Genomic DNA, 115,343 nt, shown 5'->3' with positions numbered 1-115,343 from the left:
CGATAAGCTTTTAAAGTGTTTGCCGCGCTTAAAAATTCAGTGGGGGACAATATAATGAATGATGCACCTTCTGAAAATCCTTTAAGATTCTGATTATTCAGTTTAGCAGAAATTGCGCCCGGAGTAAGATAATTATTACCGATTGTATAAAACTCGGAAGGTGTTCCCAGCTGAATATTTTTTTGAAATACTACTGTTCCCTGATTGAAACTCACAGGGTTTATTAAGGCAGTATTATAAGGAACGGTTACATCAAAAACTTTTACCTCGGAACTGTTAAAGCTTGAGACTCTGAACTCCATCATTGCATTGGTGTCGGGAGAGTTAAATCTTAAAAAATTATTATCAGCTGACATCATTCTCGGATAATGAATTTCATAATAGTCGAGATACCCCGCAACAGTATTGGAGTTATGTGACGAGGGGAGTGATAATCTTAACCTTGTGCTTGTGTTTGAGCCAAGATTATAAAAAACATTCAGAGCAGGGTAAATAAAATTTATGTGAGAGAATTCATCCCAAATTCCCGGAATACCGATAAGATTATAATAGCTCGAGTTTTCATCTTTCAATTCAAAGGTTGCCGGTGGTATTGATGCGTTTCCAAACATCATTCTGAGATTTATATCACTATTCTGGACATATCCGCGCAGTTCTTTGTTAAACGACATTCCGTTGCCGTTGTCGATTCTCTGACTTACCCAAACTGTGCCTGTAGCACCAAGATTATTTACATCCGGATTTTCGAAAAATCTGTCCCAGAACTGTGTAAGCTGAGCTGCACCCGGAACATTAGGGGAAGCAACTGTTTCCATTCTTTTTCCGTCAGCACCGCCAAAGGAAATGAAATAATAATTCGAAGCAGAGTAAGGGTTTATATAATGATAATGCTGTTTGTTAACATCATCATAGCTCCAGTCACTCTGACTTTTTCCATAAAATAAAATGTAATCGTCGTCGTTAAATTGTCCGTCATTCTCACCTGCAACAAAAATTGCATTTTCAACAGGGTCAAGCGCAACAGGATCAGAATTATTATAAGGCAATATATGACCGCCGTTGCCGTATATTTTAAATGTCTTTGGGTTTATGTTCGCAACGTTTATTCCCGCATTTTGCAAAAATGCTTTATCGATTTTGTATATGCCCGTTTGTTTTACTTCAATTCTGTAGAAGTCGCCCGACGCAAAAATGCTGTTTTCAATTCCTGCATCTGTTTGCTGAAGTTCTTCTCTTGTTGACCAGTTTTTTGCAACGTCAAAATTTAATGCTGCAAACTGCATCAAGCCGAGTTCTTCAGCATCCTGAATTCTTTTTGTATAAAGAGGGCTTCCAGAAAAGACCACGCGGACTCTTAGATAAGTATATTTTCTTGCTGTCTTTGTAACAGGATTATAAAGTACGGGATTTAAGAAAATACTTCCGACATATTTATTCCGCATTATACCGCCAAATTTGAAATCGGCTGCATTCTTAGGATAAAAAGAATTTTCACCATAAGCTTTCGGGTCCTTTATATAATCAAACTTCCAATCATCTTCCTCTTTTCCTCTTTTAATTGTGGGAACGGGATTAATGTCCACATTCTGAACATCCTCATATTTATAATCAATTATTTCAATCCGGTTGTCTTTGGGAGACGGTAAAAAAACCGGAAGTGTTTTGAATTGAACATCAGGCTTTCCTGTCTGCTCGCCATAATTTCTGGAATACTTGAAATTGAACCGGTCGATGTATTGCGGTGTAAATTCCAACTCAATATAAGAGTTGTTTGAAGATATAACTTTGAAATCAGGAACATAATCGTCAGTTTTTTGGACAGGGGATTCCTGTGTCTTGCTGAGCTGATTTTTATCCTGCGCATTAAGATTTACTACAACAAAAAATGATAAAATTAAAACGATTTTATTGATTTTCATATGTGTAATTTAACCTGTAGTTAGTGTCCTATAAAGATTATCATTATTAAATAAAAAACCATTTATTAAAGTTCAGATTGAACTTCGATAAATGGCTTACTATTATTTTCATTAAAAAGTTTCTTTAATTACAAAAAAGTCGCGTTTTGTGCTATACTTTCCTTTCTTTTAATTTTTGCCTTACAAAGATATTAGTAAGTTTCTAAATAGTCAATACTTAAACAAATTTTATGCCATTCAAAATTGCTTTTTCGAATGTTTTTTCAAGCCCATCTTTTCAATCACGTCGAGGTTCTGTAAAGCGTTTTTTGCCGCTTCCTGTTCAGCTTGTTTCTTTGATTTTCCTTTGCCTATACCCAAACTTCGATTGTTCAGATAAACTTCAACGGTGAATAGTTTATTATGTTCCGGTCCTTCCTGCTTGATCACATTGTATTCGGGAATAAAATCAGTATGCGCCTGCGCATATTCAAGGAATTTGCTTTTATGATTTTCATCAAACTGGTCGAGCCATTTAACGTCAAGTTTGACGAAAATTTCTTCATTAATAAATTCTTTGGCGGCAGTATAACCTGAGTCAAGAAATATTGCGCCGATAACAGCTTCATAAGCATCGGCAAGTATTGCATCATATCCTTCTTCGATTGATTTTAAAGCAGTGTATGATGCGAGAATGAATTCATTAAGCTTCAAAACTTTAGCACGTTCTGCAAGGAATCTTTTGTTAACAAGTATAGAACGGAATTTTGTAAGGTCGCCTTCTTCATTGTGAGGGAAGTTTTTGTATAAATATTCAGCAACTACAAGGTCAAGAACTGCATCGCCTAAAAACTCAAGACGTTCATTAGAAACGAGACCGGGCTTTAAAGTATCTTTACGGACTTTTATAAATGAACGGTGTGTAAGCGCGGTAACAAAAAATTCACGATTCAGAATCTTATAATGAATTGCATTCTGGAATTTTTCGAAATCGATTTTCCTGATAAGGCGTGAAGGGATAATATCAGGTAAATCCTCTTCCTTCTTTCTCCGTTTCAGGAAAGGAATAATGCGGGTAAGATTCTTTAAAGTTTTAAACATTTATTACTGTGGCAGAAAAGGGATGTATTATTCTCCAAATTTTTTAAATACAATTGCCGTGTTATGTCCCCCAAAACCTGAATTGTCAGATAAAACAGTGTTAACTTCTTTTTTCAATGCTACATTAGGTACGTAAAATAAATCACACTCGGGGTCTTTTTCTTCATAATTTATCGTTGGTGGAATTATTCCGTCACGAATAGTCAAAATCGATGCAATTGCTTCAATTGCACCTGCTGCACCGAGCAAATGACCTATCATTGATTTAATAGAGTGAACAGGGATGTCATAAGCTTTTTCACCGAATACAATTTTGATTGCTGCTGTTTCGTTTTTATCATTTGCAGGAGTTGATGTTCCGTGTGCGTTGATTACATCGATGTCGTTTATTGTCATTCCCGAATCTTGTATTGCGTATTTAATTGCTTTTACAACTCCTTCACCGTGTGGTGCAGGTTCGGTTATGTGATGAGCGTCACCGGTCATTCCGATTCCGGTAATTTCAGCATAAATTTTCGCTCCTCTTGCTTTTGCGTGTTCGAGTTCTTCGAGTATTAACGTTGCGCCGCCTTCACCCATAACAAACCCATCACGGTTTTTCTCAAAAGGACGTGATGCTTTTTTAGGGTCATCATTTCTGGTTGAAAGCGCATGCATAGCATTGAATCCGCCGACTCCCATCGGAGTAATGACTGCTTCTGAACCTCCGGTTACCATAATGTCTGCAAGACCCCGCTGAATAATCATAACAGAGTCTATAATAGAGTGCGCTGAAGTTGTGCAGGCGGAAATCGTAGCATAGTTAGGACCTTTGAGCTTATATTGCATAGAGATTCTTCCCGCTGCAATATCCGCAATAAGCATAGGAATAAAAAACGGACTAACTCTATCGGGGTTTTGCGGTGCTTTATCGTCAGGTGTTGGCTGAGGCAGACGGAAAAATAATTTGTTCTGTTCTTTTTCGTATGTTGTCATTCCGCCGATTCCCGAACCGTAAACAACACCCGCACGGTCGCGGTCGATTTTATCAAGATTCAATTCTGAATCTTTAAGCGCCATATCTGTTGCTGCAAGGGCATACTGTGTGAAGGGATCAACTCTCTGTGAGAGTTTCCTGTCCATAAAATTCAACGGGTCAAATCCCTTCAGTTGAGCGGCGAACTTTGTTTTGAAATTCTCAGGATTAAAATAACGCTCATAATCCGTGATGTAATCAACACCGCTCTTTCCTGCGATTAGATTAGTCCAGAATTCCTCAACGGTTAGCCCGATTGGCGTTACCGCACCTATACCTGTTACAACAACTCTTCTGCGCATTTAAAAATTTTACTTATTTTACTTTTTCTTGAATATAACTAATTGCATTACCTACGGTCTGAATTTTTTCAGCATCTTCATCAGGAATTTTAATATCAAATTCTTCTTCGAACTTCATAACTAACTCAACGGTATCAAGTGAATCTGCTCCCAAATCGTTTATAAACGAAGCTTCGGGGGTAATTTTTGATTCTTCTACATTTAATTTATCGACGATTGCTTTTGTGACTTTGTCTTTGATTTCGTCTTGAGTCATTATTTTTCTCCTTATTTAGAAATTAATTTGTGTAAAAATAGTAATAATATTAAACTTTTGAAAGTTATGTATTTGGATGATTTTTTATTTCTTTACAGGCCGTCTGATGATATAATATCCTTCAAGAGGGTACTTCCCATAAATCACGTTGTTCATAATCATTTTTCCGTCGTCATCTTGTGATGTTCCTGCCCAGATTGCCTGAGCAAAATATTTTTCACGGCTTTTAACAAGCTTTTCGAAGATTATCACGTGACCATTCCAGACAAGCAGGTCACCTTTTTTTATCTGGGCAATAGTATCTACTCTTATATATGTGAATATATCGTTAAATCTTGTTGTGTCCATCAAATCACGCGTTAAAGTATTTACATCAGGGCATTTGAAACCTGCTTTGTGTAAAGTATTCAAAGCGAAAATATTACATCGGGATTGATAACCGAGTTCGAGGATTCTATTGTTTAACCAGTAAAGAAAAATCGTGTCGGCATTTTTTGCATACATCGGGTTTTTTTGTTCTTCGAAAGCAGTCGAAAAAATTAACTCTGCCTCCGTAGAGGATACTTCTTCAGGTGTATCAATTTTTTCTTCGGCTTCTTTAGTTGTTTCTTCTGTGTATGTCTCATCAGTTCTCGCACCTGAGCAACCATATAAAAAGATTAATGAAATTATTGGTAATGATAATATTACCGAATATCTTTTCATTTAAATAAAATTATTTCTGCTGACTGTTTTTCTGAATTTCTTCATCTAAACGTTTTTCAAGCTCCTGAAGTTTTTTCTGCAATCCCTCGATTATTGCCTGCTGCTGGTCTAAGTATTGCTGACGCTGGTCAAATTCTTTTTGTTTTTGCTGAACTTGTTTTTCAAATTCTGTTTTATCCCAATATCCCATATCTTCAAAATATCCTTTGAAGAGGAAATTATGTTTCAAAGCTTCCATGTTCTGCTGGAAACTGAATGCGCCGCGCTCAAAGTTTCTTACAGCTTCGTCCGACTGTCTTATAATATCTTTTATATTGTTGGCAAAATTTGTGTCGGTCAATATTGTGCCTATGACGGATTGGTTAGAATTCATTTTTTGTGTAATAGCGGCAATGTCTCTTGTGATTTTATTAACTTCTACAGTAAAATCATTAATCTGGTAAGACACTTTGTCAATCATGCCGGAAAGCTTAAATACAACGGCATTAATTTGATCGGTGTAACTGCTAAAAGTATTGAATGCCGAGTCAACACTATTATATAAGCTCTTATTATTAATTAATTGCCCGAGTGTTCCTTCGCCTGAATTAACCTTTGCCACGATTGTAGTTAACTCCTGCGCTATCGAATCCGCCTGTTTTGTTGAGTTATACAGGTTGTTCATTATCTGTCCGATGTCTATAGGCAAATTTGAAGGGAGATAATCTCCATCTTCAGCAGTTTTAGCTGTGTCTGAACCAGATGAAATAGATACGGCTTTGCTTCCCACAAGACTTGTTGAGTTTATAGTTACCTGCGAATCTTTTTTAATGTATTTAAGAACACTTTTCTGAACGGTCATTATAACTCTTACTTTATTGATACCTTGAATATCTATACTCTGGACAGTTCCTATATTAATACCGGAATATGTTACATTATTTCCTGCGGTCAGTCCGCTTACATCCGTAAAAATGGAGTTAAGCGTTACTGTCGGGGTAAAAATATTTTCCTTATTACCCAGATAAAACATGGTAATAATAAACAGGAGCAAACCTACTCCTAAGAAAAATCCCAGCTTTACTTTTTTTGACTTATCCATAAAAAATATCCTTAATATAAATCTTTAATATGTAAAAAAACTCTTAATAAATTCGTCATCAGATTTTGATAGTTCATCGAAGCTTCCCTGGGCAACGAAACGTCCGTCTTTGAGAACCACAATCCTGTCTGAAATTAATTTAGCACAGTTCATATCATGAGTAACAACTACTGAAGTTACACCAAATTTCTTTTTCATATCCATAATAAGCTCGCTGATTTCTTTTGATGTATAAGTATCAAGTCCCGTTGTCGGCTCGTCATATAAAATAATTTTGGGGTCAAGCATTAATGTTCTTGCAAGACCGATTCTTTTCTGCATACCCCCTGAAAGCTCGGAAGGCATTTTGTCAATTGCCTGTGAAAGCCCGACGTTTTTTAATTCTTCTTCGACCTTAGGCTCAACGTTGCTTCCATCATAATCACTCTGCCTGATAACAGGGAACATAAGATTTTCACGAACAGTCATTGAGTCATACAATGCTCCACTTTGAAATAAAAATCCCACTTCTTTTCTGAACTTTTGTAAATCATCACCGTTTAGATTATCAACATTTTGTCCATCAACTTCAATTGTGCCTTCGTCAGGTTTAATCAAACGGACAATGCATTTTAAGACAACTGATTTTCCCGTTCCTGAACGTCCGAGAATAACAAGTGTCTCACCTTTTTTAACTGTAAGGTTCATATTATCAATAACAACGTTTGAACCAAATGCTTTTTTCAAACCGGTAATCTTAATGACGTCTCCGCCTGATTTTGAAGATGTGTTAGTATTTCCGTTATTTGCGGTATTACCGTTTGTATTTTTATTATTTGTATCTTTTATGTCAGCCATACATTATATACCAAGCAAGCTTGTGATTTGTACTGCAAGCATATCGATAATGATTACACACAAAGAGGAAATGACAACAGCAGTATTAGCTGCAATTCCAACAGACTCGGTGCCTCTGTCTGCATTATATCCCTCAAAACATCCGACTACTCCGATTGAAAACCCAAAGAAAAATGATTTTATAGTTGCAGGCAGAATATCATCAAAGCCGATATTTTGAAACGTTGAAATCAAATACCCGCGTATAGTAACGTCTTCGCTCAAATTAAATGAAAGATAGCCACCGAATAAAGCCAATGCATCAGCATAAAATATAAGGAGTGGAAGCATTAAAGTTGCAGCGGTGACTCGTGTAACAACAAGATATTTGAATGGGTCTGTTCCGGATACTTCCATTGCGTCAATTTGTTCTGTGACCTTCATTGAGCCAAGTTCTGCCCCGATGCCTGATCCGATTTTTCCCGCAAATATAAGAGCTGTAATAACGGGACCAATCTCACGAAATATGGCAACCGCTACCATAGAGGGTACAAGAGACTGAGCTCCAAACATTGTTAAAGTCGGTATGGATTGAAGGGTTAAAGTTAATCCTATAATAAAGCCAGTAATTCCCACTAATCCAAAGGACTTATACCCAATTGCATAAAATTGTATAAAGGTCTCTTTGATTTCATATTTTGGAACAATAACCTGTTTGAAATATGCGGCAGCAAATGAAAAGAGATTGCCTAACTTTCCAAAAAAACCTACGATGGAACCGGGCAGGGCAATCGTAAAATTTCCGAATAACTTAACGTCGTTGCTATTATTATTGTCAGTCATCAGTTAAAGTTAGGGTCGTTTCTTCTTATTTTTAAATCTATGAACGGATTTGCAAAGCCGATAATAATACCTGCGGATAAATCAAAAAAATTAGTTCCGCTGCCATGATTAACAAATGTATAACGCGCTTTTATATGAGGATAAAAAAGAAATTTATCATTGCGTATCGAATAACCGAAAGATGCTTCGGGGAAAATTCCGCTATCAGTAAAATCAGTAAAGTAACCTCCTCCAAGCGAAAGAACAGTTGTTCCTTGAAGCATATTTGACGGCTGAATGCTGTCCTTTAAGAGATAATCATATTTAGCCGAAAGACGAAGCTGGTTTTTTTGGTTTCCTTTGAAGATTAAAGAGTATTCGGCACCGATTCTGTATTCACCAAAATAACCGAATCCGAGAGAAATCTCTTTTGTAAGCCCGACGTTCGCTCCGCCGTTTTGGAAAGTAACAATCGGATTAAAGAAATAAATTGCCGACCACAGCCATATAGCAGCGGGTAGAGCAGGGTTTATTTCAGTATTTCCGGGTTTTAGAAATTTTGAGGATGTAAAATCTTTTAATGAATAAGATGGGACATTATACTCAGATGAATCTAAATATTGAGAGTATGACGTATTGTGAATTAATAAAATAAAAAGTAAAGCAATTAGTATCTTATTGCTCAAGTTGTTTCCAATATTGAATGTAACGAATTATAATAAGCATTATAAATATCATTCAAATTTAATTCAATGTCATTATTGATTTTGAGTTTTTCCCCTCTGACTTTACCGATAACATTGAAATCTATGGAATTAGTTTCACAAATTTGCTTTATTTTTTCCAAATTATTCTCAGAAGCTGAGACAATTATTCTGCTCTGGGTTTCACCGAATAACTCGAAGTCTTTTCTATGTTTATAAGGCAGATTTACTTCGCACCCAAGCATTTTGTCGGTATTCATAACGCAGCATTCTGCAAGAGCGGTAGCAATACCGCCATCAGAAACATCATGAGCGGAATTAATTAATTTATTATCAATTAATTTCAGAACGGTCTGATGCAAGTTATGTTCGTAATTTAAATCAAGGTCAGGTGTATCTCCCTGAACAAGATTATGAATCTGATTTAAATATTCCGAACCGCCGATTTCATTTGAATTTTGTTTGCCGATGAGAATAATAACATCATTTTCATTTTTAAAAAAGCTTGAAGTGGTTTTGGAAACGTCTTCGATTAATCCGATTACTCCGATTGTCGGGGTAGGGAAGACAGCATACTCACGCGACTGATTATAAAAACTAACGTTACCACCTGTAACAGGAGTATCATATTTTTTACAGGCGTCCCCCATACCGCGAAGCGCTTCAGAGAATTGATAATACACTTCAGGATTATATGGATTGCCAAAGTTGAGACAATTCGTTATACCCAGAGGTGTCCCTCCTGTGCAAACAACGTTGCGAACGCATTCGGAAACTGCAATCATTCCGCCTTTGTAAGGATTGAGATAAACATATTTGCTGTTGCAATCTACTTTCATCGCAAGAGCTTTGTTTGTTCCTTTTAAGCGAATGACCGACGCATCACAGCCGGGAAGAATGACTGTATTAGTACGAACCTGAGTATCGTATTGATTATAAATCCATTTTTTATTTGTAATGCTCGGTGAAGAAAGAAGCTTTATTAAAACTTCATTTAAGTTTTTCGGTTCGGATAATTTATTTGCATCTAATGCACGAGTTGTCTTGAAATATTCAGGTTCTTTTTTCTCACGGATATAAACAGGCGCACCGCCGCCAAGAACCAAAGGTTCGGCAGGAACTTCAGCCATAAGCTTATCCTGATAATAGACTTCAACAACGGGTTTTTCGATTATCTCGCCGATTTGAACACAGTTTAAATCCCATTTTGCAAAAATTTCTTTTGCTTTTTCTTCTTTGCCTTTTTGAATTACGACAAGCATCCTTTCCTGAGATTCCGAAAGCATAATTTCATATGCGCTCATGTTTTTGTCGCGCAGTGGAACATAATCCAGATTTATTCTCATTCCGCATTCACCTTTTGCGGACATTTCTGAAGTAGAGCAGGTGATTCCCGCAGCACCCATATCCTGAATGCCGACAACGATACCTTCTTTTATAATTTCAAGAGTTGCTTCGAGCAGAAGTTTTTCAGTAAAAGGGTCACCGACCTGAACGTTCGGGCGTTTTGATTCCGATTCTTCGGAGATTTCTTCAGACGCAAAAGTTGCTCCGTGAATTCCGTCTTTACCTGTCGATGAGCCGACTATGAAAACAGGATTACCGACTCCCGATGCTTTTGCAGTAGCTGTTTCGTTATTCTTAACGATACCGACTGCCATTGCATTGACGAGGGGATTATCCTGATAACAGTCTTCGAAATAAACTTCGCCGCTGACGGTCGGGACACCGAAGCAGTTGCCGTAATGTCCGATGCCTTCGACGACATGTTTCAATAAAAATTTTGAACGCTCAATTTTTTCTTTATCGTTATCGGGTTTTGGAGTGATGTTGCCGAAACGAAGCGAGTTCAAAGCTGCAATTGGTCTTGCGCCCATAGTGAAAATATCGCGGAGAATACCGCCGACGCCTGTTGCAGCGCCCTGAAACGGCTCGACTGCCGAAGGGTGATTGTGAGACTCAATTTTAAATGCAACTGCAAGTCCGTCACCGATGTCGATGAGTCCTGCGTTTTCCTCACCTGCTGAAACAAGCAAACGTCCGCCTGAGCGGGGGAGTTTTTTTAATTCTGCGATTGAGTTTTTATATGAGCAATGTTCGCTCCACATAACCGAGAAAATTCCCAGTTCGGTATATGTCGGAGTTCTTCCGAGTATTTCAAGGATTTTGTTATACTCGGATTCTAAGAGACCTAATTCTTTTGCAACTTCTAAGTTTACTTCCATATTTAATTATTTCCCGTTGGAGTCTCCTTTAGGGACTCCAACGTTTTATTTCGCAGGAGTCCTTTAGCAAGAGACTCCTGCGGTAGAAAGCTTTCGTTTGCGAACCCTGAAGGGTTCGGCTACAAAATTTATTTATAAAATTTTAGATAATCTTTTTCAAAAAAAAGTGACGTGCCTGAAACAACAAGCAAAGGTTTCAATAATACGTTTATCACCGGAACAAACATAATTATAAAAGCAATTGCACCAAAACCATAACTCAACATTCCACCGCTATTTGTAATTTTAATTTTTTGTCTTAATTTTATTTCTCTGCGTGTCATTGGTATATCAAGAAAATCGAGCGCGTTATAAAATGAAGAAAATATAATGTTCAGAATATCAAATATGAAACCGACAATAGGAATAAAATTAAGCAAGAACAACGGAATAGAAATCGACAAATAAAAACCAAGCTTCACGACCTCAGCTTTAATGCTCATCCACGAATCAGCAAAAAAACCGCGGGGATTTACGACTTTAATTTTAGTTAGTTCTTCTTCGACGATTACCGAAAGCAGCTCGTTGAACGGTGCTGAGATAATTCCGCCGATTGTTATAAAGAAAAAATAACAGATTACTAAAAGTAAAATTACCGTTGTAAAAAGAACAAGAATGTGCAGAAGCTCCTGATAAAATAAGGCATCGGGATTATTTGCACCGGTAATGTTAGATGAAGTATTATAAATCCAGCTGAACACAAAATAAAAAATAGTCCCGTAAATTAATAAGTTTATTAAAACCGGGACTATCGAAAACAGTATAAGCTTTGGCTTCCTGAAAAACAGCGGAATGCATCTGAACGGATAAAAGAAACCATAAGCAAAGTCGGACATCAGTATATTTTATTCTCTCCCGCAGGAGTCTCCGCAGGGACTCATGCGAAGTAAAAATTTTCAGGAGTCCTTTCAGAGACTCCTGAAATAGATAAAATTATTTCACAGCTTTTTGGAAAGTGTCTTTTAAATCAAGTGCTTCCCAGGTAAAGTCTTTATCGTTCCTTCCGAAGTGTCCATAAGCAGCGGTTTTTCTGTAAATAGGTCTTCTTAGCTTCAATTTTTTAATAATTCCCTGAGGAGTTAAATCAACGTTATCAGCTACAATTTTTTCAAGTTCTTTATGAGAAATTTTCCCTGTGCCATGTGTGTCAATTAAAATCGAAATTGGTTCAGGAACACCGATTGCATAAGAAAGCTGTATGGTGCACTCATCAGCAAGCTTCGCAGCAACAATGTTTTTTGCAACGTGTCTTGCGGCGTATGCAGCACTTCTGTCAACTTTTGAAGGGTCTTTTCCTGAAAACGCGCCGCCTCCGTGAGGAGCTTTTCCGCCGTATGTATCTACGATAATTTTTCTTCCTGTCAAACCGGTATCACCGTGAGGTCCGCCTATTTCAAAATTACCGGTCGGGTTAATGAAATATTTTGTTTTCTTGTCGATTAATTCGGCAGGAATAACTTTTTTAATTACGTTATTGATTACATCATCTTTAATTCTTTTTTGTGTTACATCAGGATCATGCTGTGTAGAAACAACAACAGCATCAATGCGGATTGGTTTTCCGTTGTCATCATATTCAACTGTTACTTGTGATTTTGCATCAGGTCTCAGATAAGGCATCAGCTTTGGATTCTTTTTTCTGATGTCAGCAAGCTTCTTTACTAAATGATGGGCATACAATAAAGCCATCGGCATGAGCTCTTTTGTTTCGTTGGTTGCATAACCGAACATTATGCCCTGGTCGCCTGCGCCGCCGCGGTCAACACCCATTGCGATGTCAGGGGACTGCTTGTTGATAGCTGACATAACATTGATTGAGTGAGAATCAAAGCGGTAGTCACCTTTGGTATATCCTATGTCATTCACTACTTCTCTAACAAGAGATGGAATATCAACATAATGCGAAGTTGTGATTTCACCGCCGACGAGAACGAGTCCCGTTGCGCAGAAAGTTTCGCAAGCTACACGTGCATGCGGGTCGTGCGCAAGAATATCATCAAGCACTGCATCTGAAATCTGGTCACAAATTTTATCCGGATGTCCCTCACTAACAGACTCCGATGTAAAAAAATAAGACATTAAGTTATTTCTCCTTTTAGTTATTATATAAAAATTTTTGTGTGTTAACTACTTTCCTCACTGGAACTGCTTTGCTTGGATTCCCGCCTTCGCGGGAATGACAGCGAGGTTATAAACTCTCCAGAACTATTTCTGAAATATCTTTTACTTTAACTTCTTCTGCTTTGTCTTTTGCTTTGACGCCGTCGGTTAACATCGTCATGCAGAACGGACAAGCAGTTGCAATTTCTTTTGCACCTGTTGCAAGCGCTTCTTCGGTTCTTTCAATGTTCACGCGTTTGCCTTCATGTTCTTCAAGGAACATTCTTCCGCCGCCTGCACCGCAGCAAAAACCTTTATCGCGATTGCGGTTCATCTCTACTACTTCAAGTCCGGGAACGTTCATTAATGACTTACGCGGTGCTTCATAAACATCGTTATATCTTCCGAGATAACATGAATCGTGATATGTAACTTTTTCTTTTATTTCTTTTTTCGGATTTAATTTCTTCTCTTCGAGAAGCTTGTCAATAAATTCTGTATGGTGAGTTACTTCCAAATCAATTCCGAACGGCTTGTATTCTTTATTCAATGTCTGGAAACAATGCGGACAAGCAGTTACCATTTTCTTCACATTGTATCTTTTTAACGTCTCGACGTTCTGCTGAATAAACTGCTGTGCTAAAAATTCATTTCCTAAACGTCTTGCAGGGTCGCCTGTGCATTTTTCTTCGCTTCCGAGAACTGCGTATTTAACGCCTGCTTCGTTTAATAATTTTGCAAAACTTTTCGTAACGTTTCTATAACGCTTATCGAAAGCACCCGCACAACCTGACCAGAACACAACATCAAGCTCTTCGGCTGTTCCGATGTTGCTGAGTTTTTTAACGGTATTGGTTTTTCCATCTTTCTCGATATCTTCGTTAAGTTCGGTAATCCATTCGTTACGAGCTTCCGCACCGAAAGCCCAAGGTGATTCGTTGTTTTCGAGATTTCTGAAAACGGTATTCATTTCTTCAGGAAAAATAGATTCCATCATCACAAGGTCGCGACGCATATCAACGATTGATGTAACGTGGTCAATCATAACGGGGCATTCTTGAACGCATGCACGGCAGGTAGTGCATGCCCAGAGCTCCTGCGGAGTTATATAATCCGGCACAAGCGCAACATCTAACAGGGGGTCTTGCTCGACTTTCTTTGCAAGCAAAGGTCCTTTGTCCGATGCGCGTCGTCTGATTTCCATCACGATTCGCTTCGGATTAAGCATCTTGCCTGTGAAGTTTGCAGGACAAACTTCCGTGCATCTTCCGCATTCAGTGCAGGTATATCCGTCAAGTGTCTGCTTCCAGGTTAAATCGGTATAGTCTTTTACACCGTATTGAGTGATTGACTCATCCTCAAAATTAATAGGTTTAAGAGCACCTTTAGGTTCAATATCGAGATTAGAAAAATATGTATTAGGTATAGATGATAAAACGTGAAAATGTTTTGAGTAGGGAAGATAATTTAAAAACGAAAGCACGACTACATTGTGCGCCCACCAAAAAAACATATATGCAGTTTGCGAACCGCTGCCTCCGATAATGTTTGCAAGCAATTGCGATACAGGTCTGAGTCCGTGTGAATGTCCGAGCAAAATTCTTTCGATGTTCACTCCGAACATTGTTATCATCACAAGCGCAATCATAATTAAGATAAAAGTAGCATCGAGACGTGAGGATTTTTCAACCTGCAATCTTTTTGGTGTACCGATATATCTTCTGAGTAATGAGAATACAACCGTTACAAAAACAAGAGCTCCGAATAAATCAGCACACAACGTCATGAAGCTATAAACAGGTCCAAGAAATGCAAAAGTGAAATTAGGAAAAAATCCTTCAATGAATCCCTCGACCACCACAAAAGTCAAAACTAAAAATCCCCAATAAATAAAGAGATGAAGGAAACCGGCAAATTTTCGTCTGAAAAGTTTTTTCTGAAGAAGTGCGTAGACGATAGTATTTTTTATACGCTGTGCGACATCTTTAAACCTGTTTTCAGGTTTGGTGAAGCTTAGAATTGTAAAAAATTTCTTTGCCGAATATAAGAAGAATGAAATCATTCCGAAGAAGAAAACGGCAAAGATGATTGTATTCAGCATCTAAAATTATATTAAACAGCAAATTACTGAAATTTATAATGATTTTAAAGATAAAAAGGGATTGAAAAGTGAATAAGGGGGTTTAATCGTTGCGCTCAGAATGACACATTATTTTAATATTTCATCGAATTTATCAATGAGCCAAAAGTTACGAATTGCCGGCTGCATGCTGATTATTTCAGGCATTAATTCATCTTTTATTTTTTCATTGGATATTCTGTATTTACCAAGCAGTCGCATAGCTTTTACAAAGCTGTTTCCAGTTTTGATTGTATGACGGTTTACTTTTTTGCTTGTATCAATGAAATGCTTGAAAGCATCAAGTGTTGCTGTAAATGTATCATAATATTTTTCGGATTCATTTAATAATTCATAATAATTTCTTATCTGCATAAGCTTCATGTCAAAAATAAAGGAATCATTAAAGAATTCAACTTCGGATAAATATTTTAAGGATTCGAGATAATTTTTTTTATAATGGCTTAGAAATGCGAGAGAAAACTTATTCATAATGTCTCTGATTTCTGGAACGGTTTTATCTATGTAGTTATTATAAAATTTCTCACTCCATTTTATGTTGTATGAAAATAATCCAGTTTGAAGAAACATTTTATAATACTGCCAATGAATGTATTTAAATTCTTTTTCAGGAAACAAATTTTCATCAATCACAAATTTTACAAGTTCAAATTTTGATTGAAGGTGTTTTTTTTCACCAACAGCGGTATATAAATTCAAAATTCTCATGAAATACTGGGTTTTTTCAGAATCATTTAAAGTATTATATATTTTCTTGTATGCATTGTTAACATCTTCAAAATACTTATTAAAGTTTTGGAAATCTGTTTGACACATTAAAATATATGTTTCAAGCTTTAGTCTCGCCTCTTTTTCAGCGCTTACATCAAGCTGCAGTAAAAATCTTTCAAAGTTCACATGTTGCAAGAAAATCTTAAAAATATTTTTATACTCCTTGATATTATACATATTATCGTTTGCATTCAGATTGGTCATTAAAGCGCCTGAAGCTCCAAGAAAAAAAGAAATAAGCAAATCGCTTTTTGTTCTGTAAATATCCTTAAACTGATTTTCTTTTCCTGAAAATGCAAGAATGTTAAACATTGGATTAGTTAATGAATATAATTGAGAATATTTATTAAAATCAGACGAAAGATGTTCGGGATTGTTAACAAAATCATTATATTTTTTTTCACCAAAAGAAAATAATTTTCTGTACCAGTAATCTTCAACAAGCATTAAAGTTGAATAATATTTATTTCTTTTCAATACTTTCACAAGCATATAGTTTTCAAGTACTTTTATCATATCGGAGTTTAAAGTCCTCATAATCTTCAGTTGCTTTTTCTCATCTTTCAAAGTTTTAAAATAATCTTTGCGTAGTTTTTCCTTGGTAACATTAAAATCGGGATAATATTTAATGATGACATTATAATATTTAGTAAGGTCGCGCCCTGTGCTGAAGTAAGGTGAAGCAATAAATTTTTTAAAATCTTTTACTTCTTCTTTTGATAAAGATTTTAGAAGTGTGTATAAATTATTCTTCTCTGTTTTGCGGTTCAAATTTATCGTGTCAAATTTTAACGTTGTAAACTACTGAAAAAACTTATTTTAATCAACCCGCATTTCTTCTGAGAATATCTATTTCCGTGACAAAATCAATAATTTCTCTTTGCATATAAAACTTTAATGTTGGATTTTGCATGTGCACATCAGAGTGCACACAAATTAAATTCAGTATGAACAAAAAAATTACAGTGGCAAAAGGATACAGGCTGCATCCTGCGACTCACAATAAAATTTCTAAAATTAAAAAAATGCTTAACTCGAACACAGACAAAGCAATCTCATCTGCTTGCATGTTTTACATAAAACATCTTCAGACAAAAAATTCAATTACTCAAAAAAATTAATCTCAAAGTATACTTATATGAAAACTAAAATATTGCTTATAATTATTTTTATTATTTCGATTGCCATAAAATCTTTTTCTCAAGAAGCATATCAAAAAAATATTTCTGAAGTTCTGGATGCAAAAGGAAAAATTAAAAAAGGAACGCAAGGAAATTTTTCCGTTAACGGTTATAGTATCAGTTCAGATAAAGGTCAGTTAGTTTTTTCTCCAGATGCTATAGAAGGAGTATGGAGTGCGTTCGGAAGCGGTGTAGGAAATCCCGTGGGTGAAATTGTCATATGCGTGGCAATTTCAGGAAATGACATTTATGCAGGAGGATTTTTTGATTCTGCAGGCGGAGTTCCTGCAAACAATATTGCAAAATGGAACGGAACAAGCTGGGAGCCATTAGGAACAGGCACAAACAGTATTGTCAGGGCAATTGCTATATCAGGAAATAATGTATATGCCGGCGGGGAATTTACCATTGCAGGAGGTGTCTCTGCAAACAAAATCGCAAGATGGGACGGAACAAACTGGAATGCACTTGGCAGCGGATTGTTTGAGTCGTTTTCTGCAGCTGCTTATTGCATTACAATATTTGGAAATAATGTTTTTGTAGGTGGGATATTTACTCACGCAGGTGGAAATCTTGTAAATCACATAGCAAGATGGGATGGAGCAAACTGGCATCCGATAGGAAACGGCTTGGGAGCTTTTGTTTATGCTATTGCAGTTGAAAATAATTTCAGCATTTTTGCCGGAGGTGCATTTACAACACCTTATAATTACATAGCAAGATGGGACGGAATAAATTGGAATAACATGAATGGTGGAATGAGCGGGGCTGTAAGTACTTTGATGCTTTCCGGCGGTAATCTTTATGCCGGGGGACAATTTGCAACAGCAGGCGGTGTGCTTGTAAATAATGTTGCGCGATGGAACGGAATAAACTGGAATGCAATCGGTTCAGGTTTGACGTTTCAGTTTTCCCAGGGTAATGTAATTTCTTTAACACAGTGCGGCAGCACGCTTTATGCGGGAGGGAGTTTTGATGTCAGCGGTGGATTTATGGATGACAAAATCGCAAAGTGGGATGGAACAAATTGGACTGAAATTGGAACCGAAATTAATAATGCTCCTGAGTTTACTACAATTTACCAGATAACTGCTGTGGGAAATAATTTAATTGCAAACGGCACATTTAAGTGGGCGGGAGCAACTGTAGTTAATAATATTTGTCAATGGACTGATACCTCTCTGAGCTCTGCGCCTGCTGTCGGAGGAACATTGCCATCAGGTTTTGGCTTTGTAAGTTTTAATAATACAACCGATACTACAGGAACAAGCATAATGATAAGTCCGGGATTTGGTTCTGGGTTTGTGAATGTTGCAAAATATTCCGATTCGCCGATTGACCCTCCGGTTTTTACATCCCGGTCGCTGCACGTGAGTGATTACAGATGGATAATTACGCAGACAGGTCTTGCCGTTCCTTTTACAGGGAAAATAAGATTTAAGATTTCGGAAATTCCTAATAATGGAATTACTCAGCCCGATTCTGTGAAAGTTTATTCAAGACCAACAGTAGGAAGCGGAACATTCACAGAATTGCCGACTGTGTACTGGTCGGGCTCGGGAGAAATAGAGGCGGACATAACAAGCTTCAGCGAATTTATTTTTGTATCTAATGTTGATCCGCTGCCTGTTGAGTTAGCATCTTTCACTTCATTTGTCAATAAAAATAATGTTACGTTGGACTGGTCAACTGTGAGTGAATTAAATAATAGCGGTTTTAATATAGAAAGACGTGAAATATCAATTGCGAATGATGAATGGAAGAACGTTTGTTTTGTTTCAGGCAATGGAACAAGTTCGGAAATTAGAAACTATAACTATACTGATAGGGGATTAAGTTCAGGAAAATATAATTACAGGTTAAAGCAAGTAGATTACAACGGCAACTTTGAGTATTTTGATTTATCTAATGAAGTTATTATAGAGGTGCCTGGAAAGTTTGAGTTGAGCCAGAATTATCCGAATCCTTTTAATCCCGTAACGAAAATAAGTTTTGAAATTCCTGATAATGTGAACGGTCAAATGTCAAATGTGAAGCTGATGATTTATAATGTTACGGGAAAGTTAATTGCTGAATTGGTTAACAAAGAGTTAAGTGCAGGATACCATACAGTTGAGTTCGATGCAAATGCATTGGCAAGCGGTGTTTATTTTTACAGATTAGATGCACAGAACGGAACTCAAAATTTTTCAATGACGAAGAAGATGGTTTTGTTGAAATAAGTTTCCCCCTTAGGAGGGGGATAAAGGGGGAGGATTTAATTTCCAAATGTCCTCCTCCTAAATCCTCCTCCAAAGGAGGACTTTTAAGGATGGTTTGCTGAAATAAAAAATAAATATGAATAAAATTCTTTTACCTGTTTTTGTTTTTATTATTTTTCTTTCCTTTAAATCCCAGGTGTCTGCTCAAGAGGCAAACATTTGGGATTTTTTTCAGGCGTATGAAGATTCTTCAGACAGAAGATTGCAAATTCTCAATGCAACTGATGGCAAGTACTACATGTTATATAATAAGCTTTTTGTGTTCACACGTAAGCATGACCTGAATCGCTTTCTTGATACGACGGGAATAGGCGGTCCTGTTAAATGGGATGGAACGGAAATTGATTTTAATGAAAATACTCTTGTGTTGTTTGCTTATCACGGAGTTGATTGCCACTCAAAGTTCAGATTTGGGTTTGGTGAGAATGATGATTTAAAAACATATTTCATCAGGGTAAAAATTTTCTACGGCGGATGCAGGGCAGGCGGACGTTATTATGAAAAATGGGCGCTCATTCCTAAGCTTCCTGAAGGATACGAAGTTAATATCTCAACAACCGTTATCGATGAGATACATAAAAAATATGAAACTTATATTGAAGATTAATTAATTTTGATGACAGCTCATGCAAGAGAACGATGACTTAAACATAATCACCTTATTATCATCAGTCTGAGTATCATCATTAAAGTATTTTACATTTTCTTTTGCATTTGCAATTCTATTTTCAAGGAACTCACGGTATTTCCACGTGTAATATGTCTTTGAAAGCTTTGCATTATTATAAATTTTTACTGCGGTTTCAACTTTTCCATCTTTCACAAGCGCATCGCCAAACGCCATAAAAAACCCCTCAAAGTTATGAGGCGCAATCCAGCCGTTCCAGCAGACACGCTTCTCACCGTTGGTAGTTTCTAATCGCATATAAGGAGTATAGTCAGGGTTTTGTCTGCTTACAGTTCCATCAACACATACATCAAGATTATCCCAGAACATCTGAATACCTTCAGGAAACCTTTCATTGCTTTTCGGAAGCTGGGTTAGCATATATCCCATCGTGAAATCATTGAACTCAGGCCAATCTCCGACAGCGTGATCAAGCGTGAAATATCCACGGACAGTTTCTTTTTCATCCTCATTTATAGAACCCTCAGTCATTTGCGCAACGCCGAGAAATCCTTCTATTCTCGGGTCAGTGGGATTGAGCATATAAGACTCTGCAAAAAATTTCTTTGCAATAGTTGCATTATAAATTATCGTCGCATTGTTTGTATCTTTTTGTTTTTGTCTTTCTGCAAGCTCCCACATATTCACGAATGCAATATGCGCGGCAATGATTGAGTTGCCGGGATTTTCGAGATATGCTGCTGTAAGTAGATTTTTCATTTTAGGAATGCTGTCATAATTACCTGCGTGAAAATTAAACCAGAAAAAATCTTCAGCCGTTTTCGAAAGGGGAGTTTCTTTATTGTTAAGTTGTTTTTCCGGAGTGGTCATCAAAGCAAAAAACTGACAGCCGACGAAAATTGTTGAAATAAAAAATGCAACAAGTAATGAGAGGATGATTTTTTTATTCATACTGTTTGTAAGAGTTAGAGTTGAATGAAAATACAAGATAATTATCAGAAAGGAACGGCGGAAATTTTAGAGAGGAGAGTGAAAACACTTCTGTCATTCCTGCGAAGGCAGGAATCCATATACGTTTCGTTGACCCTGAAACAAGTTCAGGGTGACATACGCGGATTCCCGCCTGCGTGGGAATGACTTCAACTAAAACACACCCCGTCACTTCGTGCCACCCCTCTCAAGAGGGGAATTATAAAAAGGGATTCTTCTGACGACAAGTCGGCATCAGAATGACACGAAATGGAGCAAAAATTTTACATTATATTAATTTAATTTAGAATTGAATGTTTTTAATTATTCTTTTAATTTTAAGCTGTTAAATCATGATTTAATAATGGATAACATTAAAACAACTTCACACACAATTTTTCCACCGGCAGGAAGCTGGAATAACGAAGTGAATGAAAAATCACATTCAATATTTCCTCCTGCAGGCAGCTGGGATTCAGCGAGCGAGAAATCACATTCAATCTTTCCACCGGCAGGTAGCTGGAATAATGCAAGTGAGAAATCACATTCAATATTCCCTCCGGCAGGCAGCTGGGACTGTGCGAATGAGAAATCACACTCAATTTTTCCGCCGGCTGGTTCGTGGAAGTAATTGTTAAAACATTCTTTTTTAAAAAGCCCCTGGATTAATTTTAATTCAAGGGCTTTTTAGCTTCACTTTGAAAATCAATTTTTATAAAAAAGAGATTCTTCGTCGTTTCACTCCTCAGAATGACACGACGGAATTTAATACATAAGTATGGACAGAAAAGATTTAATTAAGCTTAAATGCGATTTGCTGATTGACGGTCTTAGATTAAAAGACCTTCGCGCTGATTTGGTTAAAGAAAAGGGCTGGGAGCAAGACAGAGCAAACAAGTTTTTGCCTGCCGAGCTTAAGCTTCCGCAGGAAGTTCACGTGCAGATAAGAGAAAACAACGAAGCAAATTTCAGACTTCGCGTTATCAACGATGCGCTTGCAGTTCAGGATAGAGTCGGCAATATAGTTTGCTTTGCAGATTTTATCGGTTTGCCTCCGTTTGCAAGAAAGATTACTAAAGACGGCCGTTTGTTCAGCGACATAGTTGTATATAACGGAACGTGTAATTTGAATTTTACATGGAATTATTTCTGTGATTATTTCAGAACCGACATGGCTTGCCGTTTCTGCAACTTAACTCCGTCACAGGATTTTTATCCCGAAGAAAATATTACTAATGCTTATAAGAACGCAAGACAGATTGTCGATGTAATAGAAGAAGCAAAGAAATATCATCCTGACCCTAAGTCGATTTTAACACGCGGGACTCCTGCAGATAAAAGCGGACTTGGAGGAACGATTCAGATTCTCGAGGAGATTTCAAACAGATTTCCATTCGACGGACATAATAACCGCACAAAGATTTTATTCACGATTTCACCTACAAAAAATATTACTGACGTAAAAGCTTTATATGACCATGGAATGCACTCAGTATCATTTAATTTTGAGGTGTTCGATAAAGGTTACTGGAAGGCAATCGTTCCGGGAAAAGATGCATATATTGGAAGAGAATTATGGGAACAGTCATTAATTGAAGCTGTGAAATATTTCGGCGAAGGCAGAGTCTTTTCTGCAATGATCGCCGGGCTTGAACCGAAAAGAACATTGCTCGAAGGTGTGAACTGGTGTGCTGACAGGGGAATCATCCCGATTGTCGTGCCGTTTTCTCCGGAGACAGGAAGCCAATTCGAAGGTTTCAGACCTCCGACTTATAAATGGATGATGGATACCAAGCTTGAGATTGCTGATGTTATTTTAAAGAAGCTTCCGTTCATGGGAACAGAAGAATATTGGCAGAACGATGCCCCGATTTGCGCAGAGTGTTTCACAGGTGGATTTTTATTTGACATAGTAAAAGAAAACGCAGGACTTACGAATTATCACGCAGGATGCCATTTGTCACAAGTACCAATCGTTAAAGAAGAAAAAGTAACAGCAGAGAATTAGAATGACTTTAGACCAGGCGATAAAATTAAAGACAGAGCTTTTAATAGACGGATTGAAAATCACCGATGAGGCGATGACATCTGTCGGACAGGGCGGACTTGAAAAAGTTTTCTGGGTTTTTGAAATGACACCGGTAACTCACAAAGGTTCAGGTGACGGTTCAAGACCTTTGCCGAACGATATGCTATTGCCTTATGATATTTATGCCGATGTGCGTTATAACCCCGAGTCTAAATATACCGTTCATAAAAGCGGCGATACTTTAATTTTGCTTAACGGCAAAGAAGAGCTTTGTGAAGTTAAATGGCCTGTCCGTCCGCATTTTTATGATATGAATACCAGAAGCGGTGAGTCGATGAAAAAAGTTGCTTCGCTGAGAGGCGACTGCGGCTTGCGTGTGTGTTTTGATAACGCTTGCAACTATTTTGCAAAAGATGAGCAATGCAAGTTCTGCAACATAGTTCCTGCAAGACAAAGAAACAGGCATCATGTCGTTACCCGCAAAGAAGCTGATGATATTTATGATGTTGTCGAGGAAGCAGTAATTAATAATCCTGTTTGCACACATCTTGCCATGACAGCAGGCGCAGCAAAAGATGATGGATTAGGAAATCTGCCGAACATACTTGAAAGAATAAAACCGCTTTTAAAAAATAAGAACTTTCCGATTGTTACTGCAATAACAGCAACACGAAACAAAGAAGAAACCGAATATCTTTGCAGTCTGGGAATAAGCTCGATTGCATTTAATCTTGAAATATGGAATGAGAAATTATTTCAGGAAATTTGTCCCGGAAAAACCCGAAGAGTCGGACGTGAGAGATGGATTCAATCATTATTCGAAGCAAGAGATTTGCTTAAACCTGCACGAGCATTGACTTCTTTCGTAGTCGGGCTTGAACCTGCGGAATCATTTTTAGAAGGAGTCGATTATTTATCCTCAAACGGTGTATTTCCGATAATGAGTCCGTTCATTCCTATGGTCGGAACCGCATACGAAGGAATGACACCACCCGATACCAACTGGATGTGGGACGTTCACGAACGCGCTACCGAAATCATTTACAAAAACCTTCCTGAAGCATTTTGTGATGAAATTTGGGATGGGGATATAGGCATCTGTCCAAGCTGTACTACCACCAAGCTATTCTTTGATTTTATGAGAAGGGTAGTCCCGAGAGATAATCCGAGACGAATTTTGTCTCAGGAAAGCGTTGAATCTTTTATTTAATCTTTGCTTCAATCTTCTTGCTGTAACTTCCTGAAATACATAACTCTTACCTTATCAGGTATTAAGTAAAATGTCTTTTGCCCATCAAGCTCGAAACCCTGCTCATTCATGAAGTTTGTGAAGTCGTCATACCCTGTATCGTCAACCGCGGAGTAATCCAGAATCATCCACAAGTTATTTAAGCTATCGGCATTCTTTGCTATAGAGTCTCTGACCGAATTAAGAGTATACCCCTGAATAGTGGGGACTGGCAGATCTGTATGTCCCTGCTTGTTTGCATATTCAATCATCCAGCCCATGTAATGCGGCTCTACAATAATTTGCTCGCCCGGATTGTATGTTTTTTCAATATAATCTATAATTCTCCGATAGTCATTATTTTTAAAATCGTTATCATAGTTAAGAAAAATTCCGTAAAGACTTGAAACGATTAATATTATTATAATAGTATATGTCAGATATTTCTTTTTCATTTTGAAATACAGACCAACTTTTGCAATGAGAATAAGAGGCACGAGGATGCTCAGGTATCGTGAGAGCAAAATGCTTTGTCTGAACGAAATAATCGTTGCTATGAGCAAAGGAACTAAAAACAGAAGCGAGATATAAAATAAATGTTTATCATTGCGGTCGTCCGATTTATAAAATTTTATCAGACGGTAAATAAAAAATAAAATTATGAAAACAGTCAGAGCAGTTACGGAATATATCACAAGATTGCTTTCATAAGCGGCGTAATAACTGAAAAACATTTCCCTGAAATAATCATAAACTCCGACTGTAACTTTCCAAATACCTTGCTGCGTGCGCCACGACTGACCTTTAGTTGTTTGAGCAATGAATACAGGTATCCACGGGAGAAAAAGCAATACAGCAATCCCGATTTTCCACAGAATTTTTTTGAAAAGTTCTTTTGGAATTACCTTCGAACGGTACTCAAACAATACAATAAGAAATTGCGTAAACACAATAAACGACGCAAAATAATGCGTGTATAAAGCAAGGAAAGTATAGAATACATAAAAGACAGAATACCTGGATTTATAATTATTAATCAAAAGAATGAAATAATAAATCGAGCCGAGACAGAGCAGAAGATTGAGATTCAACATCCGTGCTTCCTGAGAGTAATAAATATTCAGCGGTGAGACAGCATATAAAAATATAACAAGAAAGGTTTGTAATGAATCTTTAAAAATTAAATTGCAGATTTTATAAATGAAAACCAAACTCAGCATGCTGAAAACGACACTTAGAAATCTGATCGAGAAAATTGAATCGCCGAATATCATCATCCAGATTTTGAGAACTATATAATATAACGGAGGATGTATGTCGCCTGATGATAAAGCAATTACCTGAAAAAAACTTTCCTGAGCAATCTTCCACGAATAAACTTCATCAAACCATACATTTTTTTGTTCGATGTTGTATATGCGGATGACAAGAGTAATTAAGATTGAGAGAAGAATCAGTATCTTAAAAAGCTTCTGAGCCTTTTCGTCCGGAATGTTTTGAAGTTTTTGGTCGAGTTTATTTTGGATCTTATTCACCAATGAATTGCGCTATTATTCTTCGGGTTCGGGGTCTGTTATCGAAGTCAATGAAGACAACCTGCTGCCAGGTGCCGAGAAAAAATTCTCCTTTGTCAAAAGGAATTACAAAAGAAGTTTTGAACAATGCCGAGCGAATATGCGAATGCCCGTTGCCATCGCCCCAGGTATCGTTATGAAAATATTTTTCATATTTGGGAGCAATTTTTTCGAGAAAGTCAGGAATGTCTTTCAGCAAACCGGGCTCGTATTCAAGCGTTGTAATTCCGCCGGTCGAACCAATTGAAAACACCGTACAGTTTCCTTTCTGAAGCTTTGATTGGTTTAATAAATCAATGAGGTCATCTGTCAGGTTTATAATATCGTTATCACCCTTAGTTTTCTTAACTATTTCTTTATTAATGATTTTCATGTTAGTTGGGGACAGACAGGAATGTCTGTCCTACCCGTTATTTGCTAAATAATTTAATCCTTTTAAAACTAAGTTTAAATCTATTGCGTTATAAGAATTTTTCTTCAGATATTTTAAAATCGTTTTGCTCATTCCGCCCGTCAAAACAACAAATAAATCTTTATGTTTTTTCTTTAGCTCACTTGTAATATAATAAAACGTAAATATTTGCTGTGCAAAGACACCATTGATTATATTTTTATCAGTTGTGCTGGCAAGAAGTTTTTTATCGTATTTCAAATTTACTTTAGGCAGGCTGGTTTTTGAGAGAAGGGAAGAGAGTGCCGTGTTAAGCCCGGGCATAATCAATCCGCCTGCAAAGTTATTTCCTCTTAACAAGTTATATGTTGTTGCCGTTCCGAAATCGACAATAAGAATATTTTTCCTTTTTGGAAATTCAGCTCTTGTTCCGATTGTTGAACAGATTCTATCAGAGCCGAGATTACCTTTGTAATTAAATTTAATAGGAAGCTTCGAGTTTATGTTAATAAGTTTGGCACCGCTTCGTTTAATTACCTGATTAAATTCCGGCACGACATTTGAAACATAAATTTTTTCAGGGGAAGTCATTCCCGCGAAAGCGGGGGGCACCCTTTGGGTCATCCCATTATTTATTGATAATACCTTTTTGAAGATTGACCTAAATTTTTCTTTTTTATATTCTAAAGAAAATACTTTCCCAAGCTTGCCATTTTTTGACATGCAATATTTAATTCGTGAATTACCTATGTCGATTAAAAGATTCAATTAAAACTGTATTGGGATTCCCGCTTCCGCGGGAATGACTTCAAACAACCCCCTAACCCCCTTTACTAAGGGGGAATTATTTTGTTTCCCTTTACGTCTTTGTGCCTTTGCAGGCAGAACAAGTATAAACAAAAAAAGCGTAAATGATATTCAATCAGATACGCTTTTTTTAAAAAGTTTTATTTTATTTTAAGGATTCATGGGGAATTTAATTCCGCCGGTTACAACAAAACCGTCAATGTTCCCTTCGTCTTTAATGATAATTTTATACTTTGCATCAAAAATCAATGAATAGCTCGGAGAAATTGTGAGCAGCTCTATTCCGCCGCCGACATCTATGCTGAGCTTTGTGATTGATTCAGATCTATTATTCGGAGGAACGTTTAAGGTCAAAAAATTCAAACCTAAACCGCCATCAATATACGGTTCAATCTGAACTGATTTGAATCTCATTCTTGCAATTGCAGCCAACTCAAAATTCGTCATATCATTAACTTTCCAGTAATTCGCCTGCGGAACAAAAGAAAAATCTGTTAATCTAACCTCCGCAAACAATCCAAGTGCTATACCTGTTCCTTTTTCTATATTGGCGAACCCAACATTTACTCCCAAAGATGTTTTTGCAGTTGCGGGATTAACAAGCATAAGCTTTTTGTTGCTGTTTAAATCCAATTTTTTGTTAAGAACAGAATTAAGATAAGAAGTCTGTTCTTGTGAATCGTTTTTAAGGGAATTTAAGTTTTGTGAAAATGCGTTTGAAGTGAATAATAAAGCTAAAACGATGATGAAAGAAATGGTTGTTTTTTTCACTTAGTTATTTTTTAAAGTTAATTAATTTAAGTTTGATAAATCAATTTTTCTTATTTCGTCTCTCAGCGTAGCAGCTTTTTCGTAATCTTCCTTCGCGATAGCTTCGTCAAGTTCGCCTTTGAGCTTTCTTAATTTTCTTTCCTTTGGAGATTCGTTGATTGTTTCCTCTGAACTGCTTTCTGCATACTCAGAAACATTTTCAATTTTTCCAATTTCCTGATTTTCATTTTCCGGCACAAACCCTATTTCGTCCATAATCGATGAAGAAATAAAAATCGGCGCTGAAAATTTTAATGCGAGAGCAATGGCATCGGAAGGACGCGCATCCATTTCATCAAGAGATGAAGCATCGAACTTTATCTTTGCGTAGAATGTCGAATCCTTAAGCTCGTTTATTATGACGCTCGTTACATTGAAGCCGAGAGCTTCAATTATATTTTTTGTAAGGTCGTGTGTAAGCGGTCTTGGGGGTTTAATGCCCTCAAGTTCGAATGCAATTGCCTGAGCTTCGGAATGCCCGATAATAATCGGAATTCTTCTATCGCCGCTAACTTCTTTTAAAATTATAGCATATCCGCCGCCCTGCAATGAAGAGGAAAGTGATAAACCATATATGTCAACTTGTATTATGTCGTTATTATCCATATAAACTTTTACTTCTTAAATATTTTTACACAGTTAAAAATAAATTGTTTCATTAATTAAATCAAATTAGAAACAATTGTTTAAATACTTGTTATATTGTTACCCTGAACTTGTTTCAGGGTCAACGAAACGTTGATGGATTCCTGCCTTCGCAGGAATGACAAGTATATTAACAATGGAATTTTATACTTCGTTTCATAAAAAAATCTTAGTGAGCTAGGACTTTCTTTAATTCTTCATTTAGCGCAGGGAGAATTTCAAAACAATCTCCGACAATACCGTAATCGGCAATCTGAAAAATCGGAGCATCTTTATCTTTGTTTATTGCAACTATGCATTTTGAAGAAGACATTCCTGCAAGATGCTGAATAGCTCCGCTGATACCGCAGGCAATATAAAGAGAAGGGGAGACAGTTTTTCCCGTTTGTCCGACCTGCTCGCCGTGAGGTCTCCATCCTGCATCAACTACTGCACGTGAAGCACCCGTTGCGCCTCCGACTGTTTTTGCAAGCTCTTCGATTAGATGGAAGTTCTCAGGTCCGCGCAATCCGCGTCCGCCTGATACTATAATGTCAGCTTCCGCAACGTCAAGCTTTTCGGAAGAAACTTTAATTTCTTTAACCGTAGTTTTAAAATCTTTATCCGAAATTCCGAGCGAACCAATATCAACTTTTGCAATTTCTGCCTGAGCATCGCTTGCTTTATGGGCTTTGAAAACATTCGGTCTGAGAGTAATCAAAACATTAGGGGAATTGAATTTTAATGTTACATAGGATTTTCCGGCAATAACCGGACGTTTAGCAATAATATTTTCACCATCAACTTTTATGTCAACGCAATCAGGACATACTGCGGATTCAGTTTGCACCGCAATTCTCGGAGCAATGTCCTTGCCAAGTGATGTAGCCGATAAAACGATTATGTTACAGTTATTATTCTTTGCATACGCACTCACTACTTTTCCAAATGCAGTTTGTGAGTATATAAATCCGCCTGCAGGCGCTTTCGAATCAAGCTCATCATTGTTCACAAAATTTACTTTTGTTGCTCCGTAAGTTCCGAGATTCTTTGTATCTTCTTCTGCAGCTGCGTTTCCGATTGCAAGAACTTCAAACTCGCATTTAAGCTCTTCTGAAAGCTTCTTTGCTTCGGTGATTACTTCAAATGCAGAGTTTCTGAATTTATTTTCCTTTGCTTCAACAAAGGCAAGTATTTTATTAGACATTCTTTCTTTATTTTACTATTCTATTTTGAGAATTAATTTTAAAGTATCTATGGTTCTGTCAAAGGTCAAATGTGAAATGTCAAACGTGAGACGTAAAATGTAAAAACCTGACCACATATTAACACAAATTTTCACAAATTAATTTTTTTAGTAATTATTAATTGCACATTACTAATCACTAATTGTTATATTACCTTGGCCTCTTCTCTTAATAATCTTACTAATTCAGGTACCTGGTCAGCGCCGCCTTCGAGAATTTTTCCTTTTCCTTTTGCGGCAGGTAAAGCCATTTCAAGAATTTCAGTTTTGTTGCCGGTATAAGTCGGCTTTGCTTCTTCAATCGGTTTTGATTTTGAAGCCATGATACTTTTCAAGTTCGGGTAACGAGGATTGTTAATTCCCTTTTGTGTTCCGATTATGATTGGCATTGATGACTCAACAATCTCGATACCGCCTTCGATTTCACGCTCGGCAGTAACTTTTGTGCCGCTGATTTCAAGCTTTACTACAACGTTAATGGCAGGCAAATCAAGCATTTCACCAACCATGTTGGGAATAAGCATTCCGTCGAAGTCTATGGATTGCTTTCCGAATAATACAATGTCAGGATTTTTAGACTTAATTACATCGGCAAGGTTTCTTGCAACTGTATAAGAATCGAAATTTTCCGTATCAGACTTAATCAAAATGCCTTTATCTCCGCCCATCTGGAAAGCTTTTTTGATGGCTTCCTTCGATTTATCGGTACCAAAACTTATGACAGTAACTTCTCCTCCGTTTTTCTCTTTTAACTGAACGGCTTCTTCTACTGCAAACTCATCGTATGGATTGATGATGAAACTAACTCCGGTTTGGTCGATTGATTTGTTATCGGGGGCGATTTTGACTTTGGTTGTGCTGTCGGGGACTAAAGAAACACAGACAATTATGTTCATTAATTAGCTTTGAATTATATAATATTCAAAAATACTTTTATCGTGCGGGAAAATCAATTCAATTGCGAGTGAAAAGGCAAAAAGCAAAAGGCAAAAAAATATTATTCATTTCTAAATTTTTGCTTTTTTACTTTTGCCTTTTCATTTAAAACCACCTTTAATCTTTGTAATAAAATGCTTATATTTGTATATAAATCGCGGGGTGGAGCAGTTGGTAGCTCGTCGGGCTCATAACCCGAAGGTCGAAGGTTCGAGTCCTTCTCCCGCTACGAGATGTAATGAAAAAACCCGAAGTTGAATAAGCATCGGGTTTTTGTTTTATATAAATAAAAATATATAATACTTACTAGGATTCCCGCGTGACCCAAAGGGTTCCCCGCGGGAATGACTTCTGAAGCTTAAAAATATTTTCTTATTCCGGCGTAAAACTTAAACGAAGATAATCGTAACGGATATTTGTCATCAACTATTATGGGATTTGAAAGTCCGTTATAGTTATAATCAAGCCCGACGGTTATGCCGATTGTTGGCGCAACGTTCATAGTAGCGTCAACCTTACCATTTATGCCAACGACCACAGATTTATATTGAAATCTCGGACCGTTATCTTTTTTAGATATTAATACCGAACCGCTTAAGCCAAGCTTAAGACTTGCAAAAATCAAATCATTCATGTTTAACTGCAAAAAATCATATAAAGCAACCAATGATAAATAACCGTTGTTGATTTCATAAGTCTGTCCTCTGTCTGTCATAGTAAATTTATTATCATAATAATATAACCCTCCGACAAGATAGGGAATCTTTACAGATACGCCGCCGAATAAAGCGCTTTTGGTTGTGATACCGAAATTGTTAGCAATGCTGTCTCTGTTAGCAATAGAAACTTCAGTATTGCCGGTTCCTATTTCAAATGAAATGTATTGTATTAATTTAAGATTTTGTGAATACGAGGGTAAGTTAAATAATAAAACTAAAAAAACTGCAAGAAAGTAGATTTTTGATTTCATTGGTTTTAGCTTTAATGAAAATGATTAATAAAATGACTTAATATAAACGTAAAATCAATATCAATAAAATTTAGAAATTTTAGAAATTTTAAGTAATGATTAAACCGAATGCTAAATTCATTGTCATATTATAAATTTCTAATAATTAAAGGAAAAATTAATGAAAGTATTAAAATTATTTTTTGTGGCTTTTACTCTACTTTTTGCGTTTACATCAATTTCAATGGCGCAGAATGATGACAGTAATAAACCAATGAAGCTTAAGAAAACCCCGGAACAATATGCCGAAAAAAAGGCATCAAAAATGAAAGACAAATTAGGTCTTTCAGATACGCAGTATAAACAGGTATATGATATTTTTTATCAGGCAGCTTTGGACAGACAGACAAGGATGAATTCAGGTGAAAAACCATCGAAGGAACAAAGACAGCAATATATGAAAGATATTAACTCAAGAATTGAAAGCGTTTTAACTGCCGAACAGCTTGAGCAATGGAATAAACATAAACAGGATCATAAAGGAAAGCATAAAGAAAAAGGCAAGCATAAAGAAAAACGCAAAAACAAGACTCAAGGCGAGATGAAAGAACTCAGAAAAGAGCCGCTGCCTGAAAAATAAATTTAACTCCAATATCTAATATAAATAGACAGTGCAATTATGACTGTTTATTGAAAAAGACCCGGTGCAAGCCGGGTTTTTTATTTTTGGGAAATTCCTTTACAATTTCTTAACAATAACACAAAATCGAATTTCATATTTTTGTATTAAGCACTTAACACAAACTTAATAATAAAATATGAAATTAATTTATGTTGTTTTACTGTCAGCTCTTCTGATGGTTTCTTGCGGGAAAAAAAATCAGGGAACAGATGGAGGAACTACTTTAATTAACGGAGCGGGGGCAACATTTCCTTATCCTTTGTATTCAAAATGGTTTTTTGAATATCATAAGTTAAATCCTAATGCAACCATAAATTACCAGTCAATCGGAAGCGGAGGCGGAGTAAGACAGATTACCGAAGGAACAGTTGACTTTGGTGCTTCAGACAGCCCGATGTCTGATGCTGAAATGAAAAAAGCAAATGATGCAAATGGAAATAACAATATTATGAACATTCCAACCGTAATCGGCTCTGTAGTATTGACATATAATATTCCTGAAGTAAAGCAAAACATTAACCTTACACAAAAAGCAATCGTAGATATATTTTCAGGCAAAATAAAAAAATGGAATGATCCTGAAATTGCAAACGCAAATCCCGGTGTTACTCTTCCCGATAAAGAAATAATAGTGTGTTACAGGACAGACGGAAGCGGAACAACATATGTATTCACCGATTTTCTTTCCAAAGCAAGTGAAGAATGGAAAGCCCAGCATGGAACTGCAAAAGATGTGAGGTTTCCGGTTGGTCAGGGCGGAAAAGGAAATGAAGGCGTAACAGGACTTGTGAAACAGCTTGCATATTCAATCGGATATGTTGAGTATGTTTATGCAATTCAGAATAAACTTAACTATGCAAACGTGCAGAATCCCGGCGGTGAGTTTGTTACTCCTTCTCTCGAAAGCCTGACCAAAGCCGCTGAAGTTTCTGTTGCACAGATGCCTGATGATTTAAGACAGTCGATTACAAATGCAAACGGCGCTGGCGCTTATCCGATTTCAAGTTATACTTATATTTTGATTTTCCAAAATCAAAAAGACCAGATGAAAGGCAAGATTTTAAAAGAATTCCTTAACTGGGCGGTAACTTCGGGACAGCAAATGGCTGTTGATTTAGGTTATGCTCCATTACCATCTTCCGTGGTTGAAAAAACACAGGGGAAGATTAAAACGATTAATTTTAACGGTCAGCCGTTATAAGAATTTATATTTAAAATTCTGAGTAGCCGAAAGCTTTAGCTTTCGTTATTTTTAAACGAACCCTAAAGAGTTCGGCTACTGTTATACAATTATCATTAAATTCTATAAAGCTTCTGGAAACTCCTGAAAAAATAATTAGAAGCAAAAAAAATCTTTCCGATATTATCTTCGAGAATATCACGCTTCTTTTTGCCTGCATCGTAATTTTCTTACTCCTTGACATCATATATGAAATGTTTCTGCATTCTGTCCTCTCGAGAGAAGCGTTCGGATTTGGTTTTATTTTTTCATCCGACTGGGACCCTGTCAAAGACAAGTTTGGCGCGTTAGCTTTTATATATGGAACCGTTGTTTCGTCTCTCATAGCATTGATAATTGCTTTGCCTGTAAGTATCGGTGTTGCAATTTTTTTATCGGAGCTTGCACCAAAATCAATAAGAACAGTATTCAGTTTTTTAATTGAAATTCTTGCCGCAATTCCAAGTATTATTTTTGGGTTCTGGGGATTGTATGTACTTGTTCCATATATGCGGGAATCGGTACAGCCGTTTCTTAATTCTATATTGGGATGGATTCCGCTTTTTACAGGGACAAACATTGGAACGGGAATGTTCACAGCAGGAGTGATTCTTGCAATTATGATTATTCCAATCATCAGCGCAATATCGCGTGATGTTATACGCGCAATTCCGACTGCTCAGCGAGAAGCAGCCTATGCGCTCGGAGCTACAAGGTGGGAAGCAATAAGAATGGCGCTGTTGAATGCAAAGAGCGGAATACTCGGCGCAACAGTTCTCGGCTTCGGAAGAGCGGTCGGTGAGACAATGGCAGTAACAATGGTAATCGGAAACCGGGCTGAAATCAGTCTGGGTTTATTTAACTCTGCGTATTCAATGGCTTCGGTTATTGCAAATGAATTTGCTGAGGCAAGCCAAGCATTGCATATCAGCGCATTGATTGAAGTTGGCTTGATATTGTTTGTCGTTACTTTCATAATAAATTCACTTGCAAGACTTTTAATTTACAGCGTTACAAGAAAATACGAAACAAGATAATGGCTGAAAAAGATTTATTAGAAAAAAATAAATATCTCAGATACAGAAAAACGAAGAGCAATCTTATTTTAATTCTTTGTGTGCTGATGGCTATAATTACGATTGTTCCTTTGCTCTATATTTTCTTTTACACGACTGCATCAGGATTTAAATTTTTATCACTGGACTTCATTACGGAAATGCCAAAGCCGGTCGGTGAAACCGGCGGAGGAATGTATAATGCCATCGTGGGAACGTTAATATTAATCGGAATTTCATCTGTGATTGGAATACCAATCGGGATACTTGCAGGTATCTATGTCGCGGAATATTCCGGCGGACTTTTTTCTAACATAATAAAATTTGTTACAGATGTTCTCAGCGGTATTCCGTCAATTGTCATAGGAATATTTGCATATACGATTGTCGTAATGCCGATGGGAGGATTTTCAGCGCTCTCGGGAGGAATTGCATTAGGAATTATTATGATTCCAACAGTGATACGAATTACGGAAGAAATGCTGAAGCTTGTTCCGCAATCGATAAGAGAAGCATCTCTTGCGCTGGGAATTTCAAGATGGAAAACCACGCTTAACATTGTTCTAAAAACAGCGATGTCGGGAATTATTACAGGCATTCTTCTTGCAATTGCCAGAATAGCGGGGGAGACTGCTCCGCTTTTGTTCACGGCATTCGGTAATCAATTTTTTAGCACATCGCTTGATGAGCCGATTGCATCATTGCCGATACAAATTTATAATTATGCAAAATCACCTTATACGGACTGGCACGAACAGGCATGGGCAGGAGCATTGATTTTGATTTTGCTTGTTTTTGTCATAAATCTAATTGTAAGATTTTTCACAAAAAGTAAGTTTACAAATTCATAAAAAATGTCTGCTGAGATTATAAAAGAAGAAGAAGAAAAGGAAATTATCGAAGAGCCGCAGGTTGAAACCGAGCCGGAAGGAAAACCTGACAGTAAATTTTCTGTTATAACCGAAAATTTATCGGTTTACTTCAATGAAACTCCTGCGATAAAAGATATTAACATCAAGATAAGACAAAAATCGGTTACGGCAATCATTGGTCCTTCCGGATGCGGGAAGTCAACCTTTCTCCGGTCATTAAATATGATGCATGAGCTTAATCCGAAAGCGAGAATGACAGGAACGATAAAAATTAACGGAAAAATTATAACCGATTACAATACCATTGACCTCAGAAAAAAAGTCGGAATGCTTTTTCAAAAACCGAACCCTTTTCCGACTATGTCCATATATGACAATGTAATTTCAGGAATAAAATATACAAACGGAAAATCAAAAAGTTTTTATGACGAGCGTGTCGAAAAATGTCTGGTGCTTGCAGGGTTATGGAATGAAGTAAAAGACAGGTTAAAAGTTTCTGCAATGACTTTGTCAGGAGGACAACAGCAAAGATTGTGCATAGCAAGAAGCATTGCGGTAAATCCGGATATTATTTTAATGGATGAACCTACAAGTGCGCTTGACCCGATGTCAACCCTGAAGGTTGAAGAATTAATCTATAAGATGAAGAATGATTATACCATAATTATTGTTACACATAATATGCAGCAGGCCGCACGTGTGAGCGACCATACTGCATTCTTTTTTATGGGTAAATTGGTTGAGTATTCTAAGACACGAACCATATTTACGAATCCAAAAGAAAAATTAACTGAAGAATACGTTACAGGAAAATTCGGATAATAAAAAATACATATTGATTTTATTTTTATTTTGGTATCTTGTAAGTTAGTGTAAATATGGAATTAACAACAGAAAACATATACGAATCGAAAGAAAGTCACGAAGGAAATCATAAAAATGATAACGGCGGTAAATTATTTTCATTTATTACTCCCGTAATTTTAGCTCTATTTTTATTTTCAGGATTCATTTCAAACAACAAAGAACAAGTTCATATAGCAAAAAATGATGGTTTTTATGAACTTGGTTCAAAAAAGAAAAATGACGGCAAGATTAATCTCTTGTCCGCATCGGATATAAATTCTCCAATAAAAGATACGGTTTATACAGATAAAGACATGTGGCTTGAAGTCAGAGTAGACAAGCAATATGTTTATGAGCACTGGCGTGATGGAAGAGTGGTTGCTTTTCCCATTTCATCCGGTAATAAATTCATACATGAAGCTGTAGAAGCGAGACCCGGATTATTTGCCATTTTTTATAGGAATGAGCATCATAAATCAACACAATTCAGTGATGCATCGTTGTATCATTTTCAGACATTTAATCAGGGAATTGGTTTTCACGCATTGGATGGAACAGGATATTACGGAAATCTTGGCGTAAGACCATCATCACACGGATGCATTAGAATGCGTCATGAAGATGCGAGACAACTATATAAAGACGCTGAGATGGGGACTTTGGTTATCGCTCACAACGGTGATATATCAAAAAGAACCGTCGGGTTTGCTCCAAAAGGTTATAAGCAGGAAAAGGAATATACCAAAGAAGAATATAAAGAAATGCTTGCAAAGAATTTATATAATGTTCTGCACGGAAATTATTTCACGGAAGAAAGAGAATTTTTTGTAGTTGACCCTAAGGCAATTCCGCCGTGGGGTGTATATAACGGCTATGATGCGGAACTTCCCAAGAGACAAAAATCTCCCCAGCATATTTATAATTTCAAGCAGGAAAGTGACAGAATGGCAGGAGATAATGTTTCAGTCAGTGAAGAAAATATATATGACTCTGAAACTGCAATGAGTGAATTTAATCTGGATGAAGCAGTCATAAATGAAAATGAAGTTAAAAATTTAAAAAGCCCTGTAGTTGATGTAACATCAAAAGAAACTTTGATAAAAAAATATTATCATAATCCGATTGGAATTCTTCCATATTACGGTCCTAAAAAATAATTAATCGAATAAATATCTGATGACAAAATTAATTGCTTTATATAAAACACCTGAAGACAAAGAAAGCTTTGACAGACAATATTTTGAAGAGCATGTTCCGCTTGTAAATAAAATGCCGGGCTTGCGAAAAACTGAAATCAGCCGTCTTAAAAGTTTGGGAGATGTAAAATATTATTTGCAGGCAGTAATGTATTTCGATGATATGGATGCTTTGAATGCTGCTATGGCTTCACCTGAGGGAAAAGCATCGGCAAAGCAATTAATGTCATTTGCCAAGGATTTGGTGATTATGTACATAGGTGAGGATGTTACAAAAAGTTAATATTTAGACGATATTTAGAATATATAAATATCATATTTTTTTCTATATTACAGCAATTAGGAACAAAAATACCTAAAAAAAGTTTACAAGGAAAACACCCGGAGTGAGGATGGGTGGAAGGAGAAAAAAGATGTCCAAAACAACTACACAGGATACAGATTTTTCAAAAGCCCCGATTGACGGAATAGAGCTTTTGAATATGCCTTACGGCGCTCCAGACCTTAAAAAAGTATTGCAAAAGTATACTTTGCGGGGTTTAATCATTGCGGTTTTGTTGTTTATTCTTGTAACGGGAGGAACATTAGCATATAATGTTATTTCCGCAAGCGGCAAAGCAACCGAAGAAGTAGTTCAAAGAACACCGATAATGCTTGAAGACCTTGAAGTCCCACCGGCAGCAGATGAGGAGCAAGAACCTCCTCCGCCTGATATGGAGATACCTCCGACAGTCGTAGCGCTTAAAGACCTTGAAGCAATGCAAATTGAACCGGTAAAAAAAGAGCTTTCTGAAATCTCAACAATTAAAGAACAGAAACAGCTTGAAGAAATAACTCAGCCGGTTTCAAAAGAAGGTGTCGAGAACGCTCCTAAAGTTAATTATACAGGTCCTATCGGTATCAAAGAAAAAACCGTTGAGAAACAAATAGAGAAGAAAGAAGAAAAAGTAGTTCAAAAGAAAGATATTTATCAGCAGTTTGAAGTTGAAAAAGCTCCGAGTCCTGTAAATTTAGGTGCAGTGAGAAGCTCAATGAGATATCCTGAAATAGCAAGAAGTCAGGGAACAGAAGGAAGAGTAACAGTAAAGGTTCTTGTTGGTACCGATGGCTCCATAATAAAAGTCGGCGGGATGAGCGGACCTGATGTATTCCATGATGAAGTAAGAGATAAAGTTGGCAATCTCCAGTTTACTCCTGCATTGCAGAACGGACAGCCGGTAAAATGCTGGGTAAGCGTACCGTTTAGCTTCACTCTCAGCAAAAAGTTTAAGAAAGACGACGAAGACAACGAGTAATTTCTTAACTTAGTAAAATTGTGAATGCCACTTTTGATGTATTTCGGAAGTGGCATATTTTTTATGTATGAATGCAACGATAATAATAAATATTCTAACGAGCGTAATTGTATTTGCGGTCGGATTATTGATAGCTTTCGGAGTTATAACTCCGTCAATGGAGATGTCAACAAGAATGATTTTCGGAATTTTGTTTATGGCTTACGGTATATACAGGTTTGTTAATGTTCAGACTAAAATTAAAATTATGAAAATGCAGGAACGCAGTGAAAAAATGAGACAGGAAACAGAAGAATTAATAAAGAATGCGAAGAAATAAATTTTTACATATTAGTTTTTTGTTTTTGATTGCTTTAGGATTTAGTTCGTGTGACTTCAGCCAGATTAAATCAAAGGCAACAACAGGAACTGCAATAATTGGTGCTGACGATAATCTTGAGCCGCTTGTGAAAGCTGCAACCGATGAATTTATGAGAATAAATCAGGGCTCAAAAATTGAAGCGCATTACGGTCCGACAAATGAAATTGTTGCCGAGCTTATCAATTCACAAATAAGAACTGCAATTGTACCGAGAAATTTTAACCCGGATGAAAGAGATATTTTAAATCAACATAAGATTGAAGTAGATTCATACAAAGTTGCCGTTGACGGGATTGCATTTATTGTTAATCCGAAAAATCCTGTAAGACGCTTGACATCTGATGAAATTAAGAAAATTTTTACAGGTGAACTTACTTTATGGACGCAGATAAAATCGAATGTCGAAGGTCAGGACGCAGAAGTAAAATCAGCAATGAAAGGAAATGATGATAAAATAAAATTATTCATACAAAGACCTCATTCGGTAACGTACGGTTATGTTAAAGACACGGTATTAAACGGAATGGATTACGCAAAGACATCTACAATGTGTTCTACAAGCGCACAGATGATGCAGGAAATCAGAAATAATGTAAATGCAATCGGTATCTCTAATTCAAGCTGGCTTTCAGTCGGGAAGCAGGATACGCTTGATTCCACAGTTGTTCCTGTGAGAATATCAAGAATTTACCCGAATGGTTTTCAGGCAGATTATATACAATTTCATCAGGGTTTGGTCTATAACGGAACGTATCCTTATGTAAGAAATGTTTGGTTATTAACAACAGAAAAAGATATTAACGTGGCAACAGGATTTATAACATTTTTATTATCAACTGCAGGACAGCAGATTGTTTTAAAATATGGCTTGGTACCCGTTACTCAGCCGGTTAGAACTATACAATTAAATTAATTTATTCATATAACATGAAAAGAAGATTAATCATATCGCTCATTTTATTTTTTATTTTCAGTGTGAATCTAATGGCTCAGGATAACCTGCAAAAAGGTATCGATGCAGTCAAAAGAGGTGATTATGTAGCAGCAGTAAATTTGCTTAAAACCGTTGCCCCGGGCAATTCAGGTTATGAAGCAAATTATTATTATGGTAAAGCTCTTATGGAAACAGGTTCGCTGAAAGAAGCGGAACAGTATCTTAATAAAGCATTACAAAAAGATGATGAAGGCGTTGATGCAATGACTGCTTTGGGAGAATTATATACAAAGAGAAAAGAATATGCGAAGGCATATGCTATTTATAAAAGGGGAGTTAAAGCAGACCCTGAAAACGTTCCCGTACTGCTTGCATGGGGAAGAACTTATTCAATTGCAGGAAACATTGATTCGGCAATTTTTATGCTGACTAAAGCAACTTCAATAAGCAAAGACAATCCTGCAGTTTATGTTGCTTTGGGTGATGCCTATTATTACAGAAGGGCATACCCTGCCGCAATTGATAACTATATCAGAGCTTTGAGTTTGAAAAGCAACCTTGCAGCAGCCGAATATGGCTTGGGCAATGTTTATTACCGTCAGATGTTAGCAGAAAATGATGCAACGGGAAAACTCAATCTTGATTTGTTTGCAAAAGCAGCTTCGCAATATGACAAAGCAATCAGGTCTGATGCCAATTTTGCAGATGCATATTTTAGTCTTGGCAGACTTTATTATTTTAATGCTGATTACGACAAAGCAGCTTCAAACTTCCAGAAATATGCTGCTTTGAAACCTGGAACTAACGAAGGTAACGCATATTATTCGAGAACGCTTTATGCGCAGAAAAAATATGACGAAGCTATAGCAATATTAAATGACATGCTTGCAAAAAATCCGAATGATGAAATTGCAAATAAATATAAATCATTTATTATAATTGACAGGCAGGTAACAAGTGATAGTCCTGATCCTACAGCTTTGCAGGAAGCAATTACGCTTTTCAACAAAGTTCCGGTCGAATATCTTGATAAGGAAGATTATGTAAAAGTTGCAGAAGCTTATGTTGCATTGAAGAACCCAACCAGTTCTTATGACTATTATACCAAAGCAATTAATATCGACAGCACCGACAGTGATAAAAATGAATTTCTTGCTATAGCAATTTCACAGCTTAATAATAAAGATTATGAGAATGCGATGACGAATCTTGCTAATGCTGAGAAGTTCGGAGCTGACGATTACAGAATTGCATATTACAGAGGTTACATAAATTTTGACCAGAAGAAGTTTCCTGAGGCAATCACGGAATTTCAAAAATCGATTGTGTTAAATGAAAATGCAATCTCTCCGCAATTATTGCTGGCATATTCTTATGCGCAGATGAATCAGAAAGAAGATGCAATTCGCGAATTCAAGAAGGTATTAGTGTTAGATCCTGATAATACTGACGCAATAGAAGCTTTAAAAGTTCTTGAAAGCTCTGCACCACAGGGATAAAAGTTAAATGAAATAACAAAAAGGGGCGTATGCCCCTTTTTCTTTTTATAAAAAAATCAACAGAAGTCATTCCTGCGAAAGCAGGAATCCCCAACTTAGGGGGATTCTTCACTTCGTTCAGAATGACACAAGAAATTTAAATTTAATTTTTAATGGGAAAAGAAATACAATACATAGAAAAAAATAAAGACAGATATTTAAACGAGCTGAAGGAATTTTTAAAAATTCCTTCAATCAGCACAAATCCTGAAAACAAAAATGATGTCCGCAAATGCGCTGAGTTTGTAAAAGATAAAATGATAAATGCAGGTCTTGAGAACGTTAAAATTTATGAGACAAAAGGTCATCCTGTTGTTTATGGACAATGGCTTAAAGCAGGAGCTGATAAGCCGACGCTTTTGATATACGGGCATTATGACGTTCAGCCTGTTGACCCTGTTGACTTGTGGACAAATCCGCCTTTTGAACCTGTGATAAAAGGCAATAAAATTTATGCACGCGGTGCAACCGATGACAAAGGTCAGGCATATATGTATTTAAAAAGCATAGAAGCATTTATGAAAAATGACGGTAAAGTGCCGGTGAATGTAAAAGTAATAATTGAAGGTGAAGAAGAAATCGGAAGCGAAAACCTTGAGCCGTTTTTGCAGGAATACAAAGAAATGTTAAAATGTGATTATGTTGTAGTTTCAGATACTGCAATGTATGACGAAGGAATGCCTGCCATAACTTACGGCTTGCGTGGATTATCATATAATGAAGTTCTCGTTACGGGACCTAACAGAGATTTGCATTCAGGCTCATTTGGCGGAACAGTTGAGAATCCTGCAAATGCCCTTGCTAACATGATTGCAAAATTAAAGGATGATAAGGGAAGAATTTTGATTCCCGGATTTTATGATGATGTGAGAAAACTTTCCGATAAAGAGCGTGAAGAATTTAAAAAGCTTCCCTATGATGAGAAGAAATACAAAGGAGATTTGGAAGTGGATGAACTTTTTGGAGAAGAAGGGTATATAACTGAAGAACGCAGAACTGCAAGACCGACTCTCGATGTGAACGGTATATGGGGTGGATTTCAAGGAGAAGGTGCAAAAACAGTTTTACCTTCAAAAGCAGGCGCAAAGATTTCAATGAGACTTGTTCCAGACCAAAACCCTAATAAAATCGATAAAGCATTTGCAGATTATATTAAAAAGATTGCTCCGAAATCTGTTAAGGTAGAAGTAAAATCATTGCACAACGCAAAGCCGGCAATTACTTCAATCGAAAGCGAAGCAGTGAAATGCGCAGTTACAGCATTGAAGAAAGCATACGGCAGGGAACCGCTGTTTACGCGTGAAGGTGGTTCTATTCCGATTGTAAATACATTCAAAGAAATACTCGGTTCTGATACAATTTTACTTGGTTTCGGGCTGCATACTGAAAATGCTCATTCTCCTGACGAGCATTTTGATTTAAATAACTTTTATAAGGGAATTGAGAGTATTACGTATTTCCTTGAAGAACTTGGCAAAACTAAGTAATTTTAGATATGGCAAAAACAAAAACATCAAATTTACAGAATTTAAAGCAAAAGAAATCTAAGAAGAGCACTGAACACCTTCATATTTCTTTGACGAAGAAGAATTATTCGATTATAGTTTTAGGAATTATCGTAATTATAATCGGTTATATCCTAATGGATCAAAATTCCGTTGACGGATTTATGCCGACGGTAGTCGCTCCGATTTTATTATTTGTCGGGTATTGCGTAATAATTCCCGTCGGGATATTATTAAAAGATAATCCTTCAAAAGAAACAGCGGATTCAGGTGATTTATCATTTGTGAAAGAGGATGAAACAGGCACGAAACCAAAAGGCAATGTTTCGAGTAACATAAAGACAGCATAAGTTTATTTGTTCTTTAATGGGAATGCAACGGCTTCGACGGGGTGAAAGAGGATTAAAACTGCATATGGTGCTTTCTACCATCACTTGAAAAAAGGTAGAAAAAAAATAACAGCAGACAATACTGCAAATAACTACGCTTTAGCTGCTTAATAAAATCAGCTAATCGTTCTTAAGGTCTTTTCTCACGGGATTTTAAGAACGTCAACTAAGTGAGAGTAGGTTAATGCTTTGACAACGCGTTTTAACCGAAATTCAGTTGTCTGGCAGTTGTGAATTTTGTTTGTTTAATAGCAGCTGCAAGATTATTAAATAAACTAAATATGTAGACGTTTTAGTTGGCTTCACTTCGGACCCGGGTTCGACTCCCGGCATTTCCACAATACCTCAAATTTCTTCGCTACTTCTTCAGGCGTTATAGAAGTAATTGATTCAGGATTATCTGAAATTATCACCTCACTTTTATCTGATAACGGCTTAAATCTTTCTAAATTCCACTCAACATTATTATACAATCCTATTACAGGCACATTAAAGGCAGATGCCATATGAATTATAGCTGTATCAGGTGAAATAACCAAACGGGACAGATAAATTTCCTTAACTTTCTTTGTTAAACTGTATTTATTGATAGATATTTTTTTATTTAGATTATGGTTTAAATAATCAGCCGTAACCTCATTATTTTTATCATATATAACGCGAATTTTGGAAGTATATTCTTGTATGGTTTCAATTAATTTTTTCCAATTTTCGGGAGTCCAATCTCTGGATGACAATCCGGGAGAAATATTTATCAATACATCAATTTTTTTAAACCTGCTTTTATCTTTCAGGAATGAATCGAGAACAGGTCTTTCATAAAATGGCATAAAATCCGGTTTAAAATAATACAAAGGCGCTGTATTTATTTTAACAGCATGATTGCCTTTTTTGTAATCATTTAATGCTATATCAAACAACTTTTTATCTGAATTATATCCTATTGACGTTTTGTATTTAATGCGCTTAAGAAGCTGTTCGGTAGTTCTTGAGTATTCCGGTTTGGTTTCAATTACGTAGTCAAATTTTATCCGTCTTAATTTCAGTAATAAAAGTAATATTGAGAAAATATTTTTTTTGTATATATAAAACTGCTTTATGAACGGAATGCTTAAAGGAATTTCATAATTTCTTTCACTGGCAAGAACATACAGTTTATAATCCGGAAAATTTCGGTTGAGTTCATAAAACAGGGGAGTTGTTAAAATCATATCCCCAAGCTTACCTGTTTGAATTATGAGGATTGATTTGGTGGAGTTCATAGCAATAAAAAAAGGCAGCATTTAATGCTGCCATATATAAACTTTATTTCTTCTTTTTTGAGGTCAGTTCGTCTTTTATTTCCTGAAAAGATTTCCGCTTGGGTTTATCCTGTATAACCTCGACACTTCCTTCTTTTTTTGCTTTTAGCTTTGTTTCATACCATTGCTGGATTATTGACAAAAGGTTGAACGTAAAGTAATATAAATTTAAACCTGCAGGAAAACTGAAGAACAAAAGTGTAAGCATAATCGGCATAATATACACCATTGCTTTCTGCTTAGGATCAGTAATGGTCATTTTCTGCTGAATGAACATAGTTATGCCCATCAGGGTTGCAAGCCCCGAAACCTGGTCTATTCCAAAAATCGGGATTTTAAACGGAAGATTAAAAATAACATCCGGTGTTGATAAGTCATGAATCCATAAAATAAATGGCTGCTGTCTCAGCTCGATTGTAGAATTGAAAACCCCGAACAGTGCGTAAAGTATAGGCAGCTGAAGCAGCATTGGCAAACACCCGCCCATCGGATTTATCTTCTCTTCCTTGTAGAGCTTCATAATTTGCTCGTTCATCTTGACGGGGTCATCCTTATATTTCTCGCGGATTGCCGTCATCTTTGGACTTAATTGACCAAGACGCTTCATTGAATCCATTTGCTTCTTGGTTAATGGATTTAATACAATCTTAAGAATCAGAGCAAATACTATGATGACAAAACCGAAATTCGGAATGAACGTATGCAGGAAATTAAACAACGGCATAATGACCCATTGCGCAATAGGTCTCACGATAAAATCGAGAGCAAATGATTGCACAAGCTGAAGCTCCATGTTATAACTTTTCAGAATGTTATAATCAATCGGAGACAAAAGAATAATAAACTTATCATTGTTAACTTTATCGTTTTTGATGTCCATCTTTACTGCAATGGAATATTCTTTTCGCTGTCCTGCATCTTTCAGATGAGTGTTTATTCCTTCAAGATATGCCCCGTCTCCCTTGCGTGAAGTCGGTATTAAAAAAACGCCAAAATATTTATTACGTGAAGCAACATAATCTGTATTGCCGTTATAATCTCCGACGGTTTCTTTCTCAAAATCTGTTGCATCTATATCTTCAAGCTCACCTCCAAGGTAGGCATATGCCTTTTCATAGGAAGCTTCAACGTCGCTTCGTCCTTCGGTTAAATTCAATGACGAACCCCATACAAGCTGGTATTTAGCATCGGAAATATATGCGATTGAATTTACTAATTCGTAGTTAACGTCGAACTCATAAGAATCTTTTTTAAACGTATAAATGATTTTTATCTGCTGAGTTTTTGCCGAATCAATGTTTAAAAGATATTCAAGCTTATACTCCGCATTATCATTCAGGTTAATACTGTCCCATGGTTGATATGCAGAACTGAAAACAAGGTCTTTTGTGTCAATCATTTTTCCGTCTTTTGACGTGAAGATGATGTGAAGCTCTTTGCCTTTTTTCCAGTCAACAAGCTGAACGGGATGACCATCATAAGTGTTGAATTTCTTGGTTATAAACTTTGTAAGTGTACCGCCGTAATTCGAGAATTCCATTATAACGAGGTCGTTCTGGATAACAATATTTTTCTGACCCGTTATGTTATTGTCTTTGTCATATTGAACAGCATGTTTATAAAACGCATTCCCAAACTCGGAAGAATATTTTTCAATGCTGAGTGAATCATTAGCAGCTTTTTGCGTTGTATCCTTAGTTTTAACGGAATCTTTTACGGGAATATTTTTTATAGAACCGGTATCGGCGGAAGTTTTTGTAGTAGTGTCTGTTTGAGTAACAGGAGGTTTTACAGGTTGAACTTTCTTTTGTTGTTCCGAGGTCCAGTATAGCCATCCGAGAAGAACCACGCCTATTAATACAAATGCACCTATTGTTTTCTTATCCATTAAAAATTAAAATTTAGTGTTTGTGGTTGCATGGAACCGGGTCATAACCGCCTTTTGAAAAGGGATTACACCTTAAAATTCTTTTTGTTGTCAGATAAATACCTGCAAGAACACCTCTTTTCTCAAACGCTTCGATTGCATAATTGGAACACGTGGGATAAAACTTACATGAGTTTCCCATAAGAGGTGATAAAGTAATCTGATATAACTTTATGATTAAAATAAAAGGTGTTGAGAGAGATAATTTCATCGATTCTTAATTCTTTGCCTGTAATATCTTTGTTAATAACTCATCAAAATCGGAAGAAAATTCTATGAAATTAAATTTATCTTCCTGAAAAATTTTTTTCTGTCCTTCTTTCCGGAAAGAAAAAATTATGTTAACATTCTTTTTTAAATCGGAGAGCCGGTATTTCCTTTTACGATAAAGCTCACGGAACAAACGTTTAATCTTGTTGCGCTGTGTTGCTTTGTTCACGTTTTTTTTAGAAACTAAAAAGCCCACCTTTACATTTCCTGACGGTGGGCGATTTTCGGACTCATCGAAGATTGTGAAATTCACAAATGCTTTAAAAAAAACTGACTTATACTTTACTGAATTATCTAAAACTTCTTTAAACTTATTGAAGCCCCTTACAATTTCATCTTTGGAGAGTGAATAATCAATGTATTCAGTTCCGTTGACGGAGGCATTCATATTATGCTCTGCGTGTATATTCGTCGCTGACTGTTAGTTTTTTTCTGCCTTTTTTTCTTCTGCTTGCCAAGACTTTTCTTCCGTTTTTAGTGGACATTCTTTCCCTAAATCCGTGTTTATTTTTTCTTTTTCTGTTGCTTGGTTGATATGTTCTTTTCATAATTTTATGTTAATCATTAAATTAAGCATAATTTGATTTTTTTTCAATGGGATAAGGAAGGGATAATTGAGGTTTTTTTGCAGTTTTTCATTTTGGGTAGGACAGACATTCTGTCTGTCCGGACAGGCAGGAATGCCTGTCCTACCAAATAAAATTTTACGTTGTCTTCAAAGAAACCGAATTCTTATCCTTTCTTGATAAATACAGCAAAATTCCTGCAATTATCATAAATACTGAAATAAGCTGCGCTTGTGATAGTCCAAAAACTACATGCGGATTAAGTCTAATGAATTCGACGAGAAGACGTGCTACTCCGACGAGAACTAAATAAACCGAAAAGACCTGACCGTTGAAAGTTTTTCTATCTTTGAGCTTCCATAAATAAAGGAAAATAAAAATTGCTACAACAAGTTCATATAATGGTGTCGGCTGGACAAGAACTCCGGGTGGAGTGGGGACTGTACCGTTTGCATAGCTGTATCCCAAAAATTCCCATATGGTGCCATTGACTGATATTCCGTAATCACCATCTCCGGATAAATGACATCCTATCCGCGCTATGCCGTACCCAAGAGCGGCTGCGGGGGAGAGCAAATCGAATAAACCCAGCACGGAGATTTTTTTTATTTTGCAATAAACAATTAAAGAGATAGCAGCGCAAACTAATCCGCCGTAAAACGTCAAGCCGGATGGAGAAAATAAAATATCTGGAGCCATCAAAGCAGAAAAAGGAAGTCCGCTTCCAAAATTCCATTCTTCGAGAATATAAAATAACTTTGCGCCGACAAGCCCGGAAATCAAAGCAATGAACGTAACATTAACCCCGATGCCTTCATCCATTTTATTTGCCCGGAGCTGGCGGACAAGAATTGAGTTGCCCACAAGAAATGCAATGCCCAGCATTAAGCCATAGCTATAAACAGGAACAGGACCGATTTCAAAAAGTTTTGGAAACATTATTTCGTAGTAATATTAATAAATTTATCAATTTTTGCATCAGGACTTTTTCCTAATTTTAATTCAGAGTCCGTTACTTTCAATTTAAATTGATTTTTTTGTTTTTTGTTATTACTGATTAACAGTTCATAATCTTTATTTTCAAAATCATAAAATTTATATTGATAGCCGGCGGTTCCGGAATGCGAGAATGAAATTACAGGAGCGGAAAGCCCTTCTATTTTGAATGTTAATTGATTTTTGTTTTTGTTGAATAAGGAAATAATATCAATTTTATATTCATAAGTGATAAATTCCTTTACTGTCTGAAAATCAAAAAGAATATAATCTTTCCCGGTAAGCATATCAGTTTCTTTTGATATTTCTAAGCTGTACTCAAATTCTTTCTTTTCAGGTCGGACTTGTTTTGTTCTCATTAAGTATTAAATTAACCTTGTAAAGTTTTAATTATAGAATCAATGTCGTCGAGTCTTATTTCCGTTTCATTCCCGTCTTCCATTCGTTTCAATTTTGCAGTTCGTGAATTTAACTCCTCATCAGCAATGACAAGAACATAACGTGAGTTATATTTATTTGCTTCCTTCATCTGTGATTTAATGCTGCGGTTAAGAAAATCCGTTTCGCAAATAAATGCGTTTTGACGCAAAGCATTTATTTTTGTTAAAGCAAACTCTTTTGCTTTATCTCCGAGTGTTATTAAATATAAATCAATATTTTTTTCTTCGGGGAATTTAAATCCCGATACATCTGCAACCATTAACAAGCGTTCAATTCCGCAAGCAAAACCAATTGAAGGCGTTGGCTTTCCGCCAAGAATTTCAATTAAGTTATCATATCTGCCGCCGCCAAGAATTGCATTTTGCGCACCGAGCTTATCGGACTGAAACTCAAAAGTAGTGTTAGTATAATAATCCAATCCCCGAACAAGAAGATAATCAACTTCATACTTTATGTTTTGGACTGATAGCAAAGATAAAAGTTTCTCAAAATCTTTTTGTGTTTCAGGTTTTAAAAAATTGTTAATCGTCGGAGCATTTTTTATGATTTCTTTCTCTTTTGGATCTTTGGTGTCGAGTATTCTTAAAGGATTTTTTTCAAAACGTGTTTTGCTGGTTTCAGATAAATCGTTATAATGATTTTGCAAATAATCTTTTAATGCTTTTACATAATCTTTGCGTTCGTCGCGTGAGCCGATATTGTTTATCTTAACAACATAATCTTTTGTGTTCAATTCTTTAAGAATGCTGTCGGCAATTGCAATCATTTCCGCATCGATATAAACGTCCGAACTGCCGATTGCCTCTGCGCCGAACTGCCAGAATTCCCTGAATCTTCCTGCCTGCGGACGTTCATGACGGAACATATTACCGATATAAAATAATTTCTTAAGAGGGGAATCATTGAACATACTGTTTTCAAGATATGCGCGTATTACGGGTGCAGTAAGCTCAGGTCTTAAAGTAAATTTACCTTCATCGAACGAATACATTTCCTTTGAGACGATGTCCGTTTCCTCACCGATGCCTCGTTTGAAAAGTTCTGTCTGTTCAAATGCAGGCGTAAGTATTTCCTTATAATTATATCTCTGGAAAACATTGCGGATTATACCGAATAAAACATTACGCTTATGAGCATCGGATGGTAAAATATCGTATGTGCCTTTAGGGCGATTTATCATAGGTTACAAGATAGATTACAAATTACTTTTATTAGATTAAAACTGAAAGGTTAAAAGGGAGGAGCGGATAAGAAAAATAAAAACGTAGAGACGCAAAATGTTGCGTCTCTACGAGAAAAAGAATTATTTCACTAACATCATTTTCTTTATGTCAGAGATGTAATTTCCGTTAAGACCTGCAAACTCAAGCTTATAGAAATATAATCCTGAAGTTAGGTTTTTAGCGTTGAAGTCAACCTGATATTCACCTGTTGTTAATTGTGAATTTACCAAAGTTGAAACTTCTTTTCCGAGTGTGTTATAAATTTTCAAAGTTACATTTCCGTTTGAAGGAACGCTGAACTTAATGTTTGTTGTCGGATTGAAAGGATTTGGATAATTTTGTGAAAGCTTAAATGATTCAGCAACTGTGTTTGTATTTTCAATGCTTGTCATGATACCTGCCCATGTTTTTGCAACTCTGAAACCGTCGATAATCATATAAGGAGCTGTGGTAGCGCTTCCTTGTCTCACTGCAACTCTTCCATAATTGGTAAGGTCATTTGCTGTTGAAGTAACTGAAGGAATTGTAGCAGTTCCCGGTTCGGTTGGAGGAATAGCTCCGCTAAACGCATATAAACTTAAGTTATCATTGCCTGTTCCTGAAACGAATTCGTATTTTACGATTACAACATAAGTAGTGCCTCTTGTATAAACAGCATTTGAATATGCAATTCCTGTTGCTGCTGTTCCTTTGCTTAATGCGATTCTAAATCCGCCCGTTGTGTCACTTATGTAAGTTCTTGCAGTATAGAAAGTTGTTGAATTTGAAGGAAGCATTGCAAAGAAATAATCTCCGCCTGCTCTTGAGGTATCAACACGAATCATGAATGCGGTATAAAATGTTCCGACGCTATCCTGAACGAATCCTTTGTAAGCATCGTTACCTGTAGATTTCAAAGTAAGGGCGTTGCCAACTCCCGAACCCGGATAACCGGTGTAAGTTAATCCCGGTGCAGTGACTAACAATGGATTTACTGCTCCTGTGTTATATACCCATCCGTGAGCACCGATTGAGTCACCGGCGGTGTAATCGAAATTTTCAATGAATAAAGTTTGTGAATTAGCGCTTCCAAACGCTAAAAAAAGAAAAAGAAAAGCGTAAATGAATTTTTTCATGTTTGTGTTTATTGTTTAAATTATTATTAAAACTTTTGAGGTATTGAGACTGATTATATGCGATAAAATAACAAAATAAGAGCTCAAAAACTACTCTGGTTTTTATTACAAATTTAAGAAATAAAGGTAACCCAAATGTAAAGTTAAGATTAAGTTTTTGGGAAAGTGAATTTTAAGGGAATTTAGTTTGGCGTTTATAAATCGTATATTTGTATGATTTACCCAAAAATATCAATTTTAATTTTAAATGACAGAGTTTTTTAAATCGGATTTTGAATTCCAGAACAGGCACATAGGACCTGATAACCAGGAAATAAATGAAATGCTTGCAGAAATAAACTGCGAGTCAGTTGATAAGCTTATTGAAGAGACAATTCCTCAGAGCATACGCAATATATCAGAGTTGAATTTAGGAAGACCACTGAGTGAAGATGAGTTTTTGAAATTCATAAGAGAAACTGCAAAGAAGAATAAAGTTTTTAAATCTTATATCGGATTGGGATATAATCCGACGATTACTCCAACTGTAATTTTAAGAAACATTTTTCAAAACCCGGGCTGGTATACACAATACACTCCTTACCAGGCAGAAATAAGCCAGGGACGTCTCGAAGCATTGTTGAATTTCCAGACGATGGTTATTGATTTAACAGGAATGCAGATTGCAAACGCATCACTTCTTGATGAAGGCACTGCAGCTTCTGAGGCAATGCTTATGTTTTCGCATCTTGCTTCTCAAAATAAATCTACCGCAAATAAATTTTTTGTTTCTGATGAATGTCTCCCGCAGACAATTGATGTAGTAAAAGCAAGGGCAGTCCCGTTGAATATCGAAGTTGAAGTCGGTGATTTGAAAAAAATAAATATCGATGGCGGTTATTTAGGAGTTCTTGCTCAATACCCGGGAACTGACGGAAACATTGAAGATTATTCAGAACTTTTTGCAAAACTAAAAGAAAAAAATATTTTCATTGCAGTTGCAGCTGATATAATGAGTCTTGCATTGCTTACTCCTCCGGGAGAACTTGGTGCGGATGCTGTTGTGGGTTCGACTCAGAGATTTGGTGTCCCGATGGGATATGGAGGTCCTCACGCGGCATATTTTGCAACGCTCGATAAATATAAAAGATATGTTCCGGGCAGAATAATCGGTGTTTCAATCGATGCACAGGGAAACCGTGCTTACAGAATGGCATTACAGACACGTGAACAGCATATAAAACGTGATAAAGCAACAAGCAATATTTGCACAGCTCAGGTTCTGCTTGCTGTTATTGCAGGAATGTATGGAGTTTATCATGGACCTGACGGATTAAAAAATATTGCAAGCAAAATTAACAAACTTGCGTTTATGACTGACCTTAATCTGAAAAAACTCGGCTATGAACAGATGAATGAATTTTATTTTGATACGCTGAAAGTAAAAATTGAAGATGCAGAACTTCTGAATAAGATAAAAAAGAATGCCGAAGACAAGCAGATGAATTTCAGATATGGAAAAGACTTTATTACCATTTCAATTAACGAAGCAACAACAGTAGAAGATGTAAAAGAAATTGCTAAAGTTTTTGCTAAGTCGCAAAATAAGCTCGTAGATTTTGAAGAAGCATTCGAAGATTACTCAACTCTTCCGACAAGTTTAATCAGAAGCAGTAATTATATGTTTCATCCTGTTTTCAAAACTCATCGTTCGGAAACAGAAATGCTCCGCTACATAAAAGAGCTTGAGAATAAAGATTTATCTCTTACACATTCAATGATACCGCTGGGTTCATGCACGATGAAACTGAATGCAACAACTGAAATGCTTCCGATTACCATTCCTGCTTATAGTGAAATGCATCCGTTTGCTCCTGTTGAACAGGCAAAAGGTTATCAGGAAATCATTGCCGAGCTTGAAAACGAGCTTGCAGAAATAACCGGACTTCCGGGAGTTTCATTACAGCCGAACTCAGGTGCGCAAGGGGAGTATGCGGGTCTGCTTGTAATTAGAGCATACCATTTGAATAATGGTGACACTCAAAGAAATGTCTGCATAATTCCTTCATCGGCTCACGGCACAAATCCTGCAAGCGCTGTTATGGCAGGAATGAAAGTTATTGTTGTCGGATGTGATACGAATGGAAATATTATGCTTGATGATTTGAGAAAAAAAGCTGAACAACATAAGGATACTTTAGCTGCGTTAATGGTTACTTATCCTTCGACTCACGGAGTATTTGAAGAAGAGATTCAGGAGATTTGCAAAATCATTCATGATAACGGCGGACAGGTTTATATGGACGGAGCGAATATGAATGCACAGGTTGGGCTAACAAGTCCTAAAATGATTGGTGCTGATGTTTGCCACTTAAACTTACATAAAACATTCTGCATACCTCACGGCGGCGGCGGACCCGGAATGGGACCCATCTGCGTTGCAGAACACTTAAAAGAATTTTTACCGTCTAATCCGGTTATTCCAACCGGCGGAAGTAAAGCGATACCTGCAGTTTCTGCAGCTCCATGGGGAAGCGCAAGCATTCTTTTGATTTCATATGCTTACATAAAAATGATGGGAGCTGAAGGATTAACCAACGCAACCAAGATCGCAATCTTAAATGCAAATTATATAAAAGAAAAATTAGCTCCTTATTATAAAGCATTGTATTCCGGCAAAAACGGAAGAGTAGCACATGAGATGATTCTTGATTGCAGAGATTTCAAAACATCAGCAAAAGTTGAAGTAGAGGATATTGCAAAGAGATTAATGGACTATGGTTTCCATGCTCCGACAGTCAGCTTTCCTGTTCCCGGAACGTTGATGATTGAACCGACTGAAAGCGAAGCAAAAGCTGAAATGGACAGATTCGTTGAGGCAATGATTGCAATTAGAAAAGAAATCGAAGAAATCGAAAAAGGCGAAGCCGATATGACAGATAATTTTTTGAAAAATGCTCCTCATACGGCATTGGAGGTAACGAGTGATAACTGGTCACATCCTTATATGCGTGAAAGAGCGGCTTTCCCGACGGATTTCACAAAGAAAAACAAATTCTGGCCTCCTGTTAGCAGAATTAACAATGCTTACGGCGATAGAAACTTGATTTGCTCATGTAATCCAATATCGGATTATGTGGAAATTGAAGCAACGTAAATAATTCTATTTCAATTCCTCCTTTGGAGGGGGATTAAGGGGGAGGATATGTTTTATTAAAACTACTGGGATTCCCGCTTTCGCGGGAATGACTTCTTAGTTAATGGAAGAATTGCTTAATTGAAAATAATTTTCAATTTTTATATTTTAGACTAACTTAAATAATTATACAAATGATGCAAACAGAATTATTTGTTACAGAAATAAATGATAAAATCGCGAGCAAGAGCTTATTAAATCATCCGTTTTATCAGAAATGGAATGAAGGTACTCTTACTCAGGAAATGTTAAAGGAATACGCAAAACAATATTATCACTTCGTAAAACACTTCCCGAGATTTGTTAGCTGTGTTCACTCAAATTGCGATGACTTCAAGACAAGAGAGATGCTTATGGCTAACCTTGCTGATGAGGAAGGATATAAATCAGAGTTTAAAAATCATCCTGCGCTCTGGATGGATTTTGCAAAGAGCTTAGGATTGAAAGAAGACGAAGTAAGAAATACAACCCCGCTTAGAGAAACAGAATATCTCGTTGACGGAATGTATGAGCTTTCACGTTCAAACGAATCACAGCTTGGAATAGCTGCTTTATATGCATATGAATCACAGGTTCCTGAAATTTCAAAAACTAAAATTGATGGTTTGAATAAATTCTATGGAATTAACAAACCTGAAGACATTGCATATTTCACTGTTCACGAAGAGTTCGATGTTTATCACTCAAAAGAAGAGCTTGATGCAATAATTGCAAGCTGTAAAACAGAGGAAGACCAAAAAAGAGTCGTTACTACTGTTGATGAAGCTGCTGCTTTGCAGTGGAATTTCCTTGACGGAATTTATAACACATATTGCGTTAATTAATTGAAATTTTTTATTGAAGCTAAGGGTTTAAATTAATAAATTTAAACCCTTTTTTTATTTATATATGTTGGTGATGTTAAATGAAAAAGGAATAGGAGATAATTGTGGATATCATTGAAGATGTTCTCAGCAAATATAAGAAGATAGCAGTAGTTGGCATGTCTGATAATCCGGCTCGTGACAGCTTAAAGATTGCACGGTACATGCACAAACAAGGATATACAGTTTATGGAGTTAACCCTAAGTTAGACGGAAAAGTTGTCGATGGAATGAAATGTTATTCAGTATTAAAAGACATTCCCGATACGATAGAAATAGTTGACATATTCAGAAGACCTGATGCTGTTGTCGGAGTTGTAGAAGAAGTTCTTAAACTAGACTATAAAGTGCCTGTTATCTGGACACAAATTGGTGTTGGTAATCCTGAAGCACAAAGAATTGCCGAGGACAACGGCATAATTTACATAGACAACAGGTGTTTATATATCGAACACTCAAATTTATAATTAATTAGAATTAAAATTGAATCTGAAAGAATCCTCAACAAAATTATATTTTCAGATAGCGTCTTTCATAATTCCGCTTATTGTTTACATTTATACACTTGCTCCTACTGTTTCATTTATTGACTCAGGCGAGCTTGCAACCGTCTGCATAAAGCTCGGTGTTGCTCACCCGACAGGATACCCGCTTTTTACCATCTTAGGAAACGTGTTTTCTAAGATGCCGATAGGAGAGGAAATCTACCGTCTTAATCTAATGTGCGCGGTTATATCTTCGCTTGCTTGTGTGATGTTTTTCAATCTTTTGGCTTATCTTTTTACCAGCAAAAACATATTAGAAAATTGTTTACCCAAAAGTGTTAGTGACAAGAAGAATATATATGTTATATCGCTGATTTCGACTTTAACATTAGCGTTCTCAATTACGTTTTGGTCATCGAGTAATGCAATCGAAGTTTATGCTTTGCACATATTTTTTCTTGTAACAATAATCTATATTTTCTTAAAAGCTTGTTTTGAAGGTAATGCAAAATACTGGTTATTATTCGGGTTTGTGCTTGGGCTTAGCTTCACAAATCACCTTACTACTATATTTCTCAGCATCGGCACATTATATCTCTTTTTTTCAATAAATGGATTCAATCAGGCAGCTTTCAAAAAAATTTTATGGATAGCGGTATTTTTCATAATCGGATTGACGGTATATATTTATCTGCCTGTGAGAGCTGATAACGGGGTTTTAAGCTGGGGGAATCCTCATGATTGGGAAAATTTTTACAGACATGTATCGGGCAAGCAGTTTAGTGTATGGATGTTTTCTTCATCTGAAAATGCAGCAAAACAATTCGGATATTTTACAAATTCTTTCCCTAAAGAATTTGGATATGTATTCCTGATACTTGCAATATCCGGTGTTATCAGACTATTTCAGGCAAACAGAAAAGTTTTTTATTATACTTTTCTGCTTTTCATTTTTACGGTCTTATATGCAATAAATTATGATATATACGATATAGATTCGTATTTTCTCTTAGCGTACATTGTTTCGGGAATTTGGATTGCCTTCGGATTGTTATTTTTATATGAGAAGTTGGATTTTTTCAGGAAGTTTGTCTATATAGGTCTTGTAATTCCGCTAATATTAATTTATCAGAATTACTCACAGGCAAACGAGAATGATAATTTTTATGTACAGGATTATACTATGAATGTTTTTGCATCAGCGGCTCCGAACGCAATTATTTTTTCTACGCAATGGGATTTTTGGGTCTCGGCATCGTTTTATTATCAATATGTTGAGAACATAAGACCCGACATAATTGTCATTGATAAAGAACTTCTAAGACGCGGCTGGTATTTAAATCATATTGAAAAAAATTATTCTGAGGTTTATAATAATTCGAGAGCTGAGTTTGAAGCATATAAAACAGAACTGACAAAGTTTGAAAGGTTTACTGACCGGTATACAAAGCCAAGCACTGAGGCAGACCGTCAAGACCTAATGAAGATACAAAATGCTTTTTTGAAATTATTGCAATCATTACCGGCAAAAAATCAAACCAGACCTTTTTATACAACGTTTGAAATAGAGCAATCAGCGGCTCAGGAAAGATTTGGTGCTGACATGAAACGAATTCCTCAGGGCTTATTGGTAAGATATACGACGGAAACAGGATTTGATAATTACACGGAACCTGATTTTAAGTTTGAAGCTACAAAACAGGAAGGTTATCATTATGAATTTCTGATGACTGCATATTTTAATGCCTATCTCAACCGTGCAAATTATCTGATGAATTTTGGCAAGTATGATGAGGCAGAAGCATTAATCAATAAAGCATTTGCTTTGGAGGTGCCTCAGAGCCAGGATGCATACCGTTTGTTAAATAAATTAAAAGAACTTAGAAGCTTACAGCAAAAAAATTGAAATATGTTTCATCAATATTATTTTTATTATTAATTTTATCTTTAATATCCGCACATAATTTCTGCTACTCTCAGGAACCGGGAACAAAAAAAGAAATAATAATAGATGAAGTTATTATTACGGGAAATGAAGTAACAGAAAAAGAAATAATCCTTCGTGAAATTGAAAGCAAGCCCGGAAAAACTCTTGACCTTGTAACTCTAAAAGAAGACGTCGACCGTCTTAATAATCTGAAATTATTTACAAAAGTCGATATTATCCCGGTTCCAGTATCTAACGATAGCATGAAACTTATATTTGACGTTCAAGAATCGTTTTATATTATCCCTGTTCCGCAAGGCGGAATTAAAGAGGGGAGTCTAAAAAAAGTATGGGTCGGGTTAAAGCTTAACTGGAAAAATTTCAGGGGACGAAACGAAGATTTGAATTTCAGTTTTGGCATTGGTTATGAACCTTTTGTTAGAGCTTCATATTCTGTCCCATGGATTACACAAAACAGATTTTTTACTTCATTCAGTGCCGGATACTCGAGAACATATAATTTGATTTATGATACATCAACTGCTCCTGTTAATTTAAAAGATGCACCGCGTTACAGCGCAGACAATTATAATGCAGCCGTAGAGTTCGGCAAAAAATTTGACAGAAGTAATTCACTTTCGCTGGGTTTAGGGTATAATTCAATTAATCTTTCCGAATATGTTATAGGAAGAACGCTATCACCAAACGCCAAAGATAGATATATGACTTTGAATCTTAATTATATCAGAGACACACGTGATTTATTTGCATATCCTCTCAGCGGAACTTTGGTTGAGGCAGGATATTCAAAATATGGAATTGCAAATCGTTACATTGATTTTAACCGCATGCGAGCTGATGTTCGGAGATATATTCTCATAAAATTGTCTGACGATTATGCAGTAACATGGGCAAACAGAGTGAACGGAATAATTTCTTTTGGCGGCGCTATACCGAGTTACTTAAAAGAAGCATTCGGCTTTAGCAGGGTAATTCGCGGATGGGATGATGTTGCATTTGAAGGTGATAATTTGCTTGGTGTATTTACCGAATTACGTGTTCCTGTTATACAACCGTTTTTTGTCAGCGGAACGGACATACCTTTGATAAAAAACATTTCTTTCTTAAAAGAAATGAGTTATAAATTCGGGTTATACACAACATTATTTTTCGATATGGGCGGAGTGTGGAATAAAAGTGATAAACTTTCTAAAACTCAGTTCAGAAGAGGTTTCGGTATAGGATTAAATGCACTATTGCCCTTTAATTTTGTGGGACGAATGGATTGGGCATTCAGACGGGAAAATGATAAGTATAAAGGTCAGATTATTTTTAATTTAGGAGCTTCCTTCTGATATGGAATATTATTACACTCCTAAAGAAAACATTAATAAGAATTATTTGTATATAATTGGAGATGAGCGCAAGCATCTTGCAAAGGTTCTTAGAAAAAAGATAGGTGATAAAATTGAAGTTACTGACGGTGAGTTAAGTGTTTATGAATGCAAAATTATCGAAATTGAAAAAGAGCGGATAAAATGTGAAATTATAAATAAGAAGCATAACGTAAACGAACCTGCGTTAAAAATCAGGTTGTTTATAGGACAGCTGCGAAACCATGACAGGTTTGAATTTGCAATAGAAAAAGCAGTTGAGCTGGGAGTAAATCAAATTTACCCGGTCATTTCTAAATACACGGTTACCAACGAAAAATTAAATGAAACAAAACTTAAAAGGTTAAGTAAAATTATCATCTCTGCAATGTCGCAGTCGCAGAGGTGTTTTTTACCTATTCTTCATAAATCGGTTAGTTTTGATGAGTTGCTTGAATTGACGCGAAACGATAAAGAGAAAATTGTGATGTATGAATTCTCAGGTTCGGAAAACAAGCTTGATGAAAAAATCTCTTCGGATACGATTAATTTGCTGATTGGTCCTGAGGGAGGTTTTTCTGAAGATGAAATAAATCAGCTTAAAAATAACGGGTGGAAAGTTAAATCACTCGGAGAAAGAAAATTAAGAGCTGAAACTGCCGCCATAGTTTCCCTATACAGAATATTAAACAATTAAAAATAACAGTATGAAAATTAAATTTACCCTTTTTGTTTTATTTGCTCTTCTTTTAGGTTCAGGTTCTAAATCTTACGCACAGTTTGATAAGCCGTCGTTTCAGTTGAGCATCGGTATTTCCGAGCCTCTTGACCAGTTGAAAGGGGGCAACTATTATTATTTTACCAATAAATTTGATACGATGACTTTTTCTCAGCAGCTTATGTTTATTGATACCAATTTTATGACTCATGATTACAGGGCAAAGACAGGAATAAATATTAACGGCGCAGCAAAAATTAACTTCGATAAATACTCTATTGTAAGAGGTGTAGCGTTTGCATCATTTAATTCCTTCAATACATTTCAAAGCAGCGTTACGGGAAATACGCTTACGACTTTTTCACAGGGAACAAGCAATGTCTTTGTGCCCGCATCCGTAACATTTAATTACAGCTTAAGCGTTTTTTCATTAGGTGTCGGACTTGAAATTGCACCTACCTCCTTCACCAATCTTATATCTCCATTTTTCGGAGCAAATGTATCAATGAATTTCATAAATGCTGAACTTGAAAGAACGAGCGGTTCAAGAATTGATACACCTCGTGTGACCGCAAACGGAACACGTTTTGGTGCTAATCTTACCGGAGGAATTGAATTCAAAATCAATCCTCAATTTGGAATTATGCTGGGTGCAAAATATGATATGGCGAATTTACTGGGCAAAGGTACAAATCAGTCAATGAATGACCCTGTTATTTGGGGTTCAAGCAACGCTTCATTGAACGATGAAAACGGACCATTTTATTCTAACGTTTATTTGCCGATGAATTTAGCGCCAAGATTTACACCCTATCAGGCGCAAGATAAGAAAATCAATTGGTTATCATTTTTTGTTGGAGTAAATTTTTATCCAAGTTCCCTCACGGGTAAAAAGTAACAAGCCGTTTTAATTTTTTAATGTAATTTGTTTTAATTATTTTGAGTCATTCTCGGGGGAGAAAGGATTATCAATAAATTAAACTGTTACTTTATGAAAAAATTTATAATTCTTTTTTTACTTTTTGCCGCAATCGGATGCGGAAAAAAAACCGAACAAAATAATCAGACCGGCAACCAGACAAATACAACGGGCTCGACTGCAGGAAATGATTTGGCTGTAAAAGGAAAAGAAATTTTCTATATGAAGTCTGATGTGAACAACCTCGCCTGCGCCGACTGCCACAGCGACGGGACTAACTCGGGAAATTCACTTACACAATATTTTTCAAATGTAATAAAAGCAGACAAGCGCGCCTCGACATACTCAGGCAAGTTCACGGGGGATGCTGTTAAGCAAAATGCCGGCGGAGCTACAGTTTGTTATAAATCATATCTTAAGAAAAAAGAAGATATGCCGAGTGATATGATTAATGCGTTGAATGCTTATTATGAATCACTTCCGGGTAATGATACTGCTGTAATGGTTTATCAGACCATTGCTCTTCCGACAAGAGATAAAACAAAATTGGCACCTTTGCAGGAGCAGATAGGGAAGCTTACCGGCAATGCTGACAATGGAAAGATGCTTTTTGATAAAGCCTGCGGCTTGTGTCATAACCCTGACAGCAAAATAAAAAAAGTACCTGATTTGTTCGATGATTTTGAAGGAAATTATAAAAGCGTCTCATATAATGTTTATCTCGGTGACGGTCAGATGCCTTTTTATCACATGGATAAATTATCTCCTCAGGATATTGCCGATTTAACTGCGTTCCTTACTGCAAAAAAATAACAATGAAGACTTTAGGACTTATAGGCGGGTTGAGCTATGTTTCGACTCTGACTTATTATAAAACAATTAACGAACTTACATACGAGAAGCTTGGCGGAGAAAATTCTGCCAGGCTTCTTCTTTATTCATTAAATTTTCAGGATTACCGGACGTTTGCCGATTCAGGAAACTGGCAGGGAATGGAAGATAGTCTGACGGAAATTTCGGGCTTACTCGAAAATGCAGGAGCGCAATGCATAGTGATTTGTTCAAATACTCCTCATTTACTTGCGGATAAAGTGCGCAAAAGAATTAATCTTCCTTTAATTCACATTGCAGAAGAAACAGGAAAAGAAATTAAGAAAAACAATATTAAGAAAATAGGTCTGCTCGGAACGAAGTTTACGATGGACAGCAAATTTTATAATGAAAAACTCGCACAGCTTGGAATTGAAACCATCATTCCTGATGAAAAGGACAGAGCATACATTCATCACACGATTATTAATGAATTCTGCAAAGATATTTTCAAACCTGAAACAAAACAGGGATATCTTAACATAATCGATAAGCTGAAGCAGCAGGGAATAGAAGGAGTTATATTAGGATGTACTGAAATTAATTTACTTCTTAATCAAAAAGATTTGGATATAAAAGTTTTTGACACGATACAAATTCACTGCAAAGCCGCGGTTGACTTTTCACTTTCCTAAAATGGAATTAATTTTCATTTCTTGCCGTTTTAATATATAAACTTTAATAAAATTATGAGAAAAGATTTAGTAGTTGAAGAATCTGTTGACGTTAATGCAAGCGTTGAAAAAGTATGGGATGCACTTACAAATCCTGCAATCATAAAAGATTATTTATACGGAACCGATACGATTACTGATTGGAAGCCCGGAAGCAAAATTACTTTTCAGGGTGAGTACGAAGGGAAACAATATAAAGACGGCGGCGAGATACTTGAATTCGTTCCTGAAAAAAAACTTGTTTACACTTACTGGAGCGGTTTCTCAGGATTGGAGAATACACCGGAAAATCATTCCATCATAACCTACACCGTCGATAAAATTTCGGATAACAAGACAAGATTCACCTGGACTCAGAAAGGTTTTGCAGGCGAAGAGCAATATAACCATATGAAAAGCGGTGTAAAAGGATTTTTGCAGGGTGTAAAGAAAGTGATGGAGAGATAAACACTTTTGTCATTCCTGCGAAGGCAGGAATCCAAAGAAATATAAGTATTAAATAAAAAAAGCTTACATTCTAAAATGATTATAGATTGTAAGCTTATTAGATTAAAAATGTTCTTTGCCTGGATTCCAGCTTTCGCTGGAATGACAAAATTTTTATTTTATCCGCCTTCGCGGGAATGACACCTGTGATGTTACTTAAATAACAAATACACCAGCACAACAACAATTCCCAATACAGTTAAAGTTGTATAATCCTGAATAACGCCGGTTTGGATTTTACGCCAGTCGAAGCTGAGGCGTGATATGTAATTTGCGACTCCGTTAACAAAGCCGTCGATTATTTTAACATCAAAAATTTTCCAGAGAATTTTATCCGAACCTTCCTGAATCGGCTTTACGATACCTGCTTCATAAATTTCATCAACATAATATTTGTTCTCGAGAACCTTTCCGAATCCCTGCGGCTCAGGGAAAGTTTCCTGCTTTGTGAACTTCTTCATAGCAAGTATAATCATTGTTACAGCAACAACAACAGATATGGCTAGAAGTCCGAGCTCAAGCGCAAGCGATACATGATGTTCGGGATGGTATGTAGAAACTACAGCAACTGCATTGGCAAAAACCGGAGCAAGCCATTCACCCAAAAGATTTGGTCCTAAGAAATGAGGAAGCCCGATAAATCCGCCGAGAGTCGCTAAAACAGTAAGAATAATTAATGGAATGGTCATTGTCGAAGGGGACTCATGCGGGTGAACGTGCGCTTCATCATATCTTGGCTTTCCGTAGAAAGTCAGCCCCATCAAACGCCACATATAAAATGCCGTGCATGCGGCAGTTATTACAGTTAAAATATAAAATATTGGTCCATCAGTAACGTATGTGTCAAACATAATTTCGTCTTTCGAAAAGAACCCTGATAGGGGAGGAATACCAGATATCGCAAGCGAGCCGATGAAAAACGTTACAAAAGTAATTTTCATTTTGTTTTTCAATCCGCCCATTTTTGTAATGTCCTGTTCGCCGTGCATTCCGTGAATAACAGAACCCGAACCAAGAAATAACAATGCTTTGAAAAACGCGTGAGTTATTAAGTGAAATATTGCAACGTGAAATGCAAAACTGCCAAGTGCAATAAACATAAATCCAAGCTGTGAGACGGTTGAATATGCAAGAATTTTTTTGATGTCATTTTGTTTGAGGGCAATCGTTGCTGCTATTAAAGCAGTCAGCACGCCTATGATTAAAACAACGTTTGTAGCAACAGGCGCAAGCGCATAAAGCAGGGAAGTTCTTGCAACAAGATAAATACCTGCAGTTACCATCGTAGCCGCGTGGATGAGTGCAGATACCGGTGTCGGACCTGCCATAGCGTCAGGAAGCCATACGAACAAAGGAATCTGCGCGGACTTACCGCAAGCACCAAGGAAGAGCAATAACGCAATTGCGAGAAGCAGTGAGTTACCAACTTCGAGTCCGGCAATGTTTCCTAAAAATCCCTGTATGTCAAGAGTTCCAAAAGTTGTAAAAATTAAAAACATCGCAATCATAAAACCAAAGTCACCGATTCTGTTAACGACAAATGCTTTCTTTGCCGCGACTCCTGTAAATGTTTTATCATACCAGAAACCGATAAGCAAATATGAAGCTAAACCAACGCCTTCCCATCCGAGGAACACAAGTAGAAAATTACTTCCAAGAATCAAGTTAAGCATTGCGAAGATAAACAAATTCAGGAATGCAAAAAACTTTGCAAACCCGGGGTCGCCGTGCATATAGCCGATTGAATAAACGTGGATTAAAAATCCTATACCAGTTACAATTAAGAATAAAGAAATGGAAAGAGTATCGACATAAAACGCATAATCGATTGAAAGATTTCCTGTTGCAATCCAGCTGAAGTAATTCAGATTGAGAACCCGAGCTTCAGGAGGCAGGGACATAAACTCAAAGAAGATTGAGCATCCGATAAGAAAGGGGATTAACACCATCAGCGAGCTGAACCAACCGGAAAGTTTTTCATTGTTGATTCTTCTGCCGAATATTCCGTTAACTAAAAAGCCGATTAAAGGTAAGAGAACAACAAGATAGAAGTATTGCGCCATTTAGTTTTATTCTAAATTTGTCTGAATTGAAAATTATATTTTACCACTTAAGAATATTGATTTCGTCAATATTGACGGTCTCTTTATTCCTGAACAATGAAATTACTATGGCAAGTCCGATTGCCGCTTCAGCAGCCGCAACAGTGAGCACCATAAACACAAAAATCTGACCGTTTATATCACCTAAAAACGATGAGAATGCCACGAATGATATATTAATGGCATTCAGCATAAGCTCAATGCTCATGAATATTATAATGGCATTTCTGCGAACCAAAACTCCCACAACACCAATTGAAAACAAAATCGTACTTAAAATCAGAAAATTGTTTAATTCAATCATTATATAGCAAATGTATAATTAGAAAATTTAACAAAAATAGCGAATTTTTAATTAAAATTAAATTAATCAATTAAAACTTAGTAAGAATTTTTTGAATTATACGAATTTAAAATATTGTACAAAAAATTATAAAGATTTTAATTTGATTAATTTTAAAATATGATAAATAATGTCATTCCAGCGGAAGCTGGAATCTAGTCTAGAAGTTTCTAAAAGAAATGCTCCTGTAATCAAATTAGATTATTAAAACCATAGACTAATAAATTACTGTTGTCTGGATCCCAGCCTTCGCTGGGATGACACCGAAGAGCAGAATAGAGAGGGAATGACAATAACGTTTGAAAGGATTTAAAGAATTATAAATACTGAAACCTTTAAACAACTTATAAACACTTCTATATGAATAACTTTACATAATATATATTATATAACATATTATATGAAAATTATTAACATTTTAACTGATTGATGATAACAATTTTAAGGTTTTTGAAATGTTTGATTTGCGATTATATGGCTTGGTTAGATCAATTACTTCTCTTAACTCTTTAGTATTTGAACCGGCATTTAAAGCTCCTATAAGATGTGATAATAACTGAACCGGAAAGTATGACGTGCTGAGGATTGATACGTTGATTAATTCGCGTTGCTTTAAGGTTAAAAACGGACGTGATAATACTTTACCATAGCCCTCCTGAATCATCCAAGTTTTTAACTCAGGACTTATGGATGACATGTTCTTTAACAGCTTGTGATAATTAGAACCATAAATGATTTTACAGACTTTTTTACCTGACGATTTTATGTTTACAGCATTATATTCATCTGTCTTATAATTAAAGACGTTATTAAATGCTTTTAAAGACTCTATGGTCGATGGAAATCCGCAAAAAAGATACGTCTGCAATATTGCTTCATAAAGTTTTCTGGAGTTAACTTTATCTGATTTAGCACGTTTTAATAAAACAGGTAATTTGTCTGACTTATTTGCTGCAATGCAAGAAACGACCTTAACAAGATATATATTTTCTTTGCTTAACATATACTAAAATTTAATTTTTGAGCATTAATATAATTATTAGTTTTGTAAATTACTTAACTTAATTATTATAAAGTAGATTTAATATAATCGCTTATAGCACTTGAAGATTTTAGACAGGTACATATTAAAAAATTTCATACAGAATTTCTTTTTCGGGCTGTTCTGCTTTATAATTATTTTCATTCTGATTGATTTATTTGAAAATCTGGATAAATTTGTTGACAGACAGGTTCCGACCGGCATTATCATAAACTATTATTTAAATTTTGTTCCGGAAATAATAAAATTGCTTATTCCAGTTGCAACATTGCTTGCTTCCCTATTCACTATTTCCCGGTTTAATACATATTCTGAGTTTACCGCGATGCAGTCAGGCGGAATGAGCTTAGCGCGTTACTTAACTCCCATAATCGGCTTTGGATTAATTTTAACCATATTCTCACTTTATTTTAACGGATGGATTGTCCCTGAGTCAAATAAAACAAAATTTGCTCTGGAAAGAACGTATTTGGGTAAAAATCAAATAAGAGCACAGGTTCAGAATTTATATTTACAGGACAATTTCAACCGCATAATAACACTCGGTGTATATAATGAAGCAGAAAATAAGGCGCAGAACGTTTCTGTTCAGGTTTTTAATGCAGATACACTTACTAACTTAAAGTATAGGTTAGATATATATGAGATGAAATGGGACAGTGTTAATTCAGACTGGAAAGGTAAAAATATTATATACCGCGAGTTTATTAATGATTCTACAGTTAGTTTAGAGGAATACAAAGAACGAAACATAAGCGATTTTCAACAGATTGGAAAAATCAATCTAACACCGGGTATAATAACTAAAAACCAGTTAAAGCCGGATGAACTAAGTATATCAGAGTACAGGCAGTTCATTGATAATCTTAAATCCAGCGGATTGGCAAGCGAGCGCGCCGAGGTTGATTATTATTCAAAGTTCTCCTTCCCTTTCGCAAGCTTGATTACGATACTGTTCGGTGCATCAATTTCGGTGAACCGCCGTCGCGGTGGCGCAGCACTGCAGTTCGGGATAAGTATATTGGTAAGTTTTATATATCTCGGCTTTGTAAAAATCTCTCAGGTTTTTGGTTATAACGGTGAGATGAGTCCGGTTTTGACAGCATGGTTTGCAAACATAATTTTTCTTGCAATTGCAGTTGTGAATTTTTTAAGGATGAGGATATGATTCTTTCTTGTCATTCTGAGGAGTGAAACGACGAAGAATCCCATTCGTGAAAGAAATGGGATCCTTCGCTACGCTCAGGATGACACATAAGTTTTTTAATTTATCTTCTCATCTTTTGGTTTTACCGGCACTTGAAAACCGAATGTCTGGTCGGGCGGTTGAACATTAGTCGAAATTTCTCCGAATTGCTTTTCATAATTCCCCACATTTTCTTTTAATGCCATTAAAAAAAGTTTTGCGTGCTGCGGAGTCATTATAATTCTTGCGTGAACTTTTGCTTTAGGTATTCCGGGAAATACTCTCGTGAAATCGAGTATAAATTCTGCCGGTGAATGTGAAATTATAGCAAGGTTTGAGTAAATGCCTTCTGCTTCTTTCTCTCCAAGCTCAATGTTTATCTGCTGCGGGTTCTGAACAGTTTTATCTTTGTTATCCATTTTGAAAAATATATGATTTAATAAATTTAATTAAATTAATATTATGAGTATTTTTATTGATTATCAAGCCACGAATAAGTTAATTGGCAAAAGATGGTGTCCTCTTGAGTATAGCGAAGGATCACATTTGGGATTCTTCGTCGTTTCACTCCTCAGAATGACACATTTAAATTAAAGAAAGGAAAAAACATAAATGAGTTTACTTGTTGTAGGAACTGTTGCATTTGATACAATCGAAACACCCTTCGGCAAAGCAGATATGGCGCTTGGCGGTTCAGGGACATACATATCCGTATCTGCAAGCTATTTTATTAATGACATTAATCTTATAAGCATTATAGGATATGACTTCCCTGAAAAGGAGCTCGAGTTTCTAAAATCGAAAGGCGTTGATATTACAGGCATAGAAAAAATTAAAGACATGAAAACTTTTTACTGGCATGGTAAATATCATTTTGACATGAACACACGCGATTCGCTTGCAACGGATTTGAACGTGCTTACTGTTTTTAATCCGAAGGTTCCTGAGAATTTTAAAAAACCAGATTACTTAGTTCTTGGCAACATTGACCCTACAATTCAACGGGCATTAATCGAGCAGGTTGAAAAACCAAAGCTTGTAATGTGCGACACGATGAACTTCTGGATTGAAAGCATGAAACCGCAGCTTCTCGAAACTTTAAAGTTAGTTGATATATTATTAATTAATGACAGTGAAGCAAGAGAACTAACCGGAGATTATAATCTTGTTACTGCTGCACGAAGCATAATGTCGATGGGTCCGAAAGTTGTTGTGATTAAAAAAGGAGAGAACGGCGCGTTGCTCTTTAAAGACAATTATGTTTTCTTTGCACCCGCCTTCCCTCTTGAAAAAGTTTTTGACCCGACCGGGGCAGGAGATACTTTTGCAGGCGGATTTATGGGATGGATTGCTAAAACAAATGATTACTCGGTTCAGAATATGAGATTGGCGATGATTTATGGCAGCGCAATGGCATCACTTGTTGTTGAAGAGTTTTCAGTTGATAATTTGCGTAACTTAACTGAAGAAAGAATTATGGCAAGATTCAGGGAATTTAAAAGCTTAACAGAATTTTAATTCCTAAATACCCAAGAATTGAAACAAATAAATCGGCTGATTTTAGCTTATTTTAGCTAAAAATTTATTGTTTTTATTATAAATAAATTCCTTAACTTCCGTTACCAAAAAATAAAGGAGGAAGTATGAAATTTGTTCACAAATTTTTGTTGCTTTCTTTTGTAATTTACCTGACTTCTTTTTACGGAAGCTGTGATAAAGACCCGGTCACACCTGTTGTTCCTACCGCGCCGCAAATAGGAACTTTAGAATCCAGCATTATTGATATTGAGGTAAATACAACAACAAATATTACATTCAGATATTCAATTGCAAGTGGAATTTCTCTTGTAGATTCTCTTGTAAAACTTAACAAAGTTGATAACTCAGGAAATCTTTCCACACAGTTAGGAATTTTGCAGGATAATGGAAACCTTGCGAACGGTGATGACATCGCAGGTGATGGGGTTTACAGTGGGATTTTTTCTATTGTTGAATCAGCGGTCGGTGTTTCAAGATATGCAGCATCGGCATCACTTATTGTTGAAGGTCAAACCGTTACAGGTATGTCAAAAATTGACACCATAACGGTTTATAATGCATTAAGCAATTCAACTGTCGGACAAGTAATGACTGTTCTCACTGCAGGTGAGAATCATTTTGTAACTGCACTTGCCGGAAATGTCGGAAATTATGCAAGCGCATTTAATTCGACTGCAACGTTTCTACAAACTCAATCAGGTGTTACATCAGTTGATGCAGGAAGCGGAAGCACAAGCATGGAAGTTACTTTCTCTTCAGGAGTGCATGGAACCTTAACTCTCTCACTTGCCAATGCAAACGGAACTGTTTTAACCAGAGGCGGTCAATTGGATGATGACCCGCTTAAGAAAAGAGCTAAGGGTCCGACCATACCGATTGAACGACAAACCAGAGGTGAAAATTTATTCGGACCTCAGAGAGAAGTCATTGAAAACATTGATAATCCAAACTTAGAACCGAATATTATCGGTAACAGAAATGTTCTTATATTTGCACCGTATGAAGCGGCATTTGCTCCTGCAAATGAGCGCAACACGATTATAAATAATCTCAATAATGCCGAATGCAGAGGATTCGAAGTTACTTCTCTCGTCAATCAGGAAGCAACTGTAAAATCCATAATGGATATTACCAAATATGGATTTGTAATTCTTGCAACTCACGGTGTTCAGGGAAGATGGTTTTATACTGCAGAAACTGTTGATACTGCATCGAATGATTACAAAACGATATATAAACCTTTGATTACAGCAGGTCGTCTTGGTATTGCAAACAATATCGTAATATCAAATACCGGCGGAGTCGTTACAAGAAAAAATGTATATGCAATTCATCATTCATTTATTTCATCAAGAACAGGAACATTCCCTAACAGCATTATTCTGAACAACTCTTGTGAAGGAACAATGAATCCTGATTTAAGTAATGCATTCAGAAACAAAGGTGCAAAGACTTATTATGGTTACAGCAAAGTTGTCAACAGCGCATTTTGCGTAACAATTGCAGATACAGTATCAAAGAGATTTGCACGCGGCTTAAATTCCGGACAGGCATTTATGGCTTCAACAGATCCTGTTGCTCCTAATGCAGTATTCCAGATGAACGGTGCAAACGATATGTCATTCTCATTAAAATTATTGAACGGAAATTTCGATGCAGGAACACTTGAAGGATTTACAAAAGAAGGTGACGGAAGAGTTATCACAAGATTAAACGTTGTAAATCCGACACAAGGTTCATTCATGGGAATCATCTCAACGGGATTGGGCTTTACTACTTCAAGCGGTTCGATTGCGCAATGCGTTAAGATTGAAGACAACCAATCCAACCTCACGCTCAAATGGAACTTCTTATCTGAGGAATTCTTAGAGTTCATTAATTCGCAGTTTCAGGATTTCTTCCAGATTAGTGTTACGAAGCCTGACGGTGTTGAAGTTATTTTATATAGAAAAACAATTGATGAAATTGCCGCAATGTTTGGAGCCACACAGCAAAATCCGGGAAGTCTTGTTCGCGTATCCCCCGGCATTGTTTTTGACCAGGGTGATGTTTATATGACAAACTGGCAGACATTAACTCTTAATGTTACTGCATTCAGAGGAATGATTATTAACATAAAATTCTCTGCAGGCGATGTCGGTGATAGTATTTATGACACAGCAATATTGCTCGATGAGATATTAATCAATTAACTTTATTTTAAACTGCCTGCTTAATTTAAGCAGGCAGTTTTTCATATTTAAATATTTTTATTATGTTTTATTTATTATTAATTTTGTTTTTTTCAGTGCAGTGCAACACATCTAAACAGCTTAATCAAAATGATAATGTGAAAATAAATTTATATGAATCCGGCAGGGTTACTGTTTATAACAAAAATTTTGACGATTTAAAACCATTCATTGATAATGTTTTTAAAAACACAGATGAAATATTAAGATTATATGCCGATGAGGAATATATTAACAACATCAAAAATAACTACAGCGCAATTGAAATAGAATTTTCGGAAGCAAAACCTTTTCAATCAAGTGCGACAGGTCTAATCAATTTAAAAAAAATTTTCATTCCACTCTCCGGTGATCTTGCCGGAAATCAGGACTCCCCTATTGTTACCTTAATAATCGGTGAAAACAGCGAATATATTTCATCACCATTTAGAGCAAATAATGCCTTAAATTCTTTAAATGAAATGGTTAGCTTTGTAAAAAAACCGTAACCTGCAAAAGCAAATTGTCGTATGAGTTTAGTAAGAACTGAAGGTATCGTACTTAAAACTTTTAAGTATAGTGATTCAAGTAAAATTGTTACAATTTTCAGCAAAGAAACCGGAAAGTTCAATGCTCTTGTGAAAGGAGCTCGAAATTTAAAATCGAAAACTTCGGGAATTTATAACCTGATAAATAAAATCGACGTTCATTTTAATAAAAAAGAAACACGGGACTTACAGGTAATTTCAAAAGCGGAGGTTTTAGACTCTTATAATAATCTTAAGAGCGATTTTGACAGTCTTAGCATAGGTTACAGAGTTATCGAGATTTTGAATTTGTCGTTAACGGAATATTATATTAATCAAAATTTGTATAACTTTACAAATGTTCTTTTAAATCAAATAAATAATACACAAAACTCAGGGAAATCATTTCTATTATATTTTCAGATTGGGTTTTTAGAGAAGATGGGCTTAAACTTTCTAAGTGTCAGTAATGTCAAAAGCTTATATGAAACTAATTTGGTTAGTGACGCATTTAATATTAAAATTGAAGATTTTGACCAAATCAGGGAATTTTATGGAAATGGTATGAGTTTTGAATCAAGTAACAGCAAGGAAAGTTTAACTGAACAACAGGTTGACAAGTTTATAAACGCTTTTGACACGATTATAAAGAACAATTTTTTATCAAACAGAAATTTCAGGACAAAACAAATTTTAAAAGATATAGCAAATTAATACTGCTTTTTAAAGCTAAATAAGTCTAATAAAGGAGACACAACATAATATGAAAAAGAAATCAATATTTGCGGGAGCTATTCTCTTGTTAATTGCTCTTTCTTTCGGAGCAATATTGATTGCTGCTTTAAGTAAAGGAAATTTGAAAGCAGGCAGCTCAGGAATAGAGTTTAAGACTACCCCACCTATAACAAATATAAATCCGAGCGTTACGGATATGAATAACGCATTTGTAGAAATTTCAAAAGCAGTAACACCTACAGTAGTGTATATTGAAGTAACCAACAAAGGAAAATCAAATAACAAAGGCGACCAGAAAGTACCGGAAGGATTTGAGTTTTTCTTTGGTCCTGACCAGGATTTTGGAGAGCAAATGCCTTCACAGGGTTCAGGTTCGGGTGTTATTATCAGTAATGACGGTTATATTATGACAAATAATCACGTTGTTGCAAATGCTTCCGAGCATGGAATAAGAGTCGTATTAACAGACAAAAGAGAGTTTGAAGCAAAGTTAATTGGAACAGATCCTAATACTGACGTTGCAGTAATCAAAATTGAAGGCAGCGGCTTCCCTACCGCAACAATCGGAAATTCAGATAATGTTCAGGTTGGACAATGGGTTTTGGCAGTCGGTAATCCGCTTGGTTTAAACAATACAGTTACATCAGGTATTGTTTCAGCATTAGGGAGAAATGTTCAGGTTAGCGGCGATGCATATTCAATTAATAATTTTATCCAGACTGATGCAGCTATTAATCCCGGTAACTCCGGTGGTGCTTTAGTTGATATTTCCGGTTCAGTTATCGGAATTAATGCAGCAATAAAATCTAACACAGGATATTTTCAGGGTTATGGTTTTGCTATTCCAATAAACTTAGCAAGAAACGTTGCAGATGAATTGATAAGAAGCGGAAAAATTACACGTGGATACATTGGTGTTCAGATTAAAGATGTTGATATGAAAGAAGCAAAAGGTTTAGGTCTTGACAAAGCAAGAGGTGTTTTAGTTCAGGGAGTTGTCAAAGGCGGAGCCGGTGAAGAAGCAGGTGTGCAAATCGGTGATATTATTTTGAAAGTTGATGGTCAGGAAGTAAATGCTTCCAATCAATTGCAGACTATCATCGGTCAAAAGAGACCCGGCGATGCAGTCAGCCTGGAAATTTTCAGAGATGGAAATACACTAAATAAATCTGTTACTTTGAAACCAAGAGCTGAGGATAATGATGCTCTTGCAAAGAATATGTCAAACGATAATAATCAAAGCGAAAGTTTTAATTCAAAAAGCTTTGAATCTATTGGTTTATCAGTATCAGATATGGCAGGTTCTATGTTGAAAAACATGGATATAAGCAAAGGTGTTTTGGTAACGAATGTTCAGATGATGTCAGAAGCTTATCAGCGTGGAATAAGAAAAGGATTTGTTATTCTACAAGCGGATAAACAAGATGTAAGTAGCGTGGAAGACTTGAATTCAATTTTAAATAATAAAAATAAAGGCGACGTTATAATTTTAAAAGTTATGACACCTGAAAAGGAAGTCAGAATTATAGCTTTAGGTCTCTAATAGTTGTAAATTATACAAAAATCCCTCATTTTAAATAATTTTGAGGGGTTTTTGTATTGTATCTTAAAAAGGGTTGTTTTTTTAATATTTAATTCTTAATTTTGCATTAGGAAAAGTATATTATGAAATTAGTTTATACAATTTTGATTGTTTTGGTGGTTCTTATTAGCGGCTCAAATGCAAAAGCCGGTAATAATAAGCACTTCTACAACGAAACGGATGGAATCGGCGCCGGATACGGAGACGATTTCAAACTTTATCAAAACTTCCCTAATCCTTTCAATCCTGTTACTAAAATTAATTATAAACTGAATGCTAACGGATTTGTATCCTTAGTTGTTTATAATCTTATCGGTCAGGAAGTGAAAGTATTGGTTAATGATTTTCAGGAAGCCGGAACATATGCTGTTACGTTCGACGGCTCTGAATTAACAACAGGGATTTATATCTATAAATTACAAATGAACGGTTATACGTCCGTAAGACGAATGACCTTAGTTAAGTAATTTCCCTATTTTTTACTTTTTATTAATCAGTAATCTTTAAATGAAAAAATTCATAAGCAGCAGTGTATTTATATTATTCTTAACGATAATATTTAGCAATTCCCTATCAGCACAGTCTTCCCTCATATTAGATGATTTTTCAAAGAAAGCACTTCCCGATTGGATTTGGGGCGGTGTTGATATGAAATATTCACATGCAGAAGATAATAAAGAAAATGGCTATGCTGAAATTTATTCAAACGATATAGTTAAACCTAATTCTTATATCGGAAAAATCGAGAAACAAAAAAAGTTTTTATTTACAGCAGGCAATTTTGTAAATCTTATGTTAAAAGGTGTTGAGAACAATTGTCTTGTAAAAGTTTCGCTCATTTATGATGTTGATAATGATAATGCATATGAAGAAGATGTTGATATTATGCTGATGGCAAAACCGATTTCTTTAAACTTTAAAGGATGGAAAGAAGTAAAATTTAAGCTTGACGAAGAAAGCTTTAAATTGATTTCAAAACATAAAGATGATTTTACCGTCACCGAAGAGCCGGCAATGTCAATAAGAATCGAATTTGAATCAGGTCCCGATTTCACACCTGCAAAATTTGAATCAGGAATTGCTTTAGTTTCTGAAATTACAAATACCGAGAATTTAATTTCAAGCGAAAGTTCTTCTCACAAAAATCCCGAGGAAACATATTTTAAAGCAAAAAATTACCCTAATCCATTCAATCCAAGTACGACAATCTCTTTTGTTTTGTCTCAATCTGATAATGTTTCATTAACAGTTTATGACAGAATAGGACGTGAAGTAAGTGTTTTAATGGACCAGCAATTAGGTGCGGGTGAACACACAATAGAGTTTAACGCTTCAGGACTTCCAAGCGGAATTTATTTTTACCGCATCAAAACTTCCGACAGAACGGAAGTCTTTAAAATGATGCTCGCGAAGTAAAGCCTGCGTGTCATTCTGAGCGAAGCGAAGAATCCCCATACAAATTGTTAACAATAAAAAAGCCCTGTTGATTTCTCAACAGGGCTTTTTTGTTATACTTTTATTAAGTGTCATTCCCGCGAAGGCGGGAATCCAAGCTAAAATTTTAATTGCAAGAATAATTTTTACAATAAAATTCTTAATAGAATTAAGCATAAAAAAACCTCATTGATTTCTCAATGAGGTTTTTGTTTTTATAAATTTGTTAAATATCTTACTTTATCAGCATCCCCGCCAAGGCGGGACTACTAATAAAATGATTAAATCATTTTATCAGCATCATTCGTTTCACATCAACGAATTCTTTTGATTCTAATCTATAGAAGTAAACTCCCGATGCAAGATTTGTTGCGTTGAAATCAACTGAGTAATATCCCGGTGATTTCATTTCGTTTACCAATTGCGCAATTAATCTTCCTGTTACATCATAAACTTTCATAGTTACAAATCCTTGCTTTGGAATTGCAAAGTTTATTTTTGTTACAGGATTAAACGGATTCGGGAAATTCTGTTTTAATTCATAAACCGTAGGGATAGCATTCGGATCTTCGATATTGGTCGGTGTAATTTGGTCAACATAATCAAGACCTGCATTGATCCATCTTCTTTGAGGTGAGCCGCTTGCACCGCCGACTGCATTTTTAAGAGATTCAAAATCAACTGCAAAAGTAGCAACGTTAAAGTTGTTTGCCATTCTTCCCACGCCACTGTAATTACCGGCTACTCTTGTAAATGCATATAAATATGATAAACTCGGAACAGTTGACTTAGCAAGAACGTCAGGCCATGGACCTGAAGTGCTGTCTTTTAATCCTGCGTTTACTCTATCACCTATTAATCCCTCTGGACCTGTGCTTCCTGTCGGTCTGTCAGAAACAAAAGTAAAACCAAGAGTATTATTAGCAAAATCGGCATCAAGATAAGTTGAGCCCGTTCTTCCCCAGTGATAACCGACGTCTTCAGCAAAGATAATGAGTTTTGATTTTGTTGCAATTGATGTTCCGCCTGAAGCAAGATACGCTTTAATTGAATCTTTCATTCTGTTCGAAGCAACCGACGTTCCTTCACCGAGAAGAATGACTTTCTTGTAACCCCTTAGTGAAATTCCGTTTGTTGAAGTATTTCCTGCGCGGTTAAATAAATCATAAGTAACATTTCTTGAGTTAAGTCCCGCAATGATTGAGTCTTTTGAGATTCTGCAATTAGCGACAGTTGAATCGTATAAAACTATTACATCACCTTTTGCCTGTCTCTTTAGTGTTAAATTAAATGTTTGGTTTGATGCAGCTGAATCTGTCGGTCTGTATCCGTAAACTCTCCACTGACCAACCAATGAATCACCAGGATTTAATCCAATTCCCCCGAGTATTGCATCAAGAGATGAATTAACAACAGAAACAGAGGTATCAAAACCATTATTTCCGGGTGTCATACTCAGAGTAACAGGACCTGAGAAATTCGGTGAATCAAACATCCATTTGTATGAAATTCCTTCGCTTGACCTGCTCCATTTGAACTCAACGTTAGAAGTATTAAATACAGATGTTACAATAGTCGTATTTGTTGCGGGTGATATTAAATTAACAGGTGTATTTACAGGAGTTCCTCGTCTTAAAGTTATAGATCTCGGACCATTTGTTGCTTTCATTGAATCACTTCCTGTAGGTCTGAAAGCCCATACATCCCATTGCCCTACTAACTGTCCGCCTTGAGCTACTCCAAGACCTGCAAGAATTGCATCAAGCTGTCCTGAAGTAACAGTAAGCACATTAGAACTGCCGCTTAGAGTAATTTGCCTGTTTGTTGCATTAGGTGAACCAAAAATCCATTTATATGACGCACCTGTTGCTGAAGTATCCCAATTGAAAGTATATACTGTGGGTGAACCGGGTAATGAAGTTAAAGTAATTCCTGCGGCTGGGCTTTGCAAGTTATAGGAATTTAAAGGATAATTAGCTATTCTTCTAAAGGCAGCCATTAAGTCAATTACGCCTCTTCCATAAGTATTATCTTCACCTGCAGTTCCTAAATCACGTGCAGTTGTAAATAATATGGCTTTTATTTGTTTTCCGGTCATATTAGGTGCAACCTGTCTTAACAAAGCAATTGCGCCTGCAACGTGAGGTGAAGCCATTGATGTACCTGAATTATTTCCATACGTATTTCCCGGTAAAGTTGAACGGACGTTTGTTCCGGGAGCAACTACTTCAGGTTTAATTAAAAGAGTACCTGTTCCACCGCATGTTGATGGACCACGGCTTGAGCTATTACTTATAGGCAATCCCACGTTGTTTCCGTCAACATTACCGACTGACATAGTGCTAACAGAGTCAAGATTTAAGTTTTTTGGAGGAGTAATTGTCGATGCTCCCGGTCCTGAGTTACCTGCTGAGAATACAACACCTATACCTGCAGCTTCAATAGCTGTTAGTGTAAGAGCATATATTCCCGAAGTATTACATTGAACGCTTCCTGCCTGGCTTGGATCCTGCCATGAACAGCTTATTGCATCCGGCATATCGTTATTGGTTCCGGCATTGCTGTCAGGATTCATAGCCCATTGATATGCTGCAATATTCATTGTAGGATATGAAGCTCCCGGACAATCAGTAACACCCGCTGACATCCACCGTGCATCAGGAGCAACACCAACGGTGTCGTTCGCACCTCTACCGGTCATAATACCCATTGTATGTGTTCCATGGCTTCCGCAGTCAAAAGGAAAAGTAGATGATGGTGCAATCGGGTCAAACCATGCTTGCCACCAGGGGCGGCCGTTATTTCCCCACCATCTTGAGCTTAAAGCAACGTGATTTCCGTCAACACCCGTGTCAATGTGCATAACGGTTCTTCCAACACCCGTATAACCCATCATCCATAATGAATCTGCTTTAATGGCTCTTAAACCGTTTTCAACCGATTCGGCATCTCTCGAAACATTTGTATAGTCACCAACCGGCATATCCATTAAGCTTTTCTCATCATAATCCATTATTGCAACATCATTTCTTTGTGACAAGGCAAGAAGCACGTCGGGAGTAGCATCAACATATATCATGTTAGTAATCCAGAACGGTATATATTCACGCACTTTACCGGCACTCATCTGTGACTGAACGTAAGTAAGTATCGGTCCTTGTGTTGAGTTAGCTTTGTTCTGAAGAGTCGTAATAACTATTCTTGCCCGTTCTTTTAAATCCACATTCATTGCATAAAGCTGTGCATCAAGTGTATAAATGTCAACATGGTCTCTTAACAAGACCATAGTCCTTGTATATTCCAAAGGATTCAAGGACTGCATTCTTTGTCTTAATCTTTCAGTAACCTCTGCCTGAGCGAATAAATTACTTGAGATTAAAACAAATGTTAAAAGTAATAAAAGTTTTTTCATAAGTTTTTAAAAAATATTTTGAGGTTAAGAAAATAAACAATTAAGTTTAACATTATTAAAAAAAATTACAAGGTAATTATTCTCAATATATGATAAAAAACCCTGCAAATACAGGGTTTTATTTATAAAATTGCAGTATGTTTTGCCGTTTATGCTGAATAATTTTATCAATAATAAAACGGCAGAATAACAATGCCTGCCGGGAAAGACGACATCTCAAGACGTCTTGATTCAACCATTAAATCCGACATTCTTATTATTCTCGATACTCCAGGTTTATTGCTTCCGATTGTAGGATGATGACCGTCAAAACCGGCAAGAGTTTCGCATGCAATAATAGCGTACTGCCCGTCAACCGTAAAATCAACCCCGTGAGGCTGCACACCTACACTGTCGATTGTTTTAATTACAGAATATGAGCTTCCGTCAATCACGGAAACACTATTCGAGTTTCTGTTGCAGACAAAAATATATTGATTGTTTCTCGAAAACTTCATCAATAACGGGTTATCGCCTACCTGTATTCTTGAGGTCGGGCTGTATGGCGTCATGTCGCTTGTATTAAAAACTCTAACTGCATCATCTGCTGTGCAGCTTACAAACAGTTTTGAGTTGTCGCTCGAGAGAATTATCTGGTATGGTTTATATAAACCCGAACCATTGCCGTTTGGAGGAACGCCAGGTCCAACAGGAACAGACGCTACAATCTCAAAAGTTGATAAGTCAATTTTAAAAATATATTCTCCGATATTGGCAGCAACGTAAAGAAACTGACCGTCCGTTGATGCTGCCATTCCGTGCGGCGCTTTCATCTTTTGGTCTGAAACAGTATCTAAGACCTGCAGTGTATTTGCATTAAATTTTTTAACGCATCGTTCCAATCCTCCGGAATCAAAATTACTTACAAATCCTGATTGATTATCGGTCGAAATAACTAAATGAGCGGGATTTAATCCAACAGCTTGACGCCCGACCTGCTGATATGTATAAGCATCATATTTTTCAATGTAACCTTCCTGTATTAAGCTCACAAAAATGTATCTGTTTTGCTGGTCAGAAGTCACATAATGCGGAGCATCAAGTATCTGCTGTCTTCCCCCAACAGGAAAAATTCTTGTAACAAGACGGCTGGTTGTGTTAACCACAGCAATATTATCAGATGCCTGGTTTGTTATGAAACAAGGATTGGATATGGAGCTAAATGCTATGTTACCGTTTTTATCGGGCGCACCGGCATTCATCCAGTTCATTAACATTTGAATTTTATTCGGGTCATCCATTTTATGAATGGTGGGAAGTACTTCTACAACAGGTGAAACGTTTGTGTCACTGTTGACAACTGCAGTGATATGCGACCAGAATCCGTTATAAGGAATTATCATTGTTCCCTGGTCTGAACCGTTCATTGCTTTCTGCCAATTAATTAAATCCAAACCTCCTGCATGTGATTCTGAATTGTGACATGAAACACTTGCGCAGGTGTTGTTTGTGCTGTTATATGGCGTAGAAAAAAGCTGAGCAATGCTGTCAGGAAACGTTGATGTTTCGCCCGGAGTTATAAAATCCTGCTCGCAGGAAGACAGATGAGTAATTAATACTAAACAAATAAGTATGCATGTAAGAGGTAAAAAGAAAGAAGTGAAACGTGAAACGTGAGACGTTAAATAATTTGATTTTTCAGAGGAAACACTTCTCACCTCTGACGTTTGACCTTTCACATTTTTATCTTTTAAGTATTTCGATATTTTTTTCAAAAGATTTGATTTCATTTATGAATTTTTCGTTAAGTTTTTCGGGAGTGTTATTTGAAGGGTTAAGATTTACAAGGATGCCGCTTCCAGTGCAGTTTACTTCCTTATTCTTATCATTCTCGATAAGCTGATGAAAGCAAAAGCTGGAATTTTTTATCCATGCAATTCTGGTATATATATTTACTACGTCATCTAAGATTATCGGGACGTGATAGTTGATTGTGTTATTTACAACCACAACTTTTAAGCCATCGGTGAAAATTCCGTTTGGCTGAAGTACATATCCGAACTGTCTGCGGTATTCAATTCTGCCTGTTTCGAAGTATTCAAGATAAACTGCGTTGTGAACAATCCCCTGTGAGTCTACTTCATACTGTCTCGCCCGAACCTGATAAGAATGTTTAAAATCAGAAATATTCATTAGGGGATTAACTTCAATTCCTTTGCTTTTGTAATTACATAATCATGATTTTTACAATTCTCAAGAAAATCATAATTATTTTTTAATTGTTTTAATACTCCAATGGATTTACTTTTAGTTCCCCATATAGAGATTAATACTGTAGGAATAAAATACAAATCAAAGGCTCCTGATTCATTTTGTGTTATGCCAATTACAACGTCAGATGTATCAGGAGATTGAATATAAGTTTTTACATCAGATTTATAAGTTCTATCGACACCACCTCTAGTTCCTCCTGTAAAACTTACAGATTTTTTCGAAGTTTTAACTTGTGCTCTGGTAATATCTTCGCCACCAGAATCTAGTTTTCTAACTATAATTATATCATAGGGTGATAGAGGAAGTGCTACTAATGAAACATTTTTATATTTTTTCATTAATATTCCAGCAACAATATGTTCATTAGCAAATCCTTCAATTGAAGCTTGCCTTCCTATTTCTCCTGAATCTTGGATTACAGGCAATTCGTCATCAATCATAATTTATTAGTATAAAAGTTACTTTCTTAGAACAATAACCCAATCTGTGTTTATCCTTTCCCCTCGAGGTACTTTAATAAAATGTTTTATAATTTCAGAACCAAAATAATTTTCAACTTTAAAGCCAACATCATTCGCTATCTCCATTAAATATTTCCAACTTTCAAAGACCTCACCTCTAATTTTATTATTTCCAATGACTATTACATATCTTCCATTTTTCTTTAATACTCTCTGTGTTTCAACTAAATTCTTTTTCATATCAAATAAGAATTTGTATGCAATATATGCTCTTCGTGGATCTTTTTTAAATATTAATTTAATTTTTTCATCTGCTATCGGAATACCAATTAAATTTAAATCCTTGTATTGGGTGACTTTTACCACTTCCGTACCTATATGGTTTTGTTTATGTGTACTTAATGAACCATTGGCTAATCCTAACCAGTACATTTCAAGTTGGTGTGTTCTTGGATAATCAACAGCATTTACATATGGTGGTGATGTTACAGCTAAATGGAATGTATTGTTATCATAATTTAAACATCTTGCATCACTATGGTTTGGAAAATCTGCATAAGTATTATTAGGAAATAAATTTGTAAATTCATTAATATATATATTATTAATTAATAAATTTTCAGCAAATTTTGTTAATGCCATAGAGGGATAAACTTGTTTATTTAACTTTTTCCTTATGACTGTTCGCGTACAGTTATCATCAGCATTTGATACACTTCTAATAATAGATGACATTGTAATTAGTAAAAAATTTTTAATATCATTCGACGTTTTTAATTCATCAATAATTTTTTTAATGAAAGTTAATTCCAATAATATTTCTTTTTTAAACCAATTGTCTCTGTATGGAAAAATGGGTATATTTTTTTCATTAATTTTGTTTGGATTGTATAAAACAATTTTCTTTAAAACTTCATCAATTGTTGCTTTTAATTCATCCGAATTTAATGGGGTTGTCTTAACTTTAGATAATAATTGTGCAAATGGATCAATATCAATTCCAACAGTATACCGATTCAACAAAAGCGCTTCTATATTTGTTGTCGCACTACCTGAGAATGGATCTAATACATTATCATATTCATTACTATATTTTTTTATTATCCATCTTGGTAATTCAGGGAAAAATTTTGCTGGATATCTATGAATGCCATGTGAAAATCTTGTTTGATGATAACTTATAAATAAAAATCTTTGTCCAGATTCGGGTTGTAAATCAATGGGTATATCACCATCTACTCTTATCAAAGTTTCACCAAAATTATTAGTTATTTCTTTTATATTAGAAAAATCTGTGATAGTTGAAAGTTGTATACTATTTCTTTTACTAACTTTCTTTTTTTCAATTTTACGTTTGATTTCAGGTAAGGAAATTGGATAATAAACAGAAAGTGGTTGAGATAAATTCAAATTTTTATTTTAATTCTTTCAAATTACAAAACAAACCTTAAGAAATAAAGGTAAACATTAAATATAAATTTTCATAAGTAAGAGCATTTTTCCTCAATTTTTTCTCATTTTAAAATGCGTTATCTTATATGATATGGCAAAAAGAACAAGAAAAATAGGTATTATAGGGTTTCCGATGGATTTGGGAGCCGACAGACGCGGCGTGGATATGGGTCCTTCTGCAATTCGATATGCAGGGCTTGAGCGTAAGCTTGAAGCGCTCGGGTATAATGTAACAGACTTCGGTGACATCGATGTTGAGATTGCGGAAACACAAAAAGTAAGAAATGCTAAGTTAAAGTATCACGCCGAAATTATAAAGACTTCAAAATTACTTGCGAAGAAAACAGAATCGATTTTAAACCGTAAATACTCCCCTCTTATTCTCGGAGGTGACCACGCTACAGCAATCGGAAGCATTGCGGGAATTTCATCTTATTGCCGTGAAAATAATAAAACTCTTGGTGTAATCTGGATTGATGCTCATACCGATATGAATACACCTGAAACAACTCCATCAGGAAACATTCACGGAATGCCACTTGCGATTTCACTCGGGTTGGGTGATAAAAAACTTGTGCGTCTCGGAGGATTTTCTCCGAAGCTGGACATTGAAAATATTGCGCTTATCGGAATAAGAGACGTTGATTATCTTGAATCGAGAACAATAAAGAAATTGAAACCGCAGGTTTATACGATGACGGATATCGATAAGCTCGGAATGCCTCATATTATTTCAAAAGTTCTCAATGATTTTAAAGGCAGAGTTGATTTTCTTCATGTGAGCTTTGACATTGATGGGATAGACCCGGATATTGCAGAAGGAGTAGGAACACCTGTTCCCGGCGGGCTTACTTACCGTGAGTCGCAATTATTAATGGAAATGATTGCAGAAAGCGGACAGCTTTCATCGCTTGAAATGTTGGAGGTAAATCCAATACTCGACATAAAAAACCGCACAGCAGTTCTTGCAACGGAGCTGATTGCTTCAGCATTTGGTAAGAATACTTTGTTTGAATAAGGTTTTGGATTAGTAGAAATTTAAGATATGTCATTCCCGCGGGGGTACACTTTGGGTCACGAGTGAATCCCAGTAGCGACAGACAGGAATGTCTGTCGTACCCGATTTCATTTGTTGTCAGGAATTACTTCCTGACAATTTTCGTCAGGTCATAAGACCTGACGACACAAGATTCCCGCCTTCGCGGGAATGACAAAAAATAAATTTAACTAACCTTAGCTCTTAACTTATCGAGCTTATCCAATGCCTCTTCCCTCTTTTCTTTCTCACGTTCAACAACTTCAGAAGAAGCTTTCGTTATAAATCCTTTGTTGTTAAGTTTCTTGTTAAGAGTATCGACATATTTCTCGAGATTTTCGATTTCTTTGTTTATCTTTTCGTTCACTTTCGCAAAATCAACAAGTCCTTCAAGCATTAAATATACTTCAACATTGTTTAACACGGCACTCACAGAATTCTTAGGAGCTTCTTCATCTTCGCTGATGATTTCAAGATTTGAAACAAAACATAATTGCTTTACATAATCATCAAAGTCATCAATCATTTTTAAAGTATCTTTATCGGAAGTTTTGAAAATAACATGACAGGGCGCTGTAAGCGCAATATTGTTTTCTGCTTTTAGATTCCTGATTGAGCCTACAATCTCTTTAAGAGATTCAAATTCATTTTCAATCTCAGCATCAATTAAGTCTGCATCTATCTCAGGGAAATCCTGAACTGAAATACTTGTGTTTGTCTCATTAGGATTCAAATGATGCCACATTTCCTCGGTAACAAACGGTGTTACCGGATGCAGGCTTTTTAAAATATTAACATACATCTCAATTGCATCATCAATAATTTTTCCTGCTGATTCTTTATTATTGCTGATTTTTATTTTCAAAAATTCGATATACCAGTCACAGAAGTCAGACCATATAAACGAATATAAATTTTTTGTATAATCATTCAAACGATAACTTGTCAGATGATATTCAATACTTCTCAGCGTAGAATTAAATCTGCTTTTAATCCATTTATCGGATAAATCATCTTTATAATCTTTACTGGCGTATTCTGTCGAGCTTTCAATCTGTTCCTTGTTCATCATCAGATATCTGCCGGCATTCCAGATTTTTGTAATAAAGTTTCTGCCGATTTCAGTTTTTTGCTCATCGAACAAAACATCATTTCCAAGCGGCGCAAGATAAACAAGCGTAAAGCGCAAAGCATCTGTTCCGTATTTTTCCATTATGTCGAGCGGTTCAGGAGAATTGCCGAGTGACTTCGACATCTTCCTTCCCTTTTCATCGCGAATGATGGAAGTAAAATAAACATCAGTGAAAGGAATCTCATGCATGTACTCAAGTCCCGACATAATCATTCTTGCAACCCAGAGATAAATTATATCAGGTCCTGTTACAAGCAAGTCTGTCGGGTAATAATAATTTAAATCTTCGTTGTAATTGTCTTTCTCTGAATCTTCCCATCCGAAAACACTGAACGGCCAGATCCATGAAGAGAACCAGGTATCGAGAACATCCTCGTCTTGAGTCCAGTTTTCAATATCCTTGGGCGGTTCAACTTCGCAATATATTTCATCTGTATGCTTATGATACCAGACAGGAATCTGATGTCCCCACCAAAGCTGGCGTGATATGCACCAATCACGGACATTTTTCATCCAGTGCATATAAGTCTTAAACCATTTCTCGGGATAAAATTTTATCTGTTCGTTTTCAACAACGGTAATTGCCGGCTCTGCAAGTTTTTTCATCGATACAAACCATTGGTCAGAAAGATACGGCTCTACCTGAACACCTGAACGTTCCGTAAATGAAACATTATGAACGTAATCATCTTCTTTTTCAAGCAAGCTTAGTTCTTTTAAACGCTCGACAACTTCTTTTCGTGCAGTCGGAACATCGAGACCTTTGAACTCAAGTCCGTATTCATTAAGCTTTGCATCGGGAGTAAGGACGTTTATGATTTCAAGGTTATGGCGTAAACCGATTTCAAAATCATTAACATCGTGAGCCGGAGTTATTTTTAATGAACCTGTTCCGAATTCCACATCGACATAATCATCGGCAATAACAGGAATTTCTTTATTCACAATCGGAAGAATTACATTTTTGCCGATATATTCTTTATAACGTTCATCTTTTGGATTTACAGCAACTGCAACATCACCGAACATTGTTTCAGGACGTGCCGTGGCAATTGTTATGAACTCCTGAGTGCCTGCAAGAGGATAACGAACATAATAAAGCTTATCCTGCTGTTCTTTAAAGTAAATTTCATCATCACTTACTGCGGTTATAGTTTTTGGATCCCAATTGATAATGCGTTTGCCTTTATATATCAAACCTTTCTTAAATAAGTCAACGAATACCGATCGCACAGCTTTTGAAAGACCATCATCCATCGTGAAGCGTTCTTTTGACCAGTCAAGGGACGCACCAAGCTTGCGAAGCTGTTTTAAAATATGTCCGCCTTTTTCTTCCTTCCATTGCCAGGTTATTTTTATGAACTCTTCCCTGCCAATATCGTATTTCGACTTTCCCTGCTTTGCAAGCTCTTTCTCGATTACGATTTGCGTGCCAATGCCCGCGTGGTCAGTGCCGGGAACCCAGCAAACTTCAAAGCCGGACATTCTTTTCCAGCGGCAATAAATATCCTGAATTGTATTATTTAAAATATGTCCGATGTGCAGAACACCCGTGATATTTGGCGGAGGTATAACAATAGTAAATTTTGGTTTAGAAAGATTTGGTGTTGAATAGTAAAACTTATGTTCTTCCCAGAAATCTATCCATTTTTTTTCAGACGATATGTAATCGTAATTTTTAGGAATTTCCATTCGTAACAAACAAATTTTGATTTTTAATTAACAACTCATTCGCAAGGTTAAGATAAGCAACCGCACCTTCTGAATTTATATTGTATAAACATAACGGTTTGCCATAAAATGTTGCTTCATTTAATAAATCCGATGTCGGAATATATGTCTCAAGCATATAATTATTATATCTCTGCTTAAGTTCGTGTTCTGAAAGCTCCGCTACCTTTGATTTTTCATGCATTGTAATTAAAATTCCCTCAACATCAATGCCCGGATTGCAAACATCTTTTATCCATTGCAAAAATTCAAATAGCTTATCAAGAGCATCAAGAGACAAATGTCCGGCTTTGAGCGGAATTAAAACCGAATCCGATGCAGTCAAAGCATTTGTCGTAAAACCACGCAATATCGGTGGACAGTCAATTATTATAAGGTCATAGTTATTCTTAATGTCTTTGAGTGAATTTTTTAAAATGACACGGTTATCCGACATCTTTGAAATTTTCTCATCGGAAATCATAGAGTTAACATTTGACGGAACATAATCAAGATACTCAAGTTCGGTTTTATGAATTGCAAACGATAATGACTTGGCAAATGAAAATATATCGGCAATTCCTGCTTTGATTTTATCGGCGGTAAAGCCCAACGCAAGTGCCGATGAACCATACGGGTCAACATCAATTAAAAGCGTCTTCTTTTCGGCAACGGCAAGCGAAGCTGCAAGATTTACCGCAGTTGTTGTTTTACCGACTCCCCCTTTAGGGATGCATATTGAAATAACTTTACCCAATTATTTTACGTTTACCTCTAATGAAACTAAATCCGATAAATAAGCTTTCAGCTTATCGCCCGAGTTAAGTTTTGAGATTCCTTCAGGTGTTCCCGTGAAAATTAAATCACCTTTTGATAAATAGAAAATATTTGAAAGATAGCTTACTAAATAGTTGATTTTAAAAATCATTAAATTGGAATTAGTAAACTGTTTTCTATTGCCGTTTATATCCAACCCAAATTCGATATTCTGAATATCTTTGATATTTTCTTTCAAAACAATATCCGATACAGGCGCTGATGTATAAAAACCTTTTGCAACCGTCCACGGCAGACCTTTTTCCTTTGCAGTTGCCTGCAAGTCTCGAAGAGTCAAATCCATACCAATTGCGTATCCGAGAATATGCTTCTCTGCATCTGCTTCAGGAATTTTATATCCGTCTTTTCCGATAACCACGACAATCTCAACTTCATTCTGCATATTCTCTGACATTTGCTTGCCGTTGATTTCAGGTATTGAAACAGTCTCACCATAATTCAGCAAAGCTGTATTCGGTTTGCAAAATACAACCGGAGTTTTGGGCACTTCGGGATTTGCAAATTCTTTTATATGGTCGAGATAATTCTTGCCGATGCAATAAATATTATTGACCTGAATTCTCTCTCCCAACCCCTGTATGTTCAAAAATTTTTGCATTATAAACTTGAATAAGTAATTTTGTTATTGTTAATCACACAAAACGGTCTGCAAGTTACATTAAAACCATCAAACGGAGTATTCTTTGACTTCGATAAAAATTTACTTTTATCAATTTTCCATTTTCTATTAGTGTCCAAAATAGTCAAATTGGCTTTTACGCCTTCCTGCATTTTTATAGGGTTCAGTTTCATAATCTTTCGAGGATTAATCGATAATCTGTAAATCATTTCTTTGAATGAAATAATTTTTTTCTGAACAAGATATGTATATGTTAGCCCTATGCATGTTTCAAGTCCGACAATTCCAAACGGAGCCTTATTTAATCCCATTGCTTTTTCTTTTGCAGAGTGTGGAGCATGGTCTGTGCATATAACATCAATCGTTCCATCTCTCAATCCCTCCAATATCGCTTCAACATCATTTTTTGTTCTTAATGGTGGATTCATTTTTGCATTCGTTCCGTATTTCATTAAAGAATTATCCGTCAGAATAAAATGATGAGGGCAAACTTCAGTAGTAGCATTTATTCCTTTCCACTTTGCATTTCGTATCATATCAACACTGTCAGCACACGAAACATGTTGAACATGATAGCGCGCATTTTTAACAAACTTACAAATCTCAACATCTCTTGCAATAATTACAGTTTCGCTGATTGAAGGAATTCCCTTTAAGCCGAGTTTTCTTGAAACACGACCTTCATTGATAACTCCGTGATTTGAAAGCTGCATATCTTCAGCATGCTGAATGATAATCGAGCCAAGTTTTGCCGTCTCTTCAAACGCTCTCCGCATCAGTTGTGGATTCTCAACAGGAGAACCATCATCGGTGAACCATTTCGCTCCTGCTTTATGTAAAGCAGGAATATCAGCAAGTTCCTGTCCCTGACGATGTTTAGATATACATGCTGTATATTCAACGTCGAGCAATGAATCTTCAGACTTTTTTCTTAACTGTTTTATCAGTTTCGGATTATCAAGAGGAGGATTAGTATTCGGCATGCAAAGCACACCCGTAAAACCTCCGCTCATTGCAGCATTTGAACCGGTTTCCAAATCTTCTTTATGTTCCTGTCCCGGTATTCTGAAATGTACATGCATATCAAAAAATCCCGGCACACAGGTTAAATTACCTGCTTCAACAATCTCAATATCTTTAGGTATTTCTTTTACTTTCCCGATTTTTTCAATAATACCATTAACGATTAATAAATCGGTTTTGGTATTAATGCCATCTTCAGGCGAAACAATTTTTATATTTTTAAATAAGATATTCATATATGGACAGGCAAAAATGTCTATCCTATTAATAAATTTATTTTGTCATTAAAGTAAAAAGTGCAAGCTTTATTGCTAAACCGTTTGTAACTTGTTCAAAAAATTTTGTATTTGGTAAATCTAAAACATCTTCTTCGACTTCAACTCCCGTGTTCCAAGGTCCGGGATGTAAAAGCAAAATGTTTTTATTTTGTTCGACTCGTTTTTTATTCAAGCCATAAAGTTTTTTATAATCATCCAGAGACTTAATCATCTCACCTGCACCGCGTTCATTCTGGATTCTCAGCATTATTAAAACATCATTTTCTTTAATTGCATCATCAAAGTTATCATAAACATTTAGCTTTAAATCTTTTGGTAGAAAATAGTCAGGTGCACACACTGATACTTTTGCTGCGTAATTTTGCAGTCCGTATATATTCGACATTGCAACTCTACTATGAGAAATATCACCAACAATGCAAACTTTTAAATCTTTTAAATCCTTAAAATTTTCTTTTATTGTAAATATGTCAAGCAAGCCCTGTGTTGGGTGTTCATTTGTGCCGTCCCCCGCATTCATAATTTGCGAAGTCGTGTGCTTAATCAAAAATTCAGGAAAGTTTATTTCAGTGCTTCTTGATACAATAAAATCAAATCTCATTGCTTCAAGATTTCGCACGGTATCAAGAATCGATTCTCCTTTTGAAAGCGATGAGACATCAGCATTAAAGTTCACAACTTTCATATTCAAAAGCTTCTCTGCGAGCTCAAATGAAACTCTTGTCCTTGTAGAGTTTTCAAAGAACAAATTCAGGACCGTAAAATTTTTTAAATCGGGATAAGATTTATCGCGGACTAATATTTTTTTCTTATACTCGGCAGTTAAAGAAAAAATATTTTCCATTACATCTTTGTTTAAGTCTTTTAATCCTGTAAGATGTTTTGGAAAATTCATTTTGATTAAAATTAATTTACATTCCGATTAAGAAGTTCCAGAGTATGTAATCAAGTATAAGAATTACTGCCGCACAGATAACAAACGATTTAATCGTTGAAAGACCAACTCCTTGAGCGCCGCCGCGTGTTTGAAATCCGACAAAACATCCTATTGATGAAATTGCAGAGCCGAAGAAAACGGATTTAACCATAGCAGCCCCGACATCTTTCAGTTCAAAAGCGTTTTTAAAATTAGTTATGAAAGCATCTGAAGATACATCGAGAAATCCGACTGCAACCAGATAAGAACCAAATTCAGCTACTGATATACAATAAATTACAAGTACCGGAAGCATTAAAGTTGTCGCGACTATTCTTGGCATAGCAAGATATCTGATAGGATTTATAGCCATTGATTCCAATGCATCGATTTGTTCGGTAACTTTCATGGTTCCAAGTTCCGCTGCAATGGAGGCTCCAATTCTTCCTGCAAGAACAATTGCAGCAAGCACAGGACCAAGCTCGATGATAATTGCTTTGGTAGTTGCCGAACCGAGATATGAAAGCGGTAATATTCCCTTAATCTGATAAGCAGCCTGCCAGCAGGCTACTGCGCCTGTAAATATACCTATGATAAAAATAAGCGCTAATGAATTCACGCCGACGTGAACCATCTGGACAATGATAAGCTTTCTGTCTCTCAAGATTCTCGGAAAGCTCTTGAACAGTCCTTTCATTAAAAGCCCAAACTGCCCGAGGTCAATAACGAAGTTAGTTAATTTTCTCTGAAGGAATAACATTAAACTTTTTGTATTTTAACTTGTAATAATCTGTTGCCGGATTTTTTTGTAATTGTAAACGAAAGTCCTTTGTAGTCTATTCTTTCGTAAATATCCGGAATATGTCCCGTTACTGTCTGCAAAAACCCGCTAAGGGTATGATATTCATCATCATTTTCAGGAATATCCGTTCTGAACCTGCTGTTAAATTCCCTAATTGTTATGTTAGGATTAACATAAAACAGTCCGCGTTTGTCCCGCTGAACTTTGTCGGTCTCAACATCATATTCATCTTCAATTTCACCGACGATTTCTTCAATAATATCCTCAATGGTTATTAATCCTTCAACTCCGCCATGTTCATTCACGACTATTGCAAGGTGAATTCTTTTTTTCTGAAGTTCCTTAAGAAGCTCACCTATGAGTTTATTTCCGGGAACAAAATGAGCAGGTCTTAAAATATCCTGAAGTAAAATAATTTCTTTATGCTCCGCAGCACTGATTAAATCCTTTGAATAAATTATACCGATAATGTTGTCAACGTTATCTTTATAAACGGGAATTCTTGAATAACCATCTTCGATTACGTGCTGAATAATCACATCACGAGGGTCATCTATGTTAATCGCCATCATAAGATTACGCGGCACCATTATTTCTTCGGCAGTCTTATCATTAAACTCAAAAATCTTTTCAATTAACTGATGCTCCGTTGAATCAATTACACCTGTTTTTCTTCCCTCGGAAATTAAATATCTTATTTCTTCTTCAGAGTGAATCTGTTCAGCTTTAGATAAAGGGTTTATCCCTATTAATCGAAGCAAGACATTCGCGCTTTTATTAAGAACCCAGATAAATGGTTTAAAAATGCTATAGAATAACCTCAGTGGAACAGCAAACCAAAGAGTTATATTAATATAATTCTTTATAGCGATTGCTTTTGGTGCAAGCTCGCCTATGGTAATCGTAAAATAGGTTATAATGGCTAACCCAACTATGACGGAGAGTGTATTATTTAACGAACCTTCAACGCCAATCATTGTAAAAAACGGTCCAAGTGCATTCACAAAAATATCCTCGCCAAGCCATCCGAGAAGCAGATTGACAATGGTAATTCCTAATTGTGTAGCGGAAATATACCTGTCTAAATCCGATATTATTATCTTTACATCCCCTACACGTGTGTTGCCTTTTCTTATCAGAGCTTCAATTTCGGAACTGCGTACCCTGACAATTGCATATTCGGTGGCAACGAATAACGCATTGAAGAAAATAAGCGCGAAAATTATAACTAATTCCAGCAAAAAAGACGAAGGGTCATCCATATATTCGTATAAAAATACCTAAAAGATATGCTTTCTTCAATCTATAAACTGTTTTAAAGGGATAAAAATTTGAGATATGATTAATGATAAAACTAAATTGATTATTTGGTAAGTATCATTTTTTTAATATCTGAAGAGTATTCTGTCTGGAGCTTATAAAAATAAATTCCGCTTGAAATATCAGGATGATTTATGGCATTAAATTCTACGGTGAAAGTTCCTGCGCTTTGCTGAGCATCAACGAGCGTTGCGACTTCCTTACCTGTTAAACTATAAACTTTAAGCGTAACATACGTCGGCTTGAATAATCTGTATGAAATCATTGTTGACGGATTAAACGGATTAGGATTATTTTGCATAAGCTTAAAATCCTGTATTCCCGAAATTCCCATTTTGATTTCGTTTTCCGAAATCTGATTATTATTTCTGTCGAATAATAAAATTTTGAAATAATAAACTCCGTTCACGTCTACTGTATTTCTGAATGAAAACTCAAGTACATCGAGAGAGTCTTTTTGAGTTTTTCTGTCAAATTCTTTAATCGTAAATCTATTTAAACGTTCATAAACTGCTTCACCCGGTTTCTTTTGGTCAATGAGAATATAATCTGTTCTATCGGGATTCAATATTGACCAGTATAAAATAATGTCGCTCTTCTTTATCTTGCTTGAAAACGATGCTATAACATCCTTCGGCTTTTCCTGCTGCTGTTCACCCTGCCCCTGCAGTTGCTCTTGCGCAAACGCAGCGGAAGTGAAAACTAAAAACAAAATAACGATATGTAAAAATCTTTTTAACATTTTAACTCAATATAATTACCTGTATTGCTGAAGATATTCAAGTCTTTTTTCAAGTTTCTTTTTAGGCGTCAGAAGTCTGTCTTTGCCAAAAATTGCTTCTTCCTGTGAGCTGAAAACAAGCTCATACTCATCACTCATAACAATTGCTTCTTCCGGGCATACTTCCTCACAGAAACCGCAAAAAATGCAGCGAACCATGTTTATTTCAAAAAGCTTGGGATATCTTTCTTTCTCTCTGTCTGTTTCTCCTGCCTGAACTTCTATTGCAAGTGCGGGACAAACTCTCGAGCATAGTCCGCATGCGACGCATCTTTCGGTGCCGTCGTCTTCCATTACAAGAACGGGTCTTCCCCTGAATGCTGCAGGAGGAACCCATTTTTCTTCAGGATATTGCCTAGTGAACTTTGGCTTAAACATCTGCTTCCAGGTTGAAGCCAAACCTTTTACAATCTGCGGAATATATGTCTGTTCAAGGAACGTTAAATCTTTTTCTTTTACTATTGCCATAATATAATTACAGAATCATATTAAATTTTATTAATTCGTTTTTATTTTACAAGCATCATTTTTTTAACTTCGGTAAACCCTTCTGTCATCAGTTTATAATAAAACACTCCTGATGAAACATTAAATTGAGCCGAATTAAAATCAACCGTATATTGACCCAATGTAAGGTTTTGATTTACAAGGTTTGCAACTTCATTACCAAGAACATCATAAACTTTTAAAGTAACAAATTCATTTTTAGGAATTGAAAAATTAATTTTAGTTACGGGATTAAACGGATTTGGATAATTTTGTGATAATGAATATTTATCAGCAATGGACGATATATTTTCAATTCCGACTATCTGTGCTACCACATAAAAATCTTCTTCAACAAATTGTGATGCATTGTTCACATTAAACATTTTCAGGCGAATATGAGCAACACCGGTGTTAGGACAATACATCGTAACATCCATCGTATCTTGTTCTCCCGGTTGAATTGTAATTGCCGGGTCTTCTGCCGGAGGAGCAATATTTACAAACGGCGCATAACAGAATCCTTGCGTGCATATGGAAGATGTCCAGCTTGCATTAGGTAAATTATTCACAGTTCTCTCAAATCTTACATCTACAGGCGATGCTCCCGTATTTTTGTACCAAGCATACGCATAAGCATTTGATTTATTGGTGTGCGTTGTATCACTTCCGCCGACTCTTTGAAATTGAAGCTGAGCATTGGTTACAGATAAACCCGTAAAGAGGAAAAGTATAATTAAGTATATGTATTTCATTTGTTTACTAAGTTAATTTTGCTTAAAAATTGATATAATATTAACAAATATATGCATTATAAGAACACAATAAAAGGGCAATAAATTCACTAAAATGAATGGTAGTGTCTTAATTTGAAACAGTTAAATAGACTATTTGATTATAAGCTAAAATTAAAGAGTTGTAAGAGTTGAAAGTGAAATATAGAATAGTTAATTTGTTGATAAGCCGAAAATTTAAAATTTACTTATGACACATCTATTTTCTATTAGTTATGATTTACATAACCCCAATGATAACGAGAATATTTCTAATGATGATGTTAGAGAACTTATAATATGTTTATTGGTAAAAGAAAAATGTGAACCTATTAAAAGATATACAGCCACTACAATACATTTTACATCTTCAAATACTTTTAAATTTTTTGTTAAACTTTTTGAAAAACATCTATCTGTATATGTAACAGCTACAATAGAAAAAATTATTAAAACTAATGAAGGTTTACCGAGATTTCAACTATTAAATAGAAATAAAGAAATTGAAAATAATTTTGATAATGAAATATTAGAAATACAAAATATGGATAGCGAAAAACTTGAAAGTAGAATTTTAGAATTAAGTCTCAACTTCTAATTTTAAAGCATTCCATTTTTCTCTATCCACTATATTTAACAATAAGAGCATTGTAGCTGATTTTTGGTTGTTTTCTTCACAAAATTTTTCAAATTTTCCCCAATATAATTTTTTCTTTTCATCAATGAGTTTTAATTTTTCTTCTGAACAATCCATTTCATTTATTTAAATTTTTCTTCTTCTTTCTCCTTAACCTTATTTATATATACAAAATTTCATAAATTACTTCCACAATGCTTACATTTAATTGCTTCATATTTTATTTTTTCTGCACAATAAGGACATTTTTTCATTCCTTTCTCTTCTTCATACTTATTAGATAAATAACGATTAGCTTGTTCTTGTTCTTTTTGTAGTTTTATTTTTCTTAAATATCCCATAAAAAATGCAACAAATATTAATATAATTATCCCAATACAACATACCGCATTTGAATCTTTATCTGATAAGAAATATAATAAAACTATCTTCATTTTATGATTTAAACAAAATTATGAGTATTAAAAGCAAATATCAATATTCTAACTGAATTAGAACAAAAAATTAACTAATCTACCTATATTTATGATATAAAAACGAAGGGTAACTAACTCGTAATTAGTTACCCTTCAGAAAAAAGTTCTGCGTGAACAGACCTTTAATCCTAAACAAAAATAGTTCATTGCAGACCTTTTATAAAGACAAAAAGAAAGGAATCGCAATGAACCGTTTATCTCAACAAAAACAAATCTTAGTTTTAAATCTTTTATCCGAAGGAAATTCAATCCGAAGCATCGAAAGAATGACAGGTATTAATAGAAATACTGTTATGACTTTGCTTAAAAATGCAGGTAAAAAAGCTATGCAAATTCATAATGATTTAGTTGTTAATGTGAAATCTAATTATGTTCAGTGTGATGAGATTTGGGCTTATGTTGGTTGTAAGCAAAAGAATCTTACAATGGATGAAAGATATTATGAAAAAACCGAAAAAGGAGACCAATATACATTTGTCTCTATGGATTCCGAAACTAAACTTGTCATTAATTATTTAGTAGGTAAAAGAAATGCAGAAAATACTTTAATGTTTATTAGTGAATTGGATAAGAGAACTATTAACGAATTTCAATTATCAACTGATAGCTTTAAATCTTATTTTCACGCTGTTAAAAATGTTTTTAGAAATGATATTAAATATGGTCAAATCCACAAATCTTATAGTCATAATAATGGGAATGAATATAAATATAGTCCTTCTCCGCTTACATCAGTTAATATATTTCCTTTAATTAATGACCCCGATAAGAAAAGAATCTCTACAAGTCATATAGAAAGACAAAATTTAACTATGAGAATGAATATGAGAAGATTTACAAGATTAACTAATGCCTTTAGTAAGAAATTAGATAATCTGAAATATGCTGTAGCTTTACATTTCTTTTATTACAACTTTATCCGAGAGCATAAAACTATTAAAGTAACTCCTGCAATGGCTTCAAATGTTACTAATACTTTTTGGAGTTGGGAAAAGTTCTTGAATTATGGTGAGAATTTGAAGAAAGTAGCTTAGGGAAGATGTTGCTTATTAGCTTATTAATAAATATTTTATTCTAACCGAAAATTAAATCCAAACAAAATGGCTCAAGAAATTAATGTTAATGTAGATAATCCAATCATTGCACAAGAAGTGGTTACAATTGAAGCAAGGGTATTAGCTTTAAGAGATATTTGTTGTGAAATTTTAGCGAAAATTGATAGTAAGAATATAGAAGAAGTATATGAAAGATTTGATAAAGCATCAGAAAGTTACTATAATCAAATAGTCTCAAGAATAAAAGAAAACATAAAAGAATAAATTATGCAATACTTTGATATAAATGGAGTTGAAACAGAAGTTTCAAAAGGTTTACCTCCTGAACAAAAATTAAATCTAATTATTCAAGCTATTTCTGATATAAATCAATTTTTAATGAATTATGAAATAAAATTTGATAGCTTAGAAGATAAAATTTTAAATATTGAAAGTTCAGTAGCAAGTATAGATAATAAAACTGATTTATTTAATCAATAATCTCTTTATTATCACCAAACCATCTTTTTTCTAAATTATTTATTTTTTTAATTATCTCTTCCTGATTTTCTAAAATTTTTTTAACAATTTCAGAATTAATTTGTATTTCTACAGTTTCATTAATTTCAATTTTTTTCTCTTCTTCAATAGTTAAATTTTCCATTTTATAAATTGTCAAGTAAAATTGTTAAATTTTTCTCTAATTAACCCTTTCAAATTAAGACACTACCAAATGAATAAAAGACTTTATGAGTTTTACAAAGTTAGGTATTTTGCAAAATGACGGGAATTATACTTGGTTCGGGTTTGCAGGAGCTTATAAATGAACTTTCCTCCCCTGAAGTTTTATTTGAGGATAAAAATTCATTTCATAATAGAAAAATTCTTAAAGGTAAGCTTGACGGCAGTGAGGTAATTTTATTCAAAGGAAGAAAGCATTTTTATGAAGGAGCCGATTATACGGAAGTCGTTTCGAACATCATAAATGCCAAAAAAAAGGGAATTAAAAACCTCATCATAACTAATGCTGCAGGCGGAGTGAACAGGACGTTTAAAGTTACAGACCTTATGCTGATAATCTCACATATAAACCTCGGATTTAAACGTTCCGGTAATAACCAAAAGATGACTAACATTTACGACAGAAATTTGAATCTCGAAACCCGCAAGATTGCTATTCAAAATGGCATAAAACTTCAGCAAGGCGTTTATTGCTCGCTTAGCGGTCCGTGTTATGAAACAAAGTCGGACATACGCACATTGATGAAAATAAAAACTGATGCTGTGGGAATGTCAACCGTTCCCGAAGTTCTTCACTCAAAGGAAAATAATATTAGGTTTATAGGAATTTCATGCATAACTAATATGCTTTATGAAAGCACCGGTGATATGTTGTGTCATTCCGAAGTTGAGGAAGCCGGAAAAAAAACTTATGAGAAGTTTTCTAAACTGATTAAACTGCTTGTTAAGACACTAAACTGAATTTATCTATATATGATTATAGACAATATGATTATAGACACACATGCGCATTTATATTATGATGAGCTTTTAAATCAAATCGGAGATGTCATTAAACGTGCAGAAGATGCAGGTATTGAAAAAATAATTGTTCCAGCCGTTGATTATGCCTCTACACTTACAATTCTTGAGCTTGCAGATAAATATAAAATGATTTACGGACTTGCAGGCGTTCATCCGACTGAAGTTCAGAAAGTTGATAATGATGAATTAGATAAAATTTATAAACTTTTAGATAATGAAAAAATTGTCGGGATTGGCGAAACGGGATTGGATTATTACTGGGATAAAACCTACATAGAAAAACAAAAAGACTTTTTAAGAAAACAAATCGAGATTGCGAAGGATAAGAATCTTCCGATTGTTTTGCACACAAGGGATTCTGTTGCTGATACGATTTCAATAATAAAAGAAAATTTAGATGAAAGTTTGAAGGGACAGTTTCATTGTTTTGGAGGAACGGTTAACGAAATGAATGAAGTTACCGGTTTAAATAGCTTTTATGTATCTTATTGCGGCAATGTTACGTATAAAAACTTTAAGGAACGCGATGTAGTTTCGGCAACACCATTGGAGAAACTGTTGTCCGAGACCGATTCCCCTTTCCTCACTCCTGTTCCGAACAGAGGCAAAAAGAATGAACCGTCAAACATTGTTTATACAATAAAGGCATTATCTGAAATAAAAAATATTTCTGAAAATGAAATGAAATCGGCATTATATACAAATGCCAATGAATTATTTTTTAAAAACGGTAATAAAATATAATTTCATATTACTATTTTAATTTTAAACAAATAGCTCTATATTTGAGCGTAAATCAAAATCATATACTATGACAGAAAACATACTACTTTATCAAGACGGGGGTCATGGAAGTCATCCTCCTCCACCGCCTCCTCCACCTCCACCGGCATATAACCCTCCCCCACAGCAAATGGGCAGTCAGGGTGGCGCAAGCTCAAACGCAATAGTTGCGCTTGTTTGTGGGATATTGTCATTTATTTTTTGTCCTGTTGTACTTGCAATAGTTGCATGGATTATGGGGAAGAAAGAATTAGCGGCTATTGACAGAGGCGAGTCTCCTGAAGCAGGAAGAACACTTGCCAAAATCGGTATGTGGCTTGGTATCATAAATATTATTCTGTCTGTTCTTGGAATAATAATTTATATCGCGATAATCTTAATTGCTATAATTGTTGGCGGAACATCCAGTTACAATTAAAAATAATAATGAAGTAATTAGTTTTATATAACATAAGGGGCTATATATATGCCCCTTTGTTTTTTACATAGGTTAATAATAAATGATGAAAGTATATTTTAAAAAATTTAACGAAGAAATAGAAAGTTTTTTACCGGCGTACCAGACCGAGCATTCATCAGGAATGGATTTATATTCTTCAAACACAGAAGACATAACATTAATGCCCGGAGAATATAAATTAATTCCTACTAATATAATTATAGAGCTTCCCGAGGGCTTTGAAGCACAGGTAAGACCCCGAAGCGGTCTTGCTTTAAAGCACGGCATAACTGTGTTGAATTCGCCCGGAACAATCGATGCAGATTACCGCGGTGAAGTGAAAGTATTGTTAATCAATCACGGCAAGAATGAATTTGTGGTCAAGTTCGGTGAACGGATTGCCCAGATGATTATTGCAAAATATGAGAAAGTCGAGCTTGAAGAAAGAGAAGCTTTAACCGAAACCGTTCGCGGCGCAGGTGGATACGGCAGCACAGGACGTTAGTTCATAAAGTTTATAAAGTTTATAAAGTTTGAAAGATATTTAAATTCCCCTGTTGAGAGGGGTGCTCCGAAGGAGCGGGGTGTGTTAAAATAATTTAAAATAATTTGTCCACAGGAACATTAAATATCGTCTCAACACCAATCGGAAATTATGCTGATATGACTTTTCGTTCGTTGCGAATGCTGAATGAAAGTGATTATATAATCTGCGAAGAATACAAAGAAGCAGTAAGATTATTAAAATTCTTTGACATCAAAAAAGATTTAAAGCAGATTAACGAACACAACGAAGAAGAGCTCGATGACGAGATTATACATGATTTGCTTGCAGGCAAAAATGTTTCACTTATCAGTGACTGCGGAACACCTTTGTTTGCAGACCCTGGAAATACCCTCCTAAATCGATGCATAGAGCTTAATCTTAAGGTAGATTTCATTCCCGGAGCTAATTCCCTGCTTGCAGCTATTGTGTTATCGGGATTTGATATAAGCAGGTTTTTATATTACGGATTTTTATCGCCGAAAGCAGAAATTCGCAAAACGGAATTAAAAACTATTAAGAATTTTGAAAAAGTAATTGCTATTTTTGAAGCACCTTACAGATTAAGGCAGGTGCTTGAAGACATAAACCAATATATGCCTGAACGCGATTTGTTTATAGGAGTGAACATGACAACCCCCAATGAAATGCAATTGCGAGGAAAAGCATCGGAGATATTAGACTCACTTGAAGAGAAATTTAAGGGAGAATTTGTAATCATTATAAATAAACCTTTATCATAAAACAAATTATCATAAATGATAAGCATATTTGAATATAGCCCCACACAGGGAATTTTAGAGCGTGATATTTCCAAGCTCGGGGAATGGGATAAACATTGCGATTCAATTTTATGGGTTGATCTTGAAAATGAGAGTGAAGAGAATCTTATGAAGGTTCTTAATGAACAATTTAAGTTTCATCCGCTTGCAATCGAAGATACGGTTAAATACATGAACGAAAACGCAAAATATCATTTGCCTAAAGTTGAAGACTTTGATGATTATATCTTCATAATTTTTAATTCTATTATTCAGACAGGTGAAGTAAAGTTCAAAGTTACTCCACTCAGTTGTTTTCTCGGTAAAAATTTTTTACTAACGGTACATAGAGATAATCTTGCCGTTAATATCTCCAAACGGCTCAAAGATGGATTTTTAAAATACGCAATCAAAAAAGGTGTCGATTATCTTTTACATATGATTTTTGATGATATCGTTGATAGATACTACCCTATTCTTGATAACTTTGAGAACAAAATTGACCGCGTTCAGGACAATATTTTTAAAAAATCTCCCGGAAACCGGACACTCCTTGAAATTATTAACCTTAAAAAGGAACTTGTAGAGTTAAGACGGATTGCGTTCTATCAAAAAGAAGTTTTATTCAAAATAATACGCGGTGATTTTGACCTTATAACCGAAGAAGAATCCATTTATTATAGAAATGTATATGACCACCTGGTTAGGGTGGCAGATTCAGCCGAAGCTTATCGTGATCTGATTAGTGGACTAATGGATTCTTATTTATCGGTAGTAAATAATCGTTTAACTGAAATCACTAAGGCATTGGCAGTTATAGCCACTATATTCCTTCCTTTAAACCTGATTGCAGGTGTATATGGAATGAATTTTGAGTTTATACCTCTTATTTTTCACCCGTATGGATTTTGGATAATCGTTTGCTCCATGTTACTCATAGCAACAAGCATATTTTTTTATTTTAAACGTAAACGTTTAGTGACATCAAAAGATTTTAGCTAAACATGTGTTTAAACGGTTTAAAATAACAATTTTTTAACCGGGTTCACTGATAAGTAAATTGAAATAAGTAGTTAATTTTTGTATTTTTATCAGTGAAAGTAAGCTATAAATCCTCTGGTGTTGATATCTCAAAAGGCGACAAACTTGTTGACCTTATAAAGCCTTTCGTAAAACAAACTTTCACAGAAAATGTCATTAGTGGTATCGGAAATTTTGGGGCATTTTACCAAATTCCTTTAAATAAATACAGAAATCCTGTTTTTGTGTCCAGTGTTGACGGAGTTGGTACTAAACTCAAAATTGCTTCATTATTAGGGAAATTTGACACCGTTGGAGAGGATTTGGTTAATCACTGTGTTAACGATATAGCTGTTTGCGGGGCTGTGCCTCTGTTCTTTCTGGATTATTATGCAATGGGTCGGCTCAACGTTAAAGACGGCACAAATGTCATAAAAGGCATCGTAAGGGGCTGTAAAAGCAACGGATGTTCCCTTATAGGCGGTGAAACTGCCGAAATGCCGGGAATATACCAGGGTGATGATTTTGATTTGGCAGGTTCGATTACGGGGATTGTCGAGAAGAAAAACATACTCGATAAAAAAAACGTGAAGAGCGGTGATGTTTTGATTGGATTAACTTCATCAGGACTGCATACAAACGGATATTCACTTGCAAGGAAGGTATTCCCTACCAAGCATAGCTTGACTAAAAGACATTCGGATTTGAAATCAACTCCCGGAAAAGAGCTTCTGAAAGTTCACCGTTCATATCTAAATATTATTCAGAAGTCTTTGAAGCAATTTGACATTAAAGCTATTTCACACATAACCGGCGGCGGTATTGAAGGAAATACAAAGCGTGTCGTTCCAAAGAATTTGAAACTGAAAATCAATTGGTTTTCATGGAATAGATTACCGATTTTTAATCTGATACAAAAACTTGGCAATGTTGATGAACTTGAAATGAGAAAGACTTTTAACTTAGGAATTGGCTTAGTGTTTATAATAAATAAAAACGAAGCAGATAAGTTTACAAAATTCTTAAATCGCAATAACGAGACCAATTATATTATTGGCGAAATTAAATAATTTTTTTTTCGTGACATTCTGAGCGAAGCGAAGAATCCCATTTCGTAATTATTATGGGCTTGTTCATTTCATTCAGTTTGCACTGAACTAAACAAAACATGAGAGGAGAATACACCAATGGAAGTTCGCGAAAGAGAAAAATTAAACATCAGTAAAACAAACGTTTTCCAAAACATTATGACAAAAGTTGATGTAAAACCGACAGAAGTGCAGGAAGTTTTGCGTCAGCACATGATTGTTGATGGCTTTGATGTTACTCTTGATTTGCAAAAATCAAAAGGTTCTTATATTTATGATTCGAAGCATGATAAAAATTATCTGGATTTCTTTACGTTTGTAGCATCAAATCCTCTCGGGATGAATCATCCAAAGCTTCACAATGACGAATTCATCAGAAAAATCGGTGAGATTGCCATATCCAAACCTTCCCTATCGGATATTTATGCTAAGGAGCAAGCGGATTTTGTCGAGACATTTTTTAAGATTGCTGTGCCTGATTATTTCAAATATTCATTTTTCATAGAAGGCGGCGCGCTTGCAGTTGAGAATGCTTTGAAAGCAGCATTTGATTGGAAAGTCAGAAAGAATTTTGCAAAGGGTTACAAGGAAGAAAAAGGACATAAAGTTATTCACTTCAAAGAATCTTTCCACGGCAGAAGCGGTTATACGCTTTCATTGACAAACACTGACCCGACAAAGACTGATTTATTCCCTAAGTTTAAATGGCCGAGAATTGTAAATCCAAAAGTTACTTTTCCTCTTAATGAAGAAAATCTTACAAAAGTAATTTATGCTGAAAACATGGCAATGGATGAAATTAAATTAGCCATTCACGAAAATAAAGATGACATTGCTGCATTGATTCTCGAGCCAATTCAGGGTGAAGGCGGTGATAATCATTTCAGAAAAGAATTCTTCATAAAGCTCAGAGAGATTTGCGATGAAAATGAAATTATGTTCATTCTTGATGAAGTTCAGACAGGAATTGCCTTAACAGGAAAATGGTGGGCACATCAGCATTATGTCCAGCCGGATATGGTAACATTTGGTAAGAAAACACAGGTTTGTGGTGTCTTGTGTTCTGATAGAATCGATGAAGTTGCAGAGAACGTATTCAAAAAACCAAGCAGAATAAACTCAACATGGGGAGGAAACATAGTTGATATGGTTCGCTTCACAAAAATTCTTGAAGTAATTCAGGAAGATAATCTTGTTGAAAATGCTGCAACGGTTGGAGCTCATTTACAATCGAAAATTCAGGAGCTATCTGATAAATATCCTGCAGTGGTTTCAAACCCACGCGGTTTGGGATTGATGTGTGCTTTTGATGCCAAGGATACCGACACTCGCAATAAAATCACTTCAGGGGCTTTTGATAACGGCTTAATGATACTTGGCTGCGGAACGAAATCAGTTCGTTTTAGACCCACCTTAAACGTAACAAAAGACGAAATTAATGCAGGTATTCAAATATTAGATGAAGTTTTATCAAAAATTTAGTATATTTATCTATACTAAGTTTAAATAAGAACAAAGGCAAGTGATATCTGAGGATGTAAAGAAGGTTTTTATACAATATTTGAAAGATAACGCTCATAGGATAACCAATGAGCGTTTTTTAATTTTAGATGCAGCTTTAAATATTGAGGGGCATTTTGACGCCGATGAGCTTTATCTGAAGCTAAAAAATGATTACATAAACGTCTCAAGAGCAACGGTTTATAAGACTCTGGAACTAATGAGTGAATGCAATATTTTGTATAAGCACAATTTCAAAGGAGATAGAACCCGCTATGAAACTAAATACGGTCGTAACAATCATTACCACATCATTTGCGTTTCCTGCAAAAGAATTTTAGAATTTGAAGACCCTGATATTGAAAAGCTTCAGGAAAAAATCTGTCAGGAAAACAATCTTAATCCTGTCGAGCACACGCTTCAGGTTTTTGCAACATGCAAAGACAAAGAGCATTGCGATCATTACCTTGAAAAGATTCATACCATAAAAAATAATTAATTTCATCACTATTGAGAAGCGCGAGCCAGTTAAAAGTCGGAGAGAAAGCCAGAATTATTGATATTGATAACGACCATCCGTCAGCAAGACGCATTCTTGAAGTCGGTTTTACTCCCGGAGAAGAAATTGAATTAATGTATAAACCGCTTTTCAATGACCCTCTTGCGTTTTCTGTCAGAGGTGCTTTAATAGCAATAAGAAAACATGAAGCAAATTGCATATTGATTTGATAGAATTAGAAACCAAAATGGGATTCCCGCCTTCGCGGGAATGACTACGGAGTATGATACTATGCAGACAGAAGTCGATAAAAAAATTCCTCTCATAACTCTTCTTGGCCACCCTAATTCCGGCAAGACAACATTATTTAATTATCTAAGCGGACGAAAATATAAAACAGTTAACTATCCCGGTTCGACTGTTGAGTATTCCATTTCAAGTTTCCTAAACAAGTTTGAAGTAAACGCAAACATTCTGGATTCTCCGGGAATTATCAGCTTAATCCCCTGCTCTCCCGATGAGAAGCTTTCCGTTCAATATGTTTATAACCATCCTAAACATGGCAATACTGATATTGCAATAGTAACGCTCGATGCAAGCCAGCTCTCGCGTCACTTATTGCTCGTTAAGCAATTAAAGGAATGCAACTTCAAAGTGATCGTTGCTTTGACTATGGTTGATGTACTTAATAAAAAAGGAATCGATATTTCGACAAAGAAGCTTTCGGAATTAATCAGTTGCGATGTTGTAAAAATCGATGGACGCGACGGTGAAGGTGTGAATGATTTGTTGAAAACTTTAAGAGAAAATATTTCTGATTACGAATCTGAACCTGATAATAAACACAGACACGTTTTAAAGGATTATAACAAAGATAAGATTATAAATTCTTACCGCGAGATTGAAAATATTGAAAAAGAAGTTTTATTTAATATCACTCCAAAAGCCCCTTCAAAACCTTTGCTCGATATCGATAAGGTTAATGAAAATCTTCTGGTACTAAACAATCGTTCAAACGGTCACAGAATACCTGATAAAACCTCGTTGTTCATAGATAAAATTATTCTTCACAAGTTTTGGGGGATGATTATTTTTCTTGCGGTAATGACGCTGACGTTTACATCTATTTTCTGGCTGGCAGCGCCTTTGATGGATTTGATTGACAGCGCTTTCGGATTTCTTGCAGGTGAAACAGCGACTTTACTTGGTGATAATCTTTTCAGTGACCTAATTGCAAACGGTTTGATTGCGGGGATAGGTTCTGTGCTGGTTTTTCTTCCACAGATTCTGATTTTGTTTTTAATTCTCGGACTGCTTGAAGACTCAGGTTATCTTGCGCGCGGTGCTATGCTTGTAGATAAGCCGCTTTCAAAAATCGGACTTAACGGACGTTCGTTTGTGCCGATGCTGTCGGGTTTTGCGTGTGCAATTCCTGCCATTATGGCGACGCGAACAATCTCAAACAAACGCGAAAGATTTCTAACGATTTTTATTATACCTCTGATGAGCTGTAGTGCCCGTCTGCCTGTGTATGCTTTGCTTCTTGCCTATCTTGTTCCGCAAGATGAACCGTTTGTTGCGGGTCTGGCACTCACTGTAATTTATGTATTCAGCATAATCTCGTCGCTGGTCATTGCAGGCATTGTAAATAAATTCAGCAATAAAATTGTCAAAGAAAAAGATGACAGCTCGTTTATTATCGAGCTTCCCACATATAAAAAACCACAGCTTGGAACGGTTTTGAAAAATACAGTTAAGAATGCAAATCAATATGTCCGCAAAGCAGGACCTGTGATTTTGGTTTTATCACTTGTATTGTGGGTATTGATTTCTTTCCCGAGAAATGATTTTCAGCCGCCCGGTAATACGGATTTAGATGAAACACAAATCGAACATCTTGCCGCTTCGGAACAGCTCTCAAATTCTTTTGCAGGCACTATGGGAAAACTAATCCAACCTTTCATGGTTCCTCTTGGATTGGACTGGCGTGTCGGCGTTTCACTCATTGCTACATTTGCAGCTCGAGAAGTTTTTGTAAGCTCAATGGCGCTTATATTCAAAATAACCGATGACGATGATGATAAAATTCAGGAATCTATTTTAAGTTCGATGCGGAATGCAACGAATGAAGCAACGGGACAAAAGCTTTTCACGACTTCGACTATATGCGGGCTGATTGTTTTCTTCGTGTTTGCAATGCAGTGTCTTTCGACTGTGGCAATTTCAAAAAAAGAAACCGGTGGCTGGCGCGTGCCTGTGTTACAGGTAGTTGTGTTTACAGTTCTTGCTTACGTAGCCGCGTTTATTACCGTGAATGGATTGAAACTGGTTGGAGTGTCGTAAGTTAAAAAGTTGTCATTCCTGCGAAGGCAGGAATCCATCAACGTTTCGTTGACCCTGAAACAAGTTCAGGGTGACAGAAAATCAGACATTAAACCTGAAGTGAACAATATCGCCGTCACCCATAACGTATTCTTTACCTTCACTTTTCAATAATCCTTTTTCTTTTACAGCAGATTCCGAACCTAGCTCGATTAAATCCTTATATTTCATTATCTCAGCGCGGATAAATCCCTTTTCAAAATCAGTGTGAATCTCCCCTGCTGCCTGCGGAGCGGTGAAACCGTTCGGGATTGTCCATGAGTGAACTTCTTTTTCTCCTGCAGTGAAAAACGTTATCAAGCCAAGCAATGAATATGCCTCTCTGATTAAACGGTCAAGGCCTGATTCATTTAATCCAAGTTCTTTCAAAAATTCTTTTTTCTCTTCAGTAGTTTCAAGCTGTGAGATTTCCGACTCAATCTGTACGGACAAAATCATAAAGCTTGCATTTTCTTTTGCAGCAATTTCTTTAACGACATCGGAATATTTATTGCCTGTTGCGCTGTTATCGTCAACATTAGCTACATAAAGAAACGGTTTATCTGTCAGTAATTGCAAACCCCTCACGATTTCTTTTTCTTCATCATTTAAAGTCTCAACAAAATATTTTGCAAGCCTCGAAGTAGCAAAATGCTCTTTAAGCTTCAATAATATTTCATTTTCAAGTAAGACTTTTTTATCGTTTGTTTTCTTTAGCTTTTCATTTTTCTCAAGACGTTTTTCAACAGTATCCATATCACGCAATATCAATTCTGTCTCGATGATTTCAATATCATCTTTGGGGTCAACTTTATCGTGAACGTGAATAACATTATCATTATCAAAGCAACGGACAATATGAATTATAGCATTTACTTCCCTGATATGAGAAAGAAACTGGTTGCCAAGTCCCTCGCCTTTTGATGCGCCTTTAACAAGTCCGGCAATATCGACAAACTCAATTGTCGAAGGAATTACTTTCTTTGGATTAAACATTTCGACAAGCTTATCCATTCTTTCATCGGGAACAATGACAGTTCCTACATTCGGGTCAATAGTGCAAAAAGGATAATTTGCTGCTTCTGCATTTTGCGAAGAGGTCAGAGCATTAAACAAGGTTGATTTGCCGACATTGGGCAAACCTACAATACCGCATTTTAGAGCCATAAAATTTTATAAGGATTTACAAAAAGATTTTAAATAAAGCGTAATATACGATTGAAAAAACTAAAGGCACGGAAATATTATCATCAATTTTAGAAAGCAAAAACTCCGACAAACTTGCCAGCAATAACGCAAAAAACGCGATAAGATATTCGGATATGCTTCCTTCAATCTTTGGAGTCAACAAAACAATTACCACTCCTGTTAGAAAAAAAGTTATAGTACCTTCAACAGTTTTATTATGGTAAGAAATTTTACCAAAATTTTTTCCAATTAAAGCCGCAGTAGTATCGCAAATAGTAAGAATAAGAATTGCCATTACGGCAATTTCTTTAGGAAAAAAGTAAATGCAGACTATACATGAAAATAATAGACAGGTCGAACCCGTAAAAACTATTTTCTTAAAATCAGCTTCATGCCCGCGTAAAATCGGGCGTAAGATGGAAAGAAAAAATTTATTGAATGCCGGAGAAAAATACCTTAATAAATCAACACTTAATGTTATCAAAAAAAGAATTACAAGGATTGATAAAGTAAGCTCTTTAGAGTTAAATAAATAAAAAAATCCAATAGAAGAAGATGTTAAATGAATAAGCTTCCGCTTAAATTCATTACCCATAGAAATTTTATCTTCAACGGTTTCCAATAAAGTATAAATTTGTGTTATTCAAAACAAAAGGACAGATGAAAAACACCTGTCCTTTATTATTCTTCGTTACAACTTAATTTTTAAGAATTTGCAAGAGCAATTTTGGGATTAAAAGAAGAATCTTCTTTCTTCTTTTTTTCCTTCTCTGCATCCTGTTTTTTTGTTTCAGAAATATTAACTTCTTTTTCTACAGGCGGCAATTCCTCTCCTCTTAACACCATATCAATTTCCTCCGCATCAAGAATCTCTCGCTCAAGCAATACAAGGGATAACCTGTGCAGCTTTTCAATATTATCACTGAGAATTCTTTCCGCTACTTCTAATCCCTGGCTGACTATTTTCTTTACCTCATCATCAATAAGAATCTGTGTCGTTTCACTGTAATTTTTATGCTGAGTAATTTCTTTGCCCAAGAATACTTCTTCCTGTTTTTGACCGTATTTTAAAGGACCAAGCTTCTCGCTCATACCAAATTCAGTCACCATTTTTCTTGCTATGTCAGAAGCGCGCTCGATGTCATTGCTCGCGCCCGTTGTGTATTCATTGAACACAATTTTTTCGGCAGCACGTCCGCCGAATAAGTATGCAATCATTGTTTCAAGATATTCTTTTGAATAAGTATGTTTCTCATCCATCGGAAGATATGAAGTTACTCCTAATGCTCTTCCGCGCGGAATAATTGTAACTTTATGAACAGGGTCAGATTCAGGCAGCATTTTTGCTACAAGTACGTGTCCTGCTTCATGATATGCAGTTGTTTTCTTATCGCGCTCGGAAATTATCAAGCTCTTTCTTTCTGTTCCCATCAAAACTTTATCCTTGGCATTTTCCATATCACGCATTGTGACCATATCAGAATTTCTTCTTGCTGCAAGCAATGCAGCTTCATTCACAAGGTTTGCTAAATCAGCGCCTGAAAATCCCGGAGTTCCTTTTGCTATAATATCTAAGCGAATATCTTTTGACAGAGGAATTTTTCTTGTATGAACTTTCAAAATTCCCTCACGACCTTTAACGTCAGGCCTGTCAACAACTACCTGCCTGTCAAATCTTCCAGGTCTTAATAATGCCGGATCAAGAATGTCAGGTCTGTTAGTTGAAGCTATAACGATTACGCCATTGTTTTGTTCAAAGCCATCCATCTCGATTAGGAGCTGGTTCAAAGTCTGTTCGCGCTCATCATGTCCGCCGCCGAGTCCAGCGCCTCTGTGGCGACCGACCGCATCAATTTCATCTATGAAAATTATACATGGAGCATTCTTCTTTCCCTGCTCGAATAAATCTCTTACTCTTGAAGCACCGACACCAACAAACATTTCCACGAAATCAGCACCGCTGATTGAGAAGAAAGGCACTCCTGCCTCACCTGCTACTGCACGAGCGAGCAAAGTTTTTCCGGTTCCGGGAGGTCCAAGAAGTAATACACCTTTTGGAATTTTACCGCCAAGTTTCTGGAACTTGCCCGGACTTTTCAAGAACTCAATGATTTCTTCAAGTTCTTGCTTTGCTTCATCGGCTCCTGCAACATCCTGGAAAGTAACTTTCAGAGTTCCTTCGTTAAGCATTTTTGCTTTCGATTTTCCGAAAGTAAAAATGTTTCTTCCGCCGCCTGCACCGCCTCCCTGCATTCTGCGCATAATGATTATCCAGAATACAATGATTAACAGCCAGGGCAATGCGCCGAGTAATGGACCGAGCCATCCGCCGTCATCTTTTTCCATTGTGATGTTAACACCTGCATCGTTCCATGATTTTATTACATCCTGTTCGATATTTGAATAAGGAAGGAATAAATTAAACTTATCGATTGTATAAGTTCTGCCTCCGACGTTTACTGGTTCGGGGGCTTTAAGCGTTCCGTAAAATTCATAATTGTTTTCCGATTTTTTAACGGTTGCGCTTGTTATTTTTTTATCATTTAAAAAGGTCTGGTATTGATTGAAAGAAATTTCAGAGTATTTAGCATCATTGCGAGTTGTATAAATCATTATCAGAAAAAAGCCAATCAGAATTGCGCTCCATCCGAGAACAATTTTGAACACCCTGTTCCAGTTAAAATCATCGCCGCCTTTTAAATTCTTATTATTTTTATTTTCGTTTGCCATATTATTACTTAAACTACATAAATTGCTTTTAAATTTCTATATTTTTGTGCGTAATCGAGTCCATAACCAACAACGAACTTATTTTCAATTTCAAATCCAACATAATCTATTTTAAAGTCTATTTTTGAAACTTCCGTCTTGTGAAGCAAAGTTGCAATTCTCACTGACGAAGGTTTATATTTCTTTAATATTTGTTTTAAGAACTTTATTGTCAGTCCCGTATCGACTATGTCCTCGACTATTATTATATCTTTACGAGAAATATCGTTATTAAGTTCCTGTAAAATGTCAATTTTACCTGCTGAAGTTTTTGAATCGCGGTAACTTGAGAGTTTTATGAAAGATACTTCAACATCAAGATTGACCTCTTTTATCAAATCCGATAAGAACATAAACGCACCGTTAAGAACGCATAAGAACACAGGAGTTTTTCCTTTATAATCCTTTTCTATTCGTTTCGCTAATACTTTAATACGTTTCTGAATTGCAGAACTGCTTATTAATCTTTTCAAATTTTATACGTTTTCGACTGAATTATGTTGAATTATTAAAGAATTAGGAACTCGTCTTTAAATTAAAAAACCCACCGAGCCAAAAGAGCAGGTGGGTTAAACAATCTCACGAGAAAATAAATTAATTATTTTCTTCGTCAATAATTCTTTTGTTCTTTCTGATGGCTCTTTCCTTAAGCATTTTCTTCTCAACTGACGGCTTAGTGTAAAACATTCTTCTTCTGAACTCTTTTAACACGCCTGACTTCTCGTATTTCTTTTTAAATCTTTTAAGAGCTTTATCAACGGATTCACCATCCTGAATAATGACTTTGAACAAAGTTATTTACCTCTTTTCTTTTTTATTTTAACAAAATTAATAAAAAAATACATATTTTTCAATGGATTAACTTAATGGTTAGAGCTATCTATATGGGCTGTTTTTGAATGCAGTCGCATCGCGGTGTGTATTTGAGAAGTTTTCCATCGCAAGAACCCTGTCATAGTTATAAATCGCGGAAGTCCGGTCACCTTTTTTATCAGCAAGCATGCCTTCCATAAGGTAAATTTGAGCCAAATATGCTGCAGAACCACCTATTTTATTACTTAGTTCTTCCGATTTTAATAAATATCGCTCGGCTTCAAGCTCATTTCGCATACTGAACAACGTAACTGCAATATAATAATTAGCTTCGCGGCGAGTATAATCATTATTATATCCAGCCTTGTTACTATCAGCTTTTTCAAGCACTTTCTTCCAACCATTTAAAGCTTCAATCCAACGTCCAAGACCGATATAACTTTTAAATAAGTATTTCTCAAATACAGGATTATTGGGGAATTTCTCTATAAGAATCTTTGCATTTTTCTCTGATTCAAAGAAATTGTTTTCATAAGTTATATACAAATATGAAAGAATTCCGCGTGCTTCATATTTCGCAAGCTTTGAGTTGTCGGCAGCATCGGTGATTTGAAAAAGTCCCTTAGCTTTATCCCCGTTTGGAAAAATTATCATTAAAGGTTTTAAAAATGGATATTTTTCAGGCACATATTCAGCGAAATAATTATATAAACCAATCCCAAATAAGATGTCTTTATTATTGGTATTTAGCTCGCTTGCCTTAGTAAAAAGATTTAATGCGTCTTTACCGTCTTCTGCAGCTTTAAACCAGCTTTCACGCAAGCTCCTGACAAGCCCGCGATAACCGATTGCTCCCCCTCTGTAAAATAAAGCCGTGTAATCGTTTTCATTTTTTTCAAGAATACGGTCGGTTATTTCGATAACTTTATCTACGCTATTAAGAAAAATCTCATCGTTTGACTCATCGTCTTTGTTTAGGTTTATCTTCCACCATTCGACCAGCATTTTAAAAAACCAACCTGCAGGGTCATTCGGATTGGTAGAGGTCATCTCATTGAAGATTACATTAGCAGAATCGAATTGTATGTTATAAATATATTCAATTCCTTTCTGAAGCTTTGCATCGGATTGAGATTCGGCAGAATAACTCTTATTTGAGAAAAAAAGGATTAAAAATATTGAAATTAAAAATAATTTATGAATCATTTACAAATATAACTTAATTTCATAAATGAAAAAGGACAGACAAAAGTTCCAAAATGAAAGGTAGTGTTCTAATTTCAAATTCTTTGTAGCCGAAAGCTTTAGCTTTCGCTGAACCGAACCCTATAGGGTTCGGGATACAATTTAATTTCTTAAATTAAGATATTACCAAATAAAAAAGGGGCTTATCGCCCCTTCAGTTTTAAATCAAAATTAATTTTATTTTCTTACTTCACAAACATCATTTTCTTTGTAATTGAAGTACTTCCTGTTATGAGCTTATAGAAATAAACTCCCGATGCCAATCCGTCTGCATTGAAACGAACTTCATAGCTTCCTGCATTTTTAACACCATTGAACAAATTTGCCACTTCTTTTCCAGCGCTGTTATAAATTTTTAATGAAATATTTTCAGTTTGCGGAACGTCAAATCTTATTGATGTTGATGGATTGAACGGATTAGGATAGTTCTGATATAATTTTAATGACGTTGGAATTGATGAAGAAACAGGGTCAACACTCGTTAATACAGAATATGTAATGACAAGTTTAAATAACGCCTGTGTCTGCATATTCAATAAATAACCGCGCTCAGGAACGATAATTCCTGCACCTGCTCCGCTGAGACCTGTATTCACGTTAAAGAAGTTTGCTCCGTTATTCGTTGATAAATATGACTGTGCGCCATAGTTTCCTGTTAATACGAGCGTAGGGTCTTCACGGCAGACATCAGAACCCCAGCCACTGCCTGAGTTATTTGAAACTATGCCCCAAGTATCACCATTATTAACTGTTTTGAAAACCTGGCTTGAGCCCCACGTTGTAGCATAGCAGAATGTCGGGTCAAAAACAGAATTACACATCGAAGGAACTTCGGAAGATGAACTCGGCTTTACAGTGAACCAGTTTACTCCGCCGTTAGTGGTCTTATGAATGTCAGCGCCATCATCACCTATGAACATTACATTTGAATTCCCCCACTCAACGATGATATCGCAAGGGCTTGTAAATGGATTTGAACCGGTTGTTATGCTATTAAACGTTGCGCCGTTATCAGTTGATTTAAAGAATCCTGTTGTTGCGCCGTCAGGTGCAAAATAATATGTTGAAGGATTGTTCTGGTCCATTTCCAATGGCTGACCGTAAGTACTGAAATTTCTTGCAAGTATGTTTGTCCATGTTGCTCCGTAATTTGTGCTTCTTACGATGCAATCAGGCGAAGATTCCATTGCAGCAAGCCAGACATTTGAATCGACCGGGCTTACATAAAAAGAATGCGCTCTTGTTCCGATTGAAATCGTTGCAATCTGTGTCCATGCATCGCCTCTATTCCAGCTTACATAAACTTTGTTTCCGTAAACAACGAACATAGCATCTTTGTTTGTCGGGTGCATGCAAAGGTTATTTCCGATGCCGCTTCCCGGAGAAATTTTTTGCGACCAGTTATATGATACTGTCGTTCCTGCCGGCAGTTCCCATGAAGCACCGCCGTTTGTTGTTCTTATAATAGCATTATTAAGACTGCTGACTGCAAAACCTGTGTTAGCATCCGAATAACAAATATCAACAAGATTAGCCATCATTGGATTTTGTTCAAACTTGAAGAAGTTTGGACTACTGATATTATTCCGGATAAAACCACCGCCGCCGCAGACTCTTAGTTCATTTACGGTTGTACCTGTCACGCCGCGTATATCGGATTTTGTCTTAGAATCAATAATCAACCATGCAAGACCGGTCTTGCGCAATATAGTTCCATTTTCACCAACGACTACAATGCCGGTTGAAAGGTATTTAGCTTTTAATAAATTATTGGTGCTTATAGGGTTTGAAGTCCATGAATTACCACCGTCGGTAGTAACA

115 protein-coding genes, 1 tRNA gene and 1 other RNA gene (2 of these 117 cut by a window edge) are annotated in these 115,343 nt (G+C 35.9%); 56 read left to right on the top strand and 61 right to left on the bottom strand.

The genetic code is table 11. From position 1 onward, the window contains the following. The 14 genes from porU to VHP32_09160 all read right to left on the bottom strand — a co-directional run. On the bottom strand, positions 1-1,919 hold the beginning of the coding sequence (gene porU / locus VHP32_09225; protein HEX2788073.1) for a type IX secretion system sortase PorU. Its footprint begins 2,146 nt before the window's first position; only the first 1,919 of its 4,065 coding nucleotides appear in the window; the start codon lies at positions 1,917-1,919; its stop codon lies off the left edge, out of view. A 237-nt stretch (positions 1,920-2,156) separates the two neighbouring features. Next, on the bottom strand, positions 2,157-2,999 hold the full coding sequence (rnc, locus tag VHP32_09220) for a ribonuclease III (protein ID HEX2788072.1): 843 nt from the start codon (positions 2,997-2,999) through the stop codon (positions 2,157-2,159). Between the two features lie 27 nt (positions 3,000-3,026). After that, positions 3,027-4,316, bottom strand: coding sequence for a beta-ketoacyl-ACP synthase II (gene fabF / locus VHP32_09215; GenBank protein HEX2788071.1), 1,290 nt, complete (start codon positions 4,314-4,316; stop codon positions 3,027-3,029). A 13-nt stretch (positions 4,317-4,329) separates the two neighbouring features. After that, positions 4,330-4,572 carry an acyl carrier protein gene (locus VHP32_09210; protein HEX2788070.1) on the bottom strand — a complete coding sequence of 81 codons (243 nt, stop codon included), beginning with the start codon at positions 4,570-4,572 and terminating at the stop codon, positions 4,330-4,332. 84 nt (positions 4,573-4,656) lie between these two features. After that, the gene (locus tag VHP32_09205) at positions 4,657-5,277 is read right to left on the bottom strand and encodes a hypothetical protein (protein HEX2788069.1); all 621 of its coding nucleotides are present in this window, start codon (positions 5,275-5,277) and stop codon (positions 4,657-4,659) included. A gap of 10 nt (positions 5,278-5,287) precedes the next feature. Next, positions 5,288-6,358 (bottom strand): MlaD family protein, encoded by a 1,071-nt coding sequence (locus VHP32_09200; protein HEX2788068.1) that lies wholly within the window; start codon positions 6,356-6,358, stop codon positions 5,288-5,290. 24 nt (positions 6,359-6,382) lie between these two features. Next, a complete protein-coding gene (locus tag VHP32_09195; protein HEX2788067.1) occupies positions 6,383-7,195 on the bottom strand; it encodes an ABC transporter ATP-binding protein in 813 nt (270 codons plus the stop codon). 3 nt (positions 7,196-7,198) lie between these two features. Further along, the gene (locus tag VHP32_09190; GenBank protein HEX2788066.1) at positions 7,199-8,017 is read right to left on the bottom strand and encodes an ABC transporter permease; all 819 of its coding nucleotides are present in this window, start codon (positions 8,015-8,017) and stop codon (positions 7,199-7,201) included. Beyond that, on the bottom strand, positions 8,017-8,682 hold the full coding sequence (locus VHP32_09185) for a hypothetical protein (GenBank protein ID HEX2788065.1): 666 nt from the start codon (positions 8,680-8,682) through the stop codon (positions 8,017-8,019). Before VHP32_09185 ends, VHP32_09190 begins: the two co-directional genes overlap by 1 nt. Next, positions 8,679-10,925, bottom strand: a complete 2,247-nt coding sequence (gene purL, locus VHP32_09180; protein ID HEX2788064.1) for a phosphoribosylformylglycinamidine synthase subunit PurL — start codon at positions 10,923-10,925, stop codon at positions 8,679-8,681. Before purL ends, VHP32_09185 begins: the two co-directional genes overlap by 4 nt. A 128-nt stretch (positions 10,926-11,053) precedes the next feature. Next, positions 11,054-11,800, bottom strand: coding sequence for an EI24 domain-containing protein (locus VHP32_09175; GenBank protein ID HEX2788063.1), 747 nt, complete (start codon positions 11,798-11,800; stop codon positions 11,054-11,056). A gap of 97 nt (positions 11,801-11,897) precedes the next feature. Then, complete coding sequence (gene metK / locus VHP32_09170; GenBank protein HEX2788062.1) at positions 11,898-13,043, bottom strand: methionine adenosyltransferase; 1,146 nt, start codon at positions 13,041-13,043, stop codon at positions 11,898-11,900. A 109-nt stretch (positions 13,044-13,152) separates the two neighbouring features. Continuing rightward, positions 13,153-15,165, bottom strand: a complete 2,013-nt coding sequence (locus VHP32_09165) for a heterodisulfide reductase-related iron-sulfur binding cluster (GenBank protein HEX2788061.1) — start codon at positions 15,163-15,165, stop codon at positions 13,153-13,155. A 108-nt stretch (positions 15,166-15,273) separates the two neighbouring features. Then, positions 15,274-16,746 (bottom strand): hypothetical protein, encoded by a 1,473-nt coding sequence (locus VHP32_09160; GenBank protein HEX2788060.1) that lies wholly within the window; start codon positions 16,744-16,746, stop codon positions 15,274-15,276. Positions 16,747-16,922: 176 nt separating this feature from the next. Between VHP32_09160 and VHP32_09155 the strand changes: the two genes are divergently transcribed. The 3 genes from VHP32_09155 to VHP32_09145 all read left to right on the top strand — a co-directional run bounded on the left by VHP32_09155 (position 16,923) and on the right by VHP32_09145 (position 20,024). After that, the gene (locus VHP32_09155; GenBank protein ID HEX2788059.1) at positions 16,923-17,096 is read left to right on the top strand and encodes a hypothetical protein; all 174 of its coding nucleotides are present in this window, start codon (positions 16,923-16,925) and stop codon (positions 17,094-17,096) included. A gap of 17 nt (positions 17,097-17,113) precedes the next feature. Then, a complete protein-coding gene (locus VHP32_09150; GenBank protein HEX2788058.1) occupies positions 17,114-19,378 on the top strand; it encodes a T9SS type A sorting domain-containing protein in 2,265 nt (754 codons plus the stop codon). A gap of 115 nt (positions 19,379-19,493) precedes the next feature. Then, the gene (locus VHP32_09145; protein HEX2788057.1) at positions 19,494-20,024 is read left to right on the top strand and encodes a hypothetical protein; all 531 of its coding nucleotides are present in this window, start codon (positions 19,494-19,496) and stop codon (positions 20,022-20,024) included. Here the strand turns inward: VHP32_09145 and VHP32_09140 are convergent, their stop codons facing one another. Beyond that, positions 20,025-20,996 carry a hypothetical protein gene (locus VHP32_09140; protein HEX2788056.1) on the bottom strand — a complete coding sequence of 324 codons (972 nt, stop codon included), beginning with the start codon at positions 20,994-20,996 and terminating at the stop codon, positions 20,025-20,027. A gap of 24 nt (positions 20,997-21,020) precedes the next feature. On the opposite strand from VHP32_09140, the gene VHP32_09135 reads away from it, so the two are divergent. The 4 genes from VHP32_09135 to VHP32_09120 all read left to right on the top strand — a co-directional run bounded on the left by VHP32_09135 (position 21,021) and on the right by VHP32_09120 (position 24,253). Then, positions 21,021-21,182, top strand: a complete 162-nt coding sequence (locus VHP32_09135; protein HEX2788055.1) for a hypothetical protein — start codon at positions 21,021-21,023, stop codon at positions 21,180-21,182. A 196-nt stretch (positions 21,183-21,378) separates the two neighbouring features. Continuing rightward, complete coding sequence (locus VHP32_09130; protein ID HEX2788054.1) at positions 21,379-21,645, top strand: hypothetical protein; 267 nt, start codon at positions 21,379-21,381, stop codon at positions 21,643-21,645. A gap of 147 nt (positions 21,646-21,792) precedes the next feature. Beyond that, complete coding sequence (locus VHP32_09125) at positions 21,793-23,022, top strand: radical SAM protein (protein HEX2788053.1); 1,230 nt, start codon at positions 21,793-21,795, stop codon at positions 23,020-23,022. 1 nt (position 23,023) lies between these two features. Continuing rightward, complete coding sequence (locus VHP32_09120; GenBank protein ID HEX2788052.1) at positions 23,024-24,253, top strand: radical SAM protein; 1,230 nt, start codon at positions 23,024-23,026, stop codon at positions 24,251-24,253. Between the two features lie 8 nt (positions 24,254-24,261). Here VHP32_09120 and VHP32_09115 read toward each other — a convergent pair whose 3' ends face one another. The 7 genes from VHP32_09115 to VHP32_09085 form a co-directional block, all read right to left on the bottom strand. Then, positions 24,262-25,806, bottom strand: a complete 1,545-nt coding sequence (locus tag VHP32_09115) for a glycosyltransferase family 39 protein (GenBank protein ID HEX2788051.1) — start codon at positions 25,804-25,806, stop codon at positions 24,262-24,264. Then, a complete protein-coding gene (locus tag VHP32_09110) occupies positions 25,799-26,218 on the bottom strand; it encodes a secondary thiamine-phosphate synthase enzyme YjbQ (GenBank protein HEX2788050.1) in 420 nt (139 codons plus the stop codon). The genes VHP32_09115 and VHP32_09110 overlap by 8 nt, the downstream gene beginning before the upstream one ends. A 30-nt stretch (positions 26,219-26,248) precedes the next feature. Beyond that, on the bottom strand, positions 26,249-27,004 hold the full coding sequence (locus VHP32_09105; GenBank protein HEX2788049.1) for a type III pantothenate kinase: 756 nt from the start codon (positions 27,002-27,004) through the stop codon (positions 26,249-26,251). 189 nt (positions 27,005-27,193) lie between these two features. Next, positions 27,194-27,814: a hypothetical protein gene (locus VHP32_09100; protein ID HEX2788048.1), complete on the bottom strand. Its 621-nt coding sequence runs from the start codon at positions 27,812-27,814 to the stop codon at positions 27,194-27,196. A gap of 21 nt (positions 27,815-27,835) precedes the next feature. Beyond that, positions 27,836-28,459 carry a bifunctional nuclease family protein gene (locus VHP32_09095; protein ID HEX2788047.1) on the bottom strand — a complete coding sequence of 208 codons (624 nt, stop codon included), beginning with the start codon at positions 28,457-28,459 and terminating at the stop codon, positions 27,836-27,838. A gap of 208 nt (positions 28,460-28,667) precedes the next feature. Next, the gene (locus VHP32_09090) at positions 28,668-29,684 is read right to left on the bottom strand and encodes an electron transfer flavoprotein subunit alpha/FixB family protein (protein ID HEX2788046.1); all 1,017 of its coding nucleotides are present in this window, start codon (positions 29,682-29,684) and stop codon (positions 28,668-28,670) included. Between the two features lie 185 nt (positions 29,685-29,869). After that, the gene (locus tag VHP32_09085) at positions 29,870-30,619 is read right to left on the bottom strand and encodes an electron transfer flavoprotein subunit beta/FixA family protein (protein ID HEX2788045.1); all 750 of its coding nucleotides are present in this window, start codon (positions 30,617-30,619) and stop codon (positions 29,870-29,872) included. A gap of 196 nt (positions 30,620-30,815) precedes the next feature. Here VHP32_09085 and VHP32_09080 point away from each other — a divergent pair. Then, a tRNA-Met gene (locus VHP32_09080) sits at positions 30,816-30,888 on the top strand. A gap of 129 nt (positions 30,889-31,017) precedes the next feature. On the opposite strand, the gene VHP32_09075 is transcribed toward VHP32_09080, so the two are convergent. Beyond that, a complete protein-coding gene (locus tag VHP32_09075; GenBank protein ID HEX2788044.1) occupies positions 31,018-31,629 on the bottom strand; it encodes a hypothetical protein in 612 nt (203 codons plus the stop codon). A gap of 160 nt (positions 31,630-31,789) precedes the next feature. On the opposite strand from VHP32_09075, the gene VHP32_09070 reads away from it, so the two are divergent. From VHP32_09070 to ssrA, 14 genes are all read left to right on the top strand, one after another. Beyond that, positions 31,790-32,248 (top strand): hypothetical protein, encoded by a 459-nt coding sequence (locus VHP32_09070; GenBank protein HEX2788043.1) that lies wholly within the window; start codon positions 31,790-31,792, stop codon positions 32,246-32,248. A 178-nt stretch (positions 32,249-32,426) separates the two neighbouring features. Further along, complete coding sequence (gene pstS, locus VHP32_09065) at positions 32,427-33,491, top strand: phosphate ABC transporter substrate-binding protein PstS (GenBank protein ID HEX2788042.1); 1,065 nt, start codon at positions 32,427-32,429, stop codon at positions 33,489-33,491. Positions 33,492-33,538: 47 nt separating this feature from the next. Beyond that, positions 33,539-34,546 (top strand): phosphate ABC transporter permease subunit PstC, encoded by a 1,008-nt coding sequence (gene pstC / locus VHP32_09060; GenBank protein ID HEX2788041.1) that lies wholly within the window; start codon positions 33,539-33,541, stop codon positions 34,544-34,546. Then, entirely contained in the window at positions 34,546-35,415 is an 870-nt protein-coding gene (gene pstA, locus VHP32_09055) for a phosphate ABC transporter permease PstA (protein HEX2788040.1), read from the top strand. The genes pstC and pstA overlap by 1 nt, the downstream gene beginning before the upstream one ends. 3 nt (positions 35,416-35,418) lie before the next feature. Then, positions 35,419-36,258 (top strand): phosphate ABC transporter ATP-binding protein PstB, encoded by an 840-nt coding sequence (pstB, locus tag VHP32_09050; GenBank protein HEX2788039.1) that lies wholly within the window; start codon positions 35,419-35,421, stop codon positions 36,256-36,258. Positions 36,259-36,314: 56 nt separating this feature from the next. Then, complete coding sequence (locus VHP32_09045; GenBank protein HEX2788038.1) at positions 36,315-37,439, top strand: L,D-transpeptidase; 1,125 nt, start codon at positions 36,315-36,317, stop codon at positions 37,437-37,439. A gap of 19 nt (positions 37,440-37,458) precedes the next feature. Beyond that, the gene (locus tag VHP32_09040; GenBank protein ID HEX2788037.1) at positions 37,459-37,761 is read left to right on the top strand and encodes an EthD family reductase; all 303 of its coding nucleotides are present in this window, start codon (positions 37,459-37,461) and stop codon (positions 37,759-37,761) included. A gap of 130 nt (positions 37,762-37,891) precedes the next feature. After that, complete coding sequence (locus tag VHP32_09035; protein HEX2788036.1) at positions 37,892-38,773, top strand: energy transducer TonB; 882 nt, start codon at positions 37,892-37,894, stop codon at positions 38,771-38,773. Between the two features lie 49 nt (positions 38,774-38,822). Further along, complete coding sequence (locus tag VHP32_09030) at positions 38,823-39,092, top strand: hypothetical protein (GenBank protein ID HEX2788035.1); 270 nt, start codon at positions 38,823-38,825, stop codon at positions 39,090-39,092. Beyond that, a complete protein-coding gene (locus VHP32_09025; GenBank protein HEX2788034.1) occupies positions 39,079-40,047 on the top strand; it encodes a substrate-binding domain-containing protein in 969 nt (322 codons plus the stop codon). The genes VHP32_09030 and VHP32_09025 overlap by 14 nt, the downstream gene beginning before the upstream one ends. A gap of 14 nt (positions 40,048-40,061) precedes the next feature. Further along, entirely contained in the window at positions 40,062-41,567 is a 1,506-nt protein-coding gene (locus tag VHP32_09020) for a tetratricopeptide repeat protein (protein ID HEX2788033.1), read from the top strand. A gap of 152 nt (positions 41,568-41,719) precedes the next feature. Next, a complete protein-coding gene (locus tag VHP32_09015) occupies positions 41,720-43,093 on the top strand; it encodes a dipeptidase (GenBank protein HEX2788032.1) in 1,374 nt (457 codons plus the stop codon). Positions 43,094-43,101: 8 nt separating this feature from the next. Beyond that, on the top strand, positions 43,102-43,461 hold the full coding sequence (locus tag VHP32_09010; protein HEX2788031.1) for a hypothetical protein: 360 nt from the start codon (positions 43,102-43,104) through the stop codon (positions 43,459-43,461). An 18-nt stretch (positions 43,462-43,479) separates the two neighbouring features. Further along, positions 43,480-43,841: a transfer-messenger RNA gene (gene ssrA / locus VHP32_09005) on the top strand. Here ssrA and VHP32_09000 read toward each other — a convergent pair. The 9 genes from VHP32_09000 to VHP32_08960 form a co-directional block, all read right to left on the bottom strand. After that, positions 43,803-44,783: a glycosyltransferase family 9 protein gene (locus tag VHP32_09000; GenBank protein HEX2788030.1), complete on the bottom strand. Its 981-nt coding sequence runs from the start codon at positions 44,781-44,783 to the stop codon at positions 43,803-43,805. The genes ssrA and VHP32_09000 overlap by 39 nt on opposite strands. Positions 44,784-44,805: 22 nt before the next feature. Beyond that, positions 44,806-46,689, bottom strand: coding sequence for a membrane protein insertase YidC (yidC, locus tag VHP32_08995; protein HEX2788029.1), 1,884 nt, complete (start codon positions 46,687-46,689; stop codon positions 44,806-44,808). A 13-nt stretch (positions 46,690-46,702) separates the two neighbouring features. Beyond that, positions 46,703-46,939, bottom strand: coding sequence for a membrane protein insertion efficiency factor YidD (gene yidD / locus VHP32_08990; GenBank protein ID HEX2788028.1), 237 nt, complete (start codon positions 46,937-46,939; stop codon positions 46,703-46,705). A 6-nt stretch (positions 46,940-46,945) separates the two neighbouring features. Further along, the gene (rnpA, locus tag VHP32_08985) at positions 46,946-47,386 is read right to left on the bottom strand and encodes a ribonuclease P protein component (protein HEX2788027.1); all 441 of its coding nucleotides are present in this window, start codon (positions 47,384-47,386) and stop codon (positions 46,946-46,948) included. Between the two features lies 1 nt (position 47,387). Beyond that, positions 47,388-47,546: a 50S ribosomal protein L34 gene (gene rpmH / locus VHP32_08980; GenBank protein ID HEX2788026.1), complete on the bottom strand. Its 159-nt coding sequence runs from the start codon at positions 47,544-47,546 to the stop codon at positions 47,388-47,390. 156 nt (positions 47,547-47,702) lie between these two features. After that, positions 47,703-48,503 (bottom strand): prolipoprotein diacylglyceryl transferase, encoded by an 801-nt coding sequence (locus tag VHP32_08975; GenBank protein ID HEX2788025.1) that lies wholly within the window; start codon positions 48,501-48,503, stop codon positions 47,703-47,705. Further along, positions 48,503-48,919 carry a hypothetical protein gene (locus VHP32_08970; GenBank protein HEX2788024.1) on the bottom strand — a complete coding sequence of 139 codons (417 nt, stop codon included), beginning with the start codon at positions 48,917-48,919 and terminating at the stop codon, positions 48,503-48,505. Before VHP32_08970 ends, VHP32_08975 begins: the two co-directional genes overlap by 1 nt. 11 nt (positions 48,920-48,930) lie before the next feature. Further along, positions 48,931-50,181 carry a histidine--tRNA ligase gene (hisS, locus tag VHP32_08965; GenBank protein HEX2788023.1) on the bottom strand — a complete coding sequence of 417 codons (1,251 nt, stop codon included), beginning with the start codon at positions 50,179-50,181 and terminating at the stop codon, positions 48,931-48,933. Between the two features lie 123 nt (positions 50,182-50,304). Then, complete coding sequence (locus tag VHP32_08960) at positions 50,305-51,339, bottom strand: T9SS type A sorting domain-containing protein (GenBank protein ID HEX2788022.1); 1,035 nt, start codon at positions 51,337-51,339, stop codon at positions 50,305-50,307. Between the two features lie 247 nt (positions 51,340-51,586). Here VHP32_08960 and gcvP point away from each other — a divergent pair, with 247 nt between their 5' ends. From gcvP to VHP32_08910, 10 genes are all read left to right on the top strand, one after another. Beyond that, positions 51,587-54,475: an aminomethyl-transferring glycine dehydrogenase gene (gcvP, locus tag VHP32_08955; protein HEX2788021.1), complete on the top strand. Its 2,889-nt coding sequence runs from the start codon at positions 51,587-51,589 to the stop codon at positions 54,473-54,475. A 173-nt stretch (positions 54,476-54,648) separates the two neighbouring features. Next, positions 54,649-55,338 carry a CADD family putative folate metabolism protein gene (locus VHP32_08950; GenBank protein ID HEX2788020.1) on the top strand — a complete coding sequence of 230 codons (690 nt, stop codon included), beginning with the start codon at positions 54,649-54,651 and terminating at the stop codon, positions 55,336-55,338. A gap of 104 nt (positions 55,339-55,442) precedes the next feature. After that, positions 55,443-55,844: a CoA-binding protein gene (locus tag VHP32_08945; protein HEX2788019.1), complete on the top strand. Its 402-nt coding sequence runs from the start codon at positions 55,443-55,445 to the stop codon at positions 55,842-55,844. 16 nt (positions 55,845-55,860) lie between these two features. Continuing rightward, positions 55,861-57,768 (top strand): DUF2723 domain-containing protein, encoded by a 1,908-nt coding sequence (locus tag VHP32_08940; GenBank protein HEX2788018.1) that lies wholly within the window; start codon positions 55,861-55,863, stop codon positions 57,766-57,768. Next, positions 57,765-59,144, top strand: coding sequence for a BamA/TamA family outer membrane protein (locus VHP32_08935; protein HEX2788017.1), 1,380 nt, complete (start codon positions 57,765-57,767; stop codon positions 59,142-59,144). Before VHP32_08940 ends, VHP32_08935 begins: the two co-directional genes overlap by 4 nt. A gap of 1 nt (position 59,145) precedes the next feature. After that, positions 59,146-59,859 carry an RsmE family RNA methyltransferase gene (locus VHP32_08930; protein ID HEX2788016.1) on the top strand — a complete coding sequence of 238 codons (714 nt, stop codon included), beginning with the start codon at positions 59,146-59,148 and terminating at the stop codon, positions 59,857-59,859. A gap of 10 nt (positions 59,860-59,869) precedes the next feature. Next, the gene (locus tag VHP32_08925) at positions 59,870-60,778 is read left to right on the top strand and encodes a hypothetical protein (GenBank protein ID HEX2788015.1); all 909 of its coding nucleotides are present in this window, start codon (positions 59,870-59,872) and stop codon (positions 60,776-60,778) included. Positions 60,779-60,871: 93 nt separating this feature from the next. Next, entirely contained in the window at positions 60,872-61,612 is a 741-nt protein-coding gene (locus VHP32_08920) for a c-type cytochrome (protein ID HEX2788014.1), read from the top strand. A gap of 2 nt (positions 61,613-61,614) precedes the next feature. Beyond that, positions 61,615-62,304, top strand: coding sequence for an aspartate/glutamate racemase family protein (locus VHP32_08915; GenBank protein HEX2788013.1), 690 nt, complete (start codon positions 61,615-61,617; stop codon positions 62,302-62,304). Positions 62,305-62,358: 54 nt separating this feature from the next. Beyond that, positions 62,359-62,790 carry an SRPBCC domain-containing protein gene (locus VHP32_08910; GenBank protein HEX2788012.1) on the top strand — a complete coding sequence of 144 codons (432 nt, stop codon included), beginning with the start codon at positions 62,359-62,361 and terminating at the stop codon, positions 62,788-62,790. Between the two features lie 191 nt (positions 62,791-62,981). Here VHP32_08910 and nuoL read toward each other — a convergent pair whose 3' ends face one another. From nuoL to VHP32_08895, 3 genes are all read right to left on the bottom strand, one after another. Further along, positions 62,982-64,892 (bottom strand): NADH-quinone oxidoreductase subunit L, encoded by a 1,911-nt coding sequence (nuoL, locus tag VHP32_08905; protein HEX2788011.1) that lies wholly within the window; start codon positions 64,890-64,892, stop codon positions 62,982-62,984. A 40-nt stretch (positions 64,893-64,932) separates the two neighbouring features. Beyond that, positions 64,933-65,235 (bottom strand): NADH-quinone oxidoreductase subunit NuoK, encoded by a 303-nt coding sequence (gene nuoK, locus VHP32_08900; GenBank protein HEX2788010.1) that lies wholly within the window; start codon positions 65,233-65,235, stop codon positions 64,933-64,935. A 457-nt stretch (positions 65,236-65,692) separates the two neighbouring features. Further along, positions 65,693-66,277: a hypothetical protein gene (locus VHP32_08895; GenBank protein HEX2788009.1), complete on the bottom strand. Its 585-nt coding sequence runs from the start codon at positions 66,275-66,277 to the stop codon at positions 65,693-65,695. Between the two features lie 100 nt (positions 66,278-66,377). Here VHP32_08895 and VHP32_08890 point away from each other — a divergent pair, with 100 nt between their 5' ends. Continuing rightward, positions 66,378-67,484, top strand: a complete 1,107-nt coding sequence (locus VHP32_08890) for an LptF/LptG family permease (GenBank protein ID HEX2788008.1) — start codon at positions 66,378-66,380, stop codon at positions 67,482-67,484. Between the two features lie 95 nt (positions 67,485-67,579). Here VHP32_08890 and VHP32_08885 read toward each other — a convergent pair whose 3' ends face one another. Continuing rightward, positions 67,580-67,921 (bottom strand): DUF3467 domain-containing protein, encoded by a 342-nt coding sequence (locus VHP32_08885; GenBank protein ID HEX2788007.1) that lies wholly within the window; start codon positions 67,919-67,921, stop codon positions 67,580-67,582. 193 nt (positions 67,922-68,114) lie between these two features. On the opposite strand from VHP32_08885, the gene VHP32_08880 reads away from it, so the two are divergent. The 7 genes from VHP32_08880 (at position 68,115) to VHP32_08850 (ending at position 75,511) form a co-directional block, all read left to right on the top strand. Next, the gene (locus VHP32_08880; GenBank protein HEX2788006.1) at positions 68,115-69,020 is read left to right on the top strand and encodes a PfkB family carbohydrate kinase; all 906 of its coding nucleotides are present in this window, start codon (positions 68,115-68,117) and stop codon (positions 69,018-69,020) included. A 125-nt stretch (positions 69,021-69,145) separates the two neighbouring features. Next, positions 69,146-71,233 (top strand): choice-of-anchor L domain-containing protein, encoded by a 2,088-nt coding sequence (locus VHP32_08875; GenBank protein HEX2788005.1) that lies wholly within the window; start codon positions 69,146-69,148, stop codon positions 71,231-71,233. Positions 71,234-71,370: 137 nt separating this feature from the next. Then, the gene (locus VHP32_08870; protein HEX2788004.1) at positions 71,371-71,760 is read left to right on the top strand and encodes a hypothetical protein; all 390 of its coding nucleotides are present in this window, start codon (positions 71,371-71,373) and stop codon (positions 71,758-71,760) included. 21 nt (positions 71,761-71,781) lie between these two features. Beyond that, positions 71,782-72,492, top strand: coding sequence for a DNA repair protein RecO (recO, locus tag VHP32_08865; protein ID HEX2788003.1), 711 nt, complete (start codon positions 71,782-71,784; stop codon positions 72,490-72,492). A 49-nt stretch (positions 72,493-72,541) separates the two neighbouring features. Then, positions 72,542-74,056 carry a Do family serine endopeptidase gene (locus VHP32_08860; protein ID HEX2788002.1) on the top strand — a complete coding sequence of 505 codons (1,515 nt, stop codon included), beginning with the start codon at positions 72,542-72,544 and terminating at the stop codon, positions 74,054-74,056. 122 nt (positions 74,057-74,178) lie between these two features. Next, the gene (locus VHP32_08855; GenBank protein HEX2788001.1) at positions 74,179-74,562 is read left to right on the top strand and encodes a T9SS type A sorting domain-containing protein; all 384 of its coding nucleotides are present in this window, start codon (positions 74,179-74,181) and stop codon (positions 74,560-74,562) included. Positions 74,563-74,602: 40 nt separating this feature from the next. Beyond that, on the top strand, positions 74,603-75,511 hold the full coding sequence (locus VHP32_08850; GenBank protein HEX2788000.1) for a T9SS type A sorting domain-containing protein: 909 nt from the start codon (positions 74,603-74,605) through the stop codon (positions 75,509-75,511). Between the two features lie 304 nt (positions 75,512-75,815). On the opposite strand, the gene VHP32_08845 is transcribed toward VHP32_08850, so the two are convergent. The 5 genes from VHP32_08845 to VHP32_08825 form a co-directional block, all read right to left on the bottom strand. Continuing rightward, positions 75,816-78,941: a S8 family serine peptidase gene (locus VHP32_08845; GenBank protein ID HEX2787999.1), complete on the bottom strand. Its 3,126-nt coding sequence runs from the start codon at positions 78,939-78,941 to the stop codon at positions 75,816-75,818. A gap of 167 nt (positions 78,942-79,108) precedes the next feature. Continuing rightward, the gene (locus VHP32_08840) at positions 79,109-80,710 is read right to left on the bottom strand and encodes a beta-propeller fold lactonase family protein (protein ID HEX2787998.1); all 1,602 of its coding nucleotides are present in this window, start codon (positions 80,708-80,710) and stop codon (positions 79,109-79,111) included. Further along, a complete protein-coding gene (locus VHP32_08835; protein HEX2787997.1) occupies positions 80,664-81,113 on the bottom strand; it encodes a thioesterase family protein in 450 nt (149 codons plus the stop codon). The genes VHP32_08840 and VHP32_08835 overlap by 47 nt, the downstream gene beginning before the upstream one ends. Next, positions 81,113-81,634: a hypothetical protein gene (locus VHP32_08830; GenBank protein HEX2787996.1), complete on the bottom strand. Its 522-nt coding sequence runs from the start codon at positions 81,632-81,634 to the stop codon at positions 81,113-81,115. Before VHP32_08830 ends, VHP32_08835 begins: the two co-directional genes overlap by 1 nt. Before the next feature lie 18 nt (positions 81,635-81,652). Further along, positions 81,653-83,065 carry a DNA methyltransferase gene (locus tag VHP32_08825; protein HEX2787995.1) on the bottom strand — a complete coding sequence of 471 codons (1,413 nt, stop codon included), beginning with the start codon at positions 83,063-83,065 and terminating at the stop codon, positions 81,653-81,655. Positions 83,066-83,198: 133 nt separating this feature from the next. Between VHP32_08825 and rocF the strand changes: the two genes are divergently transcribed. Then, on the top strand, positions 83,199-84,125 hold the full coding sequence (gene rocF, locus VHP32_08820; protein HEX2787994.1) for an arginase: 927 nt from the start codon (positions 83,199-83,201) through the stop codon (positions 84,123-84,125). Between the two features lie 205 nt (positions 84,126-84,330). Here the strand turns inward: rocF and VHP32_08815 are convergent, their stop codons facing one another. From VHP32_08815 to VHP32_08770, 10 genes are all read right to left on the bottom strand, one after another. Further along, complete coding sequence (locus VHP32_08815; protein ID HEX2787993.1) at positions 84,331-86,967, bottom strand: valine--tRNA ligase; 2,637 nt, start codon at positions 86,965-86,967, stop codon at positions 84,331-84,333. Continuing rightward, positions 86,954-87,742: a ParA family protein gene (locus VHP32_08810; protein ID HEX2787992.1), complete on the bottom strand. Its 789-nt coding sequence runs from the start codon at positions 87,740-87,742 to the stop codon at positions 86,954-86,956. The genes VHP32_08815 and VHP32_08810 overlap by 14 nt, the downstream gene beginning before the upstream one ends. Further along, positions 87,743-88,420 (bottom strand): fumarylacetoacetate hydrolase family protein, encoded by a 678-nt coding sequence (locus tag VHP32_08805; protein HEX2787991.1) that lies wholly within the window; start codon positions 88,418-88,420, stop codon positions 87,743-87,745. It abuts the gene before it with no gap. Beyond that, entirely contained in the window at positions 88,420-89,700 is a 1,281-nt protein-coding gene (locus VHP32_08800) for a dihydroorotase (protein HEX2787990.1), read from the bottom strand. The genes VHP32_08805 and VHP32_08800 overlap by 1 nt, the downstream gene beginning before the upstream one ends. Before the next feature lie 37 nt (positions 89,701-89,737). Then, complete coding sequence (locus tag VHP32_08795) at positions 89,738-90,637, bottom strand: aspartate carbamoyltransferase catalytic subunit (GenBank protein HEX2787989.1); 900 nt, start codon at positions 90,635-90,637, stop codon at positions 89,738-89,740. A gap of 16 nt (positions 90,638-90,653) precedes the next feature. Further along, positions 90,654-91,418 carry an ABC transporter permease gene (locus VHP32_08790; GenBank protein ID HEX2787988.1) on the bottom strand — a complete coding sequence of 255 codons (765 nt, stop codon included), beginning with the start codon at positions 91,416-91,418 and terminating at the stop codon, positions 90,654-90,656. Continuing rightward, positions 91,418-92,722 carry a hemolysin family protein gene (locus VHP32_08785; GenBank protein ID HEX2787987.1) on the bottom strand — a complete coding sequence of 435 codons (1,305 nt, stop codon included), beginning with the start codon at positions 92,720-92,722 and terminating at the stop codon, positions 91,418-91,420. The genes VHP32_08790 and VHP32_08785 overlap by 1 nt, the downstream gene beginning before the upstream one ends. 101 nt (positions 92,723-92,823) lie before the next feature. Beyond that, positions 92,824-93,522 carry a T9SS type A sorting domain-containing protein gene (locus VHP32_08780; GenBank protein HEX2787986.1) on the bottom strand — a complete coding sequence of 233 codons (699 nt, stop codon included), beginning with the start codon at positions 93,520-93,522 and terminating at the stop codon, positions 92,824-92,826. A 15-nt stretch (positions 93,523-93,537) separates the two neighbouring features. Further along, positions 93,538-94,029, bottom strand: coding sequence for an NADH-quinone oxidoreductase subunit NuoI (gene nuoI / locus VHP32_08775; GenBank protein HEX2787985.1), 492 nt, complete (start codon positions 94,027-94,029; stop codon positions 93,538-93,540). 41 nt (positions 94,030-94,070) lie between these two features. Beyond that, positions 94,071-94,802, bottom strand: coding sequence for a T9SS type A sorting domain-containing protein (locus VHP32_08770; protein ID HEX2787984.1), 732 nt, complete (start codon positions 94,800-94,802; stop codon positions 94,071-94,073). Between the two features lie 229 nt (positions 94,803-95,031). On the opposite strand from VHP32_08770, the gene VHP32_08765 reads away from it, so the two are divergent. Next, positions 95,032-95,418 carry a hypothetical protein gene (locus VHP32_08765; protein ID HEX2787983.1) on the top strand — a complete coding sequence of 129 codons (387 nt, stop codon included), beginning with the start codon at positions 95,032-95,034 and terminating at the stop codon, positions 95,416-95,418. Here the strand turns inward: VHP32_08765 and VHP32_08760 are convergent. Both VHP32_08760 and VHP32_08755 read right to left on the bottom strand, forming a co-directional pair. After that, a complete protein-coding gene (locus VHP32_08760) occupies positions 95,401-95,574 on the bottom strand; it encodes a hypothetical protein (protein HEX2787982.1) in 174 nt (57 codons plus the stop codon). The genes VHP32_08765 and VHP32_08760 overlap by 18 nt on opposite strands. A 59-nt stretch (positions 95,575-95,633) precedes the next feature. Continuing rightward, positions 95,634-95,891, bottom strand: coding sequence for a zinc ribbon domain-containing protein (locus tag VHP32_08755; GenBank protein HEX2787981.1), 258 nt, complete (start codon positions 95,889-95,891; stop codon positions 95,634-95,636). Positions 95,892-96,043: 152 nt separating this feature from the next. Here VHP32_08755 and VHP32_08750 point away from each other — a divergent pair, with 152 nt between their 5' ends. The 3 genes from VHP32_08750 (at position 96,044) to VHP32_08740 (ending at position 97,468) form a co-directional block, all read left to right on the top strand. Further along, a complete protein-coding gene (locus tag VHP32_08750) occupies positions 96,044-96,967 on the top strand; it encodes an IS1 family transposase (protein HEX2787980.1) in 924 nt (307 codons plus the stop codon). Between the two features lie 66 nt (positions 96,968-97,033). Continuing rightward, the gene (locus tag VHP32_08745) at positions 97,034-97,252 is read left to right on the top strand and encodes a hypothetical protein (protein ID HEX2787979.1); all 219 of its coding nucleotides are present in this window, start codon (positions 97,034-97,036) and stop codon (positions 97,250-97,252) included. Between the two features lie 3 nt (positions 97,253-97,255). Beyond that, the gene (locus tag VHP32_08740; GenBank protein ID HEX2787978.1) at positions 97,256-97,468 is read left to right on the top strand and encodes a hypothetical protein; all 213 of its coding nucleotides are present in this window, start codon (positions 97,256-97,258) and stop codon (positions 97,466-97,468) included. Here the strand turns inward: VHP32_08740 and VHP32_08735 are convergent. Then, positions 97,458-97,631: a hypothetical protein gene (locus tag VHP32_08735; GenBank protein ID HEX2787977.1), complete on the bottom strand. Its 174-nt coding sequence runs from the start codon at positions 97,629-97,631 to the stop codon at positions 97,458-97,460. The genes VHP32_08740 and VHP32_08735 overlap by 11 nt on opposite strands. Before the next feature lie 116 nt (positions 97,632-97,747). Here VHP32_08735 and VHP32_08730 point away from each other — a divergent pair, with 116 nt between their 5' ends. The 11 genes from VHP32_08730 (at position 97,748) to feoB (ending at position 107,489) form a co-directional block, all read left to right on the top strand. Continuing rightward, positions 97,748-98,449 carry a purine-nucleoside phosphorylase gene (locus tag VHP32_08730; GenBank protein HEX2787976.1) on the top strand — a complete coding sequence of 234 codons (702 nt, stop codon included), beginning with the start codon at positions 97,748-97,750 and terminating at the stop codon, positions 98,447-98,449. Positions 98,450-98,476: 27 nt separating this feature from the next. Then, on the top strand, positions 98,477-99,256 hold the full coding sequence (locus VHP32_08725) for a TatD family hydrolase (GenBank protein ID HEX2787975.1): 780 nt from the start codon (positions 98,477-98,479) through the stop codon (positions 99,254-99,256). A gap of 67 nt (positions 99,257-99,323) precedes the next feature. Continuing rightward, positions 99,324-99,713, top strand: coding sequence for a DUF4190 domain-containing protein (locus VHP32_08720; GenBank protein HEX2787974.1), 390 nt, complete (start codon positions 99,324-99,326; stop codon positions 99,711-99,713). Between the two features lie 85 nt (positions 99,714-99,798). Next, entirely contained in the window at positions 99,799-100,239 is a 441-nt protein-coding gene (gene dut / locus VHP32_08715) for a dUTP diphosphatase (GenBank protein HEX2787973.1), read from the top strand. Positions 100,240-100,343: 104 nt separating this feature from the next. Continuing rightward, positions 100,344-101,021, top strand: a complete 678-nt coding sequence (rsmI, locus tag VHP32_08710; protein HEX2787972.1) for a 16S rRNA (cytidine(1402)-2'-O)-methyltransferase — start codon at positions 100,344-100,346, stop codon at positions 101,019-101,021. Between the two features lie 15 nt (positions 101,022-101,036). Continuing rightward, positions 101,037-102,041, top strand: a complete 1,005-nt coding sequence (gene corA / locus VHP32_08705) for a magnesium/cobalt transporter CorA (protein ID HEX2787971.1) — start codon at positions 101,037-101,039, stop codon at positions 102,039-102,041. A gap of 92 nt (positions 102,042-102,133) precedes the next feature. Next, the gene (gene purM / locus VHP32_08700; protein ID HEX2787970.1) at positions 102,134-103,129 is read left to right on the top strand and encodes a phosphoribosylformylglycinamidine cyclo-ligase; all 996 of its coding nucleotides are present in this window, start codon (positions 102,134-102,136) and stop codon (positions 103,127-103,129) included. A 117-nt stretch (positions 103,130-103,246) separates the two neighbouring features. Next, entirely contained in the window at positions 103,247-104,629 is a 1,383-nt protein-coding gene (gene lat / locus VHP32_08695) for an L-lysine 6-transaminase (protein HEX2787969.1), read from the top strand. A gap of 79 nt (positions 104,630-104,708) precedes the next feature. Next, positions 104,709-105,146: a transcriptional repressor gene (locus tag VHP32_08690; GenBank protein ID HEX2787968.1), complete on the top strand. Its 438-nt coding sequence runs from the start codon at positions 104,709-104,711 to the stop codon at positions 105,144-105,146. Between the two features lie 11 nt (positions 105,147-105,157). After that, on the top strand, positions 105,158-105,376 hold the full coding sequence (locus VHP32_08685; protein HEX2787967.1) for a FeoA family protein: 219 nt from the start codon (positions 105,158-105,160) through the stop codon (positions 105,374-105,376). Positions 105,377-105,416: 40 nt separating this feature from the next. After that, the gene (gene feoB, locus VHP32_08680) at positions 105,417-107,489 is read left to right on the top strand and encodes a ferrous iron transport protein B (GenBank protein ID HEX2787966.1); all 2,073 of its coding nucleotides are present in this window, start codon (positions 105,417-105,419) and stop codon (positions 107,487-107,489) included. Between the two features lie 81 nt (positions 107,490-107,570). Here feoB and ychF read toward each other — a convergent pair whose 3' ends face one another. From ychF to VHP32_08645, 7 genes are all read right to left on the bottom strand, one after another. Then, positions 107,571-108,674 (bottom strand): redox-regulated ATPase YchF, encoded by a 1,104-nt coding sequence (gene ychF / locus VHP32_08675; protein HEX2787965.1) that lies wholly within the window; start codon positions 108,672-108,674, stop codon positions 107,571-107,573. Between the two features lie 16 nt (positions 108,675-108,690). Then, complete coding sequence (locus VHP32_08670; GenBank protein ID HEX2787964.1) at positions 108,691-109,317, bottom strand: SEC59/DGK1/VTE5 family protein; 627 nt, start codon at positions 109,315-109,317, stop codon at positions 108,691-108,693. An 83-nt stretch (positions 109,318-109,400) separates the two neighbouring features. Beyond that, entirely contained in the window at positions 109,401-111,425 is a 2,025-nt protein-coding gene (ftsH, locus tag VHP32_08665) for an ATP-dependent zinc metalloprotease FtsH (protein HEX2787963.1), read from the bottom strand. 8 nt (positions 111,426-111,433) lie between these two features. Continuing rightward, a complete protein-coding gene (gene hpt / locus VHP32_08660; GenBank protein HEX2787962.1) occupies positions 111,434-111,937 on the bottom strand; it encodes a hypoxanthine phosphoribosyltransferase in 504 nt (167 codons plus the stop codon). A 121-nt stretch (positions 111,938-112,058) separates the two neighbouring features. Next, positions 112,059-112,256 carry a 30S ribosomal protein S21 gene (rpsU, locus tag VHP32_08655; protein ID HEX2787961.1) on the bottom strand — a complete coding sequence of 66 codons (198 nt, stop codon included), beginning with the start codon at positions 112,254-112,256 and terminating at the stop codon, positions 112,059-112,061. A gap of 84 nt (positions 112,257-112,340) precedes the next feature. Continuing rightward, positions 112,341-113,483: a hypothetical protein gene (locus VHP32_08650; GenBank protein HEX2787960.1), complete on the bottom strand. Its 1,143-nt coding sequence runs from the start codon at positions 113,481-113,483 to the stop codon at positions 112,341-112,343. Between the two features lie 224 nt (positions 113,484-113,707). Further along, positions 113,708-115,343, bottom strand: partial view of a T9SS type A sorting domain-containing protein gene (locus tag VHP32_08645; GenBank protein ID HEX2787959.1) — the 3' portion only. It continues 488 nt past the right edge of the window; the window shows 1,636 of its 2,124 coding nt (coding positions 489-2,124); its start codon lies beyond the right edge, outside the window; its stop codon occupies positions 113,708-113,710.

The organism is Ignavibacteria bacterium (assembly GCA_036262055.1).
In the GTDB taxonomy this organism is placed as follows: domain Bacteria; phylum Bacteroidota; class Ignavibacteria; order Tepidaquicellales; family Tepidaquicellaceae; genus DATAJP01.
This window is presented reverse-complemented; position numbering and strand designations above follow the sequence as displayed.

Bases quoted from the DNA above. Each gene is read 5' to 3' on its own strand.
- rnc (HEX2788072.1), bottom strand. From the start codon at position 2,999: ATGTTTAAAACTTTAAAGAATCTTACCCGCATTATTCCTTTCCTGAAA.
- fabF (HEX2788071.1), bottom strand. From the start codon at position 4,316: ATGCGCAGAAGAGTTGTTGTAACAGGTATAGGTGCGGTAACGCCAATC.
- VHP32_09210 (HEX2788070.1), bottom strand. From the start codon at position 4,572: ATGACTCAAGACGAAATCAAAGACAAAGTCACAAAAGCAATCGTCGAT.
- VHP32_09205 (HEX2788069.1), bottom strand. From the start codon at position 5,277: ATGAAAAGATATTCGGTAATATTATCATTACCAATAATTTCATTAATC.
- VHP32_09200 (HEX2788068.1), bottom strand. From the start codon at position 6,358: ATGGATAAGTCAAAAAAAGTAAAGCTGGGATTTTTCTTAGGAGTAGGT.
- VHP32_09195 (HEX2788067.1), bottom strand. From the start codon at position 7,195: ATGGCTGACATAAAAGATACAAATAATAAAAATACAAACGGTAATACC.
- VHP32_09190 (HEX2788066.1), bottom strand. From the start codon at position 8,017: ATGACTGACAATAATAATAGCAACGACGTTAAGTTATTCGGAAATTTT.
- purL (HEX2788064.1), bottom strand. From the start codon at position 10,925: ATGGAAGTAAACTTAGAAGTTGCAAAAGAATTAGGTCTCTTAGAATCC.
- VHP32_09175 (HEX2788063.1), bottom strand. From the start codon at position 11,800: ATGTCCGACTTTGCTTATGGTTTCTTTTATCCGTTCAGATGCATTCCG.
- metK (HEX2788062.1), bottom strand. From the start codon at position 13,043: ATGTCTTATTTTTTTACATCGGAGTCTGTTAGTGAGGGACATCCGGAT.
- VHP32_09165 (HEX2788061.1), bottom strand. From the start codon at position 15,165: ATGCTGAATACAATCATCTTTGCCGTTTTCTTCTTCGGAATGATTTCA.
- VHP32_09155 (HEX2788059.1), top strand. From the start codon at position 16,923: ATGAACAAAAAAATTACAGTGGCAAAAGGATACAGGCTGCATCCTGCG.
- VHP32_09150 (HEX2788058.1), top strand. From the start codon at position 17,114: ATGAAAACTAAAATATTGCTTATAATTATTTTTATTATTTCGATTGCC.
- VHP32_09145 (HEX2788057.1), top strand. From the start codon at position 19,494: ATGAATAAAATTCTTTTACCTGTTTTTGTTTTTATTATTTTTCTTTCC.
- VHP32_09140 (HEX2788056.1), bottom strand. From the start codon at position 20,996: ATGAATAAAAAAATCATCCTCTCATTACTTGTTGCATTTTTTATTTCA.
- VHP32_09135 (HEX2788055.1), top strand. From the start codon at position 21,021: ATGAAAATACAAGATAATTATCAGAAAGGAACGGCGGAAATTTTAGAG.
- VHP32_09130 (HEX2788054.1), top strand. From the start codon at position 21,379: ATGGATAACATTAAAACAACTTCACACACAATTTTTCCACCGGCAGGA.
- VHP32_09125 (HEX2788053.1), top strand. From the start codon at position 21,793: ATGGACAGAAAAGATTTAATTAAGCTTAAATGCGATTTGCTGATTGAC.
- VHP32_09120 (HEX2788052.1), top strand. From the start codon at position 23,024: ATGACTTTAGACCAGGCGATAAAATTAAAGACAGAGCTTTTAATAGAC.
- VHP32_09110 (HEX2788050.1), bottom strand. From the start codon at position 26,218: ATGAAAATCATTAATAAAGAAATAGTTAAGAAAACTAAGGGTGATAAC.
- VHP32_09095 (HEX2788047.1), bottom strand. From the start codon at position 28,459: ATGGATAATAACGACATAATACAAGTTGACATATATGGTTTATCACTT.
- VHP32_09090 (HEX2788046.1), bottom strand. From the start codon at position 29,684: ATGTCTAATAAAATACTTGCCTTTGTTGAAGCAAAGGAAAATAAATTC.
- VHP32_09085 (HEX2788045.1), bottom strand. From the start codon at position 30,619: ATGAACATAATTGTCTGTGTTTCTTTAGTCCCCGACAGCACAACCAAA.
- VHP32_09075 (HEX2788044.1), bottom strand. From the start codon at position 31,629: ATGAAATCAAAAATCTACTTTCTTGCAGTTTTTTTAGTTTTATTATTT.
- VHP32_09070 (HEX2788043.1), top strand. From the start codon at position 31,790: ATGAAAGTATTAAAATTATTTTTTGTGGCTTTTACTCTACTTTTTGCG.
- pstS (HEX2788042.1), top strand. From the start codon at position 32,427: ATGAAATTAATTTATGTTGTTTTACTGTCAGCTCTTCTGATGGTTTCT.
- pstA (HEX2788040.1), top strand. From the start codon at position 34,546: ATGGCTGAAAAAGATTTATTAGAAAAAAATAAATATCTCAGATACAGA.
- pstB (HEX2788039.1), top strand. From the start codon at position 35,419: ATGTCTGCTGAGATTATAAAAGAAGAAGAAGAAAAGGAAATTATCGAA.
- VHP32_09045 (HEX2788038.1), top strand. From the start codon at position 36,315: ATGGAATTAACAACAGAAAACATATACGAATCGAAAGAAAGTCACGAA.
- VHP32_09040 (HEX2788037.1), top strand. From the start codon at position 37,459: ATGACAAAATTAATTGCTTTATATAAAACACCTGAAGACAAAGAAAGC.
- VHP32_09035 (HEX2788036.1), top strand. From the start codon at position 37,892: ATGTCCAAAACAACTACACAGGATACAGATTTTTCAAAAGCCCCGATT.
- VHP32_09025 (HEX2788034.1), top strand. From the start codon at position 39,079: ATGCGAAGAAATAAATTTTTACATATTAGTTTTTTGTTTTTGATTGCT.
- VHP32_09020 (HEX2788033.1), top strand. From the start codon at position 40,062: ATGAAAAGAAGATTAATCATATCGCTCATTTTATTTTTTATTTTCAGT.
- VHP32_09015 (HEX2788032.1), top strand. From the start codon at position 41,720: ATGGGAAAAGAAATACAATACATAGAAAAAAATAAAGACAGATATTTA.
- VHP32_09010 (HEX2788031.1), top strand. From the start codon at position 43,102: ATGGCAAAAACAAAAACATCAAATTTACAGAATTTAAAGCAAAAGAAA.
- VHP32_09000 (HEX2788030.1), bottom strand. From the start codon at position 44,783: ATGCTGCCTTTTTTTATTGCTATGAACTCCACCAAATCAATCCTCATA.
- yidC (HEX2788029.1), bottom strand. From the start codon at position 46,689: ATGGATAAGAAAACAATAGGTGCATTTGTATTAATAGGCGTGGTTCTT.
- yidD (HEX2788028.1), bottom strand. From the start codon at position 46,939: ATGAAATTATCTCTCTCAACACCTTTTATTTTAATCATAAAGTTATAT.
- rnpA (HEX2788027.1), bottom strand. From the start codon at position 47,386: ATGAATGCCTCCGTCAACGGAACTGAATACATTGATTATTCACTCTCC.
- rpmH (HEX2788026.1), bottom strand. From the start codon at position 47,546: ATGAAAAGAACATATCAACCAAGCAACAGAAAAAGAAAAAATAAACAC.
- VHP32_08975 (HEX2788025.1), bottom strand. From the start codon at position 48,503: ATGTTTCCAAAACTTTTTGAAATCGGTCCTGTTCCTGTTTATAGCTAT.
- VHP32_08970 (HEX2788024.1), bottom strand. From the start codon at position 48,919: ATGAGAACAAAACAAGTCCGACCTGAAAAGAAAGAATTTGAGTACAGC.
- hisS (HEX2788023.1), bottom strand. From the start codon at position 50,181: ATGATAAATCGCCCTAAAGGCACATACGATATTTTACCATCCGATGCT.
- VHP32_08960 (HEX2788022.1), bottom strand. From the start codon at position 51,339: ATGAAAAAATTCATTTACGCTTTTCTTTTTCTTTTTTTAGCGTTTGGA.
- gcvP (HEX2788021.1), top strand. From the start codon at position 51,587: ATGACAGAGTTTTTTAAATCGGATTTTGAATTCCAGAACAGGCACATA.
- VHP32_08950 (HEX2788020.1), top strand. From the start codon at position 54,649: ATGATGCAAACAGAATTATTTGTTACAGAAATAAATGATAAAATCGCG.
- VHP32_08930 (HEX2788016.1), top strand. From the start codon at position 59,146: ATGGAATATTATTACACTCCTAAAGAAAACATTAATAAGAATTATTTG.
- VHP32_08925 (HEX2788015.1), top strand. From the start codon at position 59,870: ATGAAAATTAAATTTACCCTTTTTGTTTTATTTGCTCTTCTTTTAGGT.
- VHP32_08920 (HEX2788014.1), top strand. From the start codon at position 60,872: ATGAAAAAATTTATAATTCTTTTTTTACTTTTTGCCGCAATCGGATGC.
- VHP32_08915 (HEX2788013.1), top strand. From the start codon at position 61,615: ATGAAGACTTTAGGACTTATAGGCGGGTTGAGCTATGTTTCGACTCTG.
- VHP32_08910 (HEX2788012.1), top strand. From the start codon at position 62,359: ATGAGAAAAGATTTAGTAGTTGAAGAATCTGTTGACGTTAATGCAAGC.
- nuoL (HEX2788011.1), bottom strand. From the start codon at position 64,892: ATGGCGCAATACTTCTATCTTGTTGTTCTCTTACCTTTAATCGGCTTT.
- nuoK (HEX2788010.1), bottom strand. From the start codon at position 65,235: ATGATTGAATTAAACAATTTTCTGATTTTAAGTACGATTTTGTTTTCA.
- VHP32_08895 (HEX2788009.1), bottom strand. From the start codon at position 66,277: ATGTTAAGCAAAGAAAATATATATCTTGTTAAGGTCGTTTCTTGCATT.
- VHP32_08885 (HEX2788007.1), bottom strand. From the start codon at position 67,921: ATGGATAACAAAGATAAAACTGTTCAGAACCCGCAGCAGATAAACATT.
- VHP32_08880 (HEX2788006.1), top strand. From the start codon at position 68,115: ATGAGTTTACTTGTTGTAGGAACTGTTGCATTTGATACAATCGAAACA.
- VHP32_08875 (HEX2788005.1), top strand. From the start codon at position 69,146: ATGAAATTTGTTCACAAATTTTTGTTGCTTTCTTTTGTAATTTACCTG.
- recO (HEX2788003.1), top strand. From the start codon at position 71,782: ATGAGTTTAGTAAGAACTGAAGGTATCGTACTTAAAACTTTTAAGTAT.
- VHP32_08860 (HEX2788002.1), top strand. From the start codon at position 72,542: ATGAAAAAGAAATCAATATTTGCGGGAGCTATTCTCTTGTTAATTGCT.
- VHP32_08855 (HEX2788001.1), top strand. From the start codon at position 74,179: ATGAAATTAGTTTATACAATTTTGATTGTTTTGGTGGTTCTTATTAGC.
- VHP32_08850 (HEX2788000.1), top strand. From the start codon at position 74,603: ATGAAAAAATTCATAAGCAGCAGTGTATTTATATTATTCTTAACGATA.
- VHP32_08845 (HEX2787999.1), bottom strand. From the start codon at position 78,941: ATGAAAAAACTTTTATTACTTTTAACATTTGTTTTAATCTCAAGTAAT.
- VHP32_08840 (HEX2787998.1), bottom strand. From the start codon at position 80,710: ATGAAATCAAATCTTTTGAAAAAAATATCGAAATACTTAAAAGATAAA.
- VHP32_08835 (HEX2787997.1), bottom strand. From the start codon at position 81,113: ATGAATATTTCTGATTTTAAACATTCTTATCAGGTTCGGGCGAGACAG.
- VHP32_08830 (HEX2787996.1), bottom strand. From the start codon at position 81,634: ATGATTGATGACGAATTGCCTGTAATCCAAGATTCAGGAGAAATAGGA.
- rocF (HEX2787994.1), top strand. From the start codon at position 83,199: ATGGCAAAAAGAACAAGAAAAATAGGTATTATAGGGTTTCCGATGGAT.
- VHP32_08815 (HEX2787993.1), bottom strand. From the start codon at position 86,967: ATGGAAATTCCTAAAAATTACGATTACATATCGTCTGAAAAAAAATGG.
- VHP32_08805 (HEX2787991.1), bottom strand. From the start codon at position 88,420: ATGCAAAAATTTTTGAACATACAGGGGTTGGGAGAGAGAATTCAGGTC.
- VHP32_08800 (HEX2787990.1), bottom strand. From the start codon at position 89,700: ATGAATATCTTATTTAAAAATATAAAAATTGTTTCGCCTGAAGATGGC.
- VHP32_08795 (HEX2787989.1), bottom strand. From the start codon at position 90,637: ATGAATTTTCCAAAACATCTTACAGGATTAAAAGACTTAAACAAAGAT.
- VHP32_08790 (HEX2787988.1), bottom strand. From the start codon at position 91,418: ATGTTATTCCTTCAGAGAAAATTAACTAACTTCGTTATTGACCTCGGG.
- VHP32_08785 (HEX2787987.1), bottom strand. From the start codon at position 92,722: ATGGATGACCCTTCGTCTTTTTTGCTGGAATTAGTTATAATTTTCGCG.
- VHP32_08780 (HEX2787986.1), bottom strand. From the start codon at position 93,522: ATGTTAAAAAGATTTTTACATATCGTTATTTTGTTTTTAGTTTTCACT.
- nuoI (HEX2787985.1), bottom strand. From the start codon at position 94,029: ATGGCAATAGTAAAAGAAAAAGATTTAACGTTCCTTGAACAGACATAT.
- VHP32_08770 (HEX2787984.1), bottom strand. From the start codon at position 94,802: ATGAAATACATATACTTAATTATACTTTTCCTCTTTACGGGTTTATCT.
- VHP32_08765 (HEX2787983.1), top strand. From the start codon at position 95,032: ATGACACATCTATTTTCTATTAGTTATGATTTACATAACCCCAATGAT.
- VHP32_08760 (HEX2787982.1), bottom strand. From the start codon at position 95,574: ATGGATTGTTCAGAAGAAAAATTAAAACTCATTGATGAAAAGAAAAAA.
- VHP32_08755 (HEX2787981.1), bottom strand. From the start codon at position 95,891: ATGAAGATAGTTTTATTATATTTCTTATCAGATAAAGATTCAAATGCG.
- VHP32_08745 (HEX2787979.1), top strand. From the start codon at position 97,034: ATGGCTCAAGAAATTAATGTTAATGTAGATAATCCAATCATTGCACAA.
- VHP32_08740 (HEX2787978.1), top strand. From the start codon at position 97,256: ATGCAATACTTTGATATAAATGGAGTTGAAACAGAAGTTTCAAAAGGT.
- VHP32_08735 (HEX2787977.1), bottom strand. From the start codon at position 97,631: ATGGAAAATTTAACTATTGAAGAAGAGAAAAAAATTGAAATTAATGAA.
- VHP32_08730 (HEX2787976.1), top strand. From the start codon at position 97,748: ATGACGGGAATTATACTTGGTTCGGGTTTGCAGGAGCTTATAAATGAA.
- VHP32_08725 (HEX2787975.1), top strand. From the start codon at position 98,477: ATGATTATAGACACACATGCGCATTTATATTATGATGAGCTTTTAAAT.
- VHP32_08720 (HEX2787974.1), top strand. From the start codon at position 99,324: ATGACAGAAAACATACTACTTTATCAAGACGGGGGTCATGGAAGTCAT.
- dut (HEX2787973.1), top strand. From the start codon at position 99,799: ATGAAAGTATATTTTAAAAAATTTAACGAAGAAATAGAAAGTTTTTTA.
- corA (HEX2787971.1), top strand. From the start codon at position 101,037: ATGATAAGCATATTTGAATATAGCCCCACACAGGGAATTTTAGAGCGT.
- lat (HEX2787969.1), top strand. From the start codon at position 103,247: ATGGAAGTTCGCGAAAGAGAAAAATTAAACATCAGTAAAACAAACGTT.
- feoB (HEX2787966.1), top strand. From the start codon at position 105,417: ATGACTACGGAGTATGATACTATGCAGACAGAAGTCGATAAAAAAATT.
- ychF (HEX2787965.1), bottom strand. From the start codon at position 108,674: ATGGCTCTAAAATGCGGTATTGTAGGTTTGCCCAATGTCGGCAAATCA.
- ftsH (HEX2787963.1), bottom strand. From the start codon at position 111,425: ATGGCAAACGAAAATAAAAATAATAAGAATTTAAAAGGCGGCGATGAT.
- VHP32_08650 (HEX2787960.1), bottom strand. From the start codon at position 113,483: ATGATTCATAAATTATTTTTAATTTCAATATTTTTAATCCTTTTTTTC.